General features: G+C 48.9%; 104 protein-coding genes and 1 riboswitch (2 of these 105 running past the window's edge). Of the genes, 63 read left to right on the top strand and 41 right to left on the bottom strand.

Going from position 1 to position 115343, the window contains the following annotated elements:
* The 4 genes from H065_RS0101315 to hmpA all read left to right on the top strand — a co-directional run.
* Window positions 1-1145: the 3' portion of a methyl-accepting chemotaxis protein gene (locus H065_RS0101315; RefSeq protein ID WP_017811198.1), read on the top strand. 934 nt of this gene lie to the left of the window's left edge; 1145 of the gene's 2079 nt are visible here — the last part of the coding sequence; its start codon lies off the left edge, out of view; its stop codon occupies window positions 1143-1145.
* Window positions 1146-1552: 407 nt separating this feature from the next.
* Window positions 1553-2635, top strand: a complete 1083-nt coding sequence (locus H065_RS0101310; protein ID WP_017811197.1) for a pectate lyase family protein — start codon at window positions 1553-1555, stop codon at window positions 2633-2635.
* Between the two features lie 179 nt (window positions 2636-2814).
* A complete protein-coding gene (locus H065_RS0101305) occupies window positions 2815-3231 on the top strand; it encodes a FlxA-like family protein (protein ID WP_017811196.1) in 417 nt (138 codons plus the stop codon).
* Between the two features lie 276 nt (window positions 3232-3507).
* On the top strand, window positions 3508-4737 hold the full coding sequence (gene hmpA, locus H065_RS0101300; RefSeq protein WP_017811195.1) for an NO-inducible flavohemoprotein: 1230 nt from the start codon (window positions 3508-3510) through the stop codon (window positions 4735-4737).
* A gap of 128 nt (window positions 4738-4865) precedes the next feature.
* On the opposite strand, the gene H065_RS0101295 is transcribed toward hmpA, so the two are convergent.
* Complete coding sequence (locus H065_RS0101295) at window positions 4866-5387, bottom strand: Crp/Fnr family transcriptional regulator (protein WP_017811194.1); 522 nt, start codon at window positions 5385-5387, stop codon at window positions 4866-4868.
* A 15-nt stretch (window positions 5388-5402) separates the two neighbouring features.
* The gene (locus H065_RS0101290) at window positions 5403-6062 is read right to left on the bottom strand and encodes an MOSC domain-containing protein (RefSeq protein WP_017811193.1); all 660 of its coding nucleotides are present in this window, start codon (window positions 6060-6062) and stop codon (window positions 5403-5405) included.
* 142 nt (window positions 6063-6204) lie between these two features.
* Here H065_RS0101290 and H065_RS0101285 point away from each other — a divergent pair, with 142 nt between their 5' ends.
* Together H065_RS0101285 and H065_RS0101280 are read left to right on the top strand one after the other, a co-directional pair.
* Entirely contained in the window at window positions 6205-8193 is a 1989-nt protein-coding gene (locus H065_RS0101285) for a TPM domain-containing protein (protein WP_017811192.1), read from the top strand.
* Between the two features lie 68 nt (window positions 8194-8261).
* Entirely contained in the window at window positions 8262-8822 is a 561-nt protein-coding gene (locus H065_RS0101280; RefSeq protein ID WP_017811191.1) for an acyl-CoA thioesterase, read from the top strand.
* A gap of 126 nt (window positions 8823-8948) precedes the next feature.
* Here H065_RS0101280 and H065_RS26770 read toward each other — a convergent pair whose 3' ends face one another.
* Together H065_RS26770 and H065_RS0101270 are read right to left on the bottom strand one after the other, a co-directional pair.
* Complete coding sequence (locus H065_RS26770; protein ID WP_051058670.1) at window positions 8949-9758, bottom strand: HNH endonuclease; 810 nt, start codon at window positions 9756-9758, stop codon at window positions 8949-8951.
* Window positions 9759-9819: 61 nt separating this feature from the next.
* Window positions 9820-10284, bottom strand: a complete 465-nt coding sequence (locus tag H065_RS0101270) for a hypothetical protein (protein ID WP_017811190.1) — start codon at window positions 10282-10284, stop codon at window positions 9820-9822.
* Window positions 10285-10497: 213 nt separating this feature from the next.
* On the opposite strand from H065_RS0101270, the gene H065_RS0101265 reads away from it, so the two are divergent.
* The 6 genes from H065_RS0101265 to H065_RS0101240 all read left to right on the top strand — a co-directional run bounded on the left by H065_RS0101265 (window position 10498) and on the right by H065_RS0101240 (window position 19720).
* The gene (locus H065_RS0101265; RefSeq protein ID WP_017811189.1) at window positions 10498-11787 is read left to right on the top strand and encodes an ABC transporter substrate-binding protein; all 1290 of its coding nucleotides are present in this window, start codon (window positions 10498-10500) and stop codon (window positions 11785-11787) included.
* 132 nt (window positions 11788-11919) lie between these two features.
* A complete protein-coding gene (locus H065_RS0101260) occupies window positions 11920-12795 on the top strand; it encodes a carbohydrate ABC transporter permease (protein ID WP_017811188.1) in 876 nt (291 codons plus the stop codon).
* Window positions 12796-12845: 50 nt separating this feature from the next.
* Complete coding sequence (locus H065_RS0101255) at window positions 12846-13676, top strand: carbohydrate ABC transporter permease (RefSeq protein WP_407944419.1); 831 nt, start codon at window positions 12846-12848, stop codon at window positions 13674-13676.
* Between the two features lie 310 nt (window positions 13677-13986).
* On the top strand, window positions 13987-15972 hold the full coding sequence (locus H065_RS0101250) for a fibronectin type III domain-containing protein (protein WP_017811186.1): 1986 nt from the start codon (window positions 13987-13989) through the stop codon (window positions 15970-15972).
* A gap of 305 nt (window positions 15973-16277) precedes the next feature.
* On the top strand, window positions 16278-17897 hold the full coding sequence (locus tag H065_RS0101245; protein ID WP_017811185.1) for a DUF4127 family protein: 1620 nt from the start codon (window positions 16278-16280) through the stop codon (window positions 17895-17897).
* 212 nt (window positions 17898-18109) lie between these two features.
* Window positions 18110-19720, top strand: a complete 1611-nt coding sequence (locus H065_RS0101240; protein ID WP_017811184.1) for an FAD-dependent oxidoreductase — start codon at window positions 18110-18112, stop codon at window positions 19718-19720.
* A 138-nt stretch (window positions 19721-19858) separates the two neighbouring features.
* Here the strand turns inward: H065_RS0101240 and H065_RS0101235 are convergent, their stop codons facing one another.
* From H065_RS0101235 to H065_RS0101225, 3 genes are all read right to left on the bottom strand, one after another.
* Window positions 19859-20221 (bottom strand): hypothetical protein, encoded by a 363-nt coding sequence (locus H065_RS0101235; RefSeq protein ID WP_017811183.1) that lies wholly within the window; start codon window positions 20219-20221, stop codon window positions 19859-19861.
* Window positions 20222-20338: 117 nt separating this feature from the next.
* Complete coding sequence (locus H065_RS0101230; RefSeq protein ID WP_017811182.1) at window positions 20339-20569, bottom strand: hypothetical protein; 231 nt, start codon at window positions 20567-20569, stop codon at window positions 20339-20341.
* Window positions 20521-20862: a sigma factor-like helix-turn-helix DNA-binding protein gene (locus H065_RS0101225; protein WP_017811181.1), complete on the bottom strand. Its 342-nt coding sequence runs from the start codon at window positions 20860-20862 to the stop codon at window positions 20521-20523. Before H065_RS0101225 ends, H065_RS0101230 begins: the two co-directional genes overlap by 49 nt.
* Before the next feature lie 210 nt (window positions 20863-21072).
* On the opposite strand from H065_RS0101225, the gene H065_RS0101220 reads away from it, so the two are divergent.
* Entirely contained in the window at window positions 21073-21588 is a 516-nt protein-coding gene (locus H065_RS0101220; protein WP_017811180.1) for a DUF2179 domain-containing protein, read from the top strand.
* 234 nt (window positions 21589-21822) lie between these two features.
* A complete protein-coding gene (locus H065_RS0101215; RefSeq protein WP_017811179.1) occupies window positions 21823-22671 on the top strand; it encodes an aldo/keto reductase in 849 nt (282 codons plus the stop codon).
* Between the two features lie 287 nt (window positions 22672-22958).
* On the opposite strand, the gene H065_RS0101210 is transcribed toward H065_RS0101215, so the two are convergent.
* Window positions 22959-23513 (bottom strand): PadR family transcriptional regulator, encoded by a 555-nt coding sequence (locus tag H065_RS0101210; protein WP_017811178.1) that lies wholly within the window; start codon window positions 23511-23513, stop codon window positions 22959-22961.
* 179 nt (window positions 23514-23692) lie between these two features.
* On the opposite strand from H065_RS0101210, the gene padC reads away from it, so the two are divergent.
* From padC to H065_RS0101160, 9 genes are all read left to right on the top strand, one after another.
* Entirely contained in the window at window positions 23693-24190 is a 498-nt protein-coding gene (gene padC, locus H065_RS0101205; RefSeq protein WP_017811177.1) for a phenolic acid decarboxylase, read from the top strand.
* Window positions 24191-24414: 224 nt separating this feature from the next.
* Entirely contained in the window at window positions 24415-25533 is a 1119-nt protein-coding gene (locus H065_RS0101200) for an aminoglycoside phosphotransferase family protein (RefSeq protein WP_017811176.1), read from the top strand.
* 36 nt (window positions 25534-25569) lie between these two features.
* Window positions 25570-27417 carry an ABC transporter substrate-binding protein gene (locus tag H065_RS0101195; protein ID WP_152425770.1) on the top strand — a complete coding sequence of 616 codons (1848 nt, stop codon included), beginning with the start codon at window positions 25570-25572 and terminating at the stop codon, window positions 27415-27417.
* A 165-nt stretch (window positions 27418-27582) separates the two neighbouring features.
* A complete protein-coding gene (locus H065_RS0101190; protein WP_017811174.1) occupies window positions 27583-28092 on the top strand; it encodes a GNAT family N-acetyltransferase in 510 nt (169 codons plus the stop codon).
* A 281-nt stretch (window positions 28093-28373) separates the two neighbouring features.
* Complete coding sequence (locus H065_RS0101185) at window positions 28374-28811, top strand: GNAT family N-acetyltransferase (protein WP_017811173.1); 438 nt, start codon at window positions 28374-28376, stop codon at window positions 28809-28811.
* A gap of 197 nt (window positions 28812-29008) precedes the next feature.
* A complete protein-coding gene (locus H065_RS0101175; RefSeq protein ID WP_017811171.1) occupies window positions 29009-30007 on the top strand; it encodes a glycosyltransferase in 999 nt (332 codons plus the stop codon).
* A gap of 88 nt (window positions 30008-30095) precedes the next feature.
* Window positions 30096-31064 (top strand): nucleoside hydrolase, encoded by a 969-nt coding sequence (locus H065_RS0101170; RefSeq protein ID WP_017811170.1) that lies wholly within the window; start codon window positions 30096-30098, stop codon window positions 31062-31064.
* A gap of 207 nt (window positions 31065-31271) precedes the next feature.
* Window positions 31272-31742 carry a PM0498 family protein gene (locus tag H065_RS0101165; RefSeq protein WP_238557857.1) on the top strand — a complete coding sequence of 157 codons (471 nt, stop codon included), beginning with the start codon at window positions 31272-31274 and terminating at the stop codon, window positions 31740-31742.
* A gap of 338 nt (window positions 31743-32080) precedes the next feature.
* Window positions 32081-33715 carry a sensor domain-containing diguanylate cyclase gene (locus H065_RS0101160; RefSeq protein ID WP_017811168.1) on the top strand — a complete coding sequence of 545 codons (1635 nt, stop codon included), beginning with the start codon at window positions 32081-32083 and terminating at the stop codon, window positions 33713-33715.
* 244 nt (window positions 33716-33959) lie between these two features.
* Here H065_RS0101160 and H065_RS0101155 read toward each other — a convergent pair whose 3' ends face one another.
* Window positions 33960-34241, bottom strand: a complete 282-nt coding sequence (locus H065_RS0101155; RefSeq protein ID WP_017811167.1) for a YesK family protein — start codon at window positions 34239-34241, stop codon at window positions 33960-33962.
* An 83-nt stretch (window positions 34242-34324) separates the two neighbouring features.
* A complete protein-coding gene (locus tag H065_RS0101150) occupies window positions 34325-34624 on the bottom strand; it encodes a hypothetical protein (protein WP_017811166.1) in 300 nt (99 codons plus the stop codon).
* Between the two features lie 571 nt (window positions 34625-35195).
* Here H065_RS0101150 and H065_RS0101145 point away from each other — a divergent pair.
* From H065_RS0101145 to H065_RS0101135, 3 genes are read left to right on the top strand one after another with little or no spacing between them, the layout of a single operon-like run.
* Window positions 35196-36431 carry an ABC transporter substrate-binding protein gene (locus H065_RS0101145; protein WP_017811165.1) on the top strand — a complete coding sequence of 412 codons (1236 nt, stop codon included), beginning with the start codon at window positions 35196-35198 and terminating at the stop codon, window positions 36429-36431.
* A 58-nt stretch (window positions 36432-36489) separates the two neighbouring features.
* The gene (locus H065_RS0101140; RefSeq protein ID WP_017811164.1) at window positions 36490-37356 is read left to right on the top strand and encodes a carbohydrate ABC transporter permease; all 867 of its coding nucleotides are present in this window, start codon (window positions 36490-36492) and stop codon (window positions 37354-37356) included.
* Window positions 37356-38183 (top strand): carbohydrate ABC transporter permease, encoded by an 828-nt coding sequence (locus H065_RS0101135; RefSeq protein ID WP_017811163.1) that lies wholly within the window; start codon window positions 37356-37358, stop codon window positions 38181-38183. Before H065_RS0101140 ends, H065_RS0101135 begins: the two co-directional genes overlap by 1 nt.
* A 194-nt stretch (window positions 38184-38377) precedes the next feature.
* Here the strand turns inward: H065_RS0101135 and H065_RS24920 are convergent, their stop codons facing one another.
* Window positions 38378-39751: a DUF2252 domain-containing protein gene (locus H065_RS24920; protein WP_017811162.1), complete on the bottom strand. Its 1374-nt coding sequence runs from the start codon at window positions 39749-39751 to the stop codon at window positions 38378-38380.
* A gap of 242 nt (window positions 39752-39993) precedes the next feature.
* On the opposite strand from H065_RS24920, the gene H065_RS28425 reads away from it, so the two are divergent.
* Window positions 39994-40116: a hypothetical protein gene (locus H065_RS28425; protein WP_017811161.1), complete on the top strand. Its 123-nt coding sequence runs from the start codon at window positions 39994-39996 to the stop codon at window positions 40114-40116.
* 92 nt (window positions 40117-40208) lie between these two features.
* Here H065_RS28425 and H065_RS0101120 read toward each other — a convergent pair whose 3' ends face one another.
* Complete coding sequence (locus H065_RS0101120) at window positions 40209-40409, bottom strand: hypothetical protein (RefSeq protein WP_017811160.1); 201 nt, start codon at window positions 40407-40409, stop codon at window positions 40209-40211.
* A 283-nt stretch (window positions 40410-40692) separates the two neighbouring features.
* Here H065_RS0101120 and H065_RS0101115 point away from each other — a divergent pair, with 283 nt between their 5' ends.
* A complete protein-coding gene (locus H065_RS0101115; protein ID WP_017811159.1) occupies window positions 40693-41499 on the top strand; it encodes a hypothetical protein in 807 nt (268 codons plus the stop codon).
* Window positions 41500-41775: 276 nt separating this feature from the next.
* Here H065_RS0101115 and H065_RS0101110 read toward each other — a convergent pair whose 3' ends face one another.
* On the bottom strand, window positions 41776-43248 hold the full coding sequence (locus H065_RS0101110; protein WP_017811158.1) for an aminotransferase-like domain-containing protein: 1473 nt from the start codon (window positions 43246-43248) through the stop codon (window positions 41776-41778).
* 162 nt (window positions 43249-43410) lie between these two features.
* Here H065_RS0101110 and H065_RS0101105 point away from each other — a divergent pair, with 162 nt between their 5' ends.
* Window positions 43411-44358, top strand: a complete 948-nt coding sequence (locus H065_RS0101105; protein WP_017811157.1) for a DMT family transporter — start codon at window positions 43411-43413, stop codon at window positions 44356-44358.
* Window positions 44359-44576: 218 nt separating this feature from the next.
* Here the strand turns inward: H065_RS0101105 and H065_RS26765 are convergent, their stop codons facing one another.
* Entirely contained in the window at window positions 44577-45152 is a 576-nt protein-coding gene (locus tag H065_RS26765) for a hypothetical protein (protein ID WP_017811156.1), read from the bottom strand.
* 184 nt (window positions 45153-45336) lie between these two features.
* Window positions 45337-47154 (bottom strand): potassium transporter KimA, encoded by a 1818-nt coding sequence (gene kimA, locus H065_RS0101095; protein ID WP_017811155.1) that lies wholly within the window; start codon window positions 47152-47154, stop codon window positions 45337-45339.
* Window positions 47155-47494: 340 nt separating this feature from the next.
* On the opposite strand from kimA, the gene H065_RS0101090 reads away from it, so the two are divergent.
* The 6 genes from H065_RS0101090 (at window position 47495) to H065_RS0101065 (ending at window position 52902) form a co-directional block, all read left to right on the top strand.
* Window positions 47495-47740 carry a hypothetical protein gene (locus H065_RS0101090; protein ID WP_017811154.1) on the top strand — a complete coding sequence of 82 codons (246 nt, stop codon included), beginning with the start codon at window positions 47495-47497 and terminating at the stop codon, window positions 47738-47740.
* Window positions 47741-47996: 256 nt separating this feature from the next.
* The gene (locus H065_RS0101085; protein ID WP_017811153.1) at window positions 47997-48218 is read left to right on the top strand and encodes a helix-turn-helix transcriptional regulator; all 222 of its coding nucleotides are present in this window, start codon (window positions 47997-47999) and stop codon (window positions 48216-48218) included.
* Complete coding sequence (locus H065_RS0101080; protein ID WP_017811152.1) at window positions 48215-48634, top strand: hypothetical protein; 420 nt, start codon at window positions 48215-48217, stop codon at window positions 48632-48634. Before H065_RS0101085 ends, H065_RS0101080 begins: the two co-directional genes overlap by 4 nt.
* A 337-nt stretch (window positions 48635-48971) precedes the next feature.
* Window positions 48972-49874, top strand: coding sequence for a hypothetical protein (locus tag H065_RS26760; protein WP_017811151.1), 903 nt, complete (start codon window positions 48972-48974; stop codon window positions 49872-49874).
* A 405-nt stretch (window positions 49875-50279) separates the two neighbouring features.
* The gene (locus tag H065_RS0101070) at window positions 50280-51695 is read left to right on the top strand and encodes an MATE family efflux transporter (RefSeq protein ID WP_017811150.1); all 1416 of its coding nucleotides are present in this window, start codon (window positions 50280-50282) and stop codon (window positions 51693-51695) included.
* A gap of 160 nt (window positions 51696-51855) precedes the next feature.
* A complete protein-coding gene (locus tag H065_RS0101065; protein WP_017811149.1) occupies window positions 51856-52902 on the top strand; it encodes a glycosyl hydrolase family 18 protein in 1047 nt (348 codons plus the stop codon).
* 75 nt (window positions 52903-52977) lie between these two features.
* Here the strand turns inward: H065_RS0101065 and H065_RS24905 are convergent, their stop codons facing one another.
* The gene (locus tag H065_RS24905) at window positions 52978-53955 is read right to left on the bottom strand and encodes a MerR family transcriptional regulator (RefSeq protein WP_017811148.1); all 978 of its coding nucleotides are present in this window, start codon (window positions 53953-53955) and stop codon (window positions 52978-52980) included.
* 101 nt (window positions 53956-54056) lie between these two features.
* Here H065_RS24905 and H065_RS26755 point away from each other — a divergent pair, with 101 nt between their 5' ends.
* Window positions 54057-55181, top strand: coding sequence for a copper amine oxidase N-terminal domain-containing protein (locus H065_RS26755; protein WP_017811147.1), 1125 nt, complete (start codon window positions 54057-54059; stop codon window positions 55179-55181).
* Window positions 55182-55369: 188 nt separating this feature from the next.
* Here H065_RS26755 and H065_RS0101050 read toward each other — a convergent pair whose 3' ends face one another.
* Window positions 55370-55906: a hypothetical protein gene (locus H065_RS0101050; protein WP_017811146.1), complete on the bottom strand. Its 537-nt coding sequence runs from the start codon at window positions 55904-55906 to the stop codon at window positions 55370-55372.
* Window positions 55907-56086: 180 nt separating this feature from the next.
* Window positions 56087-56539, bottom strand: coding sequence for a DUF4385 domain-containing protein (locus tag H065_RS0101045; protein ID WP_017811145.1), 453 nt, complete (start codon window positions 56537-56539; stop codon window positions 56087-56089).
* Window positions 56540-56719: 180 nt separating this feature from the next.
* Between H065_RS0101045 and lepB the strand changes: the two genes are divergently transcribed.
* Window positions 56720-57229 (top strand): signal peptidase I, encoded by a 510-nt coding sequence (gene lepB / locus H065_RS24895; RefSeq protein ID WP_017811144.1) that lies wholly within the window; start codon window positions 56720-56722, stop codon window positions 57227-57229.
* Between the two features lie 128 nt (window positions 57230-57357).
* Here the strand turns inward: lepB and H065_RS0101035 are convergent, their stop codons facing one another.
* From H065_RS0101035 to H065_RS0101020, 4 genes are all read right to left on the bottom strand, one after another.
* Complete coding sequence (locus H065_RS0101035; RefSeq protein WP_017811143.1) at window positions 57358-58617, bottom strand: cation:proton antiporter; 1260 nt, start codon at window positions 58615-58617, stop codon at window positions 57358-57360.
* Between the two features lie 252 nt (window positions 58618-58869).
* On the bottom strand, window positions 58870-60366 hold the full coding sequence (gene nagE / locus H065_RS0101030; RefSeq protein WP_017811142.1) for an N-acetylglucosamine-specific PTS transporter subunit IIBC: 1497 nt from the start codon (window positions 60364-60366) through the stop codon (window positions 58870-58872).
* A gap of 215 nt (window positions 60367-60581) precedes the next feature.
* A complete protein-coding gene (locus H065_RS0101025) occupies window positions 60582-61448 on the bottom strand; it encodes a PRD domain-containing protein (RefSeq protein WP_017811141.1) in 867 nt (288 codons plus the stop codon).
* A gap of 390 nt (window positions 61449-61838) precedes the next feature.
* Window positions 61839-62315, bottom strand: coding sequence for a hypothetical protein (locus H065_RS0101020; RefSeq protein ID WP_017811140.1), 477 nt, complete (start codon window positions 62313-62315; stop codon window positions 61839-61841).
* A 470-nt stretch (window positions 62316-62785) separates the two neighbouring features.
* Window positions 62786-62885: riboswitch (purine riboswitch) on the top strand.
* 128 nt (window positions 62886-63013) lie between these two features.
* On the opposite strand from H065_RS0101020, the gene H065_RS0101015 reads away from it, so the two are divergent.
* From H065_RS0101015 to H065_RS0101005, 3 genes are all read left to right on the top strand, one after another.
* Window positions 63014-64198: an MFS transporter gene (locus H065_RS0101015; protein ID WP_017811139.1), complete on the top strand. Its 1185-nt coding sequence runs from the start codon at window positions 63014-63016 to the stop codon at window positions 64196-64198.
* A 209-nt stretch (window positions 64199-64407) separates the two neighbouring features.
* Complete coding sequence (locus H065_RS0101010; RefSeq protein ID WP_017811138.1) at window positions 64408-64887, top strand: DUF6530 family protein; 480 nt, start codon at window positions 64408-64410, stop codon at window positions 64885-64887.
* Between the two features lie 178 nt (window positions 64888-65065).
* The gene (locus H065_RS0101005; protein ID WP_017811137.1) at window positions 65066-65854 is read left to right on the top strand and encodes a DUF2087 domain-containing protein; all 789 of its coding nucleotides are present in this window, start codon (window positions 65066-65068) and stop codon (window positions 65852-65854) included.
* Between the two features lie 179 nt (window positions 65855-66033).
* Here the strand turns inward: H065_RS0101005 and H065_RS0101000 are convergent, their stop codons facing one another.
* From H065_RS0101000 to H065_RS0100990, 3 genes are all read right to left on the bottom strand, one after another.
* Window positions 66034-66513: an AbrB/MazE/SpoVT family DNA-binding domain-containing protein gene (locus H065_RS0101000; protein ID WP_017811136.1), complete on the bottom strand. Its 480-nt coding sequence runs from the start codon at window positions 66511-66513 to the stop codon at window positions 66034-66036.
* Between the two features lie 378 nt (window positions 66514-66891).
* Window positions 66892-67572: a CidB/LrgB family autolysis modulator gene (locus tag H065_RS0100995; RefSeq protein ID WP_017811135.1), complete on the bottom strand. Its 681-nt coding sequence runs from the start codon at window positions 67570-67572 to the stop codon at window positions 66892-66894.
* On the bottom strand, window positions 67569-67940 hold the full coding sequence (locus tag H065_RS0100990) for a CidA/LrgA family protein (protein WP_017811134.1): 372 nt from the start codon (window positions 67938-67940) through the stop codon (window positions 67569-67571). Before H065_RS0100990 ends, H065_RS0100995 begins: the two co-directional genes overlap by 4 nt.
* Before the next feature lie 136 nt (window positions 67941-68076).
* On the opposite strand from H065_RS0100990, the gene cidR reads away from it, so the two are divergent.
* From cidR to H065_RS0100970, 4 genes are all read left to right on the top strand, one after another.
* Window positions 68077-68964 (top strand): cidABC operon transcriptional activator CidR, encoded by an 888-nt coding sequence (cidR, locus tag H065_RS0100985; protein WP_017811133.1) that lies wholly within the window; start codon window positions 68077-68079, stop codon window positions 68962-68964.
* A gap of 439 nt (window positions 68965-69403) precedes the next feature.
* Window positions 69404-69943, top strand: coding sequence for an RNA polymerase sigma factor (locus tag H065_RS0100980; RefSeq protein WP_017811132.1), 540 nt, complete (start codon window positions 69404-69406; stop codon window positions 69941-69943).
* Window positions 69930-71117: a DUF5643 domain-containing protein gene (locus H065_RS0100975; RefSeq protein WP_017811131.1), complete on the top strand. Its 1188-nt coding sequence runs from the start codon at window positions 69930-69932 to the stop codon at window positions 71115-71117. Before H065_RS0100980 ends, H065_RS0100975 begins: the two co-directional genes overlap by 14 nt.
* A 182-nt stretch (window positions 71118-71299) precedes the next feature.
* Complete coding sequence (locus H065_RS0100970) at window positions 71300-72208, top strand: DUF5643 domain-containing protein (RefSeq protein ID WP_017811130.1); 909 nt, start codon at window positions 71300-71302, stop codon at window positions 72206-72208.
* Window positions 72209-72461: 253 nt separating this feature from the next.
* Here the strand turns inward: H065_RS0100970 and kdgT are convergent, their stop codons facing one another.
* The 3 genes from kdgT to H065_RS24885 form a co-directional block, all read right to left on the bottom strand.
* The gene (gene kdgT, locus H065_RS24890; RefSeq protein ID WP_017811129.1) at window positions 72462-73487 is read right to left on the bottom strand and encodes a 2-keto-3-deoxygluconate transporter; all 1026 of its coding nucleotides are present in this window, start codon (window positions 73485-73487) and stop codon (window positions 72462-72464) included.
* A 46-nt stretch (window positions 73488-73533) separates the two neighbouring features.
* Window positions 73534-74565, bottom strand: a complete 1032-nt coding sequence (locus tag H065_RS0100960) for a tripartite tricarboxylate transporter substrate binding protein (RefSeq protein ID WP_017811128.1) — start codon at window positions 74563-74565, stop codon at window positions 73534-73536.
* Window positions 74566-74880: 315 nt separating this feature from the next.
* On the bottom strand, window positions 74881-77127 hold the full coding sequence (locus H065_RS24885; RefSeq protein ID WP_238557856.1) for an AraC family transcriptional regulator: 2247 nt from the start codon (window positions 77125-77127) through the stop codon (window positions 74881-74883).
* 436 nt (window positions 77128-77563) lie between these two features.
* On the opposite strand from H065_RS24885, the gene H065_RS0100950 reads away from it, so the two are divergent.
* Window positions 77564-79852 (top strand): helicase C-terminal domain-containing protein, encoded by a 2289-nt coding sequence (locus H065_RS0100950; protein ID WP_017811126.1) that lies wholly within the window; start codon window positions 77564-77566, stop codon window positions 79850-79852.
* A gap of 111 nt (window positions 79853-79963) precedes the next feature.
* Window positions 79964-80815 (top strand): alpha/beta fold hydrolase, encoded by an 852-nt coding sequence (locus H065_RS26750; RefSeq protein ID WP_017811125.1) that lies wholly within the window; start codon window positions 79964-79966, stop codon window positions 80813-80815.
* A gap of 195 nt (window positions 80816-81010) precedes the next feature.
* Here H065_RS26750 and H065_RS26745 read toward each other — a convergent pair whose 3' ends face one another.
* Window positions 81011-83599 (bottom strand): S-layer homology domain-containing protein, encoded by a 2589-nt coding sequence (locus tag H065_RS26745; protein ID WP_017811124.1) that lies wholly within the window; start codon window positions 83597-83599, stop codon window positions 81011-81013.
* Between the two features lie 340 nt (window positions 83600-83939).
* On the opposite strand from H065_RS26745, the gene H065_RS0100935 reads away from it, so the two are divergent.
* From H065_RS0100935 to H065_RS0100925, 3 genes are read left to right on the top strand one after another with little or no spacing between them, the layout of a single operon-like run.
* Entirely contained in the window at window positions 83940-84446 is a 507-nt protein-coding gene (locus tag H065_RS0100935) for a MarR family winged helix-turn-helix transcriptional regulator (RefSeq protein ID WP_231584371.1), read from the top strand.
* A complete protein-coding gene (locus tag H065_RS0100930) occupies window positions 84439-86175 on the top strand; it encodes an ABC transporter ATP-binding protein (protein ID WP_017811122.1) in 1737 nt (578 codons plus the stop codon). Before H065_RS0100935 ends, H065_RS0100930 begins: the two co-directional genes overlap by 8 nt.
* Window positions 86172-88133 carry an ABC transporter ATP-binding protein gene (locus H065_RS0100925; protein WP_017811121.1) on the top strand — a complete coding sequence of 654 codons (1962 nt, stop codon included), beginning with the start codon at window positions 86172-86174 and terminating at the stop codon, window positions 88131-88133. Before H065_RS0100930 ends, H065_RS0100925 begins: the two co-directional genes overlap by 4 nt.
* 151 nt (window positions 88134-88284) lie before the next feature.
* Here the strand turns inward: H065_RS0100925 and H065_RS0100920 are convergent, their stop codons facing one another.
* Window positions 88285-89151: a YitT family protein gene (locus tag H065_RS0100920; RefSeq protein ID WP_026135968.1), complete on the bottom strand. Its 867-nt coding sequence runs from the start codon at window positions 89149-89151 to the stop codon at window positions 88285-88287.
* Between the two features lie 452 nt (window positions 89152-89603).
* Between H065_RS0100920 and H065_RS0100915 the strand changes: the two genes are divergently transcribed.
* Together H065_RS0100915 and H065_RS0100910 are read left to right on the top strand one after the other, a co-directional pair.
* Window positions 89604-90506 carry a diacylglycerol/lipid kinase family protein gene (locus H065_RS0100915; RefSeq protein ID WP_017811119.1) on the top strand — a complete coding sequence of 301 codons (903 nt, stop codon included), beginning with the start codon at window positions 89604-89606 and terminating at the stop codon, window positions 90504-90506.
* Between the two features lie 216 nt (window positions 90507-90722).
* Window positions 90723-91676, top strand: a complete 954-nt coding sequence (locus H065_RS0100910; protein WP_017811118.1) for a nucleoside hydrolase — start codon at window positions 90723-90725, stop codon at window positions 91674-91676.
* Window positions 91677-91892: 216 nt separating this feature from the next.
* On the opposite strand, the gene cobA is transcribed toward H065_RS0100910, so the two are convergent.
* The 3 genes from cobA to nirB form a co-directional block, all read right to left on the bottom strand.
* The gene (gene cobA / locus H065_RS0100905; protein WP_017811117.1) at window positions 91893-92699 is read right to left on the bottom strand and encodes a uroporphyrinogen-III C-methyltransferase; all 807 of its coding nucleotides are present in this window, start codon (window positions 92697-92699) and stop codon (window positions 91893-91895) included.
* Between the two features lie 65 nt (window positions 92700-92764).
* Window positions 92765-93094, bottom strand: coding sequence for a nitrite reductase small subunit NirD (gene nirD, locus H065_RS0100900; RefSeq protein WP_017811116.1), 330 nt, complete (start codon window positions 93092-93094; stop codon window positions 92765-92767).
* A gap of 31 nt (window positions 93095-93125) precedes the next feature.
* Complete coding sequence (gene nirB / locus H065_RS24870) at window positions 93126-95594, bottom strand: nitrite reductase large subunit NirB (RefSeq protein ID WP_017811115.1); 2469 nt, start codon at window positions 95592-95594, stop codon at window positions 93126-93128.
* Window positions 95595-96025: 431 nt separating this feature from the next.
* Between nirB and H065_RS0100890 the strand changes: the two genes are divergently transcribed.
* Window positions 96026-96625, top strand: coding sequence for an ANTAR domain-containing response regulator (locus tag H065_RS0100890; protein ID WP_017811114.1), 600 nt, complete (start codon window positions 96026-96028; stop codon window positions 96623-96625).
* Window positions 96626-96645: 20 nt separating this feature from the next.
* Window positions 96646-97710, top strand: a complete 1065-nt coding sequence (locus tag H065_RS0100885) for an anthranilate phosphoribosyltransferase (protein ID WP_017811113.1) — start codon at window positions 96646-96648, stop codon at window positions 97708-97710.
* Window positions 97711-97937: 227 nt separating this feature from the next.
* On the opposite strand, the gene H065_RS0100880 is transcribed toward H065_RS0100885, so the two are convergent.
* From H065_RS0100880 to bacA, 3 genes are all read right to left on the bottom strand, one after another.
* Window positions 97938-99278, bottom strand: a complete 1341-nt coding sequence (locus tag H065_RS0100880; protein ID WP_017811112.1) for a hemolysin family protein — start codon at window positions 99276-99278, stop codon at window positions 97938-97940.
* A gap of 96 nt (window positions 99279-99374) precedes the next feature.
* Window positions 99375-99746: a hypothetical protein gene (locus H065_RS0100875; RefSeq protein ID WP_152425765.1), complete on the bottom strand. Its 372-nt coding sequence runs from the start codon at window positions 99744-99746 to the stop codon at window positions 99375-99377.
* Window positions 99747-99954: 208 nt separating this feature from the next.
* The gene (gene bacA / locus H065_RS0100870; RefSeq protein WP_017811110.1) at window positions 99955-100791 is read right to left on the bottom strand and encodes an undecaprenyl-diphosphate phosphatase; all 837 of its coding nucleotides are present in this window, start codon (window positions 100789-100791) and stop codon (window positions 99955-99957) included.
* Between the two features lie 33 nt (window positions 100792-100824).
* On the opposite strand from bacA, the gene H065_RS28090 reads away from it, so the two are divergent.
* From H065_RS28090 to H065_RS0100845, 5 genes are all read left to right on the top strand, one after another.
* On the top strand, window positions 100825-101100 hold the full coding sequence (locus tag H065_RS28090; RefSeq protein WP_017811109.1) for a hypothetical protein: 276 nt from the start codon (window positions 100825-100827) through the stop codon (window positions 101098-101100).
* Window positions 101101-101257: 157 nt separating this feature from the next.
* Complete coding sequence (locus H065_RS0100860) at window positions 101258-102025, top strand: AIM24 family protein (protein ID WP_017811108.1); 768 nt, start codon at window positions 101258-101260, stop codon at window positions 102023-102025.
* 140 nt (window positions 102026-102165) lie between these two features.
* Entirely contained in the window at window positions 102166-102648 is a 483-nt protein-coding gene (locus tag H065_RS0100855; RefSeq protein ID WP_017811107.1) for a Dps family protein, read from the top strand.
* Between the two features lie 372 nt (window positions 102649-103020).
* Window positions 103021-104157 carry a nitric oxide synthase oxygenase gene (locus H065_RS0100850; RefSeq protein ID WP_017811106.1) on the top strand — a complete coding sequence of 379 codons (1137 nt, stop codon included), beginning with the start codon at window positions 103021-103023 and terminating at the stop codon, window positions 104155-104157.
* 55 nt (window positions 104158-104212) lie between these two features.
* A complete protein-coding gene (locus H065_RS0100845; RefSeq protein WP_026135966.1) occupies window positions 104213-105553 on the top strand; it encodes a TrkH family potassium uptake protein in 1341 nt (446 codons plus the stop codon).
* A 194-nt stretch (window positions 105554-105747) separates the two neighbouring features.
* Here H065_RS0100845 and H065_RS0100840 read toward each other — a convergent pair whose 3' ends face one another.
* The 3 genes from H065_RS0100840 to H065_RS0100830 all read right to left on the bottom strand — a co-directional run bounded on the left by H065_RS0100840 (window position 105748) and on the right by H065_RS0100830 (window position 107907).
* On the bottom strand, window positions 105748-106401 hold the full coding sequence (locus tag H065_RS0100840) for an amino acid ABC transporter permease (RefSeq protein WP_017811104.1): 654 nt from the start codon (window positions 106399-106401) through the stop codon (window positions 105748-105750).
* A 3-nt stretch (window positions 106402-106404) separates the two neighbouring features.
* A complete protein-coding gene (locus H065_RS0100835) occupies window positions 106405-107250 on the bottom strand; it encodes a basic amino acid ABC transporter substrate-binding protein (RefSeq protein ID WP_017811103.1) in 846 nt (281 codons plus the stop codon).
* Between the two features lie 123 nt (window positions 107251-107373).
* Window positions 107374-107907 (bottom strand): cysteine hydrolase family protein, encoded by a 534-nt coding sequence (locus H065_RS0100830; RefSeq protein ID WP_017811102.1) that lies wholly within the window; start codon window positions 107905-107907, stop codon window positions 107374-107376.
* Window positions 107908-108123: 216 nt separating this feature from the next.
* Between H065_RS0100830 and H065_RS0100825 the strand changes: the two genes are divergently transcribed.
* The 4 genes from H065_RS0100825 to H065_RS0100810 all read left to right on the top strand — a co-directional run bounded on the left by H065_RS0100825 (window position 108124) and on the right by H065_RS0100810 (window position 113220).
* The gene (locus H065_RS0100825) at window positions 108124-109071 is read left to right on the top strand and encodes an aminopeptidase (protein ID WP_017811101.1); all 948 of its coding nucleotides are present in this window, start codon (window positions 108124-108126) and stop codon (window positions 109069-109071) included.
* Window positions 109072-109117: 46 nt separating this feature from the next.
* Window positions 109118-110659 carry a PucR family transcriptional regulator gene (locus tag H065_RS0100820; RefSeq protein ID WP_017811100.1) on the top strand — a complete coding sequence of 514 codons (1542 nt, stop codon included), beginning with the start codon at window positions 109118-109120 and terminating at the stop codon, window positions 110657-110659.
* 21 nt (window positions 110660-110680) lie between these two features.
* Window positions 110681-111085: a hypothetical protein gene (locus tag H065_RS0100815; protein ID WP_017811099.1), complete on the top strand. Its 405-nt coding sequence runs from the start codon at window positions 110681-110683 to the stop codon at window positions 111083-111085.
* A gap of 428 nt (window positions 111086-111513) precedes the next feature.
* Window positions 111514-113220, top strand: coding sequence for a methyl-accepting chemotaxis protein (locus H065_RS0100810; protein ID WP_017811098.1), 1707 nt, complete (start codon window positions 111514-111516; stop codon window positions 113218-113220).
* A gap of 227 nt (window positions 113221-113447) precedes the next feature.
* On the opposite strand, the gene H065_RS0100800 is transcribed toward H065_RS0100810, so the two are convergent.
* Window positions 113448-114032: an LOG family protein gene (locus tag H065_RS0100800; RefSeq protein ID WP_017811096.1), complete on the bottom strand. Its 585-nt coding sequence runs from the start codon at window positions 114030-114032 to the stop codon at window positions 113448-113450.
* Between the two features lie 293 nt (window positions 114033-114325).
* Entirely contained in the window at window positions 114326-115045 is a 720-nt protein-coding gene (locus H065_RS0100795; RefSeq protein ID WP_017811095.1) for a 3-ketoacyl-ACP reductase, read from the bottom strand.
* A 192-nt stretch (window positions 115046-115237) separates the two neighbouring features.
* Between H065_RS0100795 and H065_RS0100790 the strand changes: the two genes are divergently transcribed.
* Window positions 115238-115343, top strand: partial view of a hypothetical protein gene (locus tag H065_RS0100790; protein ID WP_017811094.1) — the 5' end (the start) only. The gene runs 380 nt beyond the window's last position; the window shows 106 of its 486 coding nt (coding positions 1-106); the start codon lies at window positions 115238-115240; the stop codon falls past the right edge of the window.

Genomic DNA, 115343 nt, shown 5'->3' with positions numbered 1-115343 from the left:
TTATTATTACAGTAATCAGTCTGATTCTGGCAGCCATTGTACTGTTCCTGGTTGTACGCAGTATTGTTCGTCCGGTACAGATGGCTTCCCAGCAGCTAGAACGGATGTCCAAGGGCGATTATTCGCATACGCTGCCTGATAAATACAAACAGAGCACAGGCGAGACGGGTGTACTGATCCGCTCGATGGATGCGATGCAGCAGTCTACACACCGTATGATTCAGGCGGTTACTGCCGAGATTAACCAGCTGCGTGAAGCGAGCAATCATGCCAAAGTAGGCTTTATGGATATGAACCAGAAGCTGCAGGAAGTCTCGGCGACCACGCAGAACATGTCTGCCGGTATGGAACAGACCGCCGCTTCTTCCCAGGAGATCAGCGCTTCAACCACCGAGTTTGAAAAAGCGATCGAATCGATCGCTGTAGGAGCACAGGAAGGAGCTGTGCAGGCAGGTGTTATTAACGAGCGTGCCGGTTCACTCAAGAACAAGCTGGATGAATCTATCGCAGCAACAACTGTTGTATACAATGATGTTAAATCCGGTCTGGACGAAGCACTGGCACAGTCCCAATCCGTTGAAATGATCAAATCACTCAGCGAGTCGATCCTTCAAATTACCCAACAGACCAATCTGCTGGCACTTAACGCTTCGATTGAAGCTGCACGGGCAGGGGAAGCAGGTCGTGGCTTCTCCGTAGTCGCTGACGAGATCCGCAACCTGGCAGATGCATCCAAGAATACCGTGGGACAGATTCAGGGCATTACCGATCAGGTTGTGCAATCTGTGAATAATCTGCAAAAATATACTGCTCGTCTTATGGAATTTCTGGCTACCGAGATCGGTGCCGATTACCAGATGATGAGAGAAACCAGTGAATCGTATCTTAACGATGCCGGTTATATCGATCGCATGGTTAGCGAATTCAGCGCGACGAGCGAGCAGCTGAGTGCGTCTGTACAGAATCTGGCACAGGCGATCAACGAAATTTCCATTTCTAACAACGAATCTGCCGATGGCACCGAAGAGATTGCAGGGGCAGCTCAGGTGGTACTCGACAAAGCCAACGAAGTCTCGGTAGAAGCCCAAAAAACCAGCGAAAGTGCTGAACGTCTCGGTACGTTGGTAAACCAGTTCAAATTCTGATCAGTGGACGAGACAAGGAAACGATTAGAATAACTCCTGTATTCCAATATTTGATATTGAGTCTTATTTTGGAGACTCGTACGAAAAGATACTCTGACCAAACAGAGTATCTTTTTTGTGTAATATGAAAGAGATAATACCATTTTTGGATGTTGTATCATATTGAACTGGATATAAATATGATCATCCACTACTTCGCAATACTTATATACCACCTAATATGATATTATCCAGAACGCTTTGATAGTCAAATAATTAACCATTTATTTTAGATATACGTTTGGACTGTTAATCTTCTATATTCTAGCATTCACAATCTCCAACATTTCCTTTAAAATTCAATAGATGCATAAATTTACTGTTATACGAAATTAATCTATTATGCATCAAATAAAGGAGGACATACCATGGTACAAAAGTTGAATATTAAATCTCTACATACGCCCCGGTGGATTCTCACTGCCGTTCTGTGTATCGGTCTGGGAAGTGCTTTCCATGCTCCGGCGACCCAGGCAGCCAGCAACTATCCGGATCCTATGCAGGGTCTGACCGGATTCGCAGGCAATGCCAAGAATGAATACGGACAAGCCAAATCAGCGGTGACAGGTGGTAACGGCGGCGCTGTAGTTACAGTAAATACACTGGACGAACTGAAGCAGCAGGTAGGAGACACCCAAAGAAAAACGGTTGTCGTAGGCAGAAATATCAGCTCCTCCGGCAAAGCGATTGTTAACCTGGGAGCCAACAAAACAATTGTTGGCGCTTACAATAATAACAAGCTGACCAATGTCTATCTGACAACAACCGGCAGCTCAAGCAATATAATCTTCAAGAATCTGGTGATTGCTCATACGGCAAATATTAACGAAAATAATGATATCCCATTGTATATTAACAATGGACAGAATTACTGGATCGATCATGTTACGCTCGAAGGTCATGGATACGATCCGAATGGACATGATCTGGATAAATTGATGTATGTGGGCAGCGGAGCAGACTATATCACCATTTCCAACAGCAAATTCACGAACCATCGCTATGGTCTGATCCTGGGATGGCCTAACGATGACAATGCCAGCGTAAAACAATATACCGGTCTGCCGCATCTGACGATGACCAATAACTACTTCAATAACGTCTATACACGCGCACCGGGTCTGATGCGTTATGGTTATTTCCATGTCAAAAACAACCTGATCCAGAACTACAAACTGGGCTTCACTGTAGCGACCAATGCCAAAGTCTATTCCGAAGGTAATGCGTTTAATGCAGCTGGCGATAATGCAATCGTCAATGTTGATCCAAGTACCAAACTGAGCGGCCAATTCAAGGATACCGGTTCATCCCCGGCGATTACAGCCAATCTGCCGGTGACTACCTGGAAGCCGTCCAGTAACTACTCTTATTCTGTACTGAGTGCTGCTGCTGCCAAACAGTATGCTTTGAGCTATGCGGGTGCACAAAACACATCTCTGCAGTACCCATAATCGCTCTGCCTGCATAGAATGTCCTATTGTTAAAAATGACCATACTGTCTGGATCTTAGTCCGGGTGGTATGGTTATTTTCTGTTGTTTATATACAAAAATTAACGTGTTCTGCCGATAAACAAAAAGGGAATACTGGTATAAGGATAGGGGTAATCTACGGACCCGAGGTGTTTATCCATGCAAATCTCATCCACTTCTTCAGTGGCCTATACATCAACCCAATCCACCAGTAATACATCCGCGCTGGAAAAACAGAAAACAGCGCTGGAAGCACAGCTCACCAAGTTGCAATCCAGTACAGACAAAAAAAGCACAGACAGTGAACAACAAATCAAACAGATTCAGCAGCAGATCCAGCAAGTCGAACGCCAGATCGCTCAGGCCAGCAAAAGTTCCAGCTCTGATTCATCCGACAGCAGCAGTTCTTCATCTATGGACTCTACCGATTCCACTAAGTCTGCCCAGCAGGCTGCGCTGGATGCCCTGAAGAAAACACAGGAAGAGAACCAGAAAGTACAGGAAAAGCAGCAGGCACAGGCTAATCGCAGCCTGGCAGATATGGGCATTGGCAGCCGCTTCGATATGAGCATCTAGGCCCGAACCTGAAATGAAAAAGCCAAAAGCCGTCCACCTTGGGGATGGTTTTTTTGTATTGGTCTTATCCGGGGATGATTCGTAATTGTGAACGAACGTTAACGTTTAGTGTGATCTCAATCACTTGAGATGTCATAGAATGGGAATAGAATTTGAGATATCTGAAATTAATATTAATTTGTGACTATTATCCGGTCTGCCTATGCCGGTAGCAGCTGTAGAAGATCAACTGCCATCCGTGCTAGCTGTAATGACCAAAACAAAGGAGAGATCAGAATGCTGGATGCTCATACTATTAAAGTGATCAAGTCGACTGTACCTGTACTGGAGACCGAAGGGGTACATATTACCAAAAGATTCTATCAGACGATGTTCGAAGCGCATCCCGAGCTGCTGAATATTTTTAACCACGCCAATCAAAAGCAGGGACGGCAGCAGACTGCGCTGGCGAATGCGGTCTATATGGCGGCGCTGCATATCGACCGGCTGGAAGAGATTCTACCGGTCGTCAAGCAGGTTGCCCACAAGCACCGTAGTCTGGGCATCCGTCCGGATCAGTATCCGATCGTTGGCAAATATTTGCTGCAGGCAATTCAGGATGTGCTCGGTGAAGCGGCAACACCGGAGATTCTGGATGCCTGGGCCAAAGCATATGGCGTTATCGCAGATGTCTTTATCGGAATCGAACAGGAGATGTACCAGGAGGCCGAACAGCAGCCAGGGGGCTGGGAGGGATTCCGTGCTTTTATGGTACAGCGCAAAGAGCGGGAGAGTGCTGTCATTACTTCCTTTTACCTGGTGCCCCAGGATGGCGGCGAACTGGCTGCGTTCGAGCCGGGTCAATATATCAGCATCAAGGTACATGTTCCGGGACAGCCATATGAGCAGATCCGTCAGTACAGTCTGTCTGACGGACCGGGACAACCTTACTACCGCATTAGCGTCAAGCGTGAAGATGGCGATGAAGTTCGTCCGGCAGGGCAGGTGTCTGTCTATCTGCATGAACAGGTGCAGGAAGGGGATGTGCTGTATATATCCGCGCCGGCAGGAGACTTCCAGCTGCAGCGCCAGCAGGGTCGTCCGGTCGTGCTGATCAGCGGTGGCGTCGGTCTGACACCGATGATGAGTATGCTGCGCTCGCTCGCTGCCGAGTCATCGGGAGCAGGCATTACCTTTATCCATGCGGCAGGCAATAGTGAGCTGCACGCGATGCGCCGTCAGGTAGAGGAGATTGCGAGTGAATGCCCTGATCTGTCTGCTTATTATTGTTACAGTACACCGACCGAGTTGGACCGACAGAATGAAGCCTTTCATTATGAAGGGTATCTACAGCCCGACTGGCTCAAGGAAATGGTGCCTGATCTGAACGCCGATTACTATTTCTGTGGTCCACTGCCTTTCATGCAGGCGGTCAATACAGCACTGGATCAGCTGGAAGTTCCTGTGGAGCAGCGGCATTATGAATTCTTTGGCCCTGCAGCGAGTCTGGTAGCAAGCGGGAAATAGGCAGGCGAGAAGGCTAACTGAGCCAGAAATAGATCAAATCAATGGACGAAGCGAAAATTCTATACCATCCATGGTTGGGCTTTATTTTAAAATCATATCTATCAGCATATAAAAAAGCAGAACTCCTCCTATGAAATGGAAGAGTCCTGCTTTTTGGTCTGTGCGCGCAGCAGTCGGTTTACCGTCTCGCGCCGGAGTCCGATCAGCTGGCCGATTTCGTCCTGGGTAATAATTTCGGTAATCGGGATGTCCTTGAGATAGGTAGCAAACCAGTGTTGCAGCTGTTCCAGCTTGTCTGCCGGGGTAACCCGGGTGAGCTGGTCGATTCGCTGCTGCATCATGCGTAGCTTGTCCTGCAGCAGCGCAGCCACTTCATGATATCGGGCAGGATCGCGATTTAGTTGATCATACCATTCAGCCGCATGTACAATCTCGACTTCTCCCGAGATCAGCGCAATCGCTGTGCCGTGATAATTCATCGGACTGATCAGGGAATGATGCGGAATCATCTCGCCGGGCACGATGATATTAAATAAAAACATACTGCCGTCCTCGTGCAGACGCACTATCTTGAACAATCCGCTTTTGATGCGGTACAGTGGCCCGCTCTCTCCCTGACGGAACAAAGTCTCGCCTTTGTGAATGATCATGAGTACTCTCCTTCCCTAGCCGAGACGCTTGCTGAGGTGCTTATGCAGTGAAGAGGCAAGTGCTGGCTCATTCAACAGCTGGCGCAGCAGCGGAGTGTCTCCGCGTTCATGATACAGCACCTGATTGCAGTCTGCGATCGTTGTTCCATTGCCTTCGTGGCATATCCATTCAAACCGGTCTCCAGCAGTAACCTGACCCGGCTCCAGCACACGGAAATAAAAGCCGGAATAGCCGGTGTCCCGTACGCGCATAATCATTTCCTTGCGCTCCAGATACGCAGATAGCTTGAAGCAGGGCTGACGGGGCTGGCTGACTTGTACAACAGCCGACCCGATCCGGTAGACATCGCCGATGCGTACATTCTGTTCCTGCAGTCCACTCACGGTAAAGTTCTCTCCAAACGCACCAGCTTCAAAAGGACGATTCATCTGTTCGCTCCACCAGAGATAGTGATCTGCCGAGTAGACACAGGCGGCTTTGTCCGGACCGCCATGATTTTTCAGATCGCCCTGCCCGTCCTGTTCGAGTCCATCTGACGAGATGTTGACAGGATGTGGAACCGGCTTTTTGATGAATCCGGTGAATACGGTTTTTCCATCCCATTCCACATTGACCGGCATACCGGTATTTAAGGATAATAATTCTGGTAAAATAGCAGTAGTCTCTATCGACATGGGGAATACGCTCCTCCTCACAAACGATTTTCTTCATTAATACCGATAATTGTATCATAATAACGTATACAGACAATTCGGAAGCCGATTCTTCCCGCGAAAGTCTTCCCTGTGAAGCGCTTCTGAGGAGAAAGGAACGATCATGAACAATAAGCCACGAACTATTCGGTATATGCCGGTGATCCTGCTGCTTCTGCTTGCAGTAAATATATGCCTTTATCCAGGCAGTGCACTCGCGGCAGAACAGAAAGGTCATATTATGGATCATGCCAGCCTGTTTGCCGAAGAGGATATCAGCCGAATGAATGCCAGACTGGATCATCATACCTATGATCTGTACGTGATTACCGGCACGGGAATGAGTGAGTCAGAGGGGATGAAGCTGGCTAACGAAGTGTATGAACAGGCTGGATTCTCGGATAATCAGCTGCTGCTCATGATTACGACCGACCCTAATTATGTGCATCTGGTATTCGATAACGAGGAACTGTCAGAGCGGATTGCCCGCAGCAATGCAAGCAGTATCGCCGGGGTGACCGACAGCCAGTTTGTACCTTATGCCAAAAAGGGAGATCTGGCTGGTGGAGTCATTGCGGTTAGTGATTACCTCAATGGACTCGGCGACATTTCCAATCCGGATACAAGTTCAGCTTTGTCTGCAGCCGGACAGCTGCCTCTATCCGAGCAGAATGGTAAGTCTCTGCGCCAGGTGAGCTTTTACATTATAGGAGGATGCGTAGCTGCAGCCCTCCTGGTCCTGCTGATTGTGCGAGCCGTCGCTTCCGAGAAACTGCATCGCCGTCAGAAGAGACTTCGTGCACGAGTGGACGAGTGGAATGAGCGGTTGGGCAGCCTGTCCCATTCCGATTCTTCCGGTTCACTGGACAAAGGTATGCTTGGCGGATTTTCAGCTGCTGCGATAACAGCCCGTAAACTGGACATACAGAAGTATTCCAGTCAGCTGGACCGACTGCGTCAGTGTATTGATAGCCGGAACATCTCGCTGTTCTCTACTACCCGGCCTGCAAAGGAACTGCAGGGATTGGAGCAGCAGCTGAATGCACAAGCAGTTCAGATTGAGGAATGGCTGAAGTATGGCCATAGTTCTGTAACAGCAGATAATTCTCACCCTCTTGTGGAAAACTCCGAACTTGCTGGGCAGAGCTGGGATGGAGCAGTGGACGAGCTATCCGGACAATCTCCAGAGCAGCAGAGCCGGCGATGGCTAGACGATATTGAACATGCCGAACGGGAGCTGCGCTGGCAGATCGAACAAGAGCAGTTGATGATAAATACCGACAATCCTTTCCCTATGCTTGATCAGGCCCGCAGCGAGGCAGAACATCTGCCGAATCTGCTGGCTCGTGGAGATATAGACAGTATTCGCAGAATAGAGCAGCATATACGGGAGGCTCGCAGTCTGGTTGCTGATCTGATTCGTTACCGTGATGATGCTCGTGAGATGCTGACGCTGGCTCCGCAGCAGTTGGAACAATTGCAATTGCAGCCGGAACGGTATGAGCAGGAAGTAGAGCTGCTGCGGGAGCAGTACGCCAGAGTGCATATTCAGGAACAGCGTGATCGCTATGCCAGAATGCAGGAGCTGCAGTTCCAGGTCGAACAGCTGCTGCCGAAAATTGCCGATGCGCTGGATGAACATGATCAGCAGTACCGTCATGCGAATATGCTCACTACAGAGGTAAGAACGGCATTGGATCAGATTCACCACCAGCGAAACGCTATTCTCGGTTATAGGGATGAGCTGGATCTGCACAAAAAGCTGCTGATGGAAAATTGGGAGCTGATGAGTGCCCGTCACCGGGAAGGCGTACAATTGCTGACCGGTATTCCCGAAGAGGGACTTGCTGCGCTGCAATCCCAGAACGAGAGCTTTCATATGCTGGAGCAGGTCCGCCGCCGGTTGATCAATCCTCCGATTCATCTGCCGGAGCTGGAAGAAGCGATGATGCTGGCAGCTGCGAGACTGGATGCTTTTCTGCAGGATGTGCAGGAGATTATCGGAATATCCGATCTGGCCCAGCAGCCGGAAGCGTCGTCCACCGATACAGAACGTCCGGGTACACCATCCATGAGGTTGTTCAGAAATCACCCGGAAGACAATCATGAATGATAGGCAGTCCTGAATGATAAGTAATCCTGACAACCAGAATATTCAACGTAAAGAAGGTAGATCAACCCATGAAACATGACAATCTGCATCAATCTGCCACAGGTTCAGGCGAACCGGCAGCGACCAAGTATGTACGGGAAACACGCTGCTTCAAGACGGCACGCGTGTTTCCGACAGATGTTAATAATCACAATACGTTATTCGGCGGCAAGCTGATGTCCTATATCGATGATATCGCTTCGATTGCTGCCTCCAAGCTGTGCCGGGTTGATACGGTCACTGCGTCTACCGATTCGGTGGACTTTCTGTATCCGATTAATCCGTCGGATTCGGTTACGCTGGAATCTTTTGTGACCTGGACCGGTCGCAGCTCGATGGAAGTATTCGTCAAAGTCATCCGGGAGGATCTGAAGTCCGGTGAACGAAATATCGCAGCCACCGCCTTTTTGACTTTTGTAGCAATAGGGGAAGGCAAGCGCAAGGTGCAGGTGCCTACTGTGGTGCCGGAGACCGAAGAAGAGCGCAAGCTTCATGAAACCGCACCTTCCCGGGCGGCCATGCGCCGTCAGCGCCGGGAAGAAAGCAAGGAATTCGCCGATTATCTGACAACGGATTATCCATGGGAATAGCAGCGATCTGATCAAAATAACCAAAAGCAGCCCGGCTTTGTACGGTGAGTACAGAGCACAGGGCTGCTTTTTTTGTTGGAACCAATCGTTGATTATATGGTCCGGAACAGTTAATCAGCATTCTGTTCATTCCGGCTGGATGAAATGGGACAGGTCGTGATCGGCTTTGGCCTGATTGCACAGATTGCAGGCACATACGCAGTTGAGCGGTGTCGTATGGCCGCCGCGAGCCCGCGGCAGCAGATGGTCGATCGTATCGCCATATCCGCCGCAGAAATAGCAGGTATACTGGTCACGTTCCAGAATATACCGCCGGAAAGAGCGGTTGCTGTACAGACGGCGAATCGTATGCGGATTGACGACCACTGCCGCATATTCGCGGACGAGCACAATGGCGGTCTCCAGATCGCTTTCCTGGTGCCAGCGGCGTCCTTTGTCCGTGCGTCCGCGCATGTAGACAATCCCTTTACGGGTAGGGCGCAGTATCGACAGATCCAGTCCCTGTCCACGGATATCCTTTTGGTCGATAGAGGGCAGCTGACGATTGGGACGGACCGCTGTAATATGCGTAGCTCTTGCAGTCGGCTGCGGAGCCGGAGAAGGCTGGATCGCTGACGGAACGGTATGGGAAGCATGAGCTGATATCGGTTGTACCTGCACTTGCACCGTATCCGTAGCTGAGTTTACCTCGGGTGTATCCTTGATCTGATTTTTAAGCTGTTTGCGGCAGCTTCGGCAGGTACCGCGGCGCTGACTTCTGCCGGATTTGCGGCCTGTTCGCCGGGCATAATGCGACAGCGGGTGAAGCTCACCGCAGCGGGAACAGATTTTGGAACCCGGGTAATCGGTACTTTCCGATTCTTGAGTAGAGGAATCAGCGGGTACGGGTAAGTCGGTTGTTGTTTCCGGCAAATACTCCGGATGAGATTGCTGCATAGATTTCACCTATTTCCAAGTAAATTCGGATTGTATCAGTATCAGAGTAGATTCCTTCTATTTATAACGGTAAAAGGTCACGCCGTTTGGCAATGGGCTCACAATCCTTGCATACACCTACGAGACTACCGTCATCATTGGCATAAAAGGTCAGATGATTCACCTCTTTTTTGCAGTAAGAGCACTTTTGCATACGCAACTTGGATGGTGGCAGACCATTCTTCGACAGCGGCAGTGGACGGACAACAGCTGGACGTCCGGATAACTCTGCCGGTTTGCTATTGGTATCCGTTTTGCGGCGTGTATGGGAACGACGCTCACGAAAGGCTGCCAATTCAACAACGTTATGGGGCTTGGCAGTTGGTTTACTGCCATTATGGGATTCAGACGTATTCGCCGTGAAAGGTGGTGACAGCGTCTCGTTGGCTGCCGGTTTGATCCTTTTTTTGGAGGAGTGAAGAATCCAGCTAATCACGGCCAGAATAACAATAACAATCCCCATTACGATAATCCATGCAGGTTGCATGCGATTCACCTTCTTTGCTGAGTATTGGACAAGGTAGATCAAGATACTCCTTATTATATTACCTTTTAATTCCTGTACATCCCTTTTTTGTTACTGCCTAATTTGCTATAATGCGTGTCAAGGGTAGAAAAAAAGTATAGAATTATTTTTTGCCGTTATGTGTTACATATCGAGAGTATGGAAACGGTAGAGCCTAAGGAAGCTGGATAACATATGAAAGGAATGAAGACAGTGAACAAGAAGATCAAAAGCTTTACGATACTGTGTCTGCTCGTTGTGTTGGTCGCTTCTGTGCTCAGTTCGTGCGGATCGGATACCGGGAGTAAGAATGAGGAAAAGGGAAAGGTTACCATTAAGTTCTGGACGATTGCGCTTCAGCCCACATTTAATGAATACTTTAATACCCTGATTTCAGAATACCAAAAAAGTCACCCCGGCGTCACGATTGAATGGAGCGATTATCCATATGATGCCATCTCTAATAAGTTATTAACCGGAATTGCCAGTGGCAACGTACCGGATGTAGTGAATTTGAACACAGAATTTGCCAATCAGATGGCATCCAAGGGAGCACTTGCCGATCTGACGCCTTATTTGAGCGATGAAGAGAAAGGTTCTTACTTTGAAGGGATCTTTAATTCCACTGTATTGGACGGCAAGCCGTATGCCCTGCCATGGTATACCGGTACGGAAGTACTGTACATGAATACCCGCTTGGTCAAACAGGCAGGTCTGGACCCGGAGAATCCGCCGAAAACGCGTGATGAACTAAATGAATGGGCCCGCCAGGTCAAAGCCAAAACAGGAGCGAACGGCTATGCGCTGACATTTGCAGCCAGACTGTTCCCGGTAGAAGGTATCTCGATCCTGAATGAAGACAAAACGGCAGCGGCATTCAATACGCCGGAAACCCTGTCGATGATCCAACGCATGCAGCAGCTGATCCAGGAAGGGGTACTGGTTGGTGAAGATGCCAACTTTGACAAGCAGATCCAGTATTATTCTAGTGAACAAACTGCGTTCGAGATTGCAGGACCTACCTTTATTAACTTTATCAAAACAGCAGCACCGGATGTATATGAGAATACGGTAGCTGTACCGCTGCCGACAGGCAAAGCGGACGTGCGCTTGTCCAACACGATGAACCTGGTTGTACCGGCCAAATCGGCAGCACCGGAACAAGCGGCAGAATTTGCCAAATTCCTGACGAACGCTGCCAATCAGACGGCTTTTGCCAAAGCAGCCAATACGCTGCCAAGCACCAAGGAATCGATCAAGGACCCGTTCTTTACCCAGAATGACAACAAGCTGGAATCCCAGGCCAAAGTCGCTTCAGCCGAAAGTCTGGACAAAGCGGTCGACTATATGGTCGGTGTACCAAATGCAGGTGATGTGAACTCGGCAATCGCTCTGCAGCTGCAGGAGATTTTCCTGAATGGCAAAGATCCGCAGCAAGGACTTGATGCCGCAGAGCAGGCAGTCAATCAGGTTCTCAAACAATAAAATATCAACAGGAACAGATACAGGAACATATCTAGGTGAAGTCATTTTTCGTTAAATCCCGGTCGCATCTGCAGAGTATGGTTCTGCAATGAAGGCAAGATACTGACCCTCCAAAGGCGGTGGACGAACATAATGAGATGGATGAGAACCGAGACGTTTGCCGCGTGGGCCTTCATGGCTCCCGGATTGCTGATTGTCGCTGTGTTTGTATTATGGCCGATCATCTACGGAATTCCATTGTCTCTGACCGATTACTCGGTAATCGGCGAGACTCACTATGTAGGATTCGAAAATTATGTAACAGCAGTTCAGGATAAAAGCTTCCTGACCTCACTGTGGAATTCGCTGGTCTATGTACTGATTGTCCCTTTTATCCAGGTGTTCTCGATTCTGATGGCGATTCTGGTCAATACCCGACTGCCGCTGATCAAGGCATTTCGGGCGGCCTATTATATTCCTGTCGTCACCTCCATGGTTGCCGTCGCGCTCATGTGGAGCTGGCTGTTCAGCAACAATGGAGTCGTCAATTATATTCTTATGCAGCTGGGCATTATCCAGGAGCAGGTCGGCTGGCTGTCGACCAGCAGCACAGCACTGTATGCGCTAATGTTCATTACGATGTGGAAAGGCCTTGGTTATTACATGGTGCTCTATCTGGCTGGACTGCAGGGCATTCCGTCAGAGCTGTACGAAGCAGCGATGATCGACGGTGCCAGCCGCTGGCAGGTCATCCTGCGGATCACGGTGCCGCTGCTGCGTCCGCATATCCTGTTCTGTACACTCATCTCGCTGATGGGCGCGATTCGTGTCTTTGACGAGATGTTCGTACTGACCCAGGGTGGACCGGGCAATGCTACGCTAACCTCCAGCCTGTATATTTACCAGAAAGGTCTGGAACAGTTCAACTTTGGTTATGCATCGGCTCTCGGGTTGATTGTGAGTGTGATTGTCGGTGCGCTTAGCATATTCGTATTCCGGCTGAACCGGAGAGGCGGGGTGAGCTACTGATGAACAAAGCGATGGAACATTCCCGTAGCCATACGGTGTCATCCGTCAGGATGGCCCGTCGTGTGCGCAAAGTAGTGCGGTATACCTTTACGTATATTCTGCTCCTGCTGCTGGCTCTGCTCATGACCGGACCGTTCCTGTGGCTGCTGAGCGTCTCGCTCATGCCGGGTCGTAATGTATTCTCCAACCCGCCAGCCATTTGGCCTACCTTTATTGATTTTGGTAATTATGTGCAGGTCTGGAGCTATATGAACTTCCCCAAATATATTATGAACACGCTCATTATTACGGTGCTTGGTGTGGTATTCAATATCGTGCTGTCCTGTATGACTGCCTATCCGCTGGCGCTGTTCCGTTTTAAAGGCCGGGATATGGTATTCGCACTGCTGATTACAACAATGATTATACCGTCCGCTACCGCGATGATCGTGCACTATCTGACGATCCAGTGGCTGAATCTGGGCAACTCCTATCTGGGTGTCGTTCTGCCGGCAGCTGTATCGGTATTTAATATTTTCCTGATGCGTCAGACGTTCCAGGGAATCCCGTCCGAGATTCGGGATTCGGGGAAAATGGATGGTGCATCCGAGCTTCGTATCTGGTGGCAGCTGGTCCTGCCGCTGGTCAAACCCGGCATCGCCGTTATCATGCTGCTGGAAGTGATGGCTTTTTGGAATAATTTCCTCTGGCCGATTGTCGTTCTCGATGATCCGGAGAAATATCCGCTCGCTTCGGCACTCACATATTTGAATGGTCAGTTTTCGTATAATTTCGGCTGGATTGCTGCAGGTACCATCATTTCGGTTATTCCGATTATTCTGGTATTCCTGTTCACCCAGCGTTACTACATGGAAGGCCTGGCCGGTGCAGTCAAAGGATAAGCGCTTCGCTTATCCTTTTCTGTGCTGCCATTTACATAATCATACCTTCGACCAGCTGTTCCAAAAGGGTGTTTTCAGGCTTCTGCACAAGTACGCAGCATATTATGAAATCGGAAAAGGGGGGAATTCACAAAGAGTCTGTCCGGCACTCCAGACAGCTTCACGACAAAACGATCTCCGGCAGGTGCTCTCGCCAAAATAGAGAAATGGCAGAAACGGGTTGTATCGCGTATCGCAGAATCTACAAATTGCGCATTGGTGTAAGGCAGCACAGACACACCTATACCATTATGAGCCAGGAGGCTATCACATGAAGCGAAACAAGGGGTTATGGCGCTCTATATCTGTATTAATGATCTGGGCGATGCTCGGCAGTATGATTCCTGCAGGAGTGATCCATGCAGCAGAACAGCAGCAGGACTTTAGCAAAATGGACGTGATGCCGATTCCGGCAGTTACCCGAATTATTACACCTACCGGTGAATTACATGGCGATGACTGGGAACGGATCACAGCTGGCGGTGGCTGGGATGTAGATACCAACAAGGCCACGATGACACTGGAGTTTCCTTATCCCCTTTATCTGAATGGATTCAAGACGTTTCTGAATAGTGGGAGCAACACGACGGATTTTAGGCTGGAAGGGCTGGTTGACGGAGAATGGCGTGATATCGATGAGATGCAGTCTGCCTGGGAAGATCCTTCGGGCTATGCCTACTATATGCGGGCGATGACACCAGGATGGTACAAGAGTATCCGAATCAACTTTTTCAATAAAGATCCAAACAAAGCTGTTAATGTAACGACGATCTATCTGATGTCGGAGCTGTCACGGGTAAGCAATGCCAATGTACTGCCAGGGCAGAACACGCAGGGGGCTTTGCAGTGGGATGAAGTGCCAGGTGCCGAGAAATATGTTGTCAAATACGGACCGGAGTTTGGAGAGTATACCGATCAGGTAGAACTCAAGCCATCCGACCGGCAGCCAGGCAATTATTTTATTATCCCGGGGCTGGAAAAGGACAGGGTCTACCATGCTATTGTTGTACCGGTTGTGAACGGACGTGAGGGTAACCGGTCGGTCGATATGTCGATCATTATTCCAAGCTCCCGCTTCTTCCCGGGTGGAACCGGATTTGGAATTAATGAATGGGACAACAGCTGGCTGTACAACAAAATGGGTGATGGAAATATGAACAGTACCTGGGGATCGATGGCTTATGGATATGTAAAAGATCTTAATTATTATATCCAGATGCCATCGACGACCTATATGACTTCTCTGCAGGTGCTGCCTGCCGTGCCGGCAGATACGACGCTTACGTATACTGCCTATGGATGGAAAGATGGAGTGGCTACCGAGATCGGACACAAATCCTATGATCTGGCTGCACGGATTGGCCCGTATGTGCTGGACCCGATCCCGATTACACCGGACTGGTACGATCGCATCTCCATACACGTGAATTCGACCAATACAGCGGTCGAGACGTATGAGATTCTGTGGGATTCGGATATGGCTACCGTAGGAGGATTATGGACCGAGCGTGGAGATCATCAGGTGACATTGCATTGGAATCCTGTACCGAACGCCGATTATTATACGGTTACTTATGAATCTGTGATCTACCCGGTTAGTGGAACCATGCAGGTGAGCGCCGAAGCGTACAAAGGCTATCCTGTCACCGGATTGGTCAATGGACAAGAGTATACGTTCCGGGTCAATGCCAGCGTTAACGGACAGCTGGTTAATCCAACCGGAAAAGTTATAGGCAGTGCAACCGCGCCGAATATCAGCAGAGCAGTTCCTGCCGGAACGATTGCCAGCGGCAGCGCAGAACCGATACCGGCCTATGATCCATACTCGGTTATCGACAGTTATATGACTACCGGCTATTCATTATGGTCAGGCGGCACATTTGGTCTGTCCTTCCCATCACCGGTCAGTCTGAAAGGTGTGCAGATCTCCAGCTTCTCGATGGCTCCATCTATGCATAACTATACGATCTACGGACTGCAGGGCAAGCGCTGGATCAAGATCGGTCAAGGAACCATTACTCCAATGTACCGATTCAAAAGTGACCCATACGATCTGCTGCAAGACCCGATCGCAGTCAAGCCGGGCAAATACGAAGGCATTCTGGTGGTCGGTGAAGTAGATCAGGATGGAAATTGGGGCAGTATTGATCTGAATGATATCAAATTGATCTATGGCAATAATCAGGCTCCATCAAGTGTGACCGGTGATACGTATGGACAGCAGGGAACTGTGATCGGAGATACGTACATCCAGTGAACAAATGCGATGCATCATAAACTTGTATTCTTGCAGCGTGGCCAGATCAGCTGCATGCTGGTGCAGAATTTTACTTTTTCCGTTCGATATGATTGGATGTAAATACAGATATTTTTATCTATGGTTATAATTGTATATCGAGCTGCGAGGTATGGTCGTCAATTGATAACATCTCGCAGGATTCCGCAAACAGACACAGACAAAGATGCAGATGGATAAAAACAGTAACCGGTCGGTATGCTGCAATCAAGGTTATGGATAGCCGCATACCGATCAATACATAGTTCAAAGGAGCATGGATCATCATGAATTCTTCGCATGGCAAAAACGGTAAAATCGTGATTCTCCCACTGGATGAGCGTCCCTGCAATTATAATTTCCCCTATAAGCTGGGCAAAAGTACGGATTATAAAGTCGTTCGTCCTCCGCTGGAATGGATGGGGTGCAAAAAGCAGCCTGCCGATACGGCACGTCTATGGACGTGGACCGAACTGGAATGCCTGCGTGCCCAGGGCGCTGTCCTGTCACTGGATACTCTGCTGTATGGAGGCATTGTGCCTTCTCGTCTGCATGAACTGGATCAGGCAGAGATTGCCCGGCGGATGGATCAGTTGCGTCATCTCAAGGAACAGAACCCGAATCTGATCATTTATGCTTTTCAGCTGATTATGCGCTGTCCGCAGTATTCTTCTTCGGATGAAGAACCGGACTATTATGCCGACTGGGGCCGGGAAATTTTTCGTAAAGGTTATCTGGAACATCTGGATGAGGAGCAGGGGCTTGATCCCGCAGAACAGGAAGAATTAAGAGATATTAATGCCCGGCTGCCGCAGGAAGTGCTAATCGATTATCTGGGGCGCCGTGCGGTGAACCGCGAAGCCAACCGGCTCGCTCTCCAGTATGTGGAGGAAGGGATTATCGATTTTCTGATTTTCCCGCAGGATGATTCCGCTCCGTATGGATATACAGCCAGAGACCAACGGCTGGTTCGGGAAGCGATTCGCGAGAAACATCTGGGTCTGCGTGCATACATGTATCCGGGAGCGGACGAGGTGGGCTGTACGCTGATGGCACGTATGGTGAACCATTTTCAGGCAGCGGTGCCTTCGGTATATCTGCGATTTGGATCAATCGAGGGACCGCATATTATACAGGCATATGAAGACCGGCGTCTGTATGAGACACTCAAATACCAGATTATCGCAGCCGGAGGTATGGTTGTCTCCTCGCAGTCCGAAGCGGATTTGGTGCTGCTGCTGAACACACCGGGGGAAAAGATGGGCGAAGCGGTCAATCAGGGCAACCCTTCGGCTGGCTACGATACCGAGCGTACCCTCGTTGAACTGGTCGAATATGCGGGATATCTGCTGGATCGATCTTCTTCTGACATCCTTACAGCAGAGCATACTGATACGGTAGTGCAGGAAGAAGCTGACGGTAACATCGTACCCGTACAGACCAGTCGACCTGCTGTAGCGATTGCAGATATTGCTTATGCCAATGGCGGCGATCTGGAACTGCTCAGCCTGCTGCGTCAGCGTGGAATTCTGTATCGTCTGGCAGGATATGCCGGCTGGAATACCAGCTCCAATACGCTGGGTACCGTGATCGCCCAGTCAATGATCTATCTGCATTACGGCCGGACCCGGGAGCATCTGAATTTCCTGGCGCTGCGATATGTAGAGGATCTGGGCTATGATTCGATTGTCCGCAAAGCACTCAGTAGTGGACCGATTCAGGAACTCGGCCTGGATAAATTCCTGCTCGATGGTCCGCGCGGACAGGTCTCGCAGATGGTTCGCGAAGGACTGGAGCAATTTATCCGTGATCATCTGGAGCAGGAAGGGCACTCCGTGCGTATTCTGGATTGTTATATGCCTTGGAATCGGATGTTCGAGGTTGGGTTGAATGTACATGCAGATTAAGACGTATTGTCTGCTTTTTACTAAGGCAAGGAATACTCAATACAAAGCCTCCAGCCATGTCTGCTGCATAGATAGCTGTAAACTTGAACTTCATATCCTGTAACTGGTATAAATGATACAAAGATGGAAAATAAAAACGTTATCAATGATCCAAAAGATGGCAGTCATGCCCCAATAATCATGCCAAATCGTACCCAAAGGAGATCTCAGCCATGAACCCACATACTATACAAGCCGACGTTATCGTTATCGGAGGAAGTCTCGGAGGCACGCTCGCTGCGCTCGCTGCCGCCAAGCAGGGACTACATGTTATTCTCACCGAACCGACAGACTGGCTCGGCGGACAGCTCACTTCCCAAGCGGTTCCACCGGATGAACATCGCTGGATTGAGCAAGGAATCGGTGCACCGGGGACCTTTATCGAGTTCCGGGAGCGGGTAAGGGAATATTACCGCAACAACTACCCGCTTACCGAGGAAGCATTGACCAATCCGATCCTCAACCCGGGTAACGGATGGGTCAGCCGATTGGCACATGAGCCAAAAATCGCGCTGCAGGTGCTTGAAGATATGCTCGCAGTCTATGTAAATACGCAGCGTATCGAAGTGCTGTACCAGACGGTACCGGTTGAAGTAGATGTGGAACATGACATGATCCGCTCTATAACTGTAAACCGGCTGGGCCATTATCGTCCGAAATATACCACCCTGATCGGTCAATATTATCTGGATGGTACCGATGAAGGCGATCTGCTGCCGATGTCCGGTACAGAGTACGTGAGCGGCGCCGAATCCAGATCCCAGACCGATGAACCCCATGCACTGGAAGAAGCCGATCCACTGGATATGCAGTCGATTACGCATGTAGCGGCAGTTGATTATATCGAAGGCGGCGACTTTACGATCGATAAGCCGGAAGAGTACGAGTTCTGGCGTCAGTACACACCGTCCTTTTCCGAGTATCCGATTCTGAGCTGGTATGCGACCGATGCGAATGATACGACCAAGCTCAAGGAATTCACCCTGCTGCCGAATGAACAGGGTGTGACGTCGCTGTGGGATTACCGCCGCATCGTCGATCCATCGATCTGGACCGAGAAGCTGAGTGCCGAAGTATCTCTGCTCAACTGGGCGATGAACGATTATTATGCCGGCCCGGTTACCGGCGTGCCGCTGCAGGAACGGATGCCGAATCTGGAGAGTGCCCGTCAGCTCACCCTGTCGCTCGTCTACTGGCTGCAGACCGAAGCTCCTCGTCTGGATGGCGGCAAAGGCTACCCGGGTATCCGGCTGCGCGGCGATATTGTCGGTACAGCAGATGGACTCGCCAAAGCGCCATATATCCGCGAATCCCGCCGGATCAAGGGCATGTACACAATCACCGAGCATGATGTGAGCAAGGAGCTGCGCGGTGAGCAGGGGATCAAGCGCTATGAAGACAGTGTAGGCATCGGCAGCTACTCGCTCGATCTGCATCCAACGGTCAAGACACACCGGACGTTCTACATTCCCAACTATCCATTCGAGATTCCGCTCGGTGCGCTGATTCCGGTACGGATGAAAAACCTGCTGCCAGCCTGCAAAAATATCAGCATGACCCAGATCGCCGGCGGCTGTTATCGTCTGCATCCCGTGGAATGGAATATCGGGGAAGCAGCCGGTTATCTGGCAGCCTATGCGATTCAGCATGATCTGACCCCGCAGGAAGTGTACGCATCCAGTGAGCATGTGAGCCGCTATCAGGAGATGCTGACCGAAGGTGGTGTGCAGCTGCACTGGCCGGAAGAAGTAGAGAAGGAAGTGTTACAGCCGCCGAAGCAGTAAGTGGTAAATAGAGGAACGGATGATAAGAACACAAAAAGAGAGCATTCCCGGAATGCTCTCTTTTCACTATTTATAAGGTGCTTGGCTGTATAAATGCAGGCTCACTCGATACGCGATAAACGAGCTTCTATGATGTCATTATGTATCACTGTGCCTGTCCCGAATCGTCTCTAGCAGCATTTTGATGCATACGTAGGCGACAACAAGGGAAAATAGAAATGCAAATGCTTTGAACCAGATTTCGGTATCCTCCAGCTGCCAGGCATTAAACATGCTGAGTCCGGTAATACCGAGAGCCAGGCAGGCGAGTAGTAAACGAGCTGTCCATTTCTCCGGATATCTGAATTTGAGTTCGTCATGCAGCAGAATACATAACGTTTGGGCAAACAGACATAATCCTGCCAATGAAAAGTGCGTAAACAGCCCGAACATTCTAGCGAGTACGATCCATATAGCCAGCAAAAGTATCAATCGCAGTAAGTTCGATCTATTCAATCTCATATGTATATTCATCCTCCTGCGCATTCCGGGATTTGAAAGTATGTCTATTATACTCTCTGTTCTCTGTACGCAGGAGGTTTTACTTGCAAGCGGGCAGAAATCCAAATGGCTACTGCTCTAGCCTTGTTGCTGGTTATTTTCTTGTAACAGTTCAATCAATTCCAGCCGCAGCGCCTGCATTGCATCTTCTCGTTCCATCGGCATATAACGGCTGAGCTGGCGCATCTCCGGCTCATAATAAGCCAGCAGTTCCAGCATAGACGACTGTCCATTCGGACCGCGCGCCAGTTCCAGCAGGGTTACAAATTGTTCGTCCGGGAGAGGTGTTCCAGGCTTTTGCGCTTCCATCGGTTCACCGCCTGTTGACTGATTTGCAGCCGGGCTGCCAGTTCCTGCTCGCTTCGTCCTTCCAGATATAGACCGGTGATGATCAACCGGCCCTGCTCGGAAGGCAGCGTATCTATCCACTCCCGCAGCAGAATAACATCGATGTCATCGGATTGTACAGAAAGATGGCTAACTTGCTCGTTCAAGGGTAAATGTTCGTGATATAATCTGGTCTTGGCGCGGTACTGCATCCGCCAGGAGGCTTGCCGCAGCCGCTGTCTATACTGTTCGCTCAGTGGTAAAATGACGGACATTGTATTCCACTCCTTTGTGTTATATTTTCCATTTAAGGGAACTTATGTTCTTATTCTATCACTGATTCAGACAGTCGGCGGAGGTTCTACACCGGAGATGCAGCCGAAAAAAGGATGTTTTTGGGCTGTTGGATGTTGTAACGAGGTTCAGGTTGGCAGAAAAGAATTCCAAGTCGAAGGGATTATCCCGGAAAGGTGTTTTACCTCATTATGCTTAAAATTTTGCTGTTTATTTTTCTGATTCAGATTGTGTATGTTACGGCGTATACACTACGAACGATTCTGACGCTGAAAGGGCAAAAGTATGTAGCCGCCAGCATCGGGACGGTTGAAGTCGTTATTTATGTAATGGGACTCAATATGGTGCTGAGTTATCTGGATCAGGTAGTGAGTCTGATCGTGTACGCGATTGGTTATGGGATGGGGATTCTGCTCGGTTCATGGATTGAGGAGAAGATTGCACTGGGTTATATTACGGTCAAAGTCATCAGCGATGCACCGAATTACCATTTGGTTGAAGTGTTGCGGGACAAAGGATATGGTGTCACTTCCTGGATCGGACAGGGCCGTGATGGCGAGCGGATCATGATGGAGATTCTGGCGAAGCGCAAAAACCAGGATAATCTGTACAAAAGTATTCTGGCTGTCGATCCCAAAGCTTTTGTGATTATGGTCGAGCCGCGTGAATTCCATGGCGGATTCTGGACCAAGGCAATCAAGCGATAACCGTGCCGGTTGCCCAACAGGAATAGTTTGTTGCAGCACAGCGCTACGCTCTGAACAGCATACACTGCTTGCAACAGAGAGATCAGATTCAGGCAAATGATCTATTCAAGTAGCCTATCTAAAAGGTGCTTCAATACATGTACACCCGTCTTCTTCACAGGAAGGCGGGTTTCTTTGTGCAGGTCGTTGGTTTAATTGGGTATGTATGGTAAATAAGAAAGGAGGACATTATACATGTCAATCAATATTCCAACTATCCAGCTGAATGACGGACTGGACATTCCAGCAATTGGGCTGGGTACTTACTCGCTTAACGGTTACAAGGGCGTCGAATCGATCAAACAGGGAATCGAAGCTGGCTACCGGCTGATCGACTCGGCATTTAACTATGAGAATGAAGGTGCAGTAGGCAGAGCTGTCCGCGAAAGCTCGGTACAGCGTGAACAACTGCGCATCTGTTCCAAGCTGCCGGGACGGCATCATGCGTATGACGAAGCGCTCGTGACGATCGAAGAATCGCTGCTGCGTACGGGTCTGGATTACTTTGACCTGTATATTATCCACTGGCCGAATCCCAAGCAGGACAAGTATGTAGAAGCCTGGCAGGCGATGATCGAAGCTCAAAAGCGCGGCTATGTCCGCTCAATTGGAGTCAGCAACTTCCTGCCGGAGCATCTGGAGCGTATTATCGGGGAAACAGGCGTAGCGCCAGTGCTCAATCAGGTAGAACTGCATCCGTATTTTGAACAGGCAGAGCAGCGCGCTGCCCACAGCAAGCATGGTATCATCACCGAATCATGGAGTCCGCTCGGTCGTGGTCGCGGCGAAAGTGTACTGGAAGATGCCGGAATTAAGCAAATTGCCGAGACGCATGGCAAAACGCCAACCCAGGTGATTCTGCGCTGGCATACCCAGCTGGGCGCCGTTCCGATTCCAAAAGCGGGTTCGCTGGAGCACCAGCAGGAGAATCTGAACATCTTCGACTTTGAACTGACCGAGGAGCAGATGAAGACGATCTCTGCATTCAGCAAAGATAACAAACGCCTGTGGGATCAGGACCCGGCGGAGTATGAAGAGTTCTGAACAGGGACAGAGGTTATACCCGTTTTATCTGTCCAGGTAGCTGTATGAAGGATAGCTGTAGGCCAATACTAACAAGAACACAGCCAACAGAAACTCATCTTCTGTAAAGAACACCTTGGCAAATGAAAACAGGCTTTATTTCTACACTATTCATATAGACACACGCAAAAGGCATCCCTGATCAGGATGCCTTTTTGGTATTTCTAGTTTTCCATATTGCTGCACTTTTTCTACTCTTCGCAAGTAACTCCAATCCTTCAGCAAAAGCTGCCAGTAAAAGCACCTCACTACCCGAATATCTGCAAATGCTGTTCCAGCCAGTCTACGTAACTCTGCTCACGTACCAGCGCTTTGGTCAGTACCAGATAATGTCCCAGATGAGGATTGGCAAATGTCACCTCTGCACCCTCCGCTCCAAATGTCGGTTTTAGTCCTTCATATCGTTGCTGCAAATCCAGTAGTTTCTCACGGCGCAGACGCAGCTGATCTGCGAACAGGGCCCGTGCTTCTTCCTTCGGCAGATTGCCGATAAAGTACATTTTCAGCATGAATGTATCTTTTTCCGTCTCTGGCAGGGGAGCCGAAGCACTCACCCATTCCAGCAGTTCCCGCTGCCCCTCCGGGGTAATGGTATACATTTTTTTCTCTAATTTCTCTCCCTGAATCACGGTGCGGAACTGGACCAGTTCTTCATCGACCAGCTTTTTGAGTTCCGGGTAAATCTGGCTGTGTTTGGCGCTCCAGAACTGCCCGATCTCTTCCTTGAATTGACTTGTAATATCATAGCCGCTGCATTCGTGGCGATTCAGCAGCCCGAGAATGGCATATTTTAATACTCGCATAAGGCAATAATCCCCCTTGAACAATTTGACGGTGTATAACGAATAGTGTTAATATAAACATGTAAATAGTTACACGTTTTGATTACATTCAATAAAGTTTTGGCATTTCAGAACCTGCATGTTCGCAGAAATGCCTGGAGCTGGACACATTATACTAACTTGAGGAAGGTGCTTTGAACATGGACAAATTTGTTGGCAGTCACATGATTTATACGTATGAGAACGGCTGGGAATACGAGATTTATATCAAGAATGACCACACGATCGATTACCGTATTCACTCCGGTATGGTCGCAGGACGCTGGGTACGCGATCAGGAAGTAGATCTGGTAAAACTGACCGAAGGCGTCTACAAAGTATCCTGGACCGAACCGACAGGCACAGATGTATCTCTTAATTTTATGCCAGATGAGAAAAGAATGCATGGTATTATTTTCTTCCCGAAATGGGTGCATGAACATCCGGAGATCACGGTCTGCTACCAGAACGACCATATCGCTCTGATGGAAGAATCCCGTCTGAAATATGAGACTTATCCGAAGTATGTCGTACCGGAATTTGCCGATATTACATTTATCGAGAATGCAGGTGTGGACAATGAAGAGCTGATCTCTATTGCTCCTTATCCTGGAATGACCGATGATATCCGCGCCGGCAATCCACTGCGATCCAAATAATCACTTTATTTCATCTATCTGTACCTGTCCGCTAAGGGCTATATTTTATAAATGATCATCTCATCCAAAAGCAGCTCGTGCTTCCTTATTGATCTGGACGCGGGCTGTTTTTTTGTATGGAAATTCCTCTTTATCTGACTGCCGGTGACCTGCAGGGTAGCTCGTCGCATGATATAGTGGTATTCATAATCAAAGGGAACCAACCGGAAATCAGGTGAAATGTAATGCAGTGGACAGCTATCGTTACCCGGCAGGGACAATTACATAGAGAGTGGACAACGAACATCGAAGTACTGTACACCGGACTGCACGGATTGTCTGTACAGCGATTTCAGTTAAAGGAAAACGGACAGAGCTATATTTACAAGCCATTCGCCACAGCAGCGGATGTAATACGCGAAGTCCGGGTGTATCAACAGGTGATGCCATGGCTGCCTGAGGTATATCCGCAGCTGATTGCATATTCGACAGGGGTCATTACAGAGACTGTAGGAAATGAAGAAGCACAGGCATCCGCTAATCAGCACGCTATAGATGTATCTGCATCCTCGGGTTGCTGGCTTATTCTGGAGGATATAGGCACGCTGAGTCATCACCATAACGAGCAGGTGCTGCTGGAAATGGTGAATCTGATGGCACAGTGGCATCGCATACCGATACAAAATATCCAGGAGCTGCCTGTTCAGGGACAGAAGCCACCCCTGCCTGCTGTCAAAGACGAGGTGCTTCAGAATTGGGAGCAGGCGGTAGGGCTGCTGAACGGAATCTATGATGCACACGATGAACATGACGAACATGGGCAGGGTATGGAAGAACGCAGTGGAAGAGCTCAATATTGTATCCCAGATCCACAGAAGTGGGATAGTTTACGGGATGAACTGCGACAGTTTGCTCCAGAGGAATCGCCAGTACTATCCCATGGCGATCTGCATGCAGGCAATTACGGACTGAATCCAGAGGGACGTCTGATCGTGCTCGATTGGGAGCATGCCCATGCTGCCCTGCCTTACTGGGATCTGTATCATCTGCTCGACATGTCGCATCCTCTATTTCCTCGAAGAATGAACCCGACACTTCGGCAAAAGCTTCTTCAGCAGTATTGGCAGCAGACCCGGCAAACTATACAGTTTGGTGAACAGGATCATCGATTATCGCTGGCTTGGAAAATTTTTCACCAGGATTATTACCGATTTGCGATACTGTATTCGCTGTGGATGCTGCTGCTGATCGAGCGGGATCTGCTGCAGCCTCAGGCGATCTGGCCGCATCCGCAGCTGCTGGCGCAGCGCCGGGAGACGATGGAGCATCTATGGCAGTGTATCGAGCAGTGGCCGGAATTATAGGATGTACGTACAGGAGAGGAGGAGCCTGCATTGCGTATGGCAGAGAATTATATGCGTCTGCGTCAGGCATTTATCAGTCAGCAGGAACACCAGCTGCTCCGCGTCACTATGGAAGAACTGGCGGGAGCACTGTTCTGTACATCGCGTAATGCCCGGCTGATACTGGCCCGGATGACAGAGACGGCGTGGATTACGTTTCAACCGGGACGGGGGAGAGGGAATCGGTCGGCGCTGGTATTCCTTCGCTCCGCAGCCGAAGTACTGCTGGAGGAAGCCCAGGAACGCGTAATGGCAGGCGATGTGCAGTCTGCATTTGACTGGGTGCATGAATATGAAGATGTAGCGGCGGTGCGGGATGCTTTTTTGCCCTGGCTGACCGCGTATTTTGGCTATTCGGCAGCCCGCGATGAGACGGAACAGGTGATCGAGACACTGCGTCTACCCATTTACCGGCCGATCGTCTGTCTGGACCCGGCGAATGCGGTATTTGCTTTTGATACAGAGCTGGTGGATCAGCTGTATAGCAGGCTGACCCGATATGATGCACAATCAACTTGTGTAACGGCCGGACTCGCTCATGCCTGGGAGTGTCAGGAAGAAGGCAGGATATGGACCTTTTACCTGCTCAAAAATATAAGCTTTCATAGTGGGCAGGAGCTGACTGCACACGATGCAGCTGCCAGCCTGGAGCGTCTGCGCAGCCCTGTTCATGCCCATAGCTGGCTGGTTGGACAAGTAGATACTGTACAGGTGCTGAACCGGTACACCCTGCAGATTGTATTGCATCGTCCGAATATCTATCTGGATCTGTACATGAGCCACAGCGGGACTTCGATTCTGCCGGCAGGTACATGGACAGAGGCAGAGCTGCCAATCGGATCGGGGGCTTACCGCATGATGAGTCTGCAGCGTGGTCAATGTGTACTGGAACGTTTCCCCGGTTATTATGATCGGGGAGCTCTGATCGACCGGATCGAGATTATTATTGTACCGGAACAGGAAGCGGCCTATGCGGTTGGTCCGGCACCGGGCACATTGACTGTCGTGACGGGAGAAGCGGCTATCCATCCTCCTGCGAATCTGCTGCAACAGCATCATGTCACCGGTGTATCCTTGCTGTCGGTGAATACGCGTACAGCCGGACAGTTGCAGAATCGCTCGCTGCGGCAGGCTCTGATGCATGGGATTGACCGCAACCGGATGATCTATGAACTGGGAGATACACGGGTAGCCGCTGCCCATGGACTTCGTGTTACAGAGGGACAGCATGATTTTCCGGCAAAGGCAGAAGAAAATGAACCCCAGGGAAATGAAGATGTGCTGTACCAGCCGGACCAAGCACGCGAAGCGCTGCAGATCGCTGGCTATACGGGTCAGACACTGGCATTGTATACATTTCCACGTCATGAACGGGATGCCTACTGGCTGCAGGCACAGTATAGAGAGCTGGGGATTGAGATCGCCGTACATATTGTTCCATGGGCTGAATTGAATCAGCCGACGATCCGGGAGCAGGCGGATCTGATATTATTCGAAGCAGTACTGAGCGGCGGAATGCTCCGGCAGCTAGAGTACCTGCAGTCCGGGCATAGCCTGATTCGCAGCCGACTTCTGGAGAAAAGCATCCAACAAATCGACCATATTACTGACAAGATGCTGGGGGCCAACCATGCCTCTTCTACCGATCAACATTCCCATGAGCAGAACCAGCAGAGGTCTGTATGGCGGCAGCAGGTCGAAGCAGAGTTATTGGATTCCTGCAGTATTATCCCGCTGGTGGAGCGTTCTGCGATACTGCTGCATCATCCAAGTCTTCGCGGCGTACGGATCAATGAACGGGGATGGACCCGATTTCAGGATCTGTGGTTTGGTGAGAGGATCTGAACGAAATAGGTTCTTCCTTGTTCTCCCAAGACTAAGCAAGCGCTAGAAGAGATGGAAAGGGAGAAAAGTGGAAACACTATGCGCCGGATTTACCCTTTTTTCGGTGATAGGCTGTCGGTATACTGTTCATAACCATATTACAGCTGCATAACAGGGGGAATCATAATGTTGGATCAGGTAACCATAGAACGTCTGGATACGCTGGATAAAGAGATGGATCAATTCGTGGATATGCTAGTGGCTGTAGTGGACGATGGAGCATCTATCGGCTTCCTGCCACCGCTGGACAGGGAAGAAGCAAGAAGTTACTGGCAGAGCGTTATCGAGCCCCATACCATTCTGCTGGCTGCGCGTTCCGGTGAACGGATAACCGGGACTGTACAAGTGCAGCTCTGCAGCAAGCCCAACGGCAATCATCGTGCCGAGATCGCCAAGCTGATGGTGCATCCGGATTACCGCCGTCATGGTATTGCCCGCCAGCTGATGATCGAAGCAGAGCAGGTGGCGCGTCAGTCCGAGCGCTCCCTGCTGGTGCTGGATACCCGTGATGGCGATCCGTCGAATCGACTGTACCAATCGCTCGGCTTCCTGCTGGCAGGACAGATTCCGTATTTTGCCCGCTCGGAGAACGGTTCGCTGGATGCGACCAATCTGTATTACAAAGTATTGGAATAGTATATTCGTCCAGCCAGAAACAGATAATCCTCAATCCAATAAGATGTATCCCAAAAACCTGATGTGCACCCTGGCATCAGGTTTTTTGATGTGCGAACCGAACTCATCCAAGCTATAGTCGCTGAATGGTTCACTATGAACGGCTAGTTATAAATGAAATGCACCTGTCTACAGTCAGGAGTGAAGCTGGCTGACAGGACAGGACTATATTATGATAAGTCCATCACTTAATTGACCCAGTAATCCCGTATCCTATTCGATAAGCAAAGGAGAATACCCCTATGAATCAAGTACAGATTGTACATGCAGCAGCAGAACATGCCGACGAGCTGGCAGCAATGAATCTGGAGTTTAACGGTGTGATTATGGAGGAAGAACAGCTGCGTGAGTATCTGGCCAATCGCCGGGAGATTATTCTGATCGCGATGGATGGAGAGCAGGCGGCAGGTTTTATTTGCGCGCAGGTATTTCATTCCTTTTGTTATGAACGTCCGAATGCCGAGATTACCGAGCTGTATGTGCGAGAAGCGGCCCGTGAGCAAGGAGTAGCGAGCCGCTTGGTTCGGCAGATGGAGCAGGAGCTGCGGACGAGCGGAGTCAAGACGGTGACTATTCTGACCAGCTCGTACAACGAACCCGCTTGGCGAACTTATGAATCTGCCGGCTACCGTACACAGGAAGAGACGGTTTTTCAGCGTAAACTGATTCCAATGGAATGAAGCATCTATCGCCGCATGATTTGCAATGAAGCGGACTCGATATTGTCGGTTCCTGTCAGGACAATTCGTGCAAAAAAGACTACAATAGATACAGTTTGTTTTGTTAATCTGCAGCAGGTAATCATTGGCTATACGTACATACAGTTGGAGTTGTTAGCGATCCCGACTGGTTTGGATAAGAAAAAGGAGCAATGGTAATGACCAAAATCGGACTGATTATGCGCAAAATTCAATTTACCGAGAACCAGGGGCCGCGTGTATTTGCGGAACGGCTCAAGGCACTCAGTGCCGAGCTGGGGGTGGAGATTGTCTTTATTTCCCCCGAACGCCATGTGAGCGGCTATGACTGGCTGCCCGGTTATGAACATGAGAAAGGCGATCTGGTCAATTATGATATCGTTCTCGACCAGATTCACAGCCACAATATTGACCATGTGATCTATACGGTATCCGGATTTACTTTTCTCAAGATGTTCCTGCCCAATAGTGTGCTCTTCCCGCATAGCTTCCCTGATCCGGCACTGACAGGCTATGAGATGATGAAGCCGTTCTATACGATGGTGGACAAAGCTGTTGTACAGACGCCATTTCTCAAAAGACAGATGGCGTCGCAGTTTGGTATTACCGATGTGGATGTGATCCCGATTGGGTTCAGCGAAGAGCTGGCGAAGAAGCATTTTAACCCGGACGAGGTGGTGGATAACCGGGTACTGTGGATTGGGCGGGATGAAGAGAATCGCCGCCCGGATCTGGTCGTTGAATATGCGCACCGTAACCCTGATAAGGAAGTATTCATGGTGTTCGGCGGCGAGCGCTACCGGGAGAGTATGAAGAAATACGACATTCCTGCCAATCTCAAGCTGCAGTTTGCCCTGTCCCAGGATGAGATATTCCAGCTGATGAACTCGTCCAAAGTCTACTGGAGCAGCTCACGCTTTGATACATTTGCGATGCCGCTGACCGAAGCGCTGGCAATGGGCAAGATTGTCGTGAAGCCGGAGCATCCATGTTATGACCATATTAGTTCGGCTCATTCCTTTGCCGGTAATGAGCATAACTGGTTTGAGCTGGTCAATATGGCAGTATCGTCGCCGCGCCGCTTCTCTCAGGAGAATCGCGACTATGCCTTTGAGACGTTCTCGGCCAGCATTATGAAAGAAGGATACCGTCAATTCTATTCGGATTGGCTCAAATAATCCGGAATCTGTACGCGGTATCTGCCGTACAAGCACTGTAGTAATCCCTATTTCATATTCCAAATGTACAACGATAGGAGACTCTTTTATGACTACTTTACGCAAAGCAATTATTGATACCGATACCGCAGGCGATGATACGATCGCCATTTTGACAGCCCTGCATCATTTTGATGTACAGGGCATTATGATGACCGGAGGCAATGTGCAGTTTGACCAGCAGGTAGAGAATGCACTCTATACGATTGAGGTGGCCGGCAAAGGCGGAGCAGATGGTCGTATTCCGGTCTACAAAGGATGCGAACGTCCGCTGATGACCACATGGAATGCGGAATCACACCGAACCGTCGAGGATGTGCATGGCAGTGACGGCATGGGCGGCGCCAATTTCCCGCTGGCTATCCAGCGTCCGGCAGACGGGCATGCCGTCGATTTTCTGATCGAGACGGTACATCGTTATCCGGGCGAGATTCATCTGTTGGCGATCGCACCGCTGACCAATATCGCGATGGCGATCCAGAAGGACCCGACCATTGTGCCGAAAATTCCGCATCTGTATGTAATGGGCGGTACAAATAACGCACTCGGCAATATTACGCCTGCTGCCGAATACAACTTTTACGTAGACCCGGAAGCAGCGCACATCTTACTGCGCTCAGGCATCCCGACGACGATGGTTGGCTGGGAGATGTGCACGCGCTATTCGCTGATGGACGATAACGATCATGCCGAGATTCAGGCGCTGGGAACTTCGGGAACGAAATTTTTCACCGATGTGAACAAAGTGGTTATGCAGTTCAACAAGCAGGTGCACCGGCTGAATGGAACGACCCATCCCGATACACTGCTCATGGCTGTAGCTGCAAATGAAGCAGTCATGACAGAATCCCATGAGTACTTTGTCGATGTAGAGACCCGTGGAGAATGGACACGCGGATACAGCGTAGTAGATATCAACGGTCGATTGGGACAGCAGCCTAACGTACGTGTTTGCGAAAAAATCGACCGTGACCTATTCAAACAAATGCTGCTCGACGTGCTGACAGCGATCGAATAGACGCCACCCGCTGAAAATATATAATAGAGAACCAGAGCAGGTATATTCAGGGATAGAAAAGAAGCATTGGGAAGCGACGGTGGAAGTATCGCTTACTAATGATCGATCGACCTGGATTTATTAAAATTTGAATGCAGAACAAACTCTGCATCGCGGTTAGAGCCTTTATATTCTGAAATGAGGTAAATGTTGTTAATTAATTCTAAAATGCAAAAGTATCTGGATGAACTAGAACAAGCAAATATAAAAGAAAGTCGTTATGATATTTATTTGAACAGTATCGATCCTTTTATTTTCCCGACTTTTATAGAGTGGGATGGCTGTGTATTGTTAAAACAAAAAAACGGACCTGATTTACCATCTCATTTTACGCCTAGTGAATTTACTATAGATCGAACAGCATTCGAAGCATTGCATAACCATATTCATCTTGATGATATATTTGAAGACATCATCGAGCCGATCCAATTATTTGGAATTGGCGTAAAAATGATTGAGATATGGGCGGCTGTACTTTATAGACAATTTAATGGGAAAAGAAATTTTTACGTTATTTTATCTTACGATGGTGAATATAGTGTTTTACGTTTCTATTCAGTCAGACAGGACGAACCACCATGGATTACTGTGGATTCATTAGATTCTTATTTAGATGCAGTAATGGTAATTGAAGTCTAAACGGCAAGACCTTGAAGAAATAATCTTCAAGGTCTTTTTTAGTTTTTTGTCTGTAGGACGAATAAGTGAATTCACGCAAAGAAAAGAATTATCGCAATGCAACTACCTTCGATGACTCTAACGATCTATGACAATCTATAAAATCAAAAAAACAATTTTAAAATAGTGATCCGTGAGTAATGAAGCAGCGTATTATTAATTAACTAATACATGAAAATATCCTAAAATTCGACAAATTATCTTATAATTCGATAAAATAGGACTTTAGATATGTGTAGCGAAGGTGTTGGATAGCCGATAACTTAAACATCAAGTCGAATCATTTGGGGGAACAGTCGATGAGTTATAAACTGAGGACCGTACTGGTCATTGTATTTATTGTATTATCGCTAGTGCTGTCGGGTACTCTCGGCTGGGTAATGAATCGCTATGCCGTAAACAATATGAAAGCAGAAATAGGAGATTCCTTATTCAGTACTGCGCATAATACAGCAGACAAGCTGGATAACTTCATGTGGTCCCGTTCAGGGGAAATGGATCTGTTGGCTCAACTGCCGGTACTCCGTAATTCGAACAATATGGATGAAGTACACGATATGCTGGATCAGCTGCAATCGAGCTTTCCGTCCTTTTCCTGGATCGGGTATACCGATATTCATGGCAAAGTGCTGGCTTCGACAGACAATATTCTGCTGGGTAAGGATCTGTCCGAGCGTCCTGTCTATCAGGAAGGAATCAAGAAAAAATTCATCGGCGACGTACATGATGCCGTACTGCTGGCCAAGCTGCTGCCTAATCCGAGCGGCGAACCATTGCAGTTCGTAGATATCAGTCTGCCGGTTCTCAATAATAAAGGTCAAAAAGTAGGCGTGCTCGCTGCTCACATGAGCTGGGACTGGGCACGTGAAGTAAAGCAGTCGGTCATGGAATCATTCCGCCAGAACGACAAGGATATCGAAGTGATGATTGTCAGCCAAAAGGATCAAGTAGTTCTGCTGGGAACGGATGGCATGGTGGGACAGAAGCTGCCGCTGAGCAGTGTAAAGAAGGCACAGTCTGGACAATCCGGTTGGGAACTGGAAGAGTGGCCGGATGGACATACCTATCTGACTGGTTATGCTTATGGTGATGGATATATGGATTATCCGGGGCTTGGTTGGACCGTGCTTGTACGCCAGCCGGAATCCACGGCCCTGACATCGATCGCGGATATGAATACCTTTACGATTATTGCAGGGGTGATCGCGACTATTGTGTTTGCATTGATTGGCTGGTTCCTGGCGAACAAGATTTCACTGCCGATTCGTGCACTGACGCATCGTGCCGACCGCCTGAGTGAAAAGGAAATCGTTGATATTCCGGTGCAGCGTGGCTTCTATGAGATCGAGATTCTGTCCCGCTCGCTGCGGACGATGGTGACCTCGCTTATGCAAAAGGATGTCGAGCTGGATCAGATGCAGACGATTGCTCTCTACGATCATCTGACCGGACTGCCGAACCGTAATGCATTGGAAGCATACCTGGAGAGCACACTGGCTGCGCATGAAGATGATTCATCGCAGCAGCTCAGCTTTCTCTATATCGATCTGGATGGCTTCAAAAAAGTAAATGACACTCTGGGACATCAGTCCGGTGATATTCTGCTGCAAAAGGTCGCTCAGCGTCTGAGCAGTCTGTCACGGAACAAAGATATTACCGTTCGCCTGGGTGGCGACGAATTCCTCGTGGTGCTGCATACTTCCAAGGATCATTCGTACGATGAAGCACAAGCATATGGTGAACAGATTATTAGCTTGCTGAACAAACCATTTGTATTGGAATACCAGAAGGTCAATATCGGCTGCAGTATTGGTGGGGCGGTCTATATGGTTGACAGTGACAATCCGATCGAGATTGTACGTATGGCCGATCAGGCACTCTACCAATCCAAGCGTGCTGGCAAAAACCGGATCACTTTCTACAATGCCGATTAGCTGCCACAGTCTGCGATGTAACATTTATTCGGAAGTATGCGGATGCCTGTGCACAGCAAAATTGAATGAAAAAAGAGCCTTTTACAAGGCTCTTTTTTGTTTGTCTTTATGTGTGTTCGACCTATTTCATCCGATAAAGGATTCGCTGGATGATATAATAATACGGCAAATTCTTACCAAAAAGGGTGGAATAATGAGCCATCACCCGATTATCGTCTGCCTTCGATTTGGATCTTGATAAAAGCTAATGACGGCGTTGTCCGGCAATTCGTTTACCGATGACCAGTATGATGAACAATACAATCAGTGACGACATGATAATAATCAGTGATAGAACCAGATATCCGATAGCATCCCAGCCGGATTGAAAAAGACTGAACAGCATCAGCAGAGCGCCGATCAATACGCCAATCAGGCCGGGAATATAACGTCTGGTCGTTGACGAGGGTCTGAAGCGAATCAGAATAATGCTAATAATCAGCAAAACCAATGCCAGGCCTGCTCCCATATATATAAACTGTATCAATAAGGACACCTCCCCTTTCTTCCATCATATCAATATTCTTGATTGAGCTACTGATCTATCATGCCGATTATCCATGCCGCCGCTTACGGACGTGCATAACCTTTGCCCAGACGATAAAACAGCTGGAACAACAGCAGCACAAGTCCGATCAGTGAAGTACTGATCAGCGCAAGGCAAAAGGCCAGAATTCCTGTCCAGCTCTCATCATTGCCCGAGGGTACAATCAGCCATAATAGAATCATACTGGCAACCAAGGCGAGCAGTCCGGGGCAAAACCGGAAAAAGCGCGGCTGTGGAGTGACTTTGACGAGCAGCAGTCCGATCAGATAGATCAGTACACCTGCTCCAATACCTGCATAGACCAGTTGATGAATCGGTTGCATAATCATTCTCCTTTCCTGATATAGTGAGAAATTATTAATATATTAGCCTGATCCGGTAGTTCCTCTGGATATCCTATAAGAAATAACGTGAATTGGAAAGGATAAATAAGGTAGCCGCCGGAAAGGGAAATAAAAGTGTGAGATGGTTAATAAATATATAAATAGCATAACAGCTTTATATCCATATAATTGCGATTGATAATGGATAATTCCATAAAATGGCTTTTTATAAAGGGTTGTCAAAAATCTTAATTTAGTTATCTACTTCCTTATTATTATGTAAATGCAAAAGTCACTCAAAGAAAACGTTTACTTTTTGAGCGAAAAGGGTATTCTTAATTATAATAAATAGTATTGCTTGAAATATGCAAAACTGCAGACCCTTCAATATGAGCTTACAATAACCGGATGAGGTTTTCCAACTTTTAGCATATTGTAAGCGCTTAACGATAGGGATATTCTATTATCCGACAGAACTGCATATTATGCAAAATGCTGATCGGCCCCTTGTTTTGCTTCGGCAGAGGGTGCTTGTCAGACAGTAGGTATCTATTTTGAAGGGGATGTTAGCATGAGAAAATGGGGAAGTGCATGTCTTGCAGGCTTATTGATCATTCTGACCCTTGCAGCCTGCAGCGGTGGCGGCAATAATGCCAGCGGTGTGGTGGAGCTGGAGTTTTTCCAGAACAAACCTGAAGCCAAGGGCAGCTTTGACAAACTGGTAGCCAAGTTTAATGAACAGCATCCGAATATTCATGTCTCCCAGGTGAATCCACCGGATGCCGAGACCGTGCTCAAGACACGTGTCGTCAAGGATGATATTCCCGATATTATCGGACTGGGTGCAACCGATACATACTCTCTTCTGGCCCAAAGCGAAATTTTTCTTAACCTCACCAATGACCCTCTACTTCAGAACATCGATCCCAAATATGTACAGATGCTGACCGATGTCACCGGGATGCAGGAAGTTACCGGTGTTCCGTTTGCCCTGAATGCCAGCGGCGTCATCTACAACAAGGATATTTTCCAAAAGCTCGGTCTGTCTGTACCCAAAACTTGGGATGAGCTGATCGCAACAGCCAAAAAAGCAAAAGAAGCCGATGTGATTCCATTCTACTTTACGTACAAGGATGACTGGCAGACCAACTTGCCGTTCAACGATATGGGCGGAACCCTGGTCGGGATTGATTTTTACAAGGAACGTCGTGAGAACAAGACCACTTTCCAGTCGGCTTATCAGGAAGTAGCCAAAAAGCAGCTGGAGCTGCTGAATTATGGACACAGCGATAACTTTGGTAAAAACTATGCCGACGGTAACCGTGCGTTCGGTAATGGAGAATCAGCGATGTATATCCAGGGTAGCTGGGCAATCTCCGAGATTCGCAAAGTCAATCCGGATATCAACCTGGGCTTCTTCCCGCTGCCGGGCAGCAATGATGAAGCGCAGAACAAACTGACTGCCGGCGTGGATACTCTGCTCGCCATCTCCAATCAGACCGAGCATCCGGAGGAAGCCAAGCAGTTTATCTCCTTCCTGCTGCAGCCGGAGAACAGCCAGCAGTATATTGATGAACAGAATCTGTTCTCTTCGGTAGACGGTGTACAGCAAAAGGATGAGAGTGTATCCGGTCTGCTGCCGTATTTTGAACAGGGTAAAATTGTCGACTTTGTCGATCACTATATTCCAAGTGCGGTACAGCTGAATCCGACAGTACAGGCGTTCCTGCAGAACAAGGATATCAATGCGTTCCTGGGTACGCTGGACAAGGAGTGGGACAAGGTGGCTGCTCGCAGGGCAAGCTGAGCGGCCTGATCGATAGATGTAACGTAACAGAGGAAAGCCAAGAAGGGGAGGAAGACACATGTCCAAACGGATGTCCACCTATTACTGGATGACCATTCCGGCCGTATTGCTATTCTTTCTATTCCTGACGCTGCCGGCGATTCAGGGGGTCTATTATTCATTTACCAACTACAATGGATTTGGTAAAACGTACGATTTTATCTGGTTCCGTAACTATATTAATCTGTTCACCGATAATGTGGTGGGCGATGCGTACTGGTTTACGATCAAGTTCGCAGTAGTCGTTACCATCTTCGTTAACGTATTCAGTCTGCTGATCGCCCTCGGACTGAATGCGAGCATCAAGTTCCGTAATTTCTTCCGCGGGATCTATTTCCTGCCGAATATTCTGAGCGTACTGATCGTGGGTTACATATTCAACTATCTGTTCTCCAATGTATTCACTGTATGGGGACAGTCTCTGGGCATCAACGCATTGTCCACGAACATACTCGGTAATGAGAATCTGGCCTGGATCGGCGTCGTGATCGTGGCGGTCTGGCAGAGTATCGCGCTGAATACGATTCTGTATCTGGCCGGTCTGCAGACCATCTCCAAAGATATGTATGAAGCGTCCAGCCTCGATGGAGCAGGCAAATGGCGGGAGTTCTGGAGCATCACCTTCCCACTGATCGCTCCGTTCTTCACCATTAATATGGTACTGGCAATGAAAAATGCGCTGATGGTGTTCGACCAGATTGTCGCTTTGACCAATGGTGGACCTGGACGGGCAACCCAGTCGATCTCCTTCCTGATCTATACGGGCGGATTTGAAGGTGGCGAATTCGCTTATCAATCGGCGAACTCGGTGATCTACTTTATCGTTATTGCTGTAATCTCGATTCTGCAGATTCGCTTCCTGCAAAGAAGGGAGATGGACATGTAATGAAAGAGAATACCAAAATCAACTGGCCGATCAATATACTGGTAGCTATCGGAACACTGATCATTTTGTTCCCGCTGTATATGGCCCTGACTATTGCACTCAAAGATCCGCAGCAGATGTCCCAGTCCCTGTTCGGTCTGCCTACCAAGTGGCGTTTTGACAACTTTGCCAATGCGATCGAAGTGACGAACTTCTTTCAGGCATTCCGCAACAGTGCGCTGGTGACTACAGCGACCGTGGTACTGACCCTGCTCACCAACTCGATGGTCGCTTATGCGATTGGACGGAATATGGAGCGCAGCAAGTTTTTCAAAGGATTGTATTTTTACTTTGTCAGCGCGATGTTTATTCCGTTCCCGATCATCATGCTGCCAATCGTCAAGCTGACTGCATCGCTGCATATGACCAACCTGGTCGGTCTGACAATTCTGCATACGGTATACGCACTGGCATTTAACGTATTTGTCTATGTCGGCTATATCCGCTCGATTCCGGTTGCACTGGAAGAGGCGGCGACCGTGGATGGTGCTTCGACATGGGGAACTTTCTGGCGGATCATTTTCCCACTGATGGCACCGATCAATGCAACGGTAGGTATTCTCGTCTGCCTGTCCACGTACAACGACTTCCTGCTGCCGCTGATTATTGTCAGTGACCAGGATATGTACACACTGCCACTGGTGCAGTATATTTTCCAGGGACAGTTCAATACAGACTATAATCTGGCATTCGCCTCGTATCTGCTGGCGATGCTGCCGATGATCGTTATTTATCTGTTTGCACAGAAATGGATCATTAGCGGGGTTACCCGTGGTTCGGTGAAATAAGCGAACGACTGCAATCAATATACAAAAAGACCGTATCTCTAACAGGGAGTACGGTCTTTTTGTTATTTCTGCATATATTTATTCTTTCTGCGTATCTTGTTAAAAAAGAATTACTGTACAGCAGCCTAAAGATTAAGCATACGAATTAAGTTTGTTCCATCGATAGAGCAGTATTTGTTGCTATTGGGTTCGGTTCAGCTGTCTGCTTCGACTTCGTGTGCAGCAGAATCCGCTGCCGTCTGAAAAGAAGCCGCCCACTCGCAGAACAGCTGATAGTCCCGTTCCACCTGATCGGTATAGGCATGCGCCCATCGGGAAATATGCTGGACAAAAGCATCCGGCTTGCTGCCCATGGCTTTGTAAATCTCGCGTTCACTGTGATAAGGCAGGATGCCTTCGCTAACATCGCGGTCAGCACGGGAGTGCATTTTGGCAGTTAATTGAGCCATGGTGGACAGGATCTTTTGCATATCGTCGGTGCTCTGGATATTCTCCAGCTTCAGCCGTTTCTTGTAAGGCGAACGTTCACGTACATAGAAATCGCGACCCTCCAGCGTAAGATAGCCCAGATACGGATCCGCCTTGTGATGCATTGCCTGCTGTGTGGTCGTCACGCGTTTGCCCTGATGGCCAAATTTTTGCCAGAACGATTCGGTATACGGGAGGAAATAGGCAGGTACCGGTGCGCGTACTTCTTTGACTTCCAGGATCAGGTCATCTTCGCCTTCGCCGGTTGCTCCGCCTTCGATTAGCACATAATAGCGATCGAGGCCGATTGAGGCCGTACCTGATCCGTGCTTGATCGCGATATCCTTGATCTTGTAGTGATTCACATCGTCTTCACAGCATAGCAGGGTATCTTGATACGATGTCCATGCCTGTTCGAGCAGCTCCTGTTCCCGGGCAGACGGGATCGCCAGCTCGCTATTCTCCAGAAATACACGATCGCTCTGCATCACAGCAGTTACCTTTTCGAGGAAATGTCCCTGACGGCGCTTTTCCAGCTTGCGCAGCAGTTTGCGGACAGGTCCCTTGGCATTGGATTCATCCATGATGAATTTGGCAGGATTCTCTTTGCCTTCGGCGTAGCAGCGAATCTGCTTGTAGTAGGAGAGGATGTAGTGCTCCAGCATGGATAGCTGCTGCTCCCGATCATAGCCCAGCTGGCGGCAGACGAGCGCGATACTAACGGACATGCGCAGTACATCATAGACATACGAGCCGACATATCCTTCATCAAAGTCATTCACATCGTAGACGATATCGCCCGATTCATTGCGGAAAGCTCCAAAGTTCTCAAAATGCAGATCGCCCTGAATCCATGTCGGACGATCTGCTGGTGTATGATACGGGAAATAATGCCGGGTTGCATCATAATAGAACAGATACGCACTTCCCCGGAAAAAAGAAAATGCCGTCTGGCTCATCTTGCTGTATTTCTCGGCCCGTTTCTGCGGATTCAGATTCATGATATTGGCATCAAATTCATCCAGCACCGAGACCAGTGTATCCCGGCGAAGCTTGGTGCGCGTGCGAATGACATTTTCGGTAATCGCTTGATCTACCATATTGTATTCCCCCTTATGTACGGCTTTTTAGCCATTATCATATCGCAAATCAACATCCCGTAAAAGTAAATTTTTCCATAGGGAGGAAGAGCGGCAGGAGAGTATAAAAAAGGTCGGTTACCCAGCATATACAGCATGGATCATTACTGCCTAGAACGTGCCCGATGTTTCACAAGTAGCCATTATGGGAAATGAAGAAAGAGCGTTTGGTATCAATACCGTTTGGGAAAAGAGGGATAACTATGCATATTGTTTGGTCTTCACTGATTATTAGCGGTTCCATTATACTGGTAGCAGTCGTCTTTCTTGTGCTGCTGATTGTGCTGATGGTTCGCATGATGCGTAATCGCAATAGTGGTAGATAATTTACTGTATGTACATAAGCCTGATGGGTCTGCCGGAGAAAAGGTAGACTCATCAGGCTTTTTAGCTAGAACCAGGATGCTTGGGATTTATATTATCCATGAGTATCTTTTGAAAAGACAGAGAGATGATCTGCTTTTCTCCAAAGGCTGGCGGTCCAGAACTGCTGTCCATCCTCATTATTATTTAATACAAACAGATGAGCGCGATCGATTCCGTCTGCAGCGAGTGCATTCACCATTCCTTCGGTGTGTTGCCAGAGTGCGATCATGCCGTCATAGGCTTCTATTTTCATTTCGCGGATGTTAATCCTGTTTATGGGTCTTCCTGTGAAGGTAATATTTATATACTGCTTCTTGCTATTTCCATCTATTTGAGTGGTTGTTCGGAATTTTTCAATTTTTTCTGGTAATTCTTTGTTTCAACGCGTAGCATAAGGAGAGAACACGAATGATTATGTCAGACACCCCGCTCCGCTGTGTCTGATTTTCCGAAGCGGAGCCATTGACAACGATTGAACCATTGGATGTACAGATTGATGTATATCCCAAAAGCATATCATATCAGGAGGCACTCCTTTGAATATAAAAAAGAATATTAAAAAATGGGTATTTCTCACTGTCATTTTGAGCGCAATCTGTATTGAGACAGTATCGGCAGCCCGTCTGCATTCCTGTCAAACGGCGACAACCAGTTCACCTGTTCTGGTCAGTACAATTCATGCGGAGGGACAGGAAGTGGCACCTGTCGATCCCGGCGAACCGGAGGGACTGCTGGAGACAATCATGACCGATGAAGAGCGCGGGATTACCATAGAAGGTGCTCTTGGCAAAGACGGTAACTACCACAATCTGTCCTTGCATACACCGATGTTCCAGTGTACCCTGCTGGGAACGCAGGTGAGTAACACTTCCTACGCGCCGCTGATCAGTGAAGCGGATCTGGATGGAGATGGACAGCAGGAGATAATCGTGAACCTCACGTATGGATATGGTACCGGGGCATATCTGAACACGATTCAGGTATTCCGCCCGAATGGAGATTCGGTGCCGGTTGAACCACTCAGCAATTCAGTCCAGCGCCAGTTTACTACCGAGCTGGACAAAGAAAATATTCAGCTCCATGTGAATGACCAGACAACGACGATTCCTGTAGATACATTCGCACAGCCACCAGCAGCAAATGAGCCAAACTATATTCACGGTGGAGATGTGCAGCAGTATACAGTAGAGGATAATCAGATCCATGCTGTCTATTCCCTGCAAGCTGGTACATCGGAGTTCATTGGAGAACTGGATGCTGTCTATCGGTATGATAAAGGAATGCTGCGACTGCAGCCATTAACGCTGCAGCTGGATGCGCCTTATCGGGAATCAGGCAAATAATACCCGGACACTTGGACTTTGGTGACAATTATTAAACCTGTATGAATAACGAACCACATAGCAAAAGGCGGCCTACGGAAGACCGCCTATCGGACAACGTGAAGCCTGATTTTACAAAAAAACAGAGGATATCAGGTTTTTTTGTGCTGTTTGCGTATAGATCCTAATCGATAATCAGCATTATATCTTACCTGATATATGGATAATAACAGCAAGTAACTAAAAACTCTGGAGAATAAGCCGGTATTCTCTCGGGAATTTATGATTTTCCACCCTTTACTGCCCAATTATGTCCCGGGAAATATTTATCAATTCGCGCATCCCTGTTCGAATCTGTGTCTCGCTCGCAAAAGAAAAACTAAGACGGATATACTGTCCACATTGCTCACGGACGTCAAATAGTGAACCGGGTACCAGACTGATCTGCCGGGCCAGACATGCACGAAGCAGCAGAGGAACCGAGAGATGATCAGGCACTCTTACCCACAGACTGAGCCCACCCTGCGGTTGCTTATAATACCAGCCCGCCTGATCGAGTTCCTGCTGCATAATCTCCATGCGAATGCGCAGAGCGATCCGCAGTTTGTCCAGATGGCGATGCAGACGATCCGACATGAAATAATGCAGGAATAGCTTCTGATTGAGCAGCGGTGTACCGCCATCTGAGAGAGACTTGGCAGCGAGCAGCTGGGACATCCATGGCTGCCGGGCAGCGATACAGGCGATTCTCAGACCAGGAGAGATATATTTGCTGAAGCTGCGGATATGAATCGTATAACCTTCTGTATCATAGGCGAATACAGGAGCAGGAGGCTTGCGGTCAAAGTAGATATCGCTGCAGGTATCATCTTCGATCAACAGACATTTATACTGTGCCGCCAGATCAACCAGCTGCTTGCGTTGTTCGACCGGAATACAGATACCGGTCGGATTATGAAAAGTAGGATTCAGATAAAACAACCGTGGACGATAGCGCTTCATAATCTGTTCAATCTCCTGCAGATCGTAGCTGCCATCCTGAATACCGATCGATAGCAGGCGTGCTCCTTTTTGCCGGAATACATCTATTGCATTGGCGTACGTAGGCGATTCGACCAACACCGGATCACCAGGGCGAATCCAGATATCGGCGATCAGATGAATCGCCTGCTGGGCTCCACTGGTAATCAGCAGTTCCTCTGCATCCAGATGCAATTGAGCAGATCGTCTAAAGTAGTCGGCCAGCATTTCGCGGAGTTCCAGATCTCCCTGCACCTGGGCATACGTACCAAGCAGCTTGGGATACAGATCGAATACTTCTTTCATATACTCGGCAAAGTAATGATTGGGCAGCAGGTTCGGATCAATCAGCGCCTGCGAGAACTGGTACCGCGCGGGCAACTGATGTAGCGCAGCCATATTGCCATCAAACAGGACAGGTTCAGGGGCATGATCAAGGCTTGCACTGATTGCTGGCGGAGCTGCATAATAACCCGATTTGTGCCGTACGTACACAAGTCCGGAATCTTTGAGCTGCTGATAAGCTTTGAGAATAGTCAACCGATGCATTCCGCTTTCTTCTGCCAACTGGCGTACCGAAGGCAGTTTCTCATGAGCCTGCCAGTCCCCACGACGAATACGTGCTTCCAGATACGCACTGATCTGGCGAAAAGATTTAGAAGTATTATGGGAATTAATGGTATTTTTGTGGAGCGAACCAGACTGCGGGGAAGTCTTCTCTGTATACGGATCAACGGGGAATGAAGTCATAATTGGCAAAGCTCCTTTCAACAAATGTCGTTCCTATGTACTTCGGTTCAGGTGTTTATCATACTCTACCGCAGTGGGTCGTTAAAGTCATCTGTTCTGTATATCCTCATCTGGTCTGTATGGTTTCCTTTACAATAGCAGAACGAAGAGGGGGAATAACCGATGATTATGATAGGCTACATAATAATGTGCATTATTTTTGGAACGACTTTCCTGGCGATCAAGGTGGGTGTGGATGCCGGCTTGCCACCATTTGGGAGTGCAGGCATACGGTTTGCCCTGGCAGGTCTGATATTGATGTGCATCATGTATATGCGCGGCAAAGCCAGCTTCTCGGTCTTGTGGCGGCGGGAGACACTGCTGATCGGTGCCAGTATGACCTTTATGACCTTTGCGAGTCTGTATTGGGCAGAGCAGTATGTTACCTCCGGTGTAGGCGCGCTGCTGTCGGCAACCGGCCCGGCGATGATTCTGCTCATTCGGGCACTGATACTGAAAGTACGTGTTCCTGCGCTGGCATTTGTAGGTGCAGTAATCGGACTAGCGGGTGTGGGGCTGCTGATGCTGCCGGGTCTGGCAGGCGGCGGAGATTACCATCCACTGTGGATGATCGCCTGTGTGGTCGTGGTTGTGGGTGAGATTGGCTATGCCAGCGGAGCAGTCTATTCCAAGCAGGTATCATCGGCTCTTAAGGAAATTTCGTCGGTGTCCCAGAATGCTGCCCAGCTACTGCATGGCGGGTGGATGCTGCTCGTCTTGTCTCTGATTACCGAGCATAACCAGATGCATATCGAGGCGTTCGGATCAGCGGCAGCTATTGGCTCTCTGGTATATCTGATCGTGGTCGGTTCGATGGGAGGGCATACGCTGTTCTATTGGTTAATATCCCGGACGAATCCGGTATTTCCTTCGACCTGGCTGTATATCTCACCAATCCTTGCTCTGCTGCTGGGATGGCTGGTATATGGAGAACCGCTGAGCTGGATAATGGCAGCTGGTGCAGCTGTGGTACTGATCGGAGTGCTCCTGACCAATCTGGATTCCCTGCTGGGGTTATGGGATATCCGTCGCAGACAAGAAAACAAGCTGGAGCCCATAGGACAGAAATAGATGATAATCATAAGCTTAATACCGCTTATGGGTATGGATGCAGTATGGCTATAGGTCGAGTAAATGTTGTTGTCCTAAAAAAGACGAGGTGCATCTCCTGGAGATACGCCTCGTCTTCATTTTGTTATACCGTTCATTTCTGTGCCTGCACGTTAAGATGCGCATAGCGTAGTTCTCCAAACAACTACGCTTTTTGTGCAGCAGTGGCAAGACTGATTTTATAGATTAATCGCATAAATACCCGGCTTGTTGTCAATCGCGCCGATCCAGATCTGACCATTGCCAATCATAACGCCGCGGGAGCTGACCATCACCTGATTCACATTCTGTGTGGACAATGCCCGGCGGACATTGGATGTCATAATGGACGTATATTCATTCAAAAACTGCTTCTGGTTCAGGATGGAACGTTTGGTACCGTTGGCGGCATTCACTACCAGCGGATAAGAGACACGTTTGGCGACAGCATCACGGTTGCCATTTGCAACTGCGCGCTTCAGATTGGCAAAGTAGCCAGTGAACTGTTTGGCTGAGCTAAAGCCTGCCGTGTTCACCAGTGAAGTAGCCAGATTAGTGGAACTGCTAGTATTGCCCGAACTGGTATTGCCGGACGAACTGCTCTGCGGTGTCGACGGAGTTTTGGGTACAGATGGTACTACCGGTACAGAAGGAGACGCTACACTTGAAGGCTCGGCTGCCGGTACCGTCAGATCAGATGCGGCATAAGCGGACGAAGCCAGCGTAGAAGCCAGCATGACCGCAGCAAAGGTTGCTGCGCTCTTTTTTATATTCATTAATATCCCTCCAGACGATAGGTTCATGATTATGGATATTATACCCAGTACACTTGCATTATCCAACAAAATAACGGAAATGTAAAACATGAATTCAGGCGTTATCATGGACAATTCTAGGCAGCAAAAAGCCCCTCTGTGCAAGAGGGGCTTTGCATTGTCATGTATAGCTATCGATTAGCAGTTAGCTTTTGAGATGATAAGGCACAGTCGCTACGACAACATCTTTATAGTTAATCAGATAAGCACGCATTAGCAGACTCGTTTGATTATGCAGGATACTCTCCCACCAGTGCTTGGTGACAAACTGTGGAATCAGAATGGTAATATGATCGGTCGCTGATGTTTTCCATTCCACCGTATCAATAAACCGGCGCAACGGCCCCAGAATACTGCGGTAACGGGACTTGAGTACAATCAGGCGTACACCGGGGTCCCATTGTTCCCATTTGTCTTCCATTTTGCGGATAGCTTCATCATCGAAGCCGACATAGACGGCAACCACATTGGGCGACAGTGTCTTGGCATAACTGATCGTATTCATTACGACACGGGTAATACCTGCCACCGGAATGATGATCGTATTGCCTTTGATCTGGGGTTTGTCTGTCGTGATATCAATCCGCAGCTGCTCGGCTGTATTCTGATAGTGAATATAGATCTTGTAGAAAATATAGACGACGATCGGCAGGAAAATAAAGATAATCCATACCTGGGCAAACTTGGTGAAGATAAAGATCAGTGTGATGGACAATGTTGTCAGCATACCGATCGTATTAATCGCCAACTTGAGTATCCAGTTAGCAGGTTTGAGCTTGATCCAGCGAATCATCATGCCCAGCTGTGACAGCGTGAACGGAATGAATACACCCACGGCATAGAGCGGAATCAGACTGTCTGTCTCTCCATGGAACACGATAACGAGCAGAGCCGAAGCCAGACTGAGGAAAATGATACCGTTGGAAAAGCCGAGACGGTCACCGCGTACCATGAACATATGCGGCATGTATTTATCCTTGGCAAGCATAAAAGCGAGCAGCGGAAATGCTGAGTAGGCTGTATTGGCTGCCAGGAACAGGATCAGTGCCGTCACACCCTGTATAATATAATAGATAATCCCGTTGCCAAAGGTCATCCGGGCAATCTGCGAGATAACGGTCTCCTTGCCTGATGGAGTGACGCCATACCAGTAGGCGAGCAGTGTAATCCCGATAAACATACCACCCAGGATCAGACCCATCATGAGCAGGGTAGCTGCTGCATTGCGCTCGGCAGGCTGGCGGAAGTTCGGAATGGCGTTGGATACAGCCTCAACCCCTGTCAGTGCCGAACACCCGGAGCTGAATGCCTTGAGCAGCAGGAACAGACTGACATTGGATACCGTCGTACCAAATTCCGGAGCAGCTGCTTCGATACCACCGGTCATGTATTTGATCATTCCACTGATAATCAGGAAGAAAATCGAAATAACGAACAGATAGATCGGAATCGCCAGTACTGAAGCTGATTCGGTAACCCCGCGCAGATTCATCAGCGTCAGGAATACAATCATTACCAGTGCAATCAATACCCTGTGATCATGCAATACCGGAAATGCGGAAGTAATCGCATCCGTACCTGCCGAGGAACTTACCGCTACCGTCAGCACGTAATCGACCAGCAGCGATCCACCAGCGATCAGACTGGAAGCCTGCCCCAGATTATCCTTGGCGACAATATATGCTCCACCGCCTGTTGGATAAGCAAAAATTGTTTGACGATACGAAATCACCAGAATAACCAGCAGTCCCAATACAGCTATAGAGATTGGAACGGAATACCATAATGCTGCAAAACCAGCAACCATCAGAACCAGCAAAATCTGCTCGGTTCCGTATGCCACCGATGATAGCGCATCGGAAGACAGTATGGCGAGTGCTTTAAGCTTACCCAGCTTTTCAGCTTCCAATTCTGCTGACTTCATTGGTCTTCCGATTAATACACGCTTTACCTTGCCAAACATCGTACACCCTCGTTTCATTAATTAAATGTTTTTTTTGGTTGGTTACCACAAAGGATCGCCTGCTGAATAGACAGCCAAAAGGCAGAGTAATCGATACACAAAAATAGGAATAAGCAAAATGTTAAATTTTATATACACCTATTCAGCATCTCTCAAGCAGAACGCTATTGGGGCTATGCCCGAAGTGATATCGGACAAGCGTATTTCATTATACTCCTGCTTTGCAAAAAGTCATGCTATATTTTGCGAAAATTTGTTAAAATTAAGTCATAAGTAAGTCAACTGATGTTAGATTGTGAAATCCACTATCGAATCATAGTCAAACCTGAAGGAGAAACCTATGAAAAAAGTCATGATCCGTTTGCTGATCATTCTATCTTTAGCCCTGCTGGTGGGCATTATAACCTGTTTTTATCTTGGTTATTTCATGTACGCCTACGGCATGATTTTCCTGATTATAGCTGTATTATTTGGGCTAGGACAGGCAGCCAGTGTCAACAATAGTGTCTGGCTGCACCAGAATAGCTATGATCGTCATATCCGTGAACAGACAGAGCTTTATCGTGCAGATAGAGAGAAGGAGTGAATCCGGCTGCCGCAAGACGGATTCGGATCGCAACTGATCGGAAAATGCGGACGGATCACAGATGATACAGGCGAGAATCCATAGATATACTTTTATATAGAAGAAAGCAGCTCATTCGTATAAGCGAATGGGCTGCTTTTTTTGCTGTGTCTAACCGAAAAAAGAAGATCGATACATGCCTTATAGAATGGGAAATGTAAAGTAAACTTGACATCGGGAGTGTTTTCCATAAAAATGGAAGTATGGAGGGGTGAGCATGAGAAGTGAGCATCATCTGAGAAATGAAGTCAAACTGCTGCGTGAACTGAATGGTTATTCGCAGGAACAGCTGGGGACCCTGCTGGGCGTATCCCGGCAGACGATCAATGCAATTGAGCGGGGCAAATACAATCCATCTCTACCTCTCGCCCTGCAGCTGGCAAAAGTGTTCCGGACGACTGTCGAGCATATTTTCTTTTTGGAGGAGGAATCATCATGAGCAAAACACAAATATCACAGGCATCAAAAAACCGCATGTTGACCCGAATCATGTTTGTACTGATAGGAGTAGTTCAACTATACGTTATCATCAGCGGTATTTATATGCGTATGGAAATGGGCAGGGAGATCGATTGGATGAGTTATGTGCCCAATATTGGACTGGTGATTATTTTCCTGACATGGGCTTTTATGAGTGAAGAATTTTTTGTCCGTGGGGATGAACGCCTGAATGCTATTCGCAAGCAGGCCATTTATATGACTTTTTACTTTATTCTTGGCTACATGGTGATTATATACATTCTGACGTTGTTTCCATCTATGCCACTGACTGCCAATCAGGCGATCATGCTGCCATTATATATAGGATCGATCACTCTGCAGATTATTCATGCCATTTTACTACGAAAAAACTAGCATAGTATAGCTAGATAGCCAGCGAAGAAGTTTATTCTCCCATAAGCAGTATACCCATCTACATAATTACCATCTGCAGCTCATGCAGATGGTTTTTTTTGGCATCAGAGACCATATAGAAGATGCAATATACCCTATAGCTGCAAAAATAATAACAAAAAGTAATATTATCCATTTATAGAATATAATTGTCCGACCACTTTTCGCCGATAATATAACAAAGCACCTGAGCCATTGGCACAGGCTGCAGTGGTTTAACCAGAACAGTAGATCTGTAATGAACACAGATCCGCGTCCCATAGATACAGGCAAACCCAGAACAGACAGGAGAATGATCATGATGGGCAAAACAAAATGGATAGTTGTTGCTGCGGTAGCAGGTATGCTGCTCACCAGCTCGGCAGGTGTATATGCAGGTGCAAAGATGGAGAAAATCTCCGCTTTCAAAAATCACGGAATCAGTATCGAACTGGATGGCAAAGCCTATACGCCAATCAATTCCAATGGAGACAAGATGACGGCGATTACGTATGAAGGCACTACCTATTTACCGATTCGGGCTGTAGGAGAAACACTGAATTCCAAAGTGTTATTTGATGTGATGAACAATAAGATCATGATCCAGTCAGCCAGCGGTAAAGCAGCTGACAGTAGTACCAGCCCAACGACTTCCAAGTCAGACAGTACAGGGAAAAGTACAGCCGGAACTTCCAGCAGCTCCTCGGGTACAGCGGCTGCAGCCACTACACCTGCTGCTACGAGTACGCCGCCAACCAGCAGTAAACCTTCAGCAGCTTCCCAGTATATCAGCGCTGCCAATGAGGCTGCCAAAATCACTGCAGGCAATGTAACCGAAGGTCCGATCGGTCCTGTAGTAGAAGAGGCTGCAGCGCCACCGGTTATCAGTATGACAACAGGTGTGATTACGAGTAAATATCTGCCAACGGATTTCCCGTTTCCAGCCGATGCCGTCAAAGGAAAAGTAAGTGAACAGGTAGCCGGCGATAAAAAGCAGCTATTCCTGAACTACACTACCCAGGCGAGTCTAAAAGATATCGGAAATGCCTATCTGGCCTACTATGCCCCGCATAAGCTGAGCCTGTTCAACAATCAGGTCGATGAGACTGGCTTGAGTATTGCCGGAACGCTGGATGATAAATTCGGCGTAGCTATCCAGGGCAATCCCATGTCGCTTAAGCCAGGTTATAATGCAGTCGTCGTCACGCTCGCTGAGCAATAAATCTTCGCAAGATCATCTTTCTCTCCATGATTGCTTTCTCATCGGATTGCCGATATTTGAATAGCAAAAAAGCGTACCAATTTCCATCAGGAAATAACCAGGTACGCTTTTTTGCTATATTGCTTGCTTATGAAAACTATATAAAAATGATGTAACACAAAGCATTTTTATTTGAAGTAAAACCCTTACATACCCTTGTTTTATAGGAATGAATCAAAAACTCTGTAAAATTTTCAGAAAATTTCAATTTTAGTAGTGCAATCGGAAAATGGATATGCTAAGATACGTAGAGTTTTACAGATACCCGTCGTACTTGATCATTCATCTTCATGTAAAAACGTGAAGATTTTGCAGTTACCAACTGCCATATTAATACCCACTATGAACACAAAGGAAGGTGACATCATGAGCGCTATGAACCCTACACACGATAACAGCCCGGCAGCTGACAAACAGTTTAACCTGTTCCGTCTGACCTGGCCGATTTTCCTCGAGGTATTCCTGTTTATGTTAATGGGAATCGTCGACACATTAATGTTGAGCGATGTATCCGATAATGCAGTAGCAGCTGTCGGCACATCCAATCAGGTTATTTCAATCGCTATACTGATCCTGGAGGTAATCGGCAACGGGGCCGCTATCGTCGTAGCCCAGTACATTGGATCGCGCAAAGTACTGGAGGCGAGCCGGATTACGGCACTGGCGATTACGCTGAACCTGTCGGTCGGTCTGCTCCTGAGTACCACCTTCCTGTTGTTCGGTGGGCACCTGATGGCAGCCATGCATTTGCAGGGTGAGATTCTGGCGCTGGCAGAGAGCTATATCGCGATTGTCGGCGGAGCCATTTTTCTGCAAGCTCTGATCAATACACTGGCGGCGGTTATCCGTACGTACGGATTTACCAAGGAAACGATGTTTGTCTCGGTATTTATGAACGTATTGCACGTTGGACTGAACTATCTGCTGATCTTCGGTCACTGGGGTCTGCCGCAAATGGGCGTGCAGGGCGCAGCGATCTCCACGATCGTCAGCCGTCTCGTATGTGTGGTCATCTTCTTCTGGTTGATGTACCGCGTGATGGAAGTACGTATTCAGATTGCCGATTACTTCCGGATGTCCAAGGAATATATTCTCAAAATCCTGAAAATCGGCGTACCTTCTGCAGTAGAGCAAGTGACTTACCAGATGTGCCAGCTGGTCTTCGTATTCTATGTAACGTATCTGGGCAGTGAAGCGATGGCTTCCCGCCAGTATGCGAATAATATTTCCACCTTTATCTATCTGTTCAGTATTGCGATCGGTATGGGTACAGCGATTATCGTCGGTCGTCTGGTCGGTGCGAATCGCAAGGAAGAAGCCTATCACCGCGTCTGGAACAGTGTAAAATGGGCAATGGGCGCAACGCTGGTCATGGATGTAATCATTATCTTGATGCGCGAGCCGCTGATCGGCATGTTTACCAGCAATCCGGAAGTCATCCGCATGGCGTCACAGGTGATCCTGCTCAGCTTCCTGCTGGAGACCGGACGGACATGCAATATCGTGATTATCAACTCGCTGCGTGCTTCGGGCGATGCCAAGTTCCCGGTCTATATGGGACTGATCTCCATGGTATGTATGAGTCTGCCGCTCGGTTATCTGTTTGTATTCAAAATGGATCTTGGACTCGCAGGCATCTGGCTGGCGATAGCTGCCGATGAGTGGGTGCGGGCTGTTATTATGTACTTCCGCTGGAAGAGCAGAGCCTGGCAGAAACACTCTCTGGTGCAGCACGATGAACCGGAAACACCGGAAAATGTACCGATGGCTGCTCCGGTCTGATCGGTCAGGTAATCGGCACGGTTCAGGGATTGTCCAACTATTCATATAAGATCGCTATATTTTTACAAAACCGCCTTTTTCCGGTATCCTAAGCAAAGGATCGCCGGAAAGGCGGTTTTTTTTATACTAGTCTCATCATTTATGAAATGGAGGAATGAACATGTCATTCACGAAATGGGCAGCCACTGGTGCACTGGCGTTGCTGCTTACAGGCACGGTTGGATTTGCGGGAGATGAGACCAAAGCGGAGGCAGCCAGCGTACTCGGTTACTATACGCCGGATGATGCATCCTATCAGGCGCTTACCACCTATCATAACTATTTAACCGGTGTCTCTACCGATTCTTTTAACATGAATGCATCTGGCGGAGTAGTGGGTGATGTACCCACAAAGGCGCTATCCTATGCCAAGGCTAATCGTCTGGCGACGTATGCCTGCTTCTCGAACTTTGGTACGAGCGATTTTGATCCCGATCTGGCGCATGTCATTCTGACGAATTCATCAGTCCGCCAGAAAGCGGTTCAGAATATTGTGAATACGGTGAAGAAGAATGGCTATACCGGAGTGAATATTGATTTTGAAAGTGTGATGGCTGGAGATCGCAATGCCTTGACCGGCTTTGTAAAATCGGTATCGGATGCACTGCGTCCGGCAGGATACAAAGTGATCGTCTCGGTTCCCGCCAAGACGGAGGATGATCCATCCAATGGCTGGTCGGGTGCGTACAACTATGCAGCACTTGGCGCATCGGTCGATTTCCTTCAGGTCATGACTTACGATGAGCACGGACCATGGTCCGAACCGGGATCTGTAGCCAGCAAAGGATGGATTGAAGATTCCTTGAAGTTCTCCGTCTCTCAGGTCGCTGCATCCAAAGTGCTGATCGGTCTGCCGGATTACGGTTACGACTGGAACCTGACGACAGGTCGTGAAGAAGATCATCATCAGATCGCCGGCAAAAAGATCGCTGCCCTGGTGAAGAAAGCCGGAGCGGCGGTGAAATGGGATGCAGCAACGTCATCCCCTTACTTTAACTATACGGACAGCCAGGGCAGCAAGCATGTGGTCTGGTATGAGAATGCACGCAGCATAGAGGAAAAAGCCCATCTGGTACCAGCCTACAAATTGGGCGGCGCCTCCGTCTGGGCATTGGGTATGGAAGATAATATGTTCTGGGCAGCTGTCCAAAAAGGCATGAAGCCATAACCATGCAGCGTTAGAAGAAAAGTCGAATACATGAGAAAGGCTGCATATCTGTATATGCAGTCCTTTTTGTGTCCATCAGCGGATAGAGATGGCGAGCAGGGTGAACCAATTATCCTGAGGATTCAGACGGGTGGCGATAAAGCCATGGCTGTTCAGCCAATCCAGCAGAAACTCTGCATGGGGCCCATTCCCGTCAGAGAGGATACTGGTGCGATCGGTAATACAGATACGCCCGTGCGGTTTTAGCACACGCTGAATCTCCGGCAGAGCCAGCAGTTGCTGCTCGGCGCTCAGATGCTGAAGAGTGAAGCTGGAGACGACAAAGTCGAAATACTGATCCGGATAAGGGATCGCTAACAGATTGCCAATGCGCAGATCCATTTCCGGGAACTTGGAGCGGCACTGCTTGAGCATCTCCTGGGATTGATCGACACCAGACATGCGTATTCCGCGCCGCAGCAGTCTGCCCGCCAGATTGCCGGTACCTGTTCCCAGATCCAGACCATGTTCTGCTGCAATGCCCTGAATAGCACTCGCTGTGCTGTCCAGGGCTTTTTCGTAATCCGGGTATTCCCCGGTCTCGGTCTGTACATAGTCATCGTGATTTGACGCCCGTTGGTCAAAGTCCCAATGATCCTGCCAGTTCTGGCGCATCTCCCGCAGCTTCCGGGAATGGTCAGCCAGCTGATAGATTTCCCCGATCGGCAGCTCCTGTCGACTGCGCAGCAGCTCAATCATCTGGGCCGTAGTCTCGGTCATTCGCTTCATCTCCAGCCACTGGGTCGTCAGGAGCGAATGCTGCAGTTCCAGATAGTAACGCAGCCGCTCGTTGTCCGGCAGACCGGTCGGTTCCAGTACATTGCGTATATCCTTAAGCGGCATACCGGCTTCACGCAGGGCAATGATCGTCTGCAGCCGCCAGATATCTTCTTCTACAAATACCCGATACTGATTGTCCTGCTGCCGGGCAGGCTCCAATAATCCATGCTGTTCATAGAAACGGATCGTGCGTGAGGTGATGCCGAGCTTACGCGCCAGTTCGTTAATTTTCATCAGATTCCTTACCACCTTAATAAATTGCTGTATTGTACCGTTATAGTCTATAGATATTCTGCAATACTTAAGCCTGATTATAACCAAAAGGGGATAGATATATGAAGAAATTTACTACTGTGCTGCTAACCTGTCTGCTCGTCACCAGCATGGCAACAGGTAACGTTATGGCCAAATCGGATCAAGGTGGCAAATCGTCCAAATCCAGTTCCGCCAGCTCCAAATCCGAGGATAAGTCCAAAGATCGGGCGAAGCCGGAAGATAGCACCAGTGCGGTAACTGCAGTGCCAACCGATAGCAGCCAACCTGTATCGGAACCGGCTGCTCCTGCTGTGGAATCACCGGTCGCAGAACCCGCGGTCACAGAGCCTGCACCGACTGTACAGCCAAAGCCGCCAGCGGAAGATAACGCGAACACGGAGCAGGAGAACGAAAAAGAGAAAGAAAAGAAAGAAAAACAAAATAACGGAAATGGCAATGGTAAAGCGAACGGCCATTCCAAAGATAAAGTGGAAGAGAGCGCAGCCGGCGTAACCGACGATGTATATGGCAGCGGCAAAGGCAAGCAGGGATATAAAGGTCTGCTCCATGCCATCAATAATGTAAAAGACAAGCCCGCCGGACAAGTACTGGCCAATCTCTTGCTCACCCAATACGAGACACAGCTGACCCCGGAAATGCAGGCAGAACTGGAACAAATCCAGAACTCCAAAGAAGCACTGGAAAAAGCCACCGATCTGCTGGAAGAGAGCGGCAATGTAGACGATGCGACTGCCCTGCAGGAGCAGGTGATCCAATCGGACATTACCGATCTTGACAGCTACAAGCGTCTGGATGAATTATCCGACCAGATCGCAGCTGACCCGGATGCAATGAATCTGTTCGTCAACGGTACGTCTTACACAGATGCAGAGCCTGTGGTTCAGGATGGAACGACTCTGGTTCCTTTCCGCGTCGTCTCGGAAGCGTTGAATGCCAAAGTAACATGGAGTGCCAAGGATCAATCGGTCACTGTTGTAAAGGATGGTCAGACCGTCAAGCTGTATGTAAATAAAAAGAATGCAGTAGTGAACGGTAAAACAGTAAGTTTACAGGCGGCACCCGTGATGAAAAACGGCTCCACCCGTGTACCGGTACGCGTGATCAGCGAAGCGCTGGGAGCTACAGTGAAGTGGGAACCAGTGAGTGAGTCCGTTGTCATTTATGAAGAAAAAGCGTCCTCCTGATTCTGTAATACAAGAAAACTAACGCAAACAATTGATAAAATATAAAAATCAAAAAGTCATCCTCAAGAGACATAGATATGTTCTTCAAAAGGATGACTTTTTGATGTGAGACATAAACATACATACTTTCATCATACCGCTTTATAACCCAGCAAGAATTGCCGAGATAATGTATAAGAAATACAAAGTTATTGAGGTTGATCAATACTTTTTATAATCACCCAAACCAAAGCATTATAGTTCCCCTGATTTTTGCTATAAATCAAAGAAAGTTGAATTCCATGTTTCTGGTCAGTATACTCTCGGGAGGATAGACCTTGTTCACTATCATATTCTGTACTTCCGTAATTTTCTCCCAGGATCGTTACGGCAGTATCCAGATTGGATATGGGTGTATTGTTAATTTCAAAATGTTGGTTTCCTTCATCTGTAGTCGTCTGAATGGCTGTTATAATTTTTTGATCATTATATGTGACTGAGAAGTTTTTGAAATGGTAGCTATTTTTTTGAGGTAATAAATCCTGTCTTGAGCCGTATTGATCCTTTTCTAATTGATTTAGCGATTCTCCCGGCTTGATATGGTATATCGTGACATTAGATAAATCCGTATCTTTCAATGTATTCATGTTCAACTTTGCAGCAATGAATACCATTGCAACCACAGCAATAATGAGAAGCAAAAGAAAAATAAAATACTTTTTTTTACTCGTAGATACACTATTCATAGTTCTCCTTAATAGTAATTGCTCTCATAACCGTTTTTAATAGTATTTATAATTTATGAAATGGAAATAAATTGTAAGTAAAGGTTAACATACCGTGTATCTATCTTGTCAAATAACTCACAAGAATTACAAATTTTTAAAAATACATAAAAAGCTGAATCTGCAATACATATAACGGTCTTAACCATACTTCTGCTGATGCTCTTTTTTCATGCGGATATAGTCGGGGTCTTGTTTGGCTTCATCCCATTTGACCTTGAAAATGCGTGCGGATTCGGCTTTGACCGGATCGCTGGTGTATGGGAGAATCTCGCCATTCTCGTCGTACTTGCGGCCACCTTTGTGATTGGTGTAGCGGCGTGCACGGGTATAACCCATCTGCAGGAACTTGCGTGCCATGTCCATGCCGACAAAATCATTGTTTTCCTTGTATTCGAGGAACATGGCATAGATTTTCTCCGAAGATTCCGTAGCGATCTCTGGTGTTTTGAAGCGCCAGTGGGGTAGAATCTCGCCTTTGTAGGGTTCGACCATTAGCACGCCCTGTTCTCCTTTGCCGACACGATACAGCTCGGGATGTTCGCGCAGATCCAGTGTAGAGTAGTCGATATCATAGTTGAATTTCTCGGGCATATTGATCGCTCCTTTGAATAATAACTTTATTGCTTATTACCCGTTATCTGGTAAGATGGAGCTGGAAAGTAAGGTCTGCTGGATACTAAATAGCAGCAAAGAAAACAGCAAAGCATCTATAGCATCTCAATGTACATATCAATACATGTCGATCCGATATGAAAATGGAGAGTGAAAAGTGTGAACGTAACGATTGGCGGGTTGTTGATAGCAGCCTTTCTGCAAATGGCATCCCCTCAGAACTATGTGATTGATGGGCCGTCCATGCAGCCTACGCTCAAAACCGGAGATCGTGTAACGGTGACGGCTGCAGCCGAGAATGAAATTCATCGCGGCGATCTGATTCTGTATCAGGCACCCGAGGGCAGAGAATTCGTCAAGCGGGTCATCGCCCTTCCGGGAGAAAAGGTGAAAATGAAAGGCGACAAAACGTGGATTAACGGAAAAGTCATTCAGGAGCCTTATATTCAAAAAGCGGTTCAGCAAGCACATGATCAGCATTATACGTATAATATCAATGACTTCCCGACCAGTGCCAAAGAAGATAATCGTGTTGCTCCGCATAGCTTTTTTGTTCTCGGAGATAATCGTTCCAATAGCCAGGACAGCCGGATGACAGGCTTTGTCCCGATCGAAGAGGTCAAAGGGAAAGTGATCAAAATCAACGGTCACTCCGTGAGCACTAAATAGATAATAGAGTAGATCAACAAGCTATGAATCCTCGCGCATTTTGTTCCAGGCAGGATGATAGTAGATATGAAAAATCCCCCGTACTCTGGAACGAGTACAGGGGATTTTTCGTCTTGGCTTCAATAGTATTAATGATGTTCACTGTGCTTTTCTTGTTCTGAAACAGAAGCGGTATTGGGAATCAGACCGAGCTTTGTAATCAGCGGTTTGATCGTCAACCCCTGGATAATCAGCGAGAACAGTACGACGCTGAATGTCAGTACGAGTATGGTCTCCCGTCCTTCAAATCCCACCGGCAGGCTCAGAGCCAGTGCAATGGAAAGACTACCTTTTAGACCGCCCCAGTTGAGTACCCATTTGGCAGGAGTGGAGAAGTCTTTCGACCGGAACAAGCTGATAAATAGGGCCAACGTACGGGCAACCAATACAATGACAATAGCGAGTACGATAATACCCCATTTGTCGGCAAAGCTGATATTGCGGATTTCCAGACCGATCATCAGGAAGATCAGGGAGTTGGCGATCAGCGTAATAACATCCCAGAATGTATTGATATTCTGGCTGGTTGTTGGAGACATACCGATTCTTTTACCATAATTACCGAATACAAGTCCGCCAGTCACCACAGCGATAACCCCGGATACTTCCAGATGCTCTCCAATAAAATAACAGCTGAAGAACAGCAGCATGGAAAAAGCAATTTCCAGCGGATAATCGTCATAATACTTGATCAGACGAGAGAACAGGAATCCAAGTATGCCCCCGACGGCTATACCACCTACGGCAAATTGCAAAAACAACAGTATACCACTGCCAAAACCGAGCCAGCCCATACTGATATAAGTGAGCAGATACACAGTCGAGATCTGGAAAAGAACAACAGCAATCCCGTCATTCAGTAGTGATTCACCTTCCATAGTGGTCACCATTTTCTCGGAGACACCCAGTGAGCGGAAGATAGAAATGACACTGATCGGATCTGTTGCACTCATCAAGGCGGCGAAGGTGAATGCGACAACCAGAGGAAGGCCGATTAGATAATAGGAGCCCAGCATAACGAATAGGAATGACAGCAGGGTCCCTCCAAGCGCAAGAGCGATAACAGGCCGCGACTGTTCGCGCAGATGCGAAAAGGGCATCTTGAGCGTAGCATCTCCGAGCAGCACGGGCAGGAACAGCGAGATAATGATTGCCTGAAAAACATTGGACTGGGTAATGTATGTTTCTGCAGATTCCAGCACAGGAATATTCACGGTGCCAAGCAGCAACCCTACCAGTACAAGAGCGATAGACTCAGGCTGCCGCAGCTTGCGTGCAACAGCAATAACGGCCAGGGACACTGCGAGCAGAATTAGAATTTCAATAAATACTTCATTAAAATGATGCATGTACAGCCTCCGTTCCGTATAAGATACGATATGTATTTACCCATCCAGAACAAGAAATGAGCTGATTTCCTTCAATTATATACAGAATGAACAGAGAATGCAGGAAGTTGGGACCTGAAGCAATGATGTGTTGGTACTGTACAAAGCAAAAAACGTACGGCTGCTGTTAAGGGCAACCGTACGTTTTTTGTTTGTTTCTATTTATCATTCTGTTCAAAGAATCGGAGTGGTACATGCAAATGAACAGAATATTTAGGCTTTGTGATCCATAATATCCTTGATATCATCTTTGAGCGCTTCGGACTGGGTACCGAAAATCACTTGTACCGCACCATGACCAAGTCGCATGACACCAGCAGCACCCAGCTTGCGCAGCTCGGCATCGTTTACCTGACGATCATCTTTGACAACGAGTCGCAGGCGAGTAATACAAGCATCGATACTGTCGATATTGGGCGATCCGCCCAGCTGACTTAGTACCATTGCGGCTTTGCTGTCTCCGTTGTCAGCTGTAATAGCTGCGGCAGCCGGGACAGTGGCAGTTTTATCTACTGTAGTCGCAGAACTGTTGATAGCATCATCATCTTCACGTCCCGGTGTTTTGAGGTTCAACTTCACAATCAGGAAGCGGAACAGTACATAGTATACAAGAGCAAACACCAGACCTACCGGAATCATGAGCAGCGGATTGGTAGCTAGCTTCATATTGATCAGATAGTCAATCAGACCTGCTGAGAACCCGAAGCCCAGCTTCACATTCAGCATGTACATGATCAGACCGGACAGACCGGTTAGTAGCGCATGCACTACATACAGCAGCGGTGCTGTGAACATAAAGGCGAATTCCAGCGGTTCGGTAATACCGGTCAGGAAGGAAGCAACAGCCGCGCTGATAAAGATCGAAGCGACCGCTTTGCGTTTCTCCGGACGTGCTGTATGAATAATTGCAAAAGCGGCACCCGGCAGCGCGAACATCATGATCGGGAAGAAGCCGGACATGAACATGCCTGCCGATTTGTCTCCGGCAAAGAAGCGGGTCAAGTCACCGTGAACCACTTCACCGGCTGCATTGGTGTAATCTCCGATTTGGAACCAGGCAATCGAGTTCAGTACGTGATGCAGACCGATCGGCACGAGCAGACGGTTGGCGGTACCGAAGACAAAGGCACCAAATCCGCCCAGACTCACTACCCACATACCAAAAGCAGAAATTGCATCCTGGATCGGACTCCAGATCATCCCGATCAGGGACGCCAGTATAATGGTGGTAGCTGCCGTAATCATTGGAACAAAACGTTTACCCGAGAAGAATCCGAGCCAATCCGGCATCTTGATATTGTGGAAACGATTATACATATAAGCTGCCCACAGACCGACGAGGATACCGCCAAGCACGCCCATATTTAGTTTCACATCGTCGGGTATGTACCCCATAATCCCCGGAATTTCCTTGAGGATTGCTGTCAGGATCATATAACCGAGTACAGCAGAGAGAGCAGCGACCGCATCGCGGGCCATCCCGATCGCAATACCGACAGCGAAGATCAGTGCCAGATTGTCAAAAATAGCACCAGCACCTGCAGTCAGCAGCGGACCGATATAATGGTTCATAAAACCGCCTACTGTAGAGCCAAGCGGAATATCCGTCTCATAGTTGATTAAGCCAAAACCGCGCAGAATCGCAGCAGCAGGCAGTGTAGCTACCGGAAGCATCAATGAGCGACCGATTTTTTGCAAAAATTGTAGCATGGTAATCCCCCTTTGGATTATTCATTTGATTAACCCGTCATTCATTTTCGTAAGTGGTGTTATACAACAGAAGTATCGATACCGATCATAATTCATGAAAATTATTTTCATATGAAGGATCAGCGAGTGTGAAACCTGTTCTTACCGTACACCCATATCAGATCGATGTACGGTACCGGCAGGTCTATAGTAAAGTGGCGAAAATAGCAGCAGATTCAGCTGTCCGGCTTGTGTGTGCGGAACAGTCGATACAGATGCATGGTCAGGAAGCAGACTTCATCTTCGGGTACCGCCATCTGCAGCTCCTGCTCCATGACCAGCCTCATCCGCGAAGCCAGTTGGTATTCGTCGGCATACTGGTCACGAATATGCTGGATCAGCGGATTGTCGACGAGCGATCCCTGTACAATCCGCTCCAGGGCAAAGCGCAGGTGGATCATCAGGCGAACCTGACTCATGCTGCCCTGTCTGAATGTCATCTGCCGTTCCTCTTCGATCATCTGCTGCAGCTTGCCGAGCAGAGAAGACATTTTAACCAGCTGTCCCACAGGAACGTGGGTCACCGCCGAATGAATATGATACGTCAGAAACCCGGCTTCATCCTCGGGGATATCGAGTCCGAATGTCTCACGAATCATCTGCAGTGCCTGAAGTGCCACTTCGTATTCCTGTGGAAAACAAACCTGCGTCTCCTGCAGAAATGGATTCACAATCTCAATACTATGTCGTATCCGGTACACTGTGAACTGGATATGACTGGGTAGAGCAAGATAAATCTTTTCATTCAGCTTCTCTGGAAAACTCTGTCCGATCAACTGGATGATCCGGTCGGAGACATCCATGACGAGCGCATCCATATCCTCGAAAAAGGTCGGATGATTCATCATCTGCTCCCGGTCTTCCAGCCGAAACCGCTTCTCGATCCGTTCATCCGTCGTGCTCAGCTCCTGCAGGTTTTTGGCGGCGAAGCCAAGTCCTTTGCCAAGCAGTACATATTCGGTGCCTTTTACCTCATCGCAGGCCATCACGATATTGTTGCCGACCACGCGCTCCACACGTAAAATCCGATGGTCTCTGTTCATTCCGATAATCACCTCTTGCTTGCAGAATAACACGACAAGTGGCATCCGAAAAGACAGAAGAGCACAGCAGCCTGACTTTTTTTCGTGTAACCGCTAAATGGGGGACGGAACGTTCGCAAATACGCAAAAAAGAGCCAAGACAAGGAGACACGGGAATACGATAGACGTATCCTGTATCGTCCGCTGCTTGGCTCATGCCCATTGCTGGTAACACGCCGATGTACGGTCGTTAATATTTTGGTTACGGTTTCATAACGTAGCATATAACGTATAATAGTGACCGTCAAGATAGATTGCACATTTTCATGATGAAAATGCACAATCGTAACGTTGACAGCTGGTCTAGTGGCTTTTTTCGTTGAAAGCAAAAGCAGAATAAATTTTTTATCATTACTGATCCTTTCTAATAACTCCTTTTGTATCCATAGAGACATTACGTCCATCGGCGCGATACTGAATAATATAATCACCTGTAGGCAAGCCTTTTGGAAACTCCGTATTACTGTTCCAATGTAGCTTTTGCCCCCCTTTTATAGTCCATAACTTTATTTCCTGACTATGATCTCGATATTGTAGACTCGCTGTAGTTGTGAACTTGGCATGATTCATCAATTGTATTTCCAAAGTTTGATGATCTGAAGAAATACGAAATGGAACTTGCGGACTGGCTCCTTCTGTACGCATATCAAAAGAAAAACCTGTATCCGTAAGCGGTGTTCCTTCAGACCATACTGTATTGCTAGACAAGGATGAAGAGGGGGCATTAACCGGTTCTGTTGCCGTTTGACTGGAAGGTACGCGAGTACATCCGCATAGACAAGCAATTAATACAATCGCGAATGCTGATTGGAAATACATCTTTTTCATAAAATATAAGCTCCTTAGTAGATTATGTATTTGTAATTACTACGAAACAAGTGCCTATACGGAATCATCGAACGCTTCTATTCGCTTTTAAATAGACATACCGTAGATAAGTACAGCCAGCATATACTCCAACCGACAAATGAGCACGAACAAATAAATAATGACCAAAATGCACGGAACGCAGGCAAGGAAATAAGGGCAAAGGACGACATTGGAGCCCGGGAATCTACATCTTCTCCCTATTCGTAGATTTCTAGGCTCCACCGGAGGACGTGTCCTTATTTCTTGCCGAAGTGGATGCTGTTTATTCACATCATTCTGTTTAGAGCCATGAGTAACCCTTACTGCACACACAGCACAATTATTTTTAATTTTACCGAAAACCCTGTTGAAATACCATTTTCAATCTGCTAATGTATATAACGTTGATGCATACGTGCATCCACACATGTACAACCGAATGACGACTGGAATAAATGATGATACATCATTGTATAACCTCAATAATATGGTTTGAGGGTCTCTACCAGGAACCGAACAATCCTGATTACAAGATGATGCGCAGCCCGCGTATCCTGTTGTAATCAGGATTTTTTTGTTGCGGCTCCGCACTGTTCCAGTGTTTTCGTTCGTTGCTGCTGCATCGGCATTCATCTGCCGGACAGCCAACCTACTATTACACAAAGGAGAGAGACGGCTTGAATTTCAAAGTATTTATCCTCACTATTGCCACCTTTACGGTCGGCCTGATTGAACTCATCATCGGCGGTGTGCTGCCGGAGATTGCGAATGACCTGAACGTGTCGATCGGCACCGCAGGACAGTTGATCACCATCTATGCACTGGTCTACGCGATTGCCGGACCTACCCTGTTGGCCTTCACTTCCAAAGTGGAGCGCAAATCCCTCTATCTCTGGTCCATGTTGATCTTCACTATTGGCAGTGTGATTGCCTTCTGGAGTCCCAACTATGAAGTATTGTTCTTGTCCCGTATGCTGACAGCAGCGAGCGGTTCACTGATCGTGACCCTGTCTCTGACGATTGCGGTTAAAGTCGTTGCGCCGGAATTCCGTGCGCGTGTCATCGGTATTATCTCGATGGGGATCAGCTCCTCGATCGTGCTGGGCGTACCGCTCGGCGTACTGGTTGAAGAAGCACTCGGATGGCGCATTTTGTTCCTCGTAATCGCGCTGCTGACCCTGGTAGCAATGGTCGTAATCTATATGTTCCTTGACCATATTCCGGTAGAAGAAATCATGCCGCTCAAGGCACAGTTCGCTTCCCTCAAAAATAGTAAAGTACTCAGCGCGCATCTGGTTACGCTGCTGCTGCTGGCAGGTCATTACACCATGTATGCGTATCTGACTCCATTCCTGGAAAGCACAATGCATCTGAATGCGTACTGGATCAGCGTGGTCTACTTTGTCTTCGGTCTAGCTGCGGTAAGCGGCGGTATGATCGGTGGTGTGATGTCTGACCGTCTGGGTAGTACCAAGACGATACTGATCGTAATCGGCGTGTTTGCACTGGCGATGTTCGTGCTGCCGATGTCAGCCAAGTTCATCTGGATCTTCCCGGTCGTCCTGTTTGTCTGGGGGGCACTCAGCTGGGCACTGTCACCGGCACAACAGAGTTATCTGATCCAGAATGCACCGGAAACTGCCGATATTCAGCAGAGCTTTAACTTCTCAGCCCTACAGATCGGTATTGCAGTCGGTTCGGCCTTTGGCGGAATCGTGATCAAGAATACCGGTTCGGTAACGATGAATGCTTGGGTCGGTGCAGCGATTGTCGTATTGTCGTTCTGCTGCGCATTGTACTCGCTGTCCAGACCGTCCGGAGCTGCCAAGCGTGTATCGAGTTCATCGGTACACACGTCCTGATCGAAAATGATATAAAAGTCTAATCCCCGATCACAGAGTTTTTCTGCTGTGATCGGGGATTTTTTTAGATTTTGTCTATTCTAAGGATAAACATATAAATAAAATGTTTGATTTATAAACAGATATAAATTATATTGTCTATATATTGAATAGATAAGTGTACAGTTGTCGTGATCCGAATACTTTCCATAGGAAGAAGGGAGAAACAAATGAATCGTACCGATTATTTGAAATACCAACCCGTAATGGCAGTAGCAGATTACACACAGGTAGATGGACAGCGAGCCTACCAGCAGGAGGCGAGCGAGCTGTCGCTTGGGCTGCACACTATGCAGCAAGATGACAGGATGGAGATTACAGCACAGGTAGGTAGTAGGACAGCAAGGCAAGAGGATTGTACAACATCCGAATGGCCGATTCACCGGATTCTGGATGCAGCGATCCTGCTGTGCCGGTCGATTGATTATTTTCAGGAAGCATATAGACAGGAGAAATTATATGATCCCGAGCAACCGGTGTTTGACCGTATTCCTTTGCAGGGGGCTGCGTTATCTGTAGGGTTTGCTGCGGACCATGAGAATATTGAGCAGAATATACAGACATTTCAGCAGGTGCTTGAAGAGGATGCGCATATTATTGGAGAGCGTTTGCGTATTCTCTCGCGGCTGCTGGAGGAGCTGGGACACTGAGTTATAAGCATGATAGAACATTTGTGAATCGATCACATTCTTCTATTGTAGAAGATAAAAGTATGGATTGAATAAGATCATATCTATTTATATAATGTCTAAGACATGAATAGATGCAGCAAATATCTGTCTGACGAACAAGGATTGAACAATAGCTGGCCGGGAAGGAAACAAGAAAATGAACAAAGTGAAAAAGACCGGAGAGTTGTCGGAGCGCTTCTGGGAAGCTTCGCTGGAGGAGCTCAAAAAAGGATATATCGAAGACCCGCAGGCAGGGCCGTTTGGTGGATTTATTTGCCTGATCGATGGTGAGATATATGAAAAAGGGCAGATCTATGCGGAAGATGGATCATTCTATGAAGCTGAGCGGTATATGCAGATGCATATCCGGCGAGAACATGGATCGATGTTCCACTATCTGCTGACCCTGGACAAAAAGTGGACCGGTCTGACCGAGCTGCAGAGCAGTCTGGTGCAGGACTTTTACGAAGGAAAAAGTGATACCGAGATTGTAGCCAAAGCAGGTGGCAGCAAGTCAACGATCCGCAATCATCGATTCGCCTTGCGGGAAAAAGCCAAGCAGGCCCGTGTATTTCTGGCAGTCATGGAACTGCTGGAACAGCAGCAGCAGGAACCCTCTCCTTTTATACCGATTCACCGTACAGCGACGATGCTGGATGAGCGATATGCGATCACCGAGCAGGAGAATGAATCGCTGCTTAAGCAGTATTTTCCGGAAGGACTGGATGGTCCATTGTCCGAATTCCCACGCCGGGAAAAACGCAAAATAGTGATTATGCGCCATCTGATGCAGCGCTTTGAGCCGGGAACCATCTATACGGAAAAGCAGGTCAATGAACTGCTGGAACAGGCTTACCCGGATTATGTTACACTGCGCCGCTATCTGATCGAATACGGGTATATGGATCGCAAGGAAGATGGTAGCGAATACTGGGTCAAACAGTAGAACAAGATGCCGAAAAATGGTGAAATCAGCTTGAAATATCAGTTAGCGATTTAGCTATGTCGAAATCGAATTCTCATATTCATACAAAAGCGTCAACCCTCTTTGAGAATACTCAGAGAGGGTTGACGCTTTTCAATCCGTTTTTTGCAGAAGTGAAGTGACCGACAGGAGCCGGATCATCAGAGTTCGTGATGATGTCCGGCACGCAGTTCTTTTTGAATCTGGCAGACACGACTCTGTGAGATACCGAGGATACGGGCCAGTTCATTCTGGGTAGCGCCTGGATGTTCCTGCATGGCAGATTCGACTTTGGTCATCATTTCTCCCCGTTTGTTGCGTGATTTGCGCAGGGAGGAATGGAGATTACGCTGGGCTGCAGGAGACTCGGTCATCTCGCTCAGTGGTGTATGCATGGATTCGTCGCCCATTTGTCCGGCACAGCTGCCGCAGATGAATTGATCCTTGTAATAGACAAGGTCATCAAAGCTGCCGCAGAAGATACACTGGATGCCTTTGTGCTTGCGGAAAATGATTTCTTTTTCGGTAATAAAAAATTCCATGGGATCGCTGATGCCAATTTCCATCGTGTCCCGGATTTCTTTGGGAATCACAATTCTTCCCAGACTGTCTAATTGGCGTACCATGCCGGTTTTTTTCATAATAAAGGTCCTCCGCTTGTTCAGTTTGGATGTAATAGAATCAGACTGTTAGATCCTTTATATAAATATACAACAATATTAGCACCGAATTCATCTTTGGCAAACTTCTATATATAAATATAACCGAAAAAGTCCGAATATGTACGTTTGAATAAGGAGGAAAAATGAGGAATTTTCGATGTTTTCGGCATTATCTCCTAATAATTTCAATTCTTATTTGCTAATTATGGACATAAATAACAACTGTAGCTCAGAAACTTAATTTATCTCTTTTAGTATAAAAATACATAATTATGTATAATAAGAATGTTAAATCTTAGGTATCAAGCGATTCGGCAATCTGTTATGTATGTAATATACAAAAAAAGCTGCCCTTGTTCAGGGCAGCATAATTAACGCGAGTATTGGTGTGGCAGCCAGTGTAAATAAAGCAGACAATATCATCGAAATACTGGAAATGGTACCGGTCAGCGAACTCAATTCAAATGCCTTGGAAGTTCCTGTACCGTGAGCGGCGGTTCCGAATAGAATACCACGGGCAATCTCGCCCTCGATTCGCAGCCATTTAACGATATAAGGTCCGATCATACTGCCGATCAGGCCGGTAATAATAACGAAGATCGCCGTAATGGTCGGTACGCCTCCGATCGCCTGCGATACGTTCATCGCAATCGGTGTAGTAATGGAGCGCGGGATAATACTGCCCATCAGGTCATGATTCAAATGCATCAACCGGGCCAGCAGCGCCGAGGAACTGACAGCCACAATCGAGCCGAACAGTACGCTGGCGACAATCTCGACCGCATGCTTGCGCAGGGTTTTGAGATTTTTGTACAGTGGCACTGCAAAAGCGATTGTAGCCGGCTGCAGCAGACGAGACAGCCATTGTCCGCCTTCGTTATAGTGAGTATAAGGAACATGCATGCTCAGCAGGATAATGACCAGCACGAGCGGAGTCGTCAGCAATGGGGACAGATACACCCGGGGAAAACGACGATACAGCTTTTTGGCTCCCATATAGACGATTAATGTAGCAAGCAGGAACAAGATGGAATTCATTTCGCGTGACGCTCCTTTCGTTTGGACATGATCGCGGCCAGCAGTCCCGAGCTGACCATAACGAGAATCGTACTACAGATGACAATAGCAATAATGCGGACGCCGTCCTGCTCCAGCATCGGTATGTAATTCATCACACCGACCGCAGACGGGATAAAGAACAATAGCAGCTCGGCGAGCAGCCAGCTGGCTCCCAGGTCGATCCATTCCACTTTGACGACTCCGGATTGCAGCAGGATAAACAGCAGCGCGATACCGATAATGCTGCCGGGAACCGGCAAGTGCAGCCAGTCTGCGAGCCGGTTAAGCAGCTCGGAGAAGGCCATCAAAGCAGCAACCTGCAATATGCCTTTTCCTATATTTTTCATAGAAGAGATCCTTCTTTCATTTGTAACATTTTCATATATAACTTTCGTATATATGAAAGTTTACATCTCTTTCTTTCATAGGTAAAATTCATATATGGCATGAAATGTATTCCATTTGGCTATAGGAGGCGTGTGCATGGATATTCGTCATTTGCAGTATTTTATCGAAGTCGCCCGACTGAGAAGCTTCACCAAGGCAGCGGAAGCGCTATTCATCACCCAGCCTACGATCAGCAAGACGATCCGTTCTCTGGAAGAGGAATTAGGAGCACCGCTGTTCAATCGGGTGGGACGCTCTGTAGAACTGACCGATGCAGGCAAAGTGATTGAGCAGCAGGCCCAGAATATCGTGAAGTCATTTCATAGTCTGTCTTCACAGCTGGATGACCTGCGTAATCTGGAGAGTGGTCATCTGCGCATCGGTCTGCCGCCGATGATCGGATCGCGCTTTTTCCCGCAGATCATCGGTCGTTTTCACCAGATTTATCCGAATGTGACGATCCAACTGTTCGAAGACGGCGGCAAAAAGGTAGAGAGTGATGTGGTAAACGGATCGCTCGATATCGGAGTAACCGTGCTGCCGGTCACGGAGAATGTGCTGGAATATTTCTCCTTCACCGAGGAGAAACTGAATCTGATCGTGCCGAATAATCATCCTCTCGCCGAGCGCAGTGAAGTGCAGATGAGTGAGCTGGCAGAGGATTTTTTTATTATTTTCCGTGAGGATTTTACGCTGCATGGGCGTATTATTGAAGCATGCATCCGGGTTGGATTTCATCCGCGGATCATTTATGAGAGTTCCCAGTGGGATCTGATCAGCGAAATGGTCGGGGCGGGACTTGGTGTAGCACTGCTGCCGGAGACGATCTGCAATCAGATCAACCAGCGCAATATCCGTATTATTCCGAACGTAGAGCCGGTTATTCCGTGGCATCTGGGCATTATCTGGCATCGGGAGCGGTATCTGTCGTTTGCTGCCAGGGAGTGGTTGCGATTTACGCGTGAGATGATGGAGACGAGATAGAGGAACAAGCGGATTAATTATAAGATATGCATAAAGTTGAATATAAATTTGTGAATGAAAAATAGCTGTTCCTGTATAGGTGCAGCTATTTTCTGTTACGGATCGGATCAGGTATTCTTTTGCTGCTTGCTCCACGAGGCTATACTGGTAATCTCCAGGACAATAATAACGAGGCGAAATGAATCTGAACATTCGTTCCGGACGGCATCATACACAAACAGCCAAGGAAGGTATGTTCTACTAATGAAAGTATCTTCTACTAATATAGAAGTAACCCAGTTGATCAAAATGATGTTTTTAGATCGGTAACCTTTCATCTGGATAGGCAGTCTAACGGATATTCAAGCTGCCTTTGGAGCAGACTACCGTAAAGAAATCTTGCCTGCACCGGATCTTCGAGAGAAACCGATGAAGAGCAGATCGAGAGAGGATCGCCGAGATGAAATATACCCGTAAGGAAGACATACTCGCTGCCCGTGCCGGGGAGAAGGATGCGTTTATCCAGCTGATGCGTGATATGGAAAGGCCGCTGTACCGGATGGCACGATCGATGCTGAGAAGCGATGATGAATGCGATGATGCTGTACAGGAGACGATGCTCAAGGCATTTCGCAATATCCACACCCTGCGCGAAGTGGACTATTTCCAGACCTGGATTTTCCGGATTCTGATCAATGAATGCCATAATATCGCCCGCAAAGGTGCCCGCGTCGTCGTGACGGATGAATGGAGCAGCCTGCCTGCACGGACGGATGAATACGAGAGAATCGATATGCAGCAGGCGGTGCATCAGCTGCCCGAACCGCAGCGGCTGGTAATTGCGATGCATTATTTTCAGGATATGCCGATCCAGCAGATTGCAGATGTGCTGGATCTGTCGGCAGAAGCAGTCAAGACCCGATTGCACCGGGCACGCAAGACATTAATGGACTGGCTCAGCGATGAGCCGGGAAGGGGACACCAATATGAGACCAGATGAGCTGGATCGTATGCTGAATACAGAAAAGCAGAAACAGGATCGTCCGCTGAGTGATCAATCCCGTACTCGGCTGGAACAGACGTATGCCCGGATACAGGATATGGATATGCCGGCAGTACAGCCGGAGCAGACAACAACAGAAGTACCTGCACAGATGATGGATAGCACACCGGAGAGCCGCACAGACCAGCCAACAGATCGTATAACCGATACAGGCAAGCATCTTCGCAGCAAGCGCGGAGGCAGCCGTACGACAGCGAACCGTTGGTGGTACTCAGGTATCGGAGCAGCGGCAGCGGTGCTGATCTTCGCCTCCGGCTGGAGTGGCAGCACCGGCTGGTCGCTCAGCAATGTACCGGTACTGGGCAGCTGGATACAGCCGGATCATACATCGACAGATCCGGAGCAGAATATATCGACACCCAATCCGGCTGCAGTAGCTCCGGAGATTAATCAGACAATCACCCATGGCAGCGAGTCGATTACCCTGACCAGAGCTGCGCTGATTGACGGAGATATGCAGATTGAGTACAAGGCGAACCGGCTGGACGTACTGGAGAAGATCTCCCTGGAATCGATTCGTTATGAAGGCCGTGAGCATGCCAATAGTGTAATGACGCTGGGCAACCCGGTCAAACAGACCGGTGTGTTTGAAGCCAAGGCTGTAAATATCCCGAATCCCCTTCCTGACAATGCATCGATTGAGCTGCATCTCAGTACGGCGGGTGCTGGTGTGAAGACTTCAGCCGATCCCAAGGATGCGCATAGCTTCATTTTCCGTGTCCCTGCCAAGCAGATGGGACAGGGCAAGGTACTGCAGGTGGGAGAGACTCATTCTGCCAAGCCGACAGGCCATACGCTGACATTGGACAAGGTATTATATACTCCGCTGATGGTCAGTGTTGAATTGTCATCGGCTTATCGTCCAGAAGCGAACAATGACCAGTGGCTTGGCTTTGAAGCCGAAGATGATCAGGGACATGCATGGAAAAGTATCGGTGGAGGCGAGATAAACGAGCAGGGCGACCGGATTCAGTACATGGTGTCCTTTATGGATGGAGAGATTACACCTTCTGCCCGTACGATCACGATCAAGCCGTATTACGATGATGCTGCTGCAGGGAAGAGAAAGCAGCTGCCAGAGCTGAATTTCACCATTCCGGCTACCCAGTAGAGAGATATCGTTCGTGCTGCGAATAACCAAATAATGATCAGGTCGATCCTTCGGGATCGGCTTTTTTGTTGGCCAAGGCCTCGCTATTCAAAAAGAATGTGATGTATCCGGTAACCTTTGGCAGGGGAAGATGCTCTAACGGTTGTAACATCACAAAAACAACCATACAGGAGGAACTAATAATGAATAACAATACAACGGACAACACATGGAAAGACATTCTGAAACGCGGTGCATGGGGATTGGCTGCAGCAGCCATGGTAGGCGGCGTGACACTCAGCTCCGGATATATCATGCAGGCCAAGGCTGCTCCCGTACAGCATCCGGTTGCGATCAAGGCGCAATCTTCGAGCAATCAGAATCAGAGCCAGGCGAAATTGCTCGCTGCTGCACCTGTGATCAACCAGAGCGTAACCCATGGCAATCAGACGTTAATCATTACACGTGCTGTGCTGATAGATGGTCATCTGCATATCGAATACAAAGCCGATTCCCTCAAGACGCTGGAGCAGACCTGGCTGGAAAGTGTTACGTACAAGGATGGTAACCTATTGAATGAAGTGATGACATTGGCGAGTCCGGTACTGAAGACCGCTGTATTCGAGACAGGTACCCTTTCGCTGGATTCGCTGTCTGCCGGAGAAGAACTGCATATCCGCCTGGCTACCGGCAGCATGGAGAAGCCGCAGGCTTTTGATTATACGATCAAGGCAGAGCAGCTTGGCAAAGGAACTACAGTAGACTATGGCAAAAGCAAAACATCCAAACAGCATAATCTTACATTGGAACAGGTGAATTATTCTCCAATGCTGATCAGCACCGAATGGTCTTCTGCCTATCAGCCAAAAGGCAGCAACGATCAATGGTTGGGCTTTGAAGCGATCGATAGCAAAGGCAAAACATGGAAAAGCATCGGCGGCGGCGAGCTGGACGCAGACGGCAAAACGATTCATTACACCGTGTCCCTGATGAGCGGAGAGATTTCCAAAGGAGCAAGCACCGTCAAGTTCAAGCCTTATTATGGAGATAGCAAAACAGATAAAAGAGTCTATCTGCCGGAGCTGAATTTCACGATTCCGGTAAAACGTTGATTTGTAAATAGCTTAAAAATACAGCCTTCGTTATTTCTGTACGTTATGAATTGAACGGATAGGATGTTCGATAATGAATTCAAAAAAGACTGTTCCTGATAAAGGTGAACAGTCTTTTTTCTTTGATTAGGTAAGGAGGGGATAAATATTCCTCACGGATTTACAGGTTATTTATACCATGCTTTTTGCAGATTGTTGGTAAAATTGGCGTCTTTGAAACATAAATTCATTAATTCGTTGTTATAAGAACTAATCAAATATTTCCCTTGGCGCTCCGCAGCTTCATCTCCCTATCCTGTTCTGCAGCAGAGATCGACTCAGTATTCTGACGTTTCTTGTTCATATGCTTGGACCAGTAAGCGGTCAAGATCGGAACGAGAATCGACGTGACGATCACCGAAGCGGCGACGAGCGCAGTAGCTGACTGTGCAGCCGGGAGAAATTCGGGCTTCATGCTGGCGACGATCACCGGGTTGGCGACTGCTGCGCCGGCTGTACTAGAAGCGGCGAGACCTGCAGTACCATTACCTCCACCGATAAACCGGTCAGCGAGAATGAGTGGAATACCAGTGATAATAATAACAGCGATACCCAGCAGAATACCGAGCATACCGGTCTGTACGATCACACCCAGATCAATCGTACATCCCAGGGCAAATCCGAAAAACGGGATAAGGGTCTGAGTCGCTTTGCCAAAATAGCTGCGCAAATCATGATCCAGATTACCAAGCAGGAAGCCGACTAGAAATGGAAGTACAGCACCGACAAAAGCATGCGGTTCAAACACGGCCAGTCCAGTACTGCCGAGAATCAGCATCGTGACGAGAGGACCAGATTCAAGCGACATCAGTACAAATGCTCCGGCTTCTTCCTTGCTGCCATACTGCTGCATGATGGAAGCGTACAGACCGCCGTTGGTCATATCCATCGCGGCAATCAGAGCGAGTACAGACAATCCGGCAAAGAATCCGGTCTGCACGCCTCCGGCTGGCAGGAACTGGGCAGCAATCATGGCAACGACCCAGGCGACCGCAATCTTGGTCAGTACGAGGGTACCGGACTTGCGCAGCACGGTTCCGGTAGCACGTACATCAATCGAGGCACCCATACAGAAGAACCACACGGCCAGAATTGGTACGGTACCGGTCATCAGTCCTTTGGTAAATGAGCCAAAGTATTCTCCTGAATCAGGAGCAAAAGTATGTACCAATGCTCCGATAAACAGCGGTACCAGCATCATGCCGCCCGGTATTTTATCAATTGTCTTTTTGATATTCATCAATATCCAATCCTCTCGTGATTGCCATCCTGTCACTGAAGCGTTTTCATTTTCGGCTGAGACCGAGTTCGGGAATTAGCTTGGCGTACAGATCATGACTCTGCTGCAGCTGCCGGTGGAAGCCATCACTGTCACGAATCAGCAGTCCCAATCCATGATCTGCCATCGTCTGCCTGAATTCCTGCTGTTCGGCGCCTCTGGTGAAGGCATCGGCAAGTATTTGAACAATCTCGTCGGGGGTATCTTCCGGAACAGCGAGTCCGCGCCAGGTTCCACTAAAATTCACTGCATACCCGGTTGCTTCCTGAAGGGTAGGTACATCCGGCAGTGCCTGGGAACGTTCGCTGCCATTAATGGCAAGTACACGCAGCTTGCCCTGATCGACATAGGTTTTGACTTCGGCCGGACTGACCGGCACCGCATCGACAAATCCACTCATTAACGCAGATACCGCAGGTCCCGCTCCCTCATATGGAATATGGGAGAACGTGACATGGGTAGCCTGCTCCAGCGAAGCGGCAGCCAGATGCCAGATACTGCCTGTACCGGCATTGCCCATCTTCACTTCACCGGGATGGGTCCGGGCATAACTGAGAAATTCATCCGCGGTCTGCCACGGTGCATCCGCCCTTACGGTAATGGCAGACGGATCATAATTGGTCTGGATAATTGGCTTGAACTGCTCATACGTAATCGGCAAAAGGCCCATATGCGGCAGTGTTGTCAATTCGGCGACCAGATACGTAACCGTATATCCGTCTGGCTGGGCATTGGCACCTTCCATTAGACCGATCGAGCCACCACCGCCGGTTCGGTTTACGACTGTAATCGGTTGACTGAGATACGGTTGGGAAGCTTCAACCAGTGCACGTGCCGTAATATCCGTACCTCCACCGGCTGCATAAGGGACAACCAGCGTAATCGGCTTAGCCGGATAATCGGCAGCTGATTTGGTATAGAAGGGGACAGAAGACCAATGTCCTGTAAAAAAGGTAACCAGTCCAACAACAAGGATCAATCCGGCAGCAGCGCTGCTGTACATTTTCCAGCGGTGCCATCTGTGATTGTCAGTAGTCACGGTAAACTCCCTCTCTTCGCTGCAGGTTCGTATCGTAAAGTACGGAATCGGCCTGATCCGTATCGATAGAACCTGTATGCAGAATTGGTTGCTCACCTCCGTATGTGCGATTGAGATCGTGCTGTCTGTTACACGTTCAGTCTAGCGCACGGGGAGATGGATCATCTATCGGTTAATTCTCGTTATGATCTGCAAAAACCTTGGAGTAGCAAGGCTTTGGCGAATCTGCATAGGTTCTGGCAGATCTGCATATGGTGTATCGGCAGCCCATTTTCGTGAATAGAAAGCTTGTTGGTATGTACGGCAAGCAGGCATTTAACCCTGCTCACGGTATTTGCCCGGAGTGACAGATTTGTGCTTGCGAAAAGTACGGATAAAGCTGTTTTCGTTCTGGTAACCGACCTGGGCGGCGATATCGGCTATTTTCAAATGACTGTGTCGTAGCAGTTCACAGGCTCTGTCCAGCCGCAATCGGGTGAGATAATCATAGATCGTACTGCCGGTCTGTTCCTTGAATAGCATACTGACAGAGGACACGCTCAGCTGTACATGTTCCGCTACATCCGGCAGACCGATATTGTCGCTCAGATGTTCCAGCATGTACTGCTTGATACTCTCGACCAGCAGATGTTCCCGGGAATCACGCCGGATATCCATTTGACCAGTCAGATGCGTGATCGTCTGGGTGAGCAGCTGCTCCATATCAGCCAGATTCATCGTAGACAGCAGCTGTTGATGGTAGTTGACCATCTCTGGCGGGAGAGACAGATGCTGCTGGACAGTCAGCTCGATCAGTTGTTCCAGCGACCTGTGAATCAGCAGGCAGATCGTGGATGGAGACGATTCATGCTCCCGGGCAGCTTCACACCAGCGATGCAGCCAGACCAGTGCGGTATCTGCGTCTCCTTGCTCCACACATTGCAGCAGCTCCCGCCGCCATTGATCATCCGGCAATAGCGGTTCATTTTGTGACGTGCGGGCATTCGTATCGGAGGGATAATCCGATTCATGAATCCGCCCGTATCCATGATACAGCCGCCAGGATAATGCAGCGTCTGCCTGCTGGTGGGAAAAGGGGGCCTCGGAGACCTGAATCATTTCTTCGCCTATTCCGGCAGACAGGGACAATCGCAAATGCTCACTGGCGATTGTCATCATGCGCTGTAGATCCTGGTGCAGTTGCATGCGTCGCTCTTCATAGTCCTGTGCCAGACGGGACTGTAGCATCCAGATCAGTCGATCCTGTTCGCCGGTAATTCCTGTGGTTCGCCAATAGGGTTCCAGAATCTCGGCCATCATATTGTGCAGCGCATACTTTAACAGCATCCGGTCGGATTCAGAATAAGTGGCAGACCAGATATCATAGCGGTCGATAGAGATAATCACAATGACGGATGGTCCTGGCTGCCAATCCTGAAAATACTGCTTCCATTTGCTGTTCATTTCCTGTGGACCGATACTGCGATGCAGCACATCCTGTACATATTTGATCTGCAGTTCGGGCAGGCTGCGTTCGGCGACCAGTGCCTTGCTGTGAAAGTCGCCGACCAGCTTGCCGATGACCGGTTCCAGATCATACAGGGACTGCCGGCTGTCCGGGTCTTCGGGATGCAGCAGTCGATTGATTCGTCGCAGCGGGCGAAATGCCGCATAGCTGTACGAGTATATGGCAGCGCAGCCGATCAGGATCGAGATCAGCGAGAGCAGCAGCATCATATTGCGGGCCAGCTTTACATTTTTGAGCAGCTGTTCGGTTGGAACAAGGGAGACGAGCCGCCAGCCGGTCACATCCGAGAAAGTCTGATTCGCCATATAGCTCTGTCCATTCAGTTGTACATAGGCATATGGCTGTACACCCAGCTCATCCAGCACCTGCTGCATACCGGCTGCAGGTACCGAACGATCCAGCTTGGGATAGATCAGCCTGCCATCCAGATCATAGACATATTGGGAGCTGGAGAGATGAATATAGAAATTGGAGAAAAAGCGGTCATAATCCAGATTGATCAATACAGCGCCGGTTACCTGATTATCCGTAAGGACAGGACGGGCAAGTGACAATAGTTCGGTCTCTCCCTGTGCTGGATTGGTGCCCTGCCAGCGGCGCTCGATCAGCAGCGGCTTGTTATGTATCTGTTCAATCCAGCCGGTCCATGTACGGTCAGGAGCCTTTTGCCAGTTGTGATAGCCGGATGTACTGGAAATTACGCTCTGATCATGGAACCGGACAATATCAATAGACTGAATCTCATTTCCTGCAGATACGGTGTGCAGATACTGCTGTACCCTGGAGACAAGCGCAGGATCGGCCTTGGCACCCTGCTGGATATACCGCAGCACATCCGGTTGAAACGAAGCATCCACCGCTTTGTTGTCCGATTCGCGAAACGCACGGTTGGTTACATCGAGATTGATCTGCAGCAGCTCGATATTGGGTGTATTCAGTTCACTGTCCAGCTCCTGTCGGTAGCGGGAGTAGGAGAATAACCCAATAGCTGTAATCAGCAGTGACAGGCAGAGAGTGAGCAGCAGGATAAGCCGCGTCTGTTTATTTTGCAGCAAAAATTTTAATCGAAGTCGCAGCATGCGGCAGTTCTCATCCTTCCCTGGATGCATCGGCGGTAAACTGGAACTCCGATGCTATGGTAAGAACAGGAGGGTTACCTGTTCTTTTAAGATTGCGCTTACAATTGTAAACGGATTGCAGATGCCATTCCGTATGATTTGCTACATCCTGACTTATACTAGCAAGAAAAACACAGCAGATTCGCAGGATGATAGAAGCGGATAATTGCAATTCCATATTATCCATCTTTTGCTATTATATAAAAAACCAATGCTATGGTCGAACCCAAAATCCTATCAGCAGATTGTATTGACGTTGTATGAGATAATAAAGGGTACAACACTATTATAGTGATGATCGACGACAAGACATTCAGAACCAACCTATAGATGTATGGATATCAAGCAGGCATCGCGAAAGGAAGACACCAACATGACAACAATCATCGACATTCCTGTTCGTCCGCTGGTCGAGTACGTATATCGTACAGGCAGTATCGAATCCGGCTTCCGGGTCGCCCAGTCGATGCAGGAAGGCACAAGAATTCACAAGCAGATTCAGCAGGGATACGCAGAGCACGGGGAAAAGGAAGTCCATCTCAAAACCGAGATTCCCTATCATGACCTGCTGTTCCGGATCGAGGGACGCTGTGACGGATTATGGGTGGATGAAAATGGACTTCTGACCGTCGACGAGATCAAGTCCACCTCGATCTCGGCCGAAGATATCGGCGATGGCCGGGAGGTGCACTGGGCACAGGCGCAGATGTACGGCTATATGCTGGCTCAGGACCGGGAATTGGAGCAGGTACGTATCCAGCTCACCTATGTACACAAAAGCAGCGGCAAGGAGACCCGTCTGGAGCGTATACGTACACGTCAGCAGCTGGTCGACTTTACCATGGATACGATCGCACAGTATGCACCCTACGCCGAGATGCTGGCTGAGCACCGACGCAGACGCAATGCAAGCATTGAAGAGCTGGCTTTTCCCTTTTCGGGTTATCGTTCCGGACAGCGGCAGTTTGCCGGAGCGGTCTACAAGACAATCGGCGAGCAAGTGAATCTGTTTGCCGAAGCGCCGACAGGAACAGGCAAGACGATCTCCACGTTGTTCCCGGCGATCAAGAGTATTGGCAGTGAACGCGCCGAGCGTCTCATGTATATTACCGCCAAGACGGTTACCCGTGCCAATGCGGAGGATGCGCTGCTGCGAATGCAGACGAACGGACTGCATCTGCACGGAGTGACGATCACCGCCAAGGACAAAGTCTGCTTCTGTACGGCAGATGGAATCAAGGGACGGGAGAACTGCGCGTATACCGACGGTTATTATGACCGGATCAATGGAGCCATTCTGGATATGCTGACCCACGAGACGATGATGACACGGGAAATTATCGAACAGTATGCACGCAAGCATACCGTTTGTCCCTTTGAACTGTCGCTGGACGCATCCTATGCTTCGGATGCAGTTATCTGTGACTACAACTATGTATTTGACCCGAGGGTATCGCTCAAGCGTGTTACCGACGATCAGCGTAAAAGCACGGTACTGCTCGTCGATGAGGCACACAATCTGGTTGACCGCGGACGCAGTATGTTCTCGGCAGCACTCAACAAGTCGGACTTTCTCGATCTGAAAAGGGATTACCAGCATTCCGCGGAATCGCTGTCCAAGATTGCCAGTGCAGTCAATGCGTATTTTATCCGCCTGCGCAAGCAGATGGGAGAGAAGAGTTTTATCCAGAGCAGGGAAGCACCGGAAGAGATTTTCAAGCTGCTGGAAGAGTTTACGATTCGCGCCGAAGTAACACTATTGGAACAGGGGAACAGCGGCGGTGATACAGATCAGCTGCTGGAGACGTATTTCGCCGTGCAGGCTTTTCTGCGCATTGGACGAATCTACGATATGGAGAGTCATATTACGTATGCCGAGATGGATGGCAGCAATGTGCTGCTGCGGATGTTCTGTATCGATCCGTCCCTGCAGCTGCATCAGACTGCCAAAGGATACCGCTCGGTGATCCATTTCTCTGCTACCCTTTCCCCGATCGGATATTACCGGGATATGCTGGGTGCGGATGAAGAGGATTACAATATCTCGATTCCATCCCCATTTTCGCGGGAACAGCTGGAGGTTCAGATTGTTCCACTCTCGACACGCTATCGGGACAGGGAAAAGACCCGCGATGAGCTTGCCCGACTGCTGGCTGATCTGGTCAACAAACGCCCGGGGAATTACCTGGCCTTTTTCCCGTCGTATCAGTATATGCAGGATGTGGTTAGCATATTTGAGACCCTTGGTGCCGATACGGATGTGCTGATTCAGCAGTCCAATATGGCAGAGGAAGAGCGCGACCGGTTTTTGAATGCTTTTCAGAGTGATAACCAGCGGACCCTGACCGGATTCGCGGTGATGGGCGGTATTTTCAGTGAAGGGGTCGATCTGGCAGGGGACCGCTTGACCGGCGTCATTATCGTTGGTGTCGGGCTGCCGCAGCTTGGACCGGAGCGCGAGATGATCCGTGAGCATTTTAGCAAGGGAGGACACAGCGGCTACAATTATGCCTATGTGTATCCGGGAATGAATAAAGTACTACAGGCAGGAGGACGTCTGATTCGTACCGAACAGGATCGAGGGCTGCTAATGCTGGTCGATGATCGATTCCTTCAGCGCCCGTATGTACAACTCCTGCCACCGGAATGGCGTCCGGAATAGGTTGGGCTGGCTATGTAGCATTTTTTGTTGCCCGGTGTAGAGGAATAGGTGAAGACAGGAAGAGTGTGAGAGGATACTCACGTACAAACGGGAAAGCCGGAAGGAGAACATATGATAGCAGAGATCAATGGCATACCTCTCTGGTATACGGATGAGGGCAAAGGAATACCGCTTGTACTGCTGCACGGAGGACCGGGTGCCTACGATTATATGGAGCCGGTCGCCCGCCTGCTGGATCAGAATCCTGTACGGGTGATTCGCTACGATCAGCGTGGTAGCTGGCGCTCGGGCAAGACAGGCCCCTATGATCTAGATACATGGGTGGAAGATCTGGATCAGCTACGAATTCACCTTGGTATTGAACGGTGGAAGGTATGCGGTCACTCCTGGGGTGCATCGTTGGGGCTTGCCTATACAGCTCGCTATCCGAGTCATGTAGATGCTTTGATTTATATGTCTGGTACCGGACTGGATGCGGCATGGCAGGAGCCCTATCGCCATAACCGCCTGGCTGCGATGAATGAGCAGGATCGGCAAGAATATCGGCTTCTTCGCTCCAAGCGTGACACATTAACCGGAGACGCCTGGCAGCAGACGGCTGATCGTATGCGCGAACTGAGTGTAAGGACCGACCTGGTTCGGCAGGATCAATATGACCGGCTACCCCGGGTAGATGGTCAGTATGTGAATAATATGGTAAATGACCAGCTGGCAGCGAGCACAGCTATGTACTTTGCTTCCGACGACTGGCGTGAGGCATTTTCGCGTCTAAACGTTAGCGTGCTGTGTATTCATGGAGACCGCGATCCGCGCCCCGGTTCTTTTATAAAAGAGTTCGCGAATCAGCTGCAAAAGGGGACGTTTATATCCATACCGGAATGTGGACATTATCCCTGGCTGGATCAACCAGATGAACTGGGCCGTCAGCTGCAGCAATTTTTGCTTTCTAATGAAGAGAGATAGGAGATCCGTATAATTTGATGCTGATGCTTGGTATTTGGTGTTCCACGCTTTATGCTTTGTACGATTTGATCATTGTAGCTTCTATACTATATTTTTAAAAAATGCCTATGTAAAAAACCTCCTTTACCGTACATGTATTCATGTGGGTAAAGGAGGTTTTTGTCATTCTATATTCTATTGCTTACAGGAAAAGTATTAATGAGAAGCTTTGTTGATTGCATCGTAGGCCCAGTGCTTGGTCGATACATCTTTCCATGAAGTGGCTGTAGTCGCCGTATCCGCAGGGATATCCTGCAGATGATTCAGTACAGTAACGACTTCGGCACGGGTCACCGGTTTGTCCGGATAGAACTTGCCATCCGGATAGCCCTGCATCCAGCCGGCGTTCAGTACCTGCTGAATATAGGCAGCAGCCCAGGTGTCATTCAGATCGGATGCCTGTGCGGAAGCAGTGTTGTCCACTGTAGTATCCAACTCTTTCCAGCGTGCGATCAGGGAAGCCAGTTCGGCACGTGTCATTGCTTTGCCCGGTTGGAAGCTGCCATCTGGATAGCCTTTCATCCAGCCGTAGGACTGAATCAGCTGAATACCACCGGAAGCCCAGTACGTGGATGGTACATCTTTGAATGAAGTACTTGCTGCACCTTCGGATTCGCTGCCATTCAGCAGACGTTCCAGCATAACCGACAGCTCGGCACGGGTCACCTGTTGATCCGGACGGAATGTTCCATCCTGGTAACCCTGCACATATCCACTGGTGGATACGGTTTTCTTGACGGTACTATCAGACTTGGTACTGTTACTGCGCTTGGTGTCTGCAGCAGGAGCTTTCTCGACAGAAGAAGCAGATGGAATCACATCATCCAGACGGGAAGCTCCACCACCGCTGCCGCCATCAGCAAATACTGGAGTCGGTGCACCCGGATCTACCGGCACCACAGGTACGAATGGGAAAGTAATCGTCACTGGTGGTCCTGGAGCGATATAGGTGTCAGACGTTGGTGTAGACGCAGGCAAAGGAAGTACAGGTGTTGCTCCGATTGGAGCAGTCGTCACCGGTGCCGGGAATTCGGATTCTGGCGCAGATGATACAGGTGCAGGAACAATAGCTGGCCCGGATGGCTCAGACGATGTTGGTGTCTCTGCAGCAGGCAGTTCTTCCGGCTTTGCTGTCGGAGCTTCGGCTGCAACGTTAACCTGCAGCGTATACGTTTTGTATTTGCCGTTTGGCGCAGTTACCCGGAACTCCAGTGTAGACAGATTGCTGCTCAGCGGCTCGGAATATTTCAACAGCTGTGTACCATATACCTGATCGGTTACGGAGACGCCGTTTACAGATAGAGCTGTATCCGGATCATACACACTGGCAAATACAGTCACATGATCCGCACCTGCGTTCATATTAACTTCATAGGAAGTTACATCACGCTGGAACGAAGGAGCAAGTGACCCATTTTCAAGCGAAAGGGAAGTTAGCTCGGTTTTGCGGTCAGGTGCCTGGGCATGAACCGTAAATACTTTCTCCAGCATGCCGCCTTTTGGTCCGGTAGCGCGTACCCGGATCGAGTAGCTATTCACACCAGGTGTAAGGGGTGCAGCGGTCTCCAGACGGTTATTGCGAATCGCAAAATAGCGGTTGTCTTTGTCATTCTCGCCGTTAACGAGTGTGTAGATCATCGGTGCATACGTATCCTCTGTGACAGCGGAGAATTGACCGACTGCTGTTCCCGGCTGTGCATCCCAGGTCAGTGTGTCACCAGCAAGCGTCACATCGGTAGGCGCATCATTCATGGCTGTTGTATAATCCGCATGGATGGCAGCCAGTGCACCATTCATATCCGGATCGACACTGCTGTAAAAGACCAGTTCAGTTGTCTCGCCCGGCTTCAGATTACCGGCATCAAACGCCAGTGTCAGCCAGTCATCGGAAGCCTGTGCAGCAATATGCGTACCACCGCCTGAGCGGAATGCCGGTTCGCTGTAAGGGTCACGGCTGAAGCCGACAGAAGCCTGAGCGCGCGGGTCGCTGGCTACATACATAAATACATTGTCACTCTTGTTGCCAATGGCTGCGACAATCGCATCGGGATCTTGTAGTGGGTTGGAAGGTACCCAGTTGATGGTGCTGTTATCGCCGTTCAGATCAGCATCCATATCAGGGTCGAGGAAGCGCATATAGTGAACATCGTAGACGGAGGCGGTTACGCTGGTGTTAGTGAGATGAATAGTCGTTTTGTAAAAGGGGTCTCCTGGTTTGAACGAAATCGTCTGTTCTACTCCGATCGCTTTATCCAGTGTAGTACCGGATGTTTTGGCGGCAAGCTGTTCTTCGGTAGAGATATCTTCCGTAGTGCCGGGTACTTCGTTACTGCCGTTTTGTTCTTCCGTGGTAAATGTCTTTGTGCTGGTTTTTGGTCCCGAACGGTAACCGACCGTGAATCCTTCGGATGGACTGCCTGGCAGCACATAATCGCCGCTGGTCATATCCTTGCCTGTATCGTAACCGTCGCTGTCGGTATTCAGTCCAATGCTCTTGCGAAGCGTCCCTGGATGGAATCCGGCAGGACTACTGGTAGATGTACCCAGCGTACCGCTTCCCGAGATGCCCAGTTCAATATACGAACCGCCCAGATAAGTGTCTCTGCCTACCTGTTCATGCCGGCCCAGTGCATCGGCGTGAACATTTATAGGAAGAGAGGGCAGCAGCAGCAAGACAGCCAGCCAGCCGCAGACGCGCGGTTTGAGGGATACGTGATGATGCGAACGCAGCCTGCTTCTTCTCATATTCAATTAACCTCCTTCGTATCATAAGAGTTGCATAAATCTGCAAGTGCTCTATTACTGTTTATCGTAAAATATCTGTTATTTTTAACATTTATCTGGCAAAAAAATGAGATTAATCAAAATTAGCAGGGCTTAGTTCCATTATATGGTAATAATATGGTTTGACTGTAAATATTTTGGTAGCAAATATTCTTAAATTGTAAGAATAAGCTTAAAATGTGGTGAAGTAATGGTATTATATAACTAATGATTGACAAGGATTTAATGAGAGTTATAAAATTAGGTAACCTAATAAATAGCTTAACTAAATAATAGTATATAGATCTCGGGGTGAATGACTGTGGATGAAGAACTGAAGTTTGAAGGAATATCACCAATGGGTGAAGAATTGTTGCGTGCATTCCGCCTGTTCCGCAGAGCGGATTGGCGTCAAAAGCCGGTCGCCGGATATAAGCCGAGTGAAATCATGGCCCTGATCTGTATCGGTAACCAGGAGGACTGCAAGAGCTGCGGGATTCAGGTATCTGAATTAAGTCGCATGCTGCGTGTCACGTCTCCGACCGTAACCCAGTTGATCAAAGGAATGGAAAACGACGGCTTGGTCGAGCGGAATATGGATCAGACGGATCGCCGTGCTGTTCGTGTAACCCTGACGGATAAAGGCGAGACGATCATGGATCAATCGCTGGCTGTATTCAAAACCTCGTTTGAAGGTCTGGTGGATTATCTTGGCGAGGAGGACAGCCGCAAGCTGGCCGAGCTGCTGGGACGCGTATTTGAATATTTTCAGGAACGAGTATTTGAACCGGTAGAGCCTGCCCATAAGGGAGATGGCTTCGGTGATTAAACTGTTCCGCCAGATGCAGCCTTATTATCCATTAATAGGGCTCATTCTGGTACTTACTTTTCTGCAAACGATGTCGGAATTATTTCTGCCGACGCTGATGGCGGATATTGTGGATACCGGGATTGCCGCCGGTAACACACCGTATATTTGGCGGATCGGCTCGTATATGCTTTTATTTGCTGCTGTCGGGATGCTGTGTTCTATTGCGGCGAGTTACTTTTCGGCCAAAGTCGCGATCGGCTTCGGACGTGATCTGCGCAGCCGTGTCTTTGCGCATGTAGAGAATTTCTCGCTGCAGGAATTTGACCGGATCGGTACAGCTTCGCTTATTACGCGCACAACCAATGATATTACCCAGCTGCAGCAGGTGCTGACGATGATGCTGCGCATGATGCTGATGGCTCCGCTGATGATGCTGGGCGGTCTGATCATGGCGATCTCCAAGCAGGGCCAGCTGTCGCTGATCTTCGTAGTGGTTATTCCGGTACTCGGACTGGCTATTTTCCTGATCGGTCGCAAAGGAATGCCGCTGTTCAAGGAAATGCAGACCCGCCTGGATACACTGAATATGGTAATTCGCGAGAATCTGACCGGTATCCGCGTTATTCGCGCCTTTAACCGGGATCGTTATGAAAACAAGCGGTTTGATGGTGCCAGTCGTGGTCTGGCCGATACAGCGATTAAGGTTAACAAGCTGATGGCGCTTATGATGCCGGTGATGATGATCGTGCTGAACTTCTCGATTATCGCGATTATCGGTTTTGGCAGTGTGGAGATCAGTTATGGACGGATGCAGGTCGGGGATCTGATGGCCTTTGTCCAGTATGCGACCCAGATCCTGTTTTCTTTCCTAATGCTGTCGGTTATTTTTGTCATGGTACCGAGAGCTTCGGCTTCGGCAACCCGGATCAATGAAGTGCTGGATATGCAGCCGGATATCGTAAATCCGGTGCAGCCGGTACAGCTGCAAAATGATTCCCGGCAGCCGGTTACGCTGAAATTTGACGATGTTACCTTTCATTATCCCGGCGCTGAACAACCGGCGCTGGAGCATATTTCATTCGAAGCCAGACGGGGTGAGGTGACTGCCATTATCGGGGGAACAGGGTCGGGCAAGTCTACGCTGGTGAATCTGATCCCGCGCTTCTACGATGTGAGCAGCGGCCGGATCGAGGTGCATGGAACCGATGTCCGCGAGCTGGAGCAGTCTGCACTGCGGACACGGATTGGCTATGTACCGCAAAAAGCGCTGCTGTTTACAGGCACCATCGCTGAAAATATCCGCTATGGTCATGAATCAGCGACTGAGGAAGAAATTGCTCATGCTGCACGTATCGCTCAGGCAGAGGACTTTATTTCGGAGATGCCACAAGGGTACGAGTCGGAGATTGCCCAGGGCGGTTCCAATGTGTCTGGTGGACAAAAGCAGCGTCTGTCGATTGCCCGGGCGTTGGTACGTCGTCCGGAGCTGTATATTTTTGATGACAGCTTCTCGGCACTGGATTTCAAGACCGATGCCCGGCTGCGTGCTGCCCTGCGGGCAGAGACGACCGAGGCAACGGTGCTGATGGTTGCCCAGCGGGTCAGTACGGTGATGGATGCTGACCAGATTATTGTATTGGATGAAGGCCGGGTTGCTGGTATTGGCACACACCACGAATTGATGGACAGCAGCGAAGTGTATCGTCAGATCGTATCTTCCCAGCTGTCCGAGGAGGAGATCGCATGAGTGAATCAACAAGACGCCGCTCCTCCGCGAAACCTCCGGGTGGACCGATGGGCGGACCGGGTGGCCCTCCCGGTATGTCGATGCCGGGAGCCAAACCCAAAAATTTCAAAGGTACCCTGCGGCGCCTGACTGCTTATCTCAAGCCGCACTGGATGCCGCTGACCGGCGTGTTGGTCGCAGCTATTCTCAGTACGCTGTTCAGTATCTTATCGCCGCGCATACTGGGGCTGGCAACCGATGAACTGTTTACCAGTGTAACCGGTGGCCGTGATATTAATTTTGATTATATTTTTCGTCTGCTGCTGATGCTGGGTGGACTGTATCTGTTCAGTTCACTGTTTTCCTACTTGCAGCAGTACTTTATATCCGGGGTTGCCCAGAATACCGTCTACGAGATGCGCCAGGAAGTCAAAGGCAAGCTGACCCGCCTGCCGCTGCGTTACTATGATCGGCAGACACATGGAGAAGTACTGAGCCGGGTAACCAATGATATGGATAATATCAGTACTACTCTGCAGCAGAGTCTGACGCAGATGATTACGTCGATCGTTACACTGGTCGGGGTGATCGTCATGATGCTGACACTCAGTCCGTTGCTGACGCTGATCACTGTACTCACGATTCCGCTCAGTCTGATTGTGACTATATTTGTCGCCAAGCGTTCGCAAAAGCATTTTGCCGGACAGCAGGCGGCACTGGGACGTCTCAATGGTCATGTGGAAGAACTGTACACTGGTCATCCGATCGTCAAGGCATTTGGCCAGGAACGCAAAGCCGTCCAGGAATTTGATACGCTGAATAATGAATTGTATGATTCCGGCTGGAAAGCGCAGTTTATTTCCGGCACGATTATGCCCTTAATGAACTTTGTCAGCAATATCGGTTATGTGCTGATCTGTGTCGTCGGCGGGATTATGGTAACACGCGGCAGTATCGGTATTGGCGGGATTCAGGCTTTTATCCAGTATGCGCGCCAATTCTCCCAGCCGATCACCCAGCTGGCCAATATCTCGAATATTATCCAGTCGGCAATTGCGTCGGCAGAACGGGTATTTGAGGTGCTGGACGAGCAGGAAGAAGAAGATCATCTGATCCAGGCGCAAGTGATAGCAGCTGATAAGGGGAAAGGCGAGTCCACTGCATCTGCAGTAGGGCAAGCAGGGGCAGCGCAATCAGCGGTAGCACAGATACTATCACCAGCAGCGCGACCGGGCTTCCGGGCCAATGTGGATTTTGAACATGTACAATTCGGCTACAAGCCGGATCAGCTACTTATTCAGGATATGAATATTCATGTGGAAGCCGGTCAGACAGTAGCAATTGTCGGACCAACGGGTGCCGGCAAGACGACACTAATTAATCTGCTGATGCGGTTCTATGAGCTGAATGGTGGACGCATTCTGATCGACAGTCAGGATATCAAGGAACTGTCACGCAGCGAGCTGCGCAGCCTGTTCGGTATGGTACTCCAGGATACATGGTTATTTGGTGGTACAATCCGCGATAATATCGCTTACGGCCGTGAACATGCGACCGAAGCGGAGATTATGCAGGCTGCCGAAGCAGCGCGGGCGGATCATTTTATCCGTACGTTGCCAGAGGGTTATGATACCGTGCTGAATGAGGAAGCTTCGAATATTTCACAGGGTCAAAAGCAGCTCCTGACGATCGCACGCGCTATTCTGGCGAATCCGTCGATCCTGATTCTGGATGAAGCGACGAGCAGTGTAGATACACGAACTGAGGTGCTGATCCAGCAGGCGATGAATGAACTGATGAAGGGACGCACCAGCTTCGTGATTGCTCACCGCCTGTCCACGATTCGTGGAGCGGACCTGATCCTCGTCATGAACCATGGCGAAGTGATTGAGCAGGGAACGCATGAGGAGCTGCTGGAACGCGGCGGATTCTATGCCGATCTGTACAACAGCCAATTCTCCGGACAGACAGCCGGCTGAGAATAGCAAGCCTGCTATGAGACACACTAAAGTGAAAATATCGATAAAATAGCAGAAAGTTAACCAGCTTTCACTGATTGGATGCCAAAAAAGCCCCCTGATACGATATCAAGGGGGCTTTTGCTATAAAGATAGGGCAGAGATGATGTGATTAGTGAATACTCTTCTTCTCGAAATTCCCGCCGATAACTTCACTCACATGTTCTACCGCGAGGAAGGCTGTTGGATCTACATCATGTACAATGTTGCGCAGTTTGGCGAGTTCCAGACGGCTGACGACGCAGTAGATGACCTGGGTGTCTTCCTTGGAATAACCGCCTTTGGCATACATAAAAGTAGTGTTGCGTCCGAGACGGTCCATGATCGCCTGGGAGATTTCTTCGTACTCCTGGGAGATGATCGTGACCGATTTGGATTCTTCCAGACCTTCGACGACAATATCCATGACCTTGGCTGCAATATAATAGGTGAAAATGGAGAACATTGCAGAATCCCAACCAAACACGAATCCGGCAGCAGCAAAGATAAATACGTTGATAATCATAACGATCTGACCGACCGGCATGTGGAACTTCTTGGATAATAGGATAGCCACGATCTCGGTTCCATCGAGCGAGCCGCCGAACCGGATGACGAGTCCAATCCCGAAGCCGAGGATAACGCCGCCGAACATGCTGGCGAGCATCTTGTCATCGGTGAGGGCCGGCACATGGTGCAGATAAGCAGTCATGAAGGACATCACAGCAATCCCGTATAAGGTAGAAAAAGCAAAGGTCTTCCCGATCTGCTTGTAGCCGATAACCAGGAAAGGCACGTTAATAACAAAGATGAATATACCGAGCTGAATCGAAGACAGCTCTGATAAAATAATCGAAATACCCGTGATTCCGCCATCAATTACACTGTTCGGAATCAGGAAAATCTCCAGGGCAACTGCCATCAGCACGGCACCTGTAGTAATAAAAATGAACTTGGCGAGCAATTGGGCAAAGCTAAGCTTACGGTGTTTTCTTGGCATACGCAATCCTCTCTCTCCAGTAATGTAGGCAGGATTGTTGATTAATTCCATAAGCGCTGCAATAGCATTCCTGCTGATCACCATGCGGGTCGCAGGCCGGGCCAAGATACAGGAATAAAGTAAATACAGTTCAGATGTTTGAACACCCCTGTAATATACGTAAATATACTGTAGACCCGATAGCGGCTGTATCGAACTATTCAACAATATTTACTTATCTCAAATTAAGAATGATAAGCTACCTATATAAATTATATCATAAAAAAAGCTGCAAGCCCAATAAAAAGCAAAATTTAATCAATTTTTCGCAAAAAAGGCGAATTTCATGACTAATTCCTATTATATCTCACCCAATCAATGAAAATATACAGAAATGTCTTGAAATCGTTTACGATTTATAAAAATGGTTTTACAACTTTGCTATTTAATAGGAGAGACAGGAGGAATATACGATGTATACAAGAGGCTTATTTATCTATAACGGTAATGCAGGTTCGGTAGATAGCACCCAAGTCGGAGATGTACTGGGTATTCTGTCGACGGAATTGCCGGAACTAAGTGTACGACGCACGAGCGAGCCAGGCGAAGCCGAGCGAATCTGCCGCGAAGAGGGTGAGCAGTATGATGTACTCTATATTCTGGGCGGAGATGGTACGGTACATGAATGTGTAAACGGATTGGCTGTGCTGGAATCACCACCGGTAATCGGGGTACTGCCAGGCGGAACATGCAATGACTTTTCCAGAACGCTCTGGATGCCGCAGCAGCTGCCACGGGCAGCAGAGGTGCTGAACGAACGGTGTACCCGTACGCTGGATATCGGCACGGCGAACGGACATTATTTTACCAACTTCTACGGGATCGGTCTGATCTCCGAGACGTCACAAAATATCAATTCGGATATCAAAGGTACTTTTGGCAAATTGGGCTATTTCCTGAGCACCCTGCAGACGGTCCGTACCGCAGAGCCGTTTCAGTTTGAAATGAGCCATGACGGAGGAGAAATCGCCGGTGAAGCGGTTATGATCTATGCAGCCAACGGACGTTATCTGGGTACCAATCCGCTGCCGTTTCATGAGGAATCGCTGGAGGATGGGCTGCTGGATGTACTCATTATCCGTGAAGCAGGACTGCCGCTGCTACGCGAACTGCTCAGCCGCAAAACGCCGGGAGAATGGAGTCCGGAGAGCAGTACGATCGAATATATCCAGACGAGCCGCCTCACGATCCGCACATTGCAGCCGATGCCTGCGGATACCGATGGAGAGATTTATCTGGAGACGCCTGCAGAGCTGGGGGTATTGCCGGGCAAGCTGACTTTTCTGGTTGGAGAACAGCCGGTTTCAACCTGGTAAACCAGTATCTACAGCAGCGAATCAGGGAACTGACTCTGGCGATTCTGTATAATATCCCCCATAATAGGAGAAAGCAAGGCAGAGACGAAGCGATCCTGTACCAGACATAAAAAGATGGATAAAAGAGAGCGCTTATATGGATAAAAGCGCTCCTTGGTCCGGTATGATGCAGAATCGTTTCGTCAATCAGTATGAAAACTGGGGGAATAGAACAATATGTCACAGATTCAATCCGTATACTTTAATCATGATGCCGGTGTGGATGATCTGGTATCGCTGTTTATGCTGCTGCAAATGGATAATGTGCGCCTGACCGGTGTCTCGGTTATTCCGGCTGATGGTTATCTGGAACCGGGAGCTGATGCCAGCCGCAAAATTATCGACCGTTTTGGTCAATATGCACCGGAGACGGCCAAGTCCAACTCCCGTGGCAAAAATCCATTCCCGCCGGCCTGGCGTATGCATACTTTCTATGTAGATGCACTGCCGATTCTGAACGAATCCGGTACGATGGAAGCGCCGCTGTCCGACCTGCCGGCTCATCGTCATATGATTCGTCAGCTGCTGGCGACCGAAGGCAAGACGACGCTTCTATTTACCGGACCGCTCACCGATCTGGCGCGTGCGCTGGATGAAGCACCCGAGATCGAAGAGAAAATCGAAAAATTGGTCTGGATGGGCGGCGGATTCGAACGCGGTAATGTGGATGAACCCGAGCATGATGGAACAGCCGAATGGAATGTATTCTGGGACCCGGAAGCGGCGCATCGCGTCTGGCAGAGTGGGATCGAGATTGATCTGGTTGCTCTGGAGAGTACGATCAAGGTACCGCTGGATCTGAAGATCCGCAAGCGCTGGGCTTCCGAGCGCCGGTATGAAGGTGTCGATTTCCTCGGCAACTGCTATGCCTGCTGTCCACCGCTCGTGCATATAGAGAATAACTCCACCTATTATTTCTGGGATGTGCTGACAACGCTGTCGATCGGCAAACCGGAACTGGTGAGCAAAAAGACAATCAACTGTATTGTGATCCCGGACGGTCCTTCCCAGGGCAGAACGGTAGAACAGGCAGATGGACGCCCGGTGAATCTGGTCTATGATACCGATCCGCAGGCTTTCTCCGACTATATGATTGCACTGGCTCAAAAGGCAGCACCTGCGCGGTACTGATTGCTGCAGCAAATAGTCGAACTCCTATGTATACAGAAATATTGAAAAAAGCTGTTCCACACGTATCGATCAGGATACACAAGGAACAGCTTTTTTTATGGCAGTTAGTTGGCATCCTCTTTTGTAAGCATGTACTGAGAAGCAAAGTTCGCATTCTGTTTTATGACATATTGGAATCAGACCGGCATTATCTCGCCCAGCAGTCATCCTCGGTATTCAGCCAATCATCGTCCGGGCTTGCTGCTGAATCTGCTGCAGCTGTTCCCGTATCCGAACCACCTCGCCGACAATAATCAGCGCCGGATTGCCTAGCTGCGCTGCTCCGGCAATCCGAGCTATATCCTCCAGTGTACCGGTCAGCACTCGCTGCACTGAAGTCGTTCCATTCTCGATAACGGCAACCGGTGTAGCTGAAGGGCGACCATAACGAACCAGTTCGCTGCAAATCTGCTGCAGCTGACTGACTCCCATATAAATAGCCAGCGTATCCACACTCTGGGCGAGCAGATCCCAGCGTACTGCATTTCCTGCTGCATCGATCATGCCTGTGTCGCTGCCGCTCTCCGGCTGCGCCCGACTGGCTGTAACACAGGCAAAGGAAGTCGCAATACCACGGTGGGTCAGCGGAATATCCGCACTGGCTGCTGCACCGATCGCTGCAGTAACACCGGGGACAAACTCATAATCGATTCCCCACTCCTGCAAAAAAAGTGCTTCTTCACCGCCGCGTCCGAATACAAGCGGGTCGCCACCTTTGAGCCGTACGACATGCTGACCGGCCGAAGCATATTGCAGCAGTGTGCGATGAATTGCCTGCTGGCTCATATGATGCAGACCGGGAGATTTGCCGCAGTAGATGCGCCGTGCATCCGGACGTGCGTACTGCAGCAGTTCCTCGCTGACGAGCCGGTCGTACAGGATAACATCAGCCTGCTCGATTCGCCGCAGCGCTTTGACAGTGATTAACTCCGGATCTCCCGGTCCTGCGCCGACAATACTTACTTTTCCCAGAGTTCGATTCATCGCCAGGCCTCCTTTTGAATATAGAACTGCATTGCAGTGGATCTAAGCAATCTGACTGCTGTAGTCTAGCGGGCTGCCAGCGTAGGGAGGGTGATATAGATCGAGCCGCTGCTTTCGTCAATCTCGGTGGGAAAGGTATTCACACAGCCCTCATCCGGGTCCTGTACTCTACCGCTGCGCAGCTCGATTTTCCAGTCATGCAGAGGACAGTGGACCGTTGTACCGCAGACCATGCCTTCTGACAGCCTGCCGCCTTTGTGGGGGCAGCGATTCTCGACAGCATGAATACTGCCGTCACTGAGACGGAACAGCGCGACCTCTGTATCTCCCAGGGTGAAGGTACGTGATCCTTTGACATCAATATCCGAAATGTGGGCGATTTGCATTCTGTTCATCGCTGATCCCTCCTTGGAGTTATATCCTGAATTAGTGGCCTGCCGGTGACGATCCGCTCAGCGCTGCCGCTCCATTCAGGTCTTCAAAGTTTTTGCGCAGGCTGTCATTATCGATAATTTTTTTCCATGGATCGGTGGTGTAACTCAGTGTCTCTTCCAGACGGCTGACCAGTTCCTGGCGAACCGCTTCATCCGCGAGCTTCACCTTGATCGGCTCCAGACCGACACGCTCAACCCAGGCTGCCGTACGCTCATTCCAACGGGCACTTTCGCGATAATACTGGAGGAAGGCAGAGCTCCATTCCATAACTTCATCTTCCGTCTTCACGGTACAGAGCAACTCGCCGGCACGAATCTTCACGCCGCCGTTACCGCCTACATACAGCTCCCATGCGCCATCCAGAGCGACGATCCCCACATCCTTGATACCGGATTCGGCACAGTTGCGTGGACAGCCGGAGACTGCCAGCTTGACCTTGGCCGGTGCATCCATGCGCTCGAATGCTTTTTCCAGCTTGATGCCCATACCCATCGCATCCTTGGTACCGAACCGGCAGAAGGTATCTCCGACGCAGGTTTTGACCGTACGCAGTGTTTTACCGTAGGCATGACCGGATGGCATATCCAGCTCTTCCCAGATCTTCGGCAGGTCTTCTTTTTGAATACCCAGCAGATCGAGCCGTTGTCCACCGGTGAATTTGACCAGCGGCACATTGTATTTTTCTGCGACAGCAGCGATTTTCATCAGATCGGCGGGTGAAGTCACGCCGCCATAGATGCGGGGTACGACCGAGTAGGTTCCGTCTTTCTGGATATTGGCATGATAGCGTTCGTTGGTGAAGCGGGATTCTTTTTCATCCTCATATTCACCCGGCCACAGCATTCCCAGATAGTAGTTGAGGGCCGGGCGGCACTTGGAACAGCCTTCCGGCTCGGACCAGTCCAGCACATTCATGACTTCCTTGACTGTTTTGAGTCCCATTCGCTGAATTTCGGAGACAACTTCATCCCGATCGAGTGAGGTACAGCCGCAGATGCCCTCTTTGACAGCAGCACCGGCATTTTCTCCGGCGTACAGCTGCAGCAGTCCCTCAACGAGCGGGGCACAGCCGCCGCAGGAAGCAGAAGCTTTGGTACAGGCTTTGAGCGACTTCATACTGGTGCAGCCTTTGTTCTGTACCGCATCGGCTACTGTGGCTTTGCTGACGCCGTTACAGCCGCAGATGATCTCATCATCCGGCATTGCTTCGAGGCGCTGCAGCGGCGATACTGCTGATGCACCAGCGGCAGGTTGTCCGGTCAGCAGTTCCTTTTCCCTGCCGCTGACAGATTCACCGCTTTTGATTAGAGAGAAGAGAGAAGCACCATCGGAAGTGTCTCCGAACAGTACGGCGCCGATCAATCGGCCATCCCGCATCACGAGCTTTTTGTAAATGCCATCGATATCATCCTGTATTCGCAGGGAGCGTGTCTCGGGTGTATCCTGGAATTCGCCGGCAGAGAATACATCTACGCCGGATACCTTGAGCTTGGTGGAAGTCACCGAACCTTCATAAGGAAGTGTCTCTACACCGGCAAGTCGCTTGGCGAGTACGGTTCCCTGTTCATACAGCGGGGCCACCAGTCCATAGCCGATGCCGCGGTGTTCGGCGCATTCGCCGACAGCGGAGATTCCCGGTACGCTGGTGCGCATATAATCATCTACAATAATACCGCGTCCGATCTTCAGTCCGGCAGATTGCGCCAGCTGAATATTGGGACGTATACCGACAGCCATGACGACCAGATCGGCTTCCAGTGATGTGCCATCGGTGAATCGCAGTCCCTGTACCCGGCGTTTGCCGGTGAGTTCGACGGTACGCTTTTGCAGCAGGAACTTCATACCCTGAGCTTCGAGCTCCTGCTGCAGCATCAGTCCAGCCGGACGATCGAGCTGCCGATCCATCAGATGTTCATTGATATGAATAACTGTGACATCCATACCCAGATTGAGCAGACCGCGAGCTGCTTCCAACCCGAGCAGACCGCCGCCGATGACAGCAGCCTTTTGGTGGGTACGGGCTGTCTCCATCATCGTCTCGCAATCTCTAATATCCCGGAAGCCGATGACGCCGTCTTTGTCCGAACCCGGCAGCGGCGGGATAAAGGCGCTGGAGCCTGTAGCCAGAATCAGTTCATCATATTCGGCTGTAATGCCTTGGGAGGATACTACCCGGCGGGCTGCCGGATCGATTCGTACAATCGGGTCACCGGTATGCAGCGTAATCGCATTGTCGGTATACCAGTCCAGCTGATTAATGATGATATCGTTCATATCCGCTCCGCCTGCAAGCACGGAAGACAGTAGAATACGATTATAGTTAGGATGCGGTTCTGCACCGAAAATGGTAATTTCATAAGTCTGCGGAGCCAGTTTGAGCAGATGTTCCAGCATGCGTACACCGGCCATTCCATTGCCTGCCAGTACCAGTTTTTTGATCGGTTGGTTCGTCTCTCTCATGCGAATCTCTCCCTCCAGGTATTCCATTCATCTCTTTTCTGTGGCTAAGCGACTGCGTGCTGACTGAACGGACGACAGATCATAAAACCGGTAAAAATAAAAAGCCTGTCCGGTTATACGGCAGGCAGGCGCAGATATGGCGCAGCATGCAGTATAACGGAACAGGCTTCATTGCCGTCCTATCAGATACATCGTTGTATCCTTTCGTTTACTTATGCGCTAACTATAAGACATGTATAACTATGTGTCAATATAAATAACATAAAAATTTTATTTGAAATTAGAAGTTAATTATGTTTACATGAAAAATAGAAAATGATTTATTTCATTTCGTTTCAAACGATAATTTATCCATATAAAAGCTTATTCTTCAATAACATGTAACCTTTTCTGCTGTATAGATAGACTGGACAGGAGGGAGTATCTGTATAATGCGTTCCTTACTCGTTATTCGAATGGAAAATATCATAAGTGATCCGAATCAGGCGGCATCGGGCCTATTTCCCGAGATGATGCTGGAAGAGAACGGTTATCAGGTACAGGTCGTAGATGGAGACAGCTCTGCCCGTGTACTCCGACTGCTCGGTGAAGCCGATGCGGCGGTACTGGATCTTCCGATTGAGGAGATCCCCGAATGGGAAAAGCTGCTGTCGCAATCCCGGCCGATCCCATTATTGTGGTGGTGCAGTCAGCAGACCGCTTCATCATCTGCAGAAGCCTGCGAGACCGAGATTGCGATTGATGGCATTCTGACTCCCTCGATGCGTGACCGTGAGTTGCATTGGGCCCTGCATTTTGCAGCCAAGCAGTGCATGGAGCGTCAGCAGTGGGCAAGTGAGCGCAAGCAGCTCCAATCCCGGCTGGAAGAACGCAAGTGGATTGATATGGCCAAAGGTATCCTCGCAGACATGAAAAACATTTCCGAAGCAGAAGCCTATGATCTGCTACGCAAAAAAGCGATGAACGAACGCAAACGTATGGTCGACGTGGCAACAGCGATTGTCAAAGCCCATCAGCTGCTGCAATCGTAAAGCAAGAGGAGGAATCTGACATGAACATGACCGAGATAATCAAGGAAGTCGGGCGCGGCAAGCGCGGTTCCCGTGATCTGAATTACGAAGAGTCGCTGCATGTTGCCAGTATGATAATGAACAGACAGGCCTCCGATGTACAGATCGGTGCCTTCTTTATGGCAGAACGCATGAAAATAGAAAATGTCGACGAATTGCAGGCTTTTGTAGATGTATGCCGTCAGCTGTCCAGACGCACTCCTCTTCGCAGAGGCGGTCTGGATTGCGCAGGACCATATGATGGACGACTCAAATCCTTTATTGCCGGATTTGCTACGTCATTTGTATTGGCAGCGGCAGGAGTGCCGGTTACGCTGCATGGCAGTGAGCCGCTGCCGCCCAAATGGGGAGTCACCCTGCCGGTACTGCTACGCGAGATGGGCGTCGATACCGATCAACTTACCCGTGATCAGGCGCTACATGCGGCTGGTGAGACCGGGTTGTTATTTGTTGCAGCCGAGCAGTGGTGTCCGCCGCTTGGCGATCTGCGGGTGCTGCGCGAAGAGATTGGCGTGCGTACCGTGCTCAATACGGCAGAGAAATTGATGAATTACAGTCAGGCGCCTTATCTGGTTTATGGCGTTTTTCATAATACTTTTTTTGAGCGGATGTCCAAGCTGCTGCTGCGCCTGGATTATGAACGGGCTTTTATCGTCCAGGGTCCGGAAGGATCGGAGGATCTGTTTATTGATCGTCCAACTCGTACGTATCGGGTGGAGAATGGGGAATCCCAACTGGAGATTATTGATCCCGAAGCCTACTTTCTCGATATGTCGGTACCGGAGATGGACTGGACAGCGGCGGAGCAGATCAGGGTGACCGAGCAGGTGCTGACCGGCACGGCCGATCGGGCTTTTATTCACCAGGTGCTGCTGAACAGCGCTTATCGCCTCTATCTGGCTGGTCGGGCCGATTCAATCGAGCAGGGTGTGTATGATGCCAAAGCCCTGCTAGAGAGCGGGCAGGCCCGTCAGCTGTATGTGCAGTGGGGAAGTCTGATGCGCGGCGAACAGCCGAACATGCTGCCGACCGGCAGTATCCATTAAGAAATGATACATGTATGGACACGCAGTTATACACAGCCTGATGCGATGCAGGGTCAGTACATGGGAATCTCGACAAGTAGGCGCCTTCTAATATTTTCACACGATAAAAACAAAACAGCCGCTTCACCGAAAACCGGGAAGCGGCTGTTTTGTTGTATTCTATTCGATACCATCGATACCAACAGGCTACCGATCCTGCGATCAGTTACCAGCTGGTATCATGGTTGTTATTCATTCTCTTCGTTGATCTCGTTTTCGGAAGTCACCGGATGACGAGTGATCTCCAATTTGCGGTAACGACGTACACCACGACGCAGAACACGAATACTCAGGTTCTCGAATTCGTACACGGCACCAGCCGGAAGATCCGGACGCTGTCCGTATAACCAGCCGCCGATCGTATCGAGTTCTTCATCGTCCAGCTCGATATTCAGAATATCATTGACCCGGTTGATAAATACTTTACCATCCACAATCAGATGATTCTCGTCAATGCGCTGAATCTCGTCTTCTTCGTCTGCATCGAATTCGTCGCGGATCTCGCCGACGATTTCTTCCAGAATATCCTCGATTGTGATCATACCCGATGTTCCGCCGTACTCATCGACCAGAATGGCAATATGCGTACCTTCCAGCTGCATCCGTTTCAACAGATCCTTGACCGGAATGGTCTCAGATACCGACATCACCGGATGGATCAGGGAAGCTACATGCAGATTCGCCTGCTCTTCGGCAGCGAGGAAGAACTGCTTGGTGTTGATCATACCGACAATATTATCCTTGCTGCCTTCGGCAACCGGAAAACGGGTGTACTGTTCTCTGCGGATAATCTCGCGATTCTCTGCAGGCGATTTGTCGGTGAACAGACAGACCATATCAGTACGCGGTACCATCAGTTCCTTGGCAATCATCTCGTCAAAAGCAAAGATACGGCTGACATAGCCAAATTCGCTCTGGTTGATCTTGCCGCTCTCATAACTCTCGTTCAGAATGATCTGAAGTTCCTCTTCTGAGTGGGCTTCTTCATTCTCGCTGGCAGGTTTCAGACCAATCACGCGACATAGAGCATTCGCGGATCCGTTCAGCAGCCAGATGAACGGGTACATGATACGGTTGAAAATAATAATTGGGCGCGCTGTATACAAGGTAACAAGTTCGGCTTTGCGCAGGGCGACGGTTTTCGGCGTCAATTCACCGACAACCACGTGGAAATAGGTAACCAGGATCAATGCAATGGCATACGACAGGATATGTGACAATGCCGCAGGCACATTCAGATCATGGAAGACCGGTTCCAGTACCGCTTCAACCGTTGGCTCCCCGAGCATACCGAGGCCGAGTGCAGTGATTGTAATACCCAGTTGACATGTAGACAGATAGGCATCCAGATTGGAGATTACTTCTCTGGCCGAGCGGGCTTTTTTGTTACCCTCGGCCATGAGCTGATCGATCCGGCTCGGACGTACCTTTACAATAGCAAATTCCACTACAACGAAAAACGCCGTGAAAATAATCAAAATAACGAACAAGGTCAGATTAAGACCTATATTTATACTACCGTCTGACAAAAAAATTCTCTCCCTTCGTGCGCTGTGCGCACCGATACAATTTGAGTTAGGATAAACTGCCGCCATAGGACGGCTTCGTTACGACCGTATGATTCGCTATGAATAGCGCACGGGCACATCATCCATATAATTGGACCGGTACTTGAGCGCAGCCAGAAGCAGACGCTTAAGCAGAAGGGGTATAGAGGAAAGCAGATGAGTGCGGTCTATTGCTACAATCCGTGTCATACCCGCAAAAAGGGCAGTTAACGACATTATCGCCGGCAGATTGGGCAAAGGATTGCCGTCATCTGTATTACAGGCATAACGTGCCGTTCCGAATGACATATTGCACGGATTGATACCGTTTGTTACGGCAAAGTCATAGTCTGTCTCGTCTGTCGATTGAAACGGCAGACAGAACAGCAGCATGACCAGGCTAAAGAGCAGTGCACTCATCTGCCGCCTTCGTGAAGGTAAATTATCCAAGTAGCATCTCCCATTTGTCGGGACGGTTAGACCGTCCATTATCGTAATCTCTATGCCGCTCAGGCACAAAAATGACATTAATTAAAGTTATACGTATTCTACAGGATATCGTTTCAAAAACCAATGTTCTTTTTAATCCAATAGGCGGTAAAATGAAAAATGGCATCGCCGCAAGAGCAGCAGATGCCATTTTTAGCAGTTCGGCAAATTATCTTGCCAGCAGGATAAAGAATATAATTGCCAGTACAAAACGGTAGACGGCAAATACAGTCAGAGAAAGGCGTTTGAGCAGGCTCAGGAACGTTTTGATTGCGATCATCGCTACGATAAATGCAGTGATAAATCCGGCAGCGAAGAATCCAAAGTCGTCCATGCTCAGGAATTCGGCACTCTTGTACAGGTCATAGCCTGTAGCACCGAACATGACCGGTACGGAGACAAGGAAGGTAAATTCAGCTGCAGCGACGTGGGATACGCCGAGCAGGATACCACCGGAGATCGTCGATCCCGAACGGGAGAAGCCCGGCCACAGTGCCAGACACTGGAACAGACCGATACCAAAAGCCTGCTTGTACGTAATATCATCGACCGTCATATTGCCGGCACTGCGGCCTTTGCGCCACTCGGCATAGATCATCAGCAGGCCGCCGACCACGAGGCTGTAGACAACCGTCTGCGGGCCGAATAGATACTTTTTGATCATATCATGCAGCAGCAGTCCCACTACAACAGCCGGCAGCATGGCTAGTGCGATATGTAAGATATTGAGACGATGGGGAGCACCCGGGCGATTGTCCTGTTTGAGACGGCCGCGGAACAGATCGGGAATCGTCATCAGGATATCGATAAATTTGCGCCAGTACAGAACGACAACGGCGAGTACGGCACCAAGTTGTACGACAATTTCAAATGATTTGACCTGCTCGGAGTTCTCGTCCAGTCCCAGCAGAAAAGCGGTCAGGATCATATGACCTGTACTGGACACGGGAAGGAACTCGGTGAGCCCTTCAATAATACCCATAATAATGGCTGAAATAATATCCACGAATGGACCTCCTTTGGATGTGTATTTGCATGGATGGCAAATACCTGGCTTGGTTTACAACAAGATGGATTTTATGGCCAACATGATGTTCGGTTTGCGAAGAGCAAACCACGCTTCTACCATAGTATGAGAAAAAGTAGGTGGCAGTCAATTTGCCATCTGTCCGTTGACAGACCGGAATTTTGGTCTGCCGGACCGGGTGATGAACTGAAAGCACTAGGACAGGTAAGTTATTCAGCAAAAGGAATCGCTTACATTGAATCTGGAGGTTACTTTATAATAGGAATGGGGTCGAAAGCTGTCGATTAATTTATTTGTGACAAAAAGGAATAAATTTCAAAATTCCCGGCATTGCTTATGAATATACTTCCGTTAATATTAGAAATAGGTGTTTGATCATTTTGTTGCAGTTGTGTTTACGGATATCTATTGTGGATATCTTATTATCTCAAAGGAGTGATTGGATATGGCATTTGTAATTAATAATCTGACGGATAACAGCAATACGGTAATCAAGGAAAAGCTCGGTAGCTTTACCGTTCTGGAATATATAAAGGATCTGAGTACAACCTCGGTGATGGACGCTACGGCGCAATATTATATGTCCCATAGCAATATGCATCGCAAGCAGCTAATGATCGAACTGAACAACAGCGAGATTATGATGAAAGCAGGCGCCATGCAGTACACGGTCGGCCGGATGGAGATGACCACAGGGATCAAGGATGCCGGCGGAGCGGTACGAAGCTTTTTTGGCGGGGCAGCGAGTGGTACAGGAGCGATCAAGCCTCTCTATAAAGGAACAGGGACGATTCTGCTGGAGCCTACATACAAGTATATCTGGCTGATCGATGTAGATAATGATGAAGTTGTTATTGAAGATGGGCTGTTCCTGGCCTGTGAGACATCCCTGCGAATCGGCGTGACAGCGCGCAGTAATCTGTCCTCGGCCGTACTCGGCGGAGAAGGGCTGTTCAATATGAGCGCGAGCGGCAAGGGGGTTATCGCACTCGAAGCGCCGATTCCATCCGAAGAGGCCGTTGTCGTCGAGTTGCAAAATGATGAACTCAAGGTAGATGGCAACTTTGCGATGATGTGGTCGAATTCGCTGAACTTTACGGTAGAGCGCTCCGGCAAGACCCGGCTTGGTTCAGCTGCGTCCGGTGAAGGACTGGTTAACGTGTATCGCGGGACCGGCATGGTTTGGCTCGCACCGCTGGCAGCTTACAGCTGATTTGTAAGCGGACAGATCCTCTTTTCAGAAATAAAAATGAAAATATAAAAAAGCACTAGCCAAATCCAAAAGGATCTGTTATTATTAAATCAGGAATTAGAATAAGTCTAAATTTAAAATAAAGAAAAGAGGAATTAACCATGACAACTGTAAATAACCAAACTCATACATCCGAGAACACACAGATCGATTCCCTCTACAATGCACTGAATATTCAAATCGCCAACTGGTCTGTACTGTATACCAAACTGCACAACTTCCACTGGTATGTAAAAGGCGAGAACTTCTACACCCTGCATGCCAAATTCGAAGAACTGTACACTCAGGTAACCGTGTATATGGATGATGTGGCAGAGCGCCTGCTGGCTATCGGTGGACGTCCGGTCGCTACAATCAAGGAACAGCTGGAGATGTCCACACTGCTGGAAGCAACAGGCAGCGAATCCGCTACCCAGATGGTAACTTCGGTGGTAGAAGACTTTGCTACACTGTCCGGTGAGATGAGCGAAGCCATCACACTGGCTGAAGAGCTGGCGGATCAACCAACAGCTGACCTGCTGACAGGTATTCGCGGTGAAGTAGAAAAAGCTGCTTGGATGCTTAACGCTTACCTGGGCCGCTAATCCCGCGAGGATTTACTGGATTTATCAGAACCTTTTATTAAAAACAATTGCAATTGTGATAGCAGTACGGTTCATACCCCATCTTGAACGTACTGCTCCTATACATTCCCCATACCAGCCTGCCGAGTAGAAGCTATCCTACCCGGCAGGCTTTTTATATGCTGATTTTGTGACAGTTTGTCCCGGTTACTGCCAGATCACTTTCGGTTCACGTATAATGGGTAGACGCTAGTATTAAGTAAGTTCGTATAAAAGTCGAAATTGAATGTCCGGTGGCTTACATCCGTAAGAGTTATTTATCCGTATGTGAATAATAGAAGCAGAGTGGCATAGCCCGATATGTGAAATTCATAAAATAATGAGGTGGACAATATGGCGGTAACCTATCCGCTTGTTCAGGAAGCAGAATCCTTTATCCGTGTATGTTATCAGGAGCTGGGTCATAGTGAAGAACGAATCGCAGCCCGGATAGAAGAAATACATGAAGAAATTGAGCGTCAGGGGATCTATACCCATACGCTGGAAGAACTCAGTCATGGTGCCAAAATGGCCTGGCGCAACAGCAATCGCTGTATTGGCCGGTTGTTCTGGGATCATCTGGATGTACGGGATGCCCGGCAGGCGGAAGGTACCGACCAGATCGCAGCCGAACTGTTGGAGCATATACGGTATGCGACCAATGGTGGCAAGATCCGTCCGACGATCACAATTTTCCGTCCGCATGATGCCGAAGGACGAGAGACACGTATCTGGAATCATCAATTGATCCGATATGCAGGTTATGAGACTGAAGATGGTGTAAAGGGGGATTCTTCATCCCTTTCCTTTACAAGGTTCTGTCAGCATCTGGGCTGGCAGGGAGCAGGAACTGATTTTGATGTGCTGCCGCTGGTTATAAGTGAGAATAACGGTGCTCCCCGGTGGTATGAGATTCCGCTGCAGGATGTGCTGGAAGTGCCCATGATCCATCCGGATTATCCGGAATTTACAGAGCTTGGGCTGAAATGGTATGCTGTTCCCATTGTGTCCGAGATGCGGCTTGATATCGGCGGGATTCAATACACGGCTGCGCCGTTTAACGGATGGTATATGGGTACGGAGATCGGTGCCCGTAATTTTGCCGATGAACATCGGTATAATCTGCTGCCAGTGATGGCTCGTCTTATGGGGCTGGATACCATCAGCAAATCGACGCTGTGGCAGGATCGTGCACTCGTGGAATTGAATGCTGCAGTACTACATTCCTACAAGCAGGCGGGAGTGAGTATTGTCGATCATCATACGGCTGCTTCCCAATTTCAGAAATTCGAAGAACGCGAAGCGGCAGCCGGACGTGAAGTGACCGGGAACTGGGTATGGCTGATTCCACCCATGTCTCCGGCAACCACGCATATTTTCCATCGTCCGTATCCCAACCGGACAGTGACGCCGAACTTCTTTTATCAGGATAAAAAATATGAGCGGAGCGAGACCGGATCGCAGGATGGAGGCGGCTGCCCGTTTCATTGAGAGGATGAATAACTAAAACATGCTAGGATTCGGAAGGAACAAGGGCCCTTATCGGATGAATCAGCAGATGCACAGCTTCGTCAATCCGGCACGGCTGATTCCGCTCGGATTTGCAGGGCTGATCCTGATCGGGACGCTGCTGCTTCGTCTGCCCATATCAGGTGCACATGGGCATTCCGTAGGCTGGTTGAATGCCCTTTTTACCGCAACGTCGGCGGTATGTGTGACCGGGCTTGCGGTGATTGATACAGGCACGGCATTCTCCTTGTTTGGACAGGTCGTGATTATGGTCATGATCCAGATTGGTGGTCTGGGTTTTATGACATTCGGGGTGCTGTTTGCTGTTCTGCTGGGCAAGCAGATCGGGCTCAAACAGCGATTGATGATTCAGCAGGCGACCAATGCCTTTTCGACGCAGGGATTGGTCAAGCTGTCGCTGAATATTTTCCTGATTGCCTTTGTACTGGAATCGGTAGCCATGATTACGCTGGCGCTGCACTGGACCCCTGAGCTTGGATGGAAGCGCGCTTGGTATTACGGGGCTTTTTATGCGATATCTTCATTTAACAATGCGGGATTTGCACTGGATCCGAACAGTCTGTCTACCCATGTAGGCGATCCCGTAGTCAATACGGTCGTGATTACCCTGTTTGTGATCGGTGGACTGGGATTCATTGTACTAACCGATATTTTGCAAAAGCGGAGCTGGCGCCGATTCTCGCTTAATACCAAGCTGGTACTGACGGCTTCGTTGATTGCCACTGCATTCGGTGTTGCTTTTGTACTGATAGCAGAGTGGAGCAATCCGGCTACACTGGGTCCGCTCAGTCTGAGCGAGAAGATCTGGGCTGCTTTGTTCCAGGGCGTGATGCCAAGGTCCTCGGGTTATAACACGGTTAATATCGCCGGACTGATGGCAGCGACCCAGTTTGTATTTATTATCCTCATGTTTATCGGAGCAGCGAGTGGATCGACAGGCGGCGGAATCAAGATCAATACGTTTGCGATTCTAATTCTGTGTCTATACAGCGTTGTGCGCGGACGGACAGAGATTCATGCTTTTCAGCGGAAGATCAGTTTTGAAATGGCTTTTCGGGCGCTGGCTGTTATTATGATTTCATTTGGTATTGTGTGTGTGTTGACGATTCTGCTGACGATTACCGAGCATGGATCCAGCGCCACTTTCCTTGCGATCTTTTATGAATCCGTCTCTGCATTTGGAACGGTGGGATCTTCGATGGGAATCACTCCTCATCTTTCTCCTGCCGGCAAACTGATCGTCATTGTAACTATGTATATCGGACGTCTCGGTCCTCTGGCATTGGCATTTGCCCTGGCACAGACAAGACGCCCGCCGAAATACAGTTATCCGGAAGAGAAGGTTCTGATCGGTTAATGTCTCGATAATAAATAAAGTGAATGAATTGGAATGCTCAAAAAGCCTGCTTGTCTGCCAAAGGTGTCTGAACCTCTGGTGGATAAGCAGGCTTTTTGGATGGAGCTCTACAGGCCATTTGTATATTCTGCAGCTGGAATCTTCCTTTGCATGCATGTTAATGAAAATTCCCGAATAGAAAATGTCCGGCTGATTCAGTTCATGCGTCGCTCCCACCAGTTCAACAGCTTGCTCAGGGAATAGGTAAGGATCAGATAAATGATTGCTGCGGTCAGATACGGTTCCCAGATGCGCATATACTGTCCGCGCATCACATTGGCATAATACATCAGCTCTTTGGCAGCAATCACGGTGAGCAGGGAAGAGTCTTTGATCAGCACGATAAATTCATTGCCAAAAGCCGGCACCATCCGCTTGATGGCCTGGGGCAGAATGATATACCTCATCGTCTGGCGATGCGTCATACCCAGCGACAGCGAAGCTTCGGTCTGCCCTTTCTCAACAGACTGGATACCGGCCCTGAAGATCTCGGCCGTGTAAGCTGCCGAATTGAGCGTCATCGATAGTACGGCGGCAATCATCACATCAGTATGGCCGACCAGCGCCGGTACCACACCAAAATGTACAATCAGAATCTGCACGAGCAGCGGTGTCCCGCGGAAAAAGTTGATATAACAAGCCGCTGGCAGACGGAAGTAGGCATGGGTGGACATCCTGCCAAAACCGACAATCAATCCAAGCAGTGAACCAAGGATAATAGAAAGGATGGAGATCCCGATCGTAAGCAGAGTTCCCCGTAGCAGCATGGGCAGGTAATACAGAATGATATCAAAACGGAATTCCTGCATAACTTAGCCTTTGGCCATAGCTGCTTTGAGATTGGTCAGATCTGGTTCTTCGCCAAACCATGTTTTGTAGATCTGGGCATAGGTGCCGTTGTCGATAACCTTCTGAATAGCCGGGTCCAGCTTGGCTTTCAGTTCGCTGCCTTTGGGATAGATAATGCCATAATACTCGGAATCAAAGTTCTGGGAGTCTGCGATACTCACCAGATTTTTGTCCGGGTTATTTTTGATATACTCACGTACCACCGCGATATCCGCGACAACAGCGTCTGCTCCGCCGCTGTCCAGTTCCATCAGTGCGAGTGCATTGCTTTCGAATTTGCTGAGGCCCGGATTATTCGCACCCATAATACCGGACATCAGAATATCCGCAGTAGTGCCATTCTGTACTGCGACTTTTTTATCCTTGAGATCCAGCGCGGATTTTACGGAACTACCCTGTTTGACCATGATAATATTGGTCGATTCAAAATAAGGCAGGGAAAACTCGTAGCTGTCCTTGCGTTCATCGGTAATAGAGACCGATGAAATGCCCGCCTGGTATTCGGTTCCCTGGCGCACACTCTCCAGCATGGTATCCCAGCCGACATTGGTCACTTCATGCTCCAGTCCCGCTTCTTTCATAACGGCTGCGATAAAGTCGATATCGAATCCTTTGACCTGATCCAGATCCATAAATTCCATTGGTGCATAAGAAGCATCGGTAGCGAATCGGATAGGTCCGCTGGGTGTAGCAGGTGCAACGGAATCGCTGCTAGCTGCAGATGGAGGATCCTGGGCAGGTGCCTGTCCGCAGGCGGATAACAAACTCAATATCAATGTTAAATAAACTAACAAATACCCCTTTTTCATTATGTGACCCCCTAATATGTAGAATGTATTGTAGAGATTCTAACAAGAAATATAAGGGATAACAATATAATTATAAGATATATGTTAGTTTATTTTACATTAAGTTATTATGTTCATTTCGAATCAGGAATGGAAAGCTATATCTATAGACTGCAAGTTAGCAAATCTTCCATTCCATACCTGTTGATGATGCTGGATAATCTGTTGAGCGTTTAATATGCTATTATCCAGCGTACTATGGCTATCTATTGCAATCAGATTACGTTGATAGCCGAGGCTATAGGCTGCACGAATGGTCGTATCCAGGCAGAACTCTGTCTGTGCACCGGCGAAAATGAGCTGCTCGATCCCATTCTGCTTCAGCCATTCCAGCAGTTCGGTCTGGTAAAAAGAATCCCAGCTCGTTTTGCGGATCACTGTATCTTCAGGCTGGCGGGCTAACTGGCTGCAGATCTGCCATTCAGGCGTATCTACATAGAGTTCTTCTCCTGGCGTATAGCTGGTATGCTGAATAAATACAATCGGTACCTGGGCATGGCGTGCTCCTGCAATCCATTCATTGACATGGGTGATCAGCTGTTCCCTGTTATACAGCGCATTCTCTTCTCCCATAAAAAAGATTTCCTGCATATCGATAATGATCAATGCCTGCTTCATACCAATTCATCCTCTCCATATGTAATAAGCCATTATTATACCGAAAACCCGGTCATCCGGTGCAGCAAATTACAATATGAGGTAGAACTTCACTGGCAATATAACAAGTACAGACTCTACGATTGTAATGATTAGCGTTTTGGAGAGAGTTATGGAACAATATATGTATAACCTGCCTACAAGAGCAGAGAATATGAACGTAAAGGATGGAGACAAATGAACGAACAACGAATCGAAATCAGCAAAAATGTACTAACCGACTGTCTGGGTCTTCAGCCTGGTGAATCCCTGGTTGTCGTAACCGATGACAGCCGCAAAGAACTGGCGGAATCCCTCTATGAAGCGGGTAAGCGTCTGGGCGCCGAATCCATGCTGATGGTCATGCAGGAGCGCAGCAAATCGGGTGAAGAACCACCGGCTTCTATCGCGATGGCCATGATGAACGCTTCGGTAGCTGTCTGTGTGACACGTTATTCCCTGACCCATACCTCGGCCCGCAAGCAGGCCGCCGCAGCCGGTGCACGCGTAGCGACCATGCCGGGCATTACGGAGAATATGTTCACCCACGGAGCAATAACTGCCGAATATTCCAAGGTCAAGGAATTGACGGAAAAAGTAACACAGATGCTAACCCGTGCTTCCAGCGTACGTATTGAAAAAGATGGCTACAGTCTGAATTTCTCTATTGATAGCAGAGAGGGAGTGCCGAGCACAGGCCTGTATCTGAATCCTGGCGAATCCGGTAATCTGCCTTCGGGTGAAGCGTATATTGCACCGCTGGAAGGTACAGCAGAAGGCCAAATTCTGGCAGACGGTTCGGTAGCTGGCCTCGGAGCATTGAACAGTCCGCTGCTGCTGACGGTAGCAGATGGCAGATTGATCGCTGCCGAAGGCGACAAAGGCGATGAACTGCTGCGTATGCTTGGAGATGACCAGGGACGTATGCTGGGCGAGTTCGGTATCGGTACAAATGACAAAGCACGCATTACCGGCATCGTGCTGGAAGATGAGAAAGTATACGGTACGATTCATGTTGCTTTTGGCAGCAATAATACATTTGGCGGTACTGTAGCGGCTGGCGTACATATTGATATCGTGGTGAAGCAGCCTGATGTATATCTGGATGATCAGCTAATTATGCGTGCCGGCGAACTGCTTGGTTAAATGGCAGGCACAACGTACGAATCTGCGATAACGGCGGTGAAATAAAATGAAGACAACAGGAGTTACACTGCGCGAGCTGCTGCAGATTCCGCTGCTGCAGCGTGCGCGCGTGATTAGTGGGGAGCGGGGACTGGAGCGGTCCGTGCAATTTATCGATATTATGGAGACGCCCGATTTGGAAGAAGGAATACGAGAAGATGTGCTGCTTATGACAACAGCCTATTTTATACGCGATGAGCCGAAGCGACTGTCGGACATGATTATAGCTCTGTCAAAGGGTGGTGCAGCCGCGCTTGCGATCAAGCCAGCGCATTTTCTCAAGGAAATACCAGACGAGGCGATACAGCTAAGTGAACAGTACGGCATGCCGCTGATTGAGCTGCCTTCCGATATTCCGTATACCGAGATTACCCAGGCGGTTATGGAACGGGTACTGGATCGCCAGGCTTCTATCCTGCAGCGTTCGGACGAGGTATACCGCAAACTCACCATGATGGTACTGGAGAATATTGGTATTCAGGCAGTCAATGATCATGTATCCGAGCTGCTCAAGGCACCGGTGGCGGTTATTGACAATACCGGGGTGACTATCGTCTCCTCTCCGGCAGGTTGGGATTACAGACAGGCATCTTATCCACTCAGCTGGAATATCAATGTGGATCGGCGCAGTGTCGCCCGTCTGATCGTAGATAAAGAAAAGCTGGACGCGATGGAAGAGGTCGGTGTCGAGCAGTCCCGACTGGTGCTGGCGCTGGAGCTAATGCGCAACCGGATTATCGAGGATACAGAGAGTCGTTTGCGCGGCAACTTTATCGATGAACTGATGACGCCGCCGGTTCCACCGCGGTCAGAAGTAGAGCAGCGCGGCCGTCAGCTAGGCATGAATCCGGCGCAGCAGTGGGAGATTGTCGTGATCGAGGGCCAGACTGCTCCCGAAGAGGAGTGGATGAACCATCTGCTGGCTATCGAGGCGGAGAAATATGGAGTTCGTCCTCATATCGAATTCCGCAGTAACCGTGCGATTTTGTTCCTGCCTACTCCGCCTGCCGAGCAGGAACAGGCTGACGTTAACGGGGAACAGGAGATTCCGTGGGATACGATTATCGCGGGCTGGCTGAATGATCGTGAGGGACGTCTGCACGGCTACCGGGCTGGTATTGGGCGGCCGAAATGGCTGTGGGATATTCACCATGGATACAGTGAGGCACGCAGCGCGCTTACCATCTCGCGTCGTCTGAGCGGTGGTGGTTCGCTCACAGCCTATCAGGATGTAGAGATTTATCATCTGCTGCGCGGCTCGGTCGATGAACGTGGATTTGGTGAACTGTTCGATCGCAAGCTGGGACGGCTCAAGCAGTACGATGAAGAGCATCATAGTGAGCTGCTGCGCACGCTGTTCTTTTATCTGGACAGTCGCGGCAGTCTGATGGATACAGCGAGTCAGCTGTTTATTCACCGCAACTCGGTCAAATACCGGCTGGATCGCATACGCGAAATGACTGGTATAGACCTGAATGATCCGCACGAGCAGTTCATTATGCATATGTGCCTGATTTATTATTATCTGATGGAACATCCTGAAGATTAGTAGATACAAGGAGGCTTTCTTATGCTGGACAGCTTGTTCAATCGCTTGGCAGCTCCCTATACTCATATACAGCGTACAGGATATGGATGTATCGGCAGTGCGGATGACTGCCACCTGTTTGTCCAGGATGGTGCGGCAGGAGCCCGGTGGACCCAGAATTTGTCTATCGATCCGCAGACCATCGCTCTTCGGCTGATGCCGACATACAGGCAAATGCAGAAAGCGAAATTTCGTCTGCCTATATCACTCGCAGCATGCAGCTGTTTTGATTTCTTGCAGATACCGCTAACCATGCTGACCCAGCTCCAACCCGGCGAGCTGCCTCTGAGCAGACTGACCATCATAGACTGCGGCAAGCCATTAAAAGGCATGCAGCATCTGTTTGACGAGGCTCGTTACGAGACATTTGATATCCAGTTTTCCTGATCGAACCTTCCGATCTCGCACTGTTCCTTCCTGTATGCCCATACCAAAAAGCAATGCCTGTGCTCCCAAGCTGAGGCATTGCTTTTTGGTATGGGCAGGAGAGGATAACAATTGTTTAACAAACCAGAGATATAGAGCTCCAAACCAAGTGTCCTTCTGCTGTGGTCAGGTACAGACGCTGCTACAAATATGCTGAAAACTGCTGAAAAAATTGCTGAATTTCAATTTTTAAGTAAAAAAACATTAACTAATTTACCTTTAGCTCCGATAAGTTATGGGTAAGCTGGTTATTTACCAGTAACTACGTGGCTTGTTCATAGGCATCCATTAGCGCATCTCCAAGAAGCAGAATACACTCACATTTATGAAAAGCCAGCGATAGTTTTTATAAAAGGACATGGTAATGTCCAAGGGGGAAACAGGGGTTTATGAAAAGATTGGGATTCAGGGAGAAAATGGTGATCTTTATCAGTCTGGTCATTATTATCGGCAGCGGATTGCTCGGCTATTATGCCGTGAAAAAAGCGGATAATCAGATCGTGGGAGCTGCGCAGAAAAAACTGCTCAGTGATCTGGATACCGGAATGCTGCTGATTGATGCCATGTATCCGGGTGAGTGGTCCGAGCGTGACGGCAAGCTGTACAAAGGCACGACTGTAATGAACGATAATTTTGACTGGCTGGATAACTTCGGCAAAAAAACCGGCGATACCGCTACCTTGTTCTTGCAGGATACACGTGTAGCGACCAATGTTATCAAGCCCGATGGCAGCCGCGCAGTCGGAACGAAAATCTCTGACAAAGTAGGCAATGTAGTACTCAAGCAAGGGCAGTCTTACACCGGCGAAGCCGAAGTTGTCGGACAGGTCAATCAGGCTGCCTATATACCGCTGCATAATGCAGCCGGCGATATTATCGGCATCTGGTATGTCGGTGTACCGAATGCGCCATACGAGCAGGCCAGTGATGAATTTGAACAGGGAATTATCCTGTTTATCGTCTTTGAAGTAATTGCAGCCATTATTATGATCTGGCTGTTGACCAAGCGTATGCTGCGTCCACTTGTTATGATTACACGTGCAGCCGAGCAGGTTGCCGGTGGTAGTCTGCAGGTGCAGCTGCCGGAAGTACACAGCAAAGACGAGATTGGCAGACTGTCTCTTTCTATTCGTACGATGATGGATAATCTGTCTCATCTGATGCAGGATATCCGTCAGAATATGTATTCTTCCGCCAGTCAGATCAGCGCTTCGTCTGAGCAGTTCTCCCGCTCTCTGGAGGAGATGAGCAGCTCCTACAGCCAAGTGGTAATCAGCAACAAGGAAATGAACGAGAATGCGGAAGCCGGCAGCCATGTGCTGCATGATTCAATGAAGACAATGAATACACTCACACAGCTCATTGATCGGGCTGCTGTACGTGTAGACGGTGCGGTACAGGATTCACAGCATACACGTGAAACTGCCCAGCTGGGCAAGGAGACGATGGCGCAGACGATTCGTGCGCTGGACAGCTTTGCTGAATCCTCCTTGGAAAATGCCCGTATCGTCGGTCAACTGGAAGAGTACTCCAAAGAAATCAAATCGATTGCCCATACCATTTCCGGTATTGCCGGCTCTACCAATCTGCTGGCACTGAACGCATCGATCGAAGCAGCACGTGCCGGAGAAGCAGGCCGCGGATTTGCAGTAGTTGCCTCTGAAGTACGCAAGCTGGCTGAACAAGCCAGCGAAGGAGCCAGCTCGGTAGAAGAATTTACCGCCAAGATGGGTGAATCGCTCCAGCAGGCCGTTGATATGCTCCAGCATGGCAAAATGCATCTGGATACCGGACGCGAAGCAGCCCATTCTTCCGAAGAGGCACTGGAAGCGATCTGGCAGGCTGTCGGTACAACAGCTGCCAGTATACAGGAAGTATCTGTTATTGCCCGCCAGAAAGTTGAACATGCCCAGCAGGTAACCGGCATGATGAGCAAGCTGGAAAATACAGTGGAACATACACTGTCTGCTTCCAGCCAGGTATTGACTATTTCCGAGACGGTAGCAAGTGAACTGGAGACACTGGCAGCCGGCTCGGAGGAGCTGGATGCCATGTCCACCCAGCTGCAGTCTGCCGTATCCAAAGTACTATCCTAATCATAAAAATGCCCGCTGAACCGGTGATCTTCTCACCGTGTCAGCGGGCATTTTTTATACGAAACGGTCTGCTCTATACATACAGGTACCAGTTCTCGCATGTAACAGTCATTTTGGATGATCTGGAAAAGGAAGTTAAGAAGATACGCACTCTTTCAATTCATGCTGCTTTTCAGCCAGTAGTTTGAAGGTCTTCCAGCCGTTGAACAGCCGTCCGGAGATCTTCATCACTGACAGCCTGTTGGATTCCAGCGTACATCCGAAGTAAGGGGCAGTTCGTGGCTGACCGCCTGAATAATCTCTTCGGGATTGGCCGAGACGAACAATCGGCTCAGGCAGGATTGACCGGTAAATCCTTCATTCATGCTGTGCTGGATCATCTGCAGCAGGGGATCATAGTAGCCGCGGATATTGTACAGACCAAGCGGTTTATTGTGAATGCCGATCTGCGACCAGCATAATACTTCGAATAATTCCTCCAATGTACCGAGTCCGCCAGGCAGGGCGATAAAGGCATCTGCCTGCTCCTGCATCATGGCTTTGCGTTCATGCATGCTGCCTACCTGTATCATCTCTGTTAATCCCTGATGTACCCGCTCACCGTGAAGCAGTCCGCCCGGCATAATACCGGTTACTTCCCCGCCGGAAGCCAGCGCCGCATCGGCAACTGCACCCATCAGTCCCAGACGCGAGCCGCCGTAGATAAGACGATATCCAAGTCCGGCAATATGGGTACCCAGCTGTGCAGCAGACTGAAGATAATCGGGATGATGTCCTGTTGCTGATCCTGCAAATACACAGATCGACTTCATGCTGTTCACTCCTCACAAGGGAATAATTTACAGTATACCATAGTATATATAACCTTTATTTACACAGTTCATAATGAAATCAGGTTTTGTGCAAAAATAATTATAGCCGCTGATCCCGGATATACGGCGTCATAGCCTGCTGGGTAAAAAGGGACATCTATCACAAAAATCCCCTGCCGGCATCAGTGCCAGACAGGGGGATAGTTTATGTCCTTTACCCGAAGAATAACCTGTACCGATAAAGAAATGTACAAAGGTATGCTTCTGCAAAACGGAACATAGAGTTAGCCGTATTATTGTGGATTGTTCGTCCAGATGCCGGCTGTTTTCAGTACAACACGGGAAGGCAGCTTGAGACCGGCGAGGACCAGCTCGGCTACATCTTCCGGCTGCAGCATACGGTCTTCGTCGCCAATCGGCAGACCGGCATTCACTGCCAGCGGTGTATTGACTGTACTTGGATTCAGTGCTGTTACACGGATATTGGACTTGCGTACTTCCTGCATCAGGGCTTCGGTCATACCCAGCAGAGCGAACTTGGAAGCGCAGTACGCCGAACCTGTCGCAAAGCCGCGCTCGCCGGCTGTCGAAGCGATATTGATAATGTCTCCGCTTCCCTGCTCGATCATGGCAGGCAGCAGTTCGTGAGTCACATAATAAGCGCCCATCAGGTTAACACGGATAATCTGTTCCCACTGTTCCGGATCCATTTCTGCCAGTTTGCCAAAGGAAGCCGTACCCGCATTGTTGATCAGAATGTCTACATGACCGAGTGAAGCTGCGAGTCCGGATACAGCGGCGCGGGCTTCCTGGGAGTTGGATACATCAGCGGATGCCGTGAATACCTGCACACCGTACTGCTCGGACAGTGTGTTTTTCAGTTCGTCCAGATCGGCAGCAGTACGCGCGAGCAGACCCAGATTCACACCTTCGCGTGCCAGTGACTCGGCGATGGCTTTGCCGATTCCTTTACCCGCCCCAGTAATAATAGCTGTTTTGTTACGTAATTCCATAATGATCTAACCTCCATTTTCACGATAATATTTTACTGGAATAGTATACTACTAATGCTCCTTCGAAAAAAATGTTTCATGATATTCACAAAAGGGTAATCAAATTGGTTACATATTCCGACATATTCTTGTATAATAGTTCAATAATTTCATCGTTTTGAAATAAGAGCTAAATTTCAGGAAAGTGTAGGGATGCCTGTGGACCAGCGTTACATCAAAACAACCATTCAGACTCTTCTTCATCGCGCTAACAGTGATGTACGGGTTCGCACCAGAAAAAAATTTCCGGGTCCCCGTT

This window comes from Paenibacillus shenyangensis, assembly GCF_000346635.1.
In the GTDB taxonomy this organism is placed as follows: domain Bacteria; phylum Bacillota; class Bacilli; order Paenibacillales; family Paenibacillaceae; genus Saccharibacillus; species Saccharibacillus dauci.
This window is presented reverse-complemented; position numbering and strand designations above follow the sequence as displayed.

Coding starts and splice junctions, on each gene's coding strand:
- H065_RS0101310 (WP_017811197.1), top strand. CDS start 1,553: ATGGTACAAAAGTTGAATATTAAATCTCTACATACGCCCCGGTGGATT.
- H065_RS0101305 (WP_017811196.1), top strand. CDS start 2,815: ATGCAAATCTCATCCACTTCTTCAGTGGCCTATACATCAACCCAATCC.
- hmpA (WP_017811195.1), top strand. CDS start 3,508: ATGCTGGATGCTCATACTATTAAAGTGATCAAGTCGACTGTACCTGTA.
- H065_RS0101295 (WP_017811194.1), bottom strand. CDS start 5,387: ATGATCATTCACAAAGGCGAGACTTTGTTCCGTCAGGGAGAGAGCGGG.
- H065_RS0101290 (WP_017811193.1), bottom strand. CDS start 6,062: ATGTCGATAGAGACTACTGCTATTTTACCAGAATTATTATCCTTAAAT.
- H065_RS0101285 (WP_017811192.1), top strand. CDS start 6,205: ATGAACAATAAGCCACGAACTATTCGGTATATGCCGGTGATCCTGCTG.
- H065_RS0101280 (WP_017811191.1), top strand. CDS start 8,262: ATGAAACATGACAATCTGCATCAATCTGCCACAGGTTCAGGCGAACCG.
- H065_RS26770 (WP_051058670.1), bottom strand. CDS start 9,758: ATGCAGCAATCTCATCCGGAGTATTTGCCGGAAACAACAACCGACTTA.
- H065_RS0101270 (WP_017811190.1), bottom strand. CDS start 10,284: ATGCAACCTGCATGGATTATCGTAATGGGGATTGTTATTGTTATTCTG.
- H065_RS0101265 (WP_017811189.1), top strand. CDS start 10,498: ATGAAAGGAATGAAGACAGTGAACAAGAAGATCAAAAGCTTTACGATA.
- H065_RS0101260 (WP_017811188.1), top strand. CDS start 11,920: ATGAGATGGATGAGAACCGAGACGTTTGCCGCGTGGGCCTTCATGGCT.
- H065_RS0101255 (WP_407944419.1), top strand. CDS start 12,846: ATGGCCCGTCGTGTGCGCAAAGTAGTGCGGTATACCTTTACGTATATT.
- H065_RS0101250 (WP_017811186.1), top strand. CDS start 13,987: ATGAAGCGAAACAAGGGGTTATGGCGCTCTATATCTGTATTAATGATC.
- H065_RS0101245 (WP_017811185.1), top strand. CDS start 16,278: ATGAATTCTTCGCATGGCAAAAACGGTAAAATCGTGATTCTCCCACTG.
- H065_RS0101240 (WP_017811184.1), top strand. CDS start 18,110: ATGAACCCACATACTATACAAGCCGACGTTATCGTTATCGGAGGAAGT.
- H065_RS0101235 (WP_017811183.1), bottom strand. CDS start 20,221: ATGAGATTGAATAGATCGAACTTACTGCGATTGATACTTTTGCTGGCT.
- H065_RS0101230 (WP_017811182.1), bottom strand. CDS start 20,569: ATGGAAGCGCAAAAGCCTGGAACACCTCTCCCGGACGAACAATTTGTA.
- H065_RS0101225 (WP_017811181.1), bottom strand. CDS start 20,862: ATGTCCGTCATTTTACCACTGAGCGAACAGTATAGACAGCGGCTGCGG.
- H065_RS0101220 (WP_017811180.1), top strand. CDS start 21,073: ATGCTTAAAATTTTGCTGTTTATTTTTCTGATTCAGATTGTGTATGTT.
- H065_RS0101215 (WP_017811179.1), top strand. CDS start 21,823: ATGTCAATCAATATTCCAACTATCCAGCTGAATGACGGACTGGACATT.
- H065_RS0101210 (WP_017811178.1), bottom strand. CDS start 23,513: ATGCGAGTATTAAAATATGCCATTCTCGGGCTGCTGAATCGCCACGAA.
- padC (WP_017811177.1), top strand. CDS start 23,693: ATGGACAAATTTGTTGGCAGTCACATGATTTATACGTATGAGAACGGC.
- H065_RS0101200 (WP_017811176.1), top strand. CDS start 24,415: ATGCAGTGGACAGCTATCGTTACCCGGCAGGGACAATTACATAGAGAG.
- H065_RS0101195 (WP_152425770.1), top strand. CDS start 25,570: ATGGCAGAGAATTATATGCGTCTGCGTCAGGCATTTATCAGTCAGCAG.
- H065_RS0101190 (WP_017811174.1), top strand. CDS start 27,583: ATGTTGGATCAGGTAACCATAGAACGTCTGGATACGCTGGATAAAGAG.
- H065_RS0101185 (WP_017811173.1), top strand. CDS start 28,374: ATGAATCAAGTACAGATTGTACATGCAGCAGCAGAACATGCCGACGAG.
- H065_RS0101175 (WP_017811171.1), top strand. CDS start 29,009: ATGACCAAAATCGGACTGATTATGCGCAAAATTCAATTTACCGAGAAC.
- H065_RS0101170 (WP_017811170.1), top strand. CDS start 30,096: ATGACTACTTTACGCAAAGCAATTATTGATACCGATACCGCAGGCGAT.
- H065_RS0101165 (WP_238557857.1), top strand. CDS start 31,272: ATGCAAAAGTATCTGGATGAACTAGAACAAGCAAATATAAAAGAAAGT.
- H065_RS0101160 (WP_017811168.1), top strand. CDS start 32,081: ATGAGTTATAAACTGAGGACCGTACTGGTCATTGTATTTATTGTATTA.
- H065_RS0101150 (WP_017811166.1), bottom strand. CDS start 34,624: ATGCAACCGATTCATCAACTGGTCTATGCAGGTATTGGAGCAGGTGTA.
- H065_RS0101145 (WP_017811165.1), top strand. CDS start 35,196: ATGAGAAAATGGGGAAGTGCATGTCTTGCAGGCTTATTGATCATTCTG.
- H065_RS0101140 (WP_017811164.1), top strand. CDS start 36,490: ATGTCCAAACGGATGTCCACCTATTACTGGATGACCATTCCGGCCGTA.
- H065_RS0101135 (WP_017811163.1), top strand. CDS start 37,356: ATGAAAGAGAATACCAAAATCAACTGGCCGATCAATATACTGGTAGCT.
- H065_RS24920 (WP_017811162.1), bottom strand. CDS start 39,751: ATGGTAGATCAAGCGATTACCGAAAATGTCATTCGCACGCGCACCAAG.
- H065_RS28425 (WP_017811161.1), top strand. CDS start 39,994: ATGCATATTGTTTGGTCTTCACTGATTATTAGCGGTTCCATTATACTG.
- H065_RS0101120 (WP_017811160.1), bottom strand. CDS start 40,409: ATGAAAATAGAAGCCTATGACGGCATGATCGCACTCTGGCAACACACC.
- H065_RS0101110 (WP_017811158.1), bottom strand. CDS start 43,248: ATGACTTCATTCCCCGTTGATCCGTATACAGAGAAGACTTCCCCGCAG.
- H065_RS0101105 (WP_017811157.1), top strand. CDS start 43,411: ATGATTATGATAGGCTACATAATAATGTGCATTATTTTTGGAACGACT.
- H065_RS26765 (WP_017811156.1), bottom strand. CDS start 45,152: ATGAATATAAAAAAGAGCGCAGCAACCTTTGCTGCGGTCATGCTGGCT.
- kimA (WP_017811155.1), bottom strand. CDS start 47,154: ATGTTTGGCAAGGTAAAGCGTGTATTAATCGGAAGACCAATGAAGTCA.
- H065_RS0101090 (WP_017811154.1), top strand. CDS start 47,495: ATGAAAAAAGTCATGATCCGTTTGCTGATCATTCTATCTTTAGCCCTG.
- H065_RS0101085 (WP_017811153.1), top strand. CDS start 47,997: ATGAGAAGTGAGCATCATCTGAGAAATGAAGTCAAACTGCTGCGTGAA.
- H065_RS0101080 (WP_017811152.1), top strand. CDS start 48,215: ATGAGCAAAACACAAATATCACAGGCATCAAAAAACCGCATGTTGACC.
- H065_RS26760 (WP_017811151.1), top strand. CDS start 48,972: ATGATGGGCAAAACAAAATGGATAGTTGTTGCTGCGGTAGCAGGTATG.
- H065_RS0101070 (WP_017811150.1), top strand. CDS start 50,280: ATGAGCGCTATGAACCCTACACACGATAACAGCCCGGCAGCTGACAAA.
- H065_RS0101065 (WP_017811149.1), top strand. CDS start 51,856: ATGTCATTCACGAAATGGGCAGCCACTGGTGCACTGGCGTTGCTGCTT.
- H065_RS24905 (WP_017811148.1), bottom strand. CDS start 53,955: ATGAAAATTAACGAACTGGCGCGTAAGCTCGGCATCACCTCACGCACG.
- H065_RS26755 (WP_017811147.1), top strand. CDS start 54,057: ATGAAGAAATTTACTACTGTGCTGCTAACCTGTCTGCTCGTCACCAGC.
- H065_RS0101050 (WP_017811146.1), bottom strand. CDS start 55,906: ATGAATAGTGTATCTACGAGTAAAAAAAAGTATTTTATTTTTCTTTTG.
- H065_RS0101045 (WP_017811145.1), bottom strand. CDS start 56,539: ATGCCCGAGAAATTCAACTATGATATCGACTACTCTACACTGGATCTG.
- H065_RS0101035 (WP_017811143.1), bottom strand. CDS start 58,617: ATGCATCATTTTAATGAAGTATTTATTGAAATTCTAATTCTGCTCGCA.
- nagE (WP_017811142.1), bottom strand. CDS start 60,366: ATGCTACAATTTTTGCAAAAAATCGGTCGCTCATTGATGCTTCCGGTA.
- H065_RS0101025 (WP_017811141.1), bottom strand. CDS start 61,448: ATGAACAGAGACCATCGGATTTTACGTGTGGAGCGCGTGGTCGGCAAC.
- H065_RS0101020 (WP_017811140.1), bottom strand. CDS start 62,315: ATGAAAAAGATGTATTTCCAATCAGCATTCGCGATTGTATTAATTGCT.
- H065_RS0101010 (WP_017811138.1), top strand. CDS start 64,408: ATGAATCGTACCGATTATTTGAAATACCAACCCGTAATGGCAGTAGCA.
- H065_RS0101005 (WP_017811137.1), top strand. CDS start 65,066: ATGAACAAAGTGAAAAAGACCGGAGAGTTGTCGGAGCGCTTCTGGGAA.
- H065_RS0101000 (WP_017811136.1), bottom strand. CDS start 66,513: ATGAAAAAAACCGGCATGGTACGCCAATTAGACAGTCTGGGAAGAATT.
- H065_RS0100995 (WP_017811135.1), bottom strand. CDS start 67,572: ATGAATTCCATCTTGTTCCTGCTTGCTACATTAATCGTCTATATGGGA.
- H065_RS0100990 (WP_017811134.1), bottom strand. CDS start 67,940: ATGAAAAATATAGGAAAAGGCATATTGCAGGTTGCTGCTTTGATGGCC.
- cidR (WP_017811133.1), top strand. CDS start 68,077: ATGGATATTCGTCATTTGCAGTATTTTATCGAAGTCGCCCGACTGAGA.
- H065_RS0100980 (WP_017811132.1), top strand. CDS start 69,404: ATGAAATATACCCGTAAGGAAGACATACTCGCTGCCCGTGCCGGGGAG.
- H065_RS0100975 (WP_017811131.1), top strand. CDS start 69,930: ATGAGACCAGATGAGCTGGATCGTATGCTGAATACAGAAAAGCAGAAA.
- H065_RS0100970 (WP_017811130.1), top strand. CDS start 71,300: ATGAATAACAATACAACGGACAACACATGGAAAGACATTCTGAAACGC.
- kdgT (WP_017811129.1), bottom strand. CDS start 73,487: ATGAATATCAAAAAGACAATTGATAAAATACCGGGCGGCATGATGCTG.
- H065_RS0100950 (WP_017811126.1), top strand. CDS start 77,564: ATGACAACAATCATCGACATTCCTGTTCGTCCGCTGGTCGAGTACGTA.
- H065_RS26750 (WP_017811125.1), top strand. CDS start 79,964: ATGATAGCAGAGATCAATGGCATACCTCTCTGGTATACGGATGAGGGC.
- H065_RS26745 (WP_017811124.1), bottom strand. CDS start 83,599: ATGAGAAGAAGCAGGCTGCGTTCGCATCATCACGTATCCCTCAAACCG.
- H065_RS0100925 (WP_017811121.1), top strand. CDS start 86,172: ATGAGTGAATCAACAAGACGCCGCTCCTCCGCGAAACCTCCGGGTGGA.
- H065_RS0100920 (WP_026135968.1), bottom strand. CDS start 89,151: ATGCCAAGAAAACACCGTAAGCTTAGCTTTGCCCAATTGCTCGCCAAG.
- H065_RS0100915 (WP_017811119.1), top strand. CDS start 89,604: ATGTATACAAGAGGCTTATTTATCTATAACGGTAATGCAGGTTCGGTA.
- H065_RS0100910 (WP_017811118.1), top strand. CDS start 90,723: ATGTCACAGATTCAATCCGTATACTTTAATCATGATGCCGGTGTGGAT.
- cobA (WP_017811117.1), bottom strand. CDS start 92,699: ATGAATCGAACTCTGGGAAAAGTAAGTATTGTCGGCGCAGGACCGGGA.
- nirD (WP_017811116.1), bottom strand. CDS start 93,094: ATGAACAGAATGCAAATCGCCCACATTTCGGATATTGATGTCAAAGGA.
- nirB (WP_017811115.1), bottom strand. CDS start 95,594: ATGAGAGAGACGAACCAACCGATCAAAAAACTGGTACTGGCAGGCAAT.
- H065_RS0100890 (WP_017811114.1), top strand. CDS start 96,026: ATGCGTTCCTTACTCGTTATTCGAATGGAAAATATCATAAGTGATCCG.
- H065_RS0100885 (WP_017811113.1), top strand. CDS start 96,646: ATGAACATGACCGAGATAATCAAGGAAGTCGGGCGCGGCAAGCGCGGT.
- H065_RS28090 (WP_017811109.1), top strand. CDS start 100,825: ATGGCAAATACCTGGCTTGGTTTACAACAAGATGGATTTTATGGCCAA.
- H065_RS0100860 (WP_017811108.1), top strand. CDS start 101,258: ATGGCATTTGTAATTAATAATCTGACGGATAACAGCAATACGGTAATC.
- H065_RS0100855 (WP_017811107.1), top strand. CDS start 102,166: ATGACAACTGTAAATAACCAAACTCATACATCCGAGAACACACAGATC.
- H065_RS0100850 (WP_017811106.1), top strand. CDS start 103,021: ATGGCGGTAACCTATCCGCTTGTTCAGGAAGCAGAATCCTTTATCCGT.
- H065_RS0100845 (WP_026135966.1), top strand. CDS start 104,213: ATGAATCAGCAGATGCACAGCTTCGTCAATCCGGCACGGCTGATTCCG.
- H065_RS0100840 (WP_017811104.1), bottom strand. CDS start 106,401: ATGCAGGAATTCCGTTTTGATATCATTCTGTATTACCTGCCCATGCTG.
- H065_RS0100835 (WP_017811103.1), bottom strand. CDS start 107,250: ATGAAAAAGGGGTATTTGTTAGTTTATTTAACATTGATATTGAGTTTG.
- H065_RS0100830 (WP_017811102.1), bottom strand. CDS start 107,907: ATGAAGCAGGCATTGATCATTATCGATATGCAGGAAATCTTTTTTATG.
- H065_RS0100825 (WP_017811101.1), top strand. CDS start 108,124: ATGAACGAACAACGAATCGAAATCAGCAAAAATGTACTAACCGACTGT.
- H065_RS0100820 (WP_017811100.1), top strand. CDS start 109,118: ATGAAGACAACAGGAGTTACACTGCGCGAGCTGCTGCAGATTCCGCTG.
- H065_RS0100815 (WP_017811099.1), top strand. CDS start 110,681: ATGCTGGACAGCTTGTTCAATCGCTTGGCAGCTCCCTATACTCATATA.
- H065_RS0100810 (WP_017811098.1), top strand. CDS start 111,514: ATGAAAAGATTGGGATTCAGGGAGAAAATGGTGATCTTTATCAGTCTG.
- H065_RS0100800 (WP_017811096.1), bottom strand. CDS start 114,032: ATGAAGTCGATCTGTGTATTTGCAGGATCAGCAACAGGACATCATCCC.
- H065_RS0100795 (WP_017811095.1), bottom strand. CDS start 115,045: ATGGAATTACGTAACAAAACAGCTATTATTACTGGGGCGGGTAAAGGA.